At 34.3% G+C, this 113,601-nt stretch carries 138 protein-coding genes and 1 tRNA gene (1 of these 139 only partly in view); 60 read left to right on the top strand and 79 right to left on the bottom strand.

Annotation, left to right across the window (positions count from 1 at the left end):
• The 5 genes from fbp to endA form a co-directional block, all read left to right on the top strand.
• Window positions 1–523: the final stretch of a fructose-1,6-bisphosphate aldolase/phosphatase gene (gene fbp, locus C6989_RS08395; protein ID WP_148704143.1), read on the top strand. Its footprint begins 614 nt before the window's first position; only the last 523 of its 1,137 coding nucleotides appear in the window; the start codon falls outside the window, past its left edge; it ends in the stop codon at window positions 521–523.
• A 67-nt stretch (window positions 524–590) separates the two neighbouring features.
• A complete protein-coding gene (locus tag C6989_RS08390) occupies window positions 591–998 on the top strand; it encodes a hypothetical protein (protein WP_148703198.1) in 408 nt (135 codons plus the stop codon).
• 36 nt (window positions 999–1,034) lie between these two features.
• A complete protein-coding gene (locus tag C6989_RS08385) occupies window positions 1,035–2,801 on the top strand; it encodes an ATP-dependent DNA ligase (RefSeq protein ID WP_182126898.1) in 1,767 nt (588 codons plus the stop codon).
• Window positions 2,802–2,867: 66 nt separating this feature from the next.
• Window positions 2,868–3,521 carry a DUF47 domain-containing protein gene (locus tag C6989_RS08380; RefSeq protein WP_148703196.1) on the top strand — a complete coding sequence of 218 codons (654 nt, stop codon included), beginning with the start codon at window positions 2,868–2,870 and terminating at the stop codon, window positions 3,519–3,521.
• Between the two features lie 93 nt (window positions 3,522–3,614).
• Window positions 3,615–4,151: a tRNA-intron lyase gene (gene endA, locus C6989_RS08375; protein WP_148703195.1), complete on the top strand. Its 537-nt coding sequence runs from the start codon at window positions 3,615–3,617 to the stop codon at window positions 4,149–4,151.
• Here the strand turns inward: endA and C6989_RS08370 are convergent.
• Together C6989_RS08370 and C6989_RS08365 are read right to left on the bottom strand one after the other, a co-directional pair.
• Window positions 4,148–4,525, bottom strand: a complete 378-nt coding sequence (locus C6989_RS08370; protein ID WP_182126897.1) for a hypothetical protein — start codon at window positions 4,523–4,525, stop codon at window positions 4,148–4,150. The two genes, endA and C6989_RS08370, sit on opposite strands and share 4 nt — an antisense overlap.
• 2 nt (window positions 4,526–4,527) lie before the next feature.
• Window positions 4,528–4,764: a hypothetical protein gene (locus C6989_RS08365; RefSeq protein ID WP_148703193.1), complete on the bottom strand. Its 237-nt coding sequence runs from the start codon at window positions 4,762–4,764 to the stop codon at window positions 4,528–4,530.
• Window positions 4,765–4,860: 96 nt separating this feature from the next.
• Between C6989_RS08365 and C6989_RS08360 the strand changes: the two genes are divergently transcribed.
• Both C6989_RS08360 and C6989_RS08355 read left to right on the top strand, forming a co-directional pair.
• Complete coding sequence (locus tag C6989_RS08360; protein ID WP_182126896.1) at window positions 4,861–6,627, top strand: SDR family NAD(P)-dependent oxidoreductase; 1,767 nt, start codon at window positions 4,861–4,863, stop codon at window positions 6,625–6,627.
• Window positions 6,628–6,629: 2 nt separating this feature from the next.
• Window positions 6,630–7,082, top strand: coding sequence for a hypothetical protein (locus C6989_RS08355; RefSeq protein WP_182126895.1), 453 nt, complete (start codon window positions 6,630–6,632; stop codon window positions 7,080–7,082).
• Window positions 7,083–7,097: 15 nt separating this feature from the next.
• Here the strand turns inward: C6989_RS08355 and C6989_RS08350 are convergent, their stop codons facing one another.
• The 13 genes from C6989_RS08350 to C6989_RS08290 all read right to left on the bottom strand — a co-directional run bounded on the left by C6989_RS08350 (window position 7,098) and on the right by C6989_RS08290 (window position 21,085).
• Window positions 7,098–7,835, bottom strand: coding sequence for a plastocyanin (locus tag C6989_RS08350; protein WP_255464679.1), 738 nt, complete (start codon window positions 7,833–7,835; stop codon window positions 7,098–7,100).
• Window positions 7,836–7,957: 122 nt separating this feature from the next.
• Entirely contained in the window at window positions 7,958–9,265 is a 1,308-nt protein-coding gene (locus C6989_RS08345; RefSeq protein ID WP_182126894.1) for a helix-turn-helix domain-containing protein, read from the bottom strand.
• A 127-nt stretch (window positions 9,266–9,392) separates the two neighbouring features.
• A complete protein-coding gene (locus tag C6989_RS08340; protein WP_148703190.1) occupies window positions 9,393–10,166 on the bottom strand; it encodes an N-formylglutamate amidohydrolase in 774 nt (257 codons plus the stop codon).
• The gene (ggt, locus tag C6989_RS08335; RefSeq protein WP_148703189.1) at window positions 10,163–11,794 is read right to left on the bottom strand and encodes a gamma-glutamyltransferase; all 1,632 of its coding nucleotides are present in this window, start codon (window positions 11,792–11,794) and stop codon (window positions 10,163–10,165) included. Before ggt ends, C6989_RS08340 begins: the two co-directional genes overlap by 4 nt.
• Before the next feature lie 15 nt (window positions 11,795–11,809).
• Window positions 11,810–12,613: an ion transporter gene (locus tag C6989_RS08330; protein WP_148703188.1), complete on the bottom strand. Its 804-nt coding sequence runs from the start codon at window positions 12,611–12,613 to the stop codon at window positions 11,810–11,812.
• A 9-nt stretch (window positions 12,614–12,622) separates the two neighbouring features.
• Window positions 12,623–14,269, bottom strand: coding sequence for a magnesium/cobalt transporter CorA (corA, locus tag C6989_RS08325; RefSeq protein ID WP_148703187.1), 1,647 nt, complete (start codon window positions 14,267–14,269; stop codon window positions 12,623–12,625).
• Between the two features lie 75 nt (window positions 14,270–14,344).
• On the bottom strand, window positions 14,345–16,507 hold the full coding sequence (locus C6989_RS08320) for a M20/M25/M40 family metallo-hydrolase (RefSeq protein ID WP_148703186.1): 2,163 nt from the start codon (window positions 16,505–16,507) through the stop codon (window positions 14,345–14,347).
• Between the two features lie 391 nt (window positions 16,508–16,898).
• Window positions 16,899–17,807, bottom strand: coding sequence for a hypothetical protein (locus C6989_RS08315; protein ID WP_148703185.1), 909 nt, complete (start codon window positions 17,805–17,807; stop codon window positions 16,899–16,901).
• A gap of 253 nt (window positions 17,808–18,060) precedes the next feature.
• Complete coding sequence (locus tag C6989_RS08310; RefSeq protein WP_255464678.1) at window positions 18,061–18,450, bottom strand: DUF6659 family protein; 390 nt, start codon at window positions 18,448–18,450, stop codon at window positions 18,061–18,063.
• Window positions 18,451–18,831: 381 nt separating this feature from the next.
• Window positions 18,832–19,047 carry a hypothetical protein gene (locus tag C6989_RS08305; RefSeq protein WP_182126893.1) on the bottom strand — a complete coding sequence of 72 codons (216 nt, stop codon included), beginning with the start codon at window positions 19,045–19,047 and terminating at the stop codon, window positions 18,832–18,834.
• A gap of 37 nt (window positions 19,048–19,084) precedes the next feature.
• Window positions 19,085–19,885: a helix-turn-helix transcriptional regulator gene (locus tag C6989_RS08300; RefSeq protein WP_148704139.1), complete on the bottom strand. Its 801-nt coding sequence runs from the start codon at window positions 19,883–19,885 to the stop codon at window positions 19,085–19,087.
• 39 nt (window positions 19,886–19,924) lie between these two features.
• Window positions 19,925–20,893, bottom strand: coding sequence for a nitroreductase family protein (locus C6989_RS08295; RefSeq protein ID WP_182126892.1), 969 nt, complete (start codon window positions 20,891–20,893; stop codon window positions 19,925–19,927).
• Window positions 20,894–20,935: 42 nt separating this feature from the next.
• Window positions 20,936–21,085, bottom strand: coding sequence for a hypothetical protein (locus tag C6989_RS08290; protein ID WP_182126891.1), 150 nt, complete (start codon window positions 21,083–21,085; stop codon window positions 20,936–20,938).
• Between the two features lie 291 nt (window positions 21,086–21,376).
• On the opposite strand from C6989_RS08290, the gene C6989_RS08285 reads away from it, so the two are divergent.
• The 3 genes from C6989_RS08285 (at window position 21,377) to C6989_RS08275 (ending at window position 22,944) form a co-directional block, all read left to right on the top strand.
• Window positions 21,377–21,559, top strand: coding sequence for a hypothetical protein (locus tag C6989_RS08285; RefSeq protein WP_182126890.1), 183 nt, complete (start codon window positions 21,377–21,379; stop codon window positions 21,557–21,559).
• 73 nt (window positions 21,560–21,632) lie between these two features.
• Entirely contained in the window at window positions 21,633–21,986 is a 354-nt protein-coding gene (locus C6989_RS08280) for a hypothetical protein (RefSeq protein ID WP_148703180.1), read from the top strand.
• 61 nt (window positions 21,987–22,047) lie between these two features.
• On the top strand, window positions 22,048–22,944 hold the full coding sequence (locus C6989_RS08275) for a CARDB domain-containing protein (RefSeq protein WP_182126889.1): 897 nt from the start codon (window positions 22,048–22,050) through the stop codon (window positions 22,942–22,944).
• A gap of 12 nt (window positions 22,945–22,956) precedes the next feature.
• Here the strand turns inward: C6989_RS08275 and C6989_RS08270 are convergent, their stop codons facing one another.
• Window positions 22,957–24,648 carry an acetolactate synthase large subunit gene (locus tag C6989_RS08270; RefSeq protein WP_182126888.1) on the bottom strand — a complete coding sequence of 564 codons (1,692 nt, stop codon included), beginning with the start codon at window positions 24,646–24,648 and terminating at the stop codon, window positions 22,957–22,959.
• Between the two features lie 241 nt (window positions 24,649–24,889).
• Between C6989_RS08270 and C6989_RS08265 the strand changes: the two genes are divergently transcribed.
• Window positions 24,890–25,330 carry a universal stress protein gene (locus C6989_RS08265; protein WP_148703177.1) on the top strand — a complete coding sequence of 147 codons (441 nt, stop codon included), beginning with the start codon at window positions 24,890–24,892 and terminating at the stop codon, window positions 25,328–25,330.
• 12 nt (window positions 25,331–25,342) lie between these two features.
• Here the strand turns inward: C6989_RS08265 and C6989_RS08260 are convergent, their stop codons facing one another.
• A complete protein-coding gene (locus C6989_RS08260; RefSeq protein WP_148703176.1) occupies window positions 25,343–25,639 on the bottom strand; it encodes a hypothetical protein in 297 nt (98 codons plus the stop codon).
• A gap of 327 nt (window positions 25,640–25,966) precedes the next feature.
• Window positions 25,967–26,296 carry a hypothetical protein gene (locus C6989_RS08255; protein WP_148703175.1) on the bottom strand — a complete coding sequence of 110 codons (330 nt, stop codon included), beginning with the start codon at window positions 26,294–26,296 and terminating at the stop codon, window positions 25,967–25,969.
• Between the two features lie 177 nt (window positions 26,297–26,473).
• Between C6989_RS08255 and C6989_RS08250 the strand changes: the two genes are divergently transcribed.
• From C6989_RS08250 to C6989_RS08240, 3 genes are all read left to right on the top strand, one after another.
• Window positions 26,474–26,626, top strand: coding sequence for a hypothetical protein (locus tag C6989_RS08250; RefSeq protein WP_220462866.1), 153 nt, complete (start codon window positions 26,474–26,476; stop codon window positions 26,624–26,626).
• Between the two features lie 74 nt (window positions 26,627–26,700).
• Window positions 26,701–26,892, top strand: coding sequence for a hypothetical protein (locus tag C6989_RS08245; protein ID WP_148703174.1), 192 nt, complete (start codon window positions 26,701–26,703; stop codon window positions 26,890–26,892).
• Between the two features lie 376 nt (window positions 26,893–27,268).
• Window positions 27,269–28,084, top strand: a complete 816-nt coding sequence (locus C6989_RS08240) for a ParB/RepB/Spo0J family partition protein (RefSeq protein ID WP_255464677.1) — start codon at window positions 27,269–27,271, stop codon at window positions 28,082–28,084.
• Window positions 28,085–28,095: 11 nt separating this feature from the next.
• On the opposite strand, the gene C6989_RS08235 is transcribed toward C6989_RS08240, so the two are convergent.
• The gene (locus C6989_RS08235; protein ID WP_148703172.1) at window positions 28,096–28,359 is read right to left on the bottom strand and encodes a CDGSH iron-sulfur domain-containing protein; all 264 of its coding nucleotides are present in this window, start codon (window positions 28,357–28,359) and stop codon (window positions 28,096–28,098) included.
• Between the two features lie 207 nt (window positions 28,360–28,566).
• On the opposite strand from C6989_RS08235, the gene C6989_RS08230 reads away from it, so the two are divergent.
• The gene (locus tag C6989_RS08230; RefSeq protein WP_182126886.1) at window positions 28,567–29,883 is read left to right on the top strand and encodes a sodium-dependent transporter; all 1,317 of its coding nucleotides are present in this window, start codon (window positions 28,567–28,569) and stop codon (window positions 29,881–29,883) included.
• A gap of 26 nt (window positions 29,884–29,909) precedes the next feature.
• On the opposite strand, the gene C6989_RS08225 is transcribed toward C6989_RS08230, so the two are convergent.
• The 8 genes from C6989_RS08225 to C6989_RS08190 form a co-directional block, all read right to left on the bottom strand.
• Window positions 29,910–31,130, bottom strand: coding sequence for a cation:proton antiporter (locus C6989_RS08225; RefSeq protein WP_148703170.1), 1,221 nt, complete (start codon window positions 31,128–31,130; stop codon window positions 29,910–29,912).
• Window positions 31,131–31,256: 126 nt separating this feature from the next.
• A complete protein-coding gene (locus tag C6989_RS08220; protein WP_220462864.1) occupies window positions 31,257–31,874 on the bottom strand; it encodes a cupredoxin domain-containing protein in 618 nt (205 codons plus the stop codon).
• A 132-nt stretch (window positions 31,875–32,006) separates the two neighbouring features.
• Window positions 32,007–32,801, bottom strand: a complete 795-nt coding sequence (locus tag C6989_RS08215) for a helix-turn-helix transcriptional regulator (RefSeq protein ID WP_148703168.1) — start codon at window positions 32,799–32,801, stop codon at window positions 32,007–32,009.
• Window positions 32,802–32,889: 88 nt separating this feature from the next.
• Window positions 32,890–33,081, bottom strand: a complete 192-nt coding sequence (locus C6989_RS08210; protein ID WP_148703167.1) for a hypothetical protein — start codon at window positions 33,079–33,081, stop codon at window positions 32,890–32,892.
• Between the two features lie 55 nt (window positions 33,082–33,136).
• Window positions 33,137–33,652, bottom strand: a complete 516-nt coding sequence (locus tag C6989_RS08205) for a mechanosensitive ion channel domain-containing protein (RefSeq protein ID WP_182126884.1) — start codon at window positions 33,650–33,652, stop codon at window positions 33,137–33,139.
• Between the two features lie 2 nt (window positions 33,653–33,654).
• Complete coding sequence (locus tag C6989_RS08200) at window positions 33,655–33,927, bottom strand: hypothetical protein (protein ID WP_148703165.1); 273 nt, start codon at window positions 33,925–33,927, stop codon at window positions 33,655–33,657.
• A gap of 129 nt (window positions 33,928–34,056) precedes the next feature.
• Window positions 34,057–34,203 carry a hypothetical protein gene (locus C6989_RS08195; RefSeq protein ID WP_182126883.1) on the bottom strand — a complete coding sequence of 49 codons (147 nt, stop codon included), beginning with the start codon at window positions 34,201–34,203 and terminating at the stop codon, window positions 34,057–34,059.
• Between the two features lie 84 nt (window positions 34,204–34,287).
• A complete protein-coding gene (locus C6989_RS08190; RefSeq protein WP_148703163.1) occupies window positions 34,288–34,668 on the bottom strand; it encodes a DUF6659 family protein in 381 nt (126 codons plus the stop codon).
• 106 nt (window positions 34,669–34,774) lie between these two features.
• Between C6989_RS08190 and C6989_RS08185 the strand changes: the two genes are divergently transcribed.
• On the top strand, window positions 34,775–34,990 hold the full coding sequence (locus C6989_RS08185) for a hypothetical protein (RefSeq protein WP_148703162.1): 216 nt from the start codon (window positions 34,775–34,777) through the stop codon (window positions 34,988–34,990).
• Window positions 34,991–35,236: 246 nt separating this feature from the next.
• Here C6989_RS08185 and C6989_RS08180 read toward each other — a convergent pair whose 3' ends face one another.
• Window positions 35,237–35,479, bottom strand: coding sequence for an Lrp/AsnC ligand binding domain-containing protein (locus C6989_RS08180; RefSeq protein WP_148703161.1), 243 nt, complete (start codon window positions 35,477–35,479; stop codon window positions 35,237–35,239).
• Window positions 35,480–35,864: 385 nt separating this feature from the next.
• Here C6989_RS08180 and C6989_RS08175 point away from each other — a divergent pair, with 385 nt between their 5' ends.
• The 3 genes from C6989_RS08175 to C6989_RS08165 are packed head-to-tail and all read left to right on the top strand — an operon-like array spanning window position 35,865 to window position 37,617.
• The gene (locus C6989_RS08175) at window positions 35,865–36,788 is read left to right on the top strand and encodes a transcription initiation factor IIB (RefSeq protein WP_182126882.1); all 924 of its coding nucleotides are present in this window, start codon (window positions 35,865–35,867) and stop codon (window positions 36,786–36,788) included.
• A 16-nt stretch (window positions 36,789–36,804) separates the two neighbouring features.
• Window positions 36,805–36,993, top strand: coding sequence for a hypothetical protein (locus C6989_RS08170; protein ID WP_148703159.1), 189 nt, complete (start codon window positions 36,805–36,807; stop codon window positions 36,991–36,993).
• 57 nt (window positions 36,994–37,050) lie between these two features.
• Complete coding sequence (locus C6989_RS08165; protein WP_148703158.1) at window positions 37,051–37,617, top strand: NADPH-dependent FMN reductase; 567 nt, start codon at window positions 37,051–37,053, stop codon at window positions 37,615–37,617.
• A gap of 239 nt (window positions 37,618–37,856) precedes the next feature.
• On the opposite strand, the gene C6989_RS08160 is transcribed toward C6989_RS08165, so the two are convergent.
• Complete coding sequence (locus tag C6989_RS08160) at window positions 37,857–38,264, bottom strand: hypothetical protein (protein ID WP_237087608.1); 408 nt, start codon at window positions 38,262–38,264, stop codon at window positions 37,857–37,859.
• A 226-nt stretch (window positions 38,265–38,490) separates the two neighbouring features.
• Here C6989_RS08160 and C6989_RS08155 point away from each other — a divergent pair, with 226 nt between their 5' ends.
• Entirely contained in the window at window positions 38,491–38,640 is a 150-nt protein-coding gene (locus C6989_RS08155; RefSeq protein ID WP_182126881.1) for a hypothetical protein, read from the top strand.
• A gap of 194 nt (window positions 38,641–38,834) precedes the next feature.
• Here C6989_RS08155 and C6989_RS08150 read toward each other — a convergent pair whose 3' ends face one another.
• The 4 genes from C6989_RS08150 to C6989_RS08135 all read right to left on the bottom strand — a co-directional run bounded on the left by C6989_RS08150 (window position 38,835) and on the right by C6989_RS08135 (window position 41,440).
• Window positions 38,835–39,263, bottom strand: coding sequence for a universal stress protein (locus tag C6989_RS08150; protein ID WP_182126880.1), 429 nt, complete (start codon window positions 39,261–39,263; stop codon window positions 38,835–38,837).
• A gap of 203 nt (window positions 39,264–39,466) precedes the next feature.
• On the bottom strand, window positions 39,467–40,240 hold the full coding sequence (locus tag C6989_RS08145) for a sulfite exporter TauE/SafE family protein (protein WP_182126879.1): 774 nt from the start codon (window positions 40,238–40,240) through the stop codon (window positions 39,467–39,469).
• Between the two features lie 35 nt (window positions 40,241–40,275).
• On the bottom strand, window positions 40,276–40,908 hold the full coding sequence (locus tag C6989_RS08140) for a hypothetical protein (RefSeq protein WP_255464676.1): 633 nt from the start codon (window positions 40,906–40,908) through the stop codon (window positions 40,276–40,278).
• A 40-nt stretch (window positions 40,909–40,948) separates the two neighbouring features.
• Window positions 40,949–41,440: a DUF192 domain-containing protein gene (locus C6989_RS08135; RefSeq protein WP_148703154.1), complete on the bottom strand. Its 492-nt coding sequence runs from the start codon at window positions 41,438–41,440 to the stop codon at window positions 40,949–40,951.
• Between the two features lie 84 nt (window positions 41,441–41,524).
• On the opposite strand from C6989_RS08135, the gene C6989_RS08130 reads away from it, so the two are divergent.
• Window positions 41,525–42,268, top strand: a complete 744-nt coding sequence (locus C6989_RS08130; RefSeq protein ID WP_182126877.1) for a hypothetical protein — start codon at window positions 41,525–41,527, stop codon at window positions 42,266–42,268.
• Window positions 42,269–42,270: 2 nt separating this feature from the next.
• Here C6989_RS08130 and C6989_RS08125 read toward each other — a convergent pair whose 3' ends face one another.
• Window positions 42,271–42,627, bottom strand: a complete 357-nt coding sequence (locus C6989_RS08125; RefSeq protein WP_148703153.1) for a hypothetical protein — start codon at window positions 42,625–42,627, stop codon at window positions 42,271–42,273.
• A gap of 136 nt (window positions 42,628–42,763) precedes the next feature.
• On the opposite strand from C6989_RS08125, the gene C6989_RS08120 reads away from it, so the two are divergent.
• A complete protein-coding gene (locus tag C6989_RS08120; RefSeq protein WP_148704136.1) occupies window positions 42,764–43,228 on the top strand; it encodes a metal-dependent transcriptional regulator in 465 nt (154 codons plus the stop codon).
• On the opposite strand, the gene C6989_RS08115 is transcribed toward C6989_RS08120, so the two are convergent.
• Complete coding sequence (locus C6989_RS08115; RefSeq protein WP_148703152.1) at window positions 43,215–45,032, bottom strand: PINc/VapC family ATPase; 1,818 nt, start codon at window positions 45,030–45,032, stop codon at window positions 43,215–43,217. The genes C6989_RS08120 and C6989_RS08115 overlap by 14 nt on opposite strands.
• 30 nt (window positions 45,033–45,062) lie before the next feature.
• The gene (locus tag C6989_RS08110; RefSeq protein ID WP_255464698.1) at window positions 45,063–45,347 is read right to left on the bottom strand and encodes a response regulator; all 285 of its coding nucleotides are present in this window, start codon (window positions 45,345–45,347) and stop codon (window positions 45,063–45,065) included.
• Between the two features lie 216 nt (window positions 45,348–45,563).
• On the opposite strand from C6989_RS08110, the gene C6989_RS08105 reads away from it, so the two are divergent.
• The 4 genes from C6989_RS08105 to C6989_RS08090 are packed head-to-tail and all read left to right on the top strand — an operon-like array spanning window position 45,564 to window position 48,289.
• Window positions 45,564–45,701, top strand: a complete 138-nt coding sequence (locus C6989_RS08105; protein WP_182126876.1) for a hypothetical protein — start codon at window positions 45,564–45,566, stop codon at window positions 45,699–45,701.
• Window positions 45,702–45,741: 40 nt separating this feature from the next.
• On the top strand, window positions 45,742–47,157 hold the full coding sequence (locus C6989_RS08100) for a TldD/PmbA family protein (RefSeq protein ID WP_182126875.1): 1,416 nt from the start codon (window positions 45,742–45,744) through the stop codon (window positions 47,155–47,157).
• Window positions 47,158–47,748, top strand: a complete 591-nt coding sequence (locus tag C6989_RS08095; protein WP_182126874.1) for a uracil-DNA glycosylase — start codon at window positions 47,158–47,160, stop codon at window positions 47,746–47,748.
• A complete protein-coding gene (locus C6989_RS08090; protein WP_148703148.1) occupies window positions 47,732–48,289 on the top strand; it encodes a DNA-3-methyladenine glycosylase in 558 nt (185 codons plus the stop codon). Before C6989_RS08095 ends, C6989_RS08090 begins: the two co-directional genes overlap by 17 nt.
• Here C6989_RS08090 and C6989_RS08085 read toward each other — a convergent pair.
• Entirely contained in the window at window positions 48,286–48,918 is a 633-nt protein-coding gene (locus tag C6989_RS08085) for a VTT domain-containing protein (protein ID WP_148703147.1), read from the bottom strand. The genes C6989_RS08090 and C6989_RS08085 overlap by 4 nt on opposite strands.
• A 90-nt stretch (window positions 48,919–49,008) precedes the next feature.
• Here C6989_RS08085 and C6989_RS08080 point away from each other — a divergent pair, with 90 nt between their 5' ends.
• Both C6989_RS08080 and C6989_RS08075 read left to right on the top strand, forming a co-directional pair.
• Window positions 49,009–49,383, top strand: a complete 375-nt coding sequence (locus tag C6989_RS08080) for a DUF6659 family protein (RefSeq protein ID WP_148703146.1) — start codon at window positions 49,009–49,011, stop codon at window positions 49,381–49,383.
• A gap of 130 nt (window positions 49,384–49,513) precedes the next feature.
• Window positions 49,514–49,807: a hypothetical protein gene (locus C6989_RS08075; protein ID WP_182126873.1), complete on the top strand. Its 294-nt coding sequence runs from the start codon at window positions 49,514–49,516 to the stop codon at window positions 49,805–49,807.
• Between the two features lies 1 nt (window position 49,808).
• Here the strand turns inward: C6989_RS08075 and C6989_RS08070 are convergent, their stop codons facing one another.
• Window positions 49,809–50,744 (bottom strand): ABC transporter ATP-binding protein, encoded by a 936-nt coding sequence (locus tag C6989_RS08070; RefSeq protein ID WP_182126872.1) that lies wholly within the window; start codon window positions 50,742–50,744, stop codon window positions 49,809–49,811.
• 81 nt (window positions 50,745–50,825) lie between these two features.
• Between C6989_RS08070 and C6989_RS08065 the strand changes: the two genes are divergently transcribed.
• Together C6989_RS08065 and aspS are read left to right on the top strand one after the other, a co-directional pair.
• Window positions 50,826–51,344, top strand: a complete 519-nt coding sequence (locus tag C6989_RS08065) for a transcription elongation factor NusA (protein WP_182126871.1) — start codon at window positions 50,826–50,828, stop codon at window positions 51,342–51,344.
• Window positions 51,344–52,630: an aspartate--tRNA(Asn) ligase gene (gene aspS, locus C6989_RS08060; protein ID WP_148703142.1), complete on the top strand. Its 1,287-nt coding sequence runs from the start codon at window positions 51,344–51,346 to the stop codon at window positions 52,628–52,630. The genes C6989_RS08065 and aspS overlap by 1 nt, the downstream gene beginning before the upstream one ends.
• A 66-nt stretch (window positions 52,631–52,696) precedes the next feature.
• Here aspS and C6989_RS08055 read toward each other — a convergent pair whose 3' ends face one another.
• Complete coding sequence (locus C6989_RS08055) at window positions 52,697–52,882, bottom strand: hypothetical protein (RefSeq protein WP_148703141.1); 186 nt, start codon at window positions 52,880–52,882, stop codon at window positions 52,697–52,699.
• 148 nt (window positions 52,883–53,030) lie between these two features.
• Between C6989_RS08055 and C6989_RS08050 the strand changes: the two genes are divergently transcribed.
• The gene (locus C6989_RS08050) at window positions 53,031–53,276 is read left to right on the top strand and encodes a hypothetical protein (RefSeq protein ID WP_148703140.1); all 246 of its coding nucleotides are present in this window, start codon (window positions 53,031–53,033) and stop codon (window positions 53,274–53,276) included.
• 1 nt (window position 53,277) lies between these two features.
• On the opposite strand, the gene C6989_RS10265 is transcribed toward C6989_RS08050, so the two are convergent.
• Window positions 53,278–53,409 (bottom strand): hypothetical protein, encoded by a 132-nt coding sequence (locus tag C6989_RS10265; RefSeq protein ID WP_255464675.1) that lies wholly within the window; start codon window positions 53,407–53,409, stop codon window positions 53,278–53,280.
• Window positions 53,410–53,490: 81 nt separating this feature from the next.
• Here C6989_RS10265 and C6989_RS08045 point away from each other — a divergent pair, with 81 nt between their 5' ends.
• Entirely contained in the window at window positions 53,491–53,847 is a 357-nt protein-coding gene (locus tag C6989_RS08045) for an FYVE zinc finger domain-containing protein (protein ID WP_255464674.1), read from the top strand.
• A 150-nt stretch (window positions 53,848–53,997) separates the two neighbouring features.
• Here C6989_RS08045 and C6989_RS08040 read toward each other — a convergent pair whose 3' ends face one another.
• The 5 genes from C6989_RS08040 to ilvB form a co-directional block, all read right to left on the bottom strand.
• Entirely contained in the window at window positions 53,998–54,177 is a 180-nt protein-coding gene (locus C6989_RS08040) for a hypothetical protein (RefSeq protein ID WP_182126870.1), read from the bottom strand.
• 88 nt (window positions 54,178–54,265) lie between these two features.
• On the bottom strand, window positions 54,266–55,279 hold the full coding sequence (locus tag C6989_RS08035) for an isocitrate/isopropylmalate dehydrogenase family protein (protein ID WP_148703138.1): 1,014 nt from the start codon (window positions 55,277–55,279) through the stop codon (window positions 54,266–54,268).
• Window positions 55,280–55,315: 36 nt separating this feature from the next.
• On the bottom strand, window positions 55,316–56,827 hold the full coding sequence (locus C6989_RS08030; protein ID WP_182127040.1) for a 2-isopropylmalate synthase: 1,512 nt from the start codon (window positions 56,825–56,827) through the stop codon (window positions 55,316–55,318).
• Window positions 56,824–57,309 carry an acetolactate synthase small subunit gene (ilvN, locus tag C6989_RS08025; RefSeq protein WP_148703136.1) on the bottom strand — a complete coding sequence of 162 codons (486 nt, stop codon included), beginning with the start codon at window positions 57,307–57,309 and terminating at the stop codon, window positions 56,824–56,826. The genes C6989_RS08030 and ilvN overlap by 4 nt, the downstream gene beginning before the upstream one ends.
• 8 nt (window positions 57,310–57,317) lie before the next feature.
• The gene (ilvB, locus tag C6989_RS08020; protein WP_255464673.1) at window positions 57,318–59,015 is read right to left on the bottom strand and encodes a biosynthetic-type acetolactate synthase large subunit; all 1,698 of its coding nucleotides are present in this window, start codon (window positions 59,013–59,015) and stop codon (window positions 57,318–57,320) included.
• A 227-nt stretch (window positions 59,016–59,242) separates the two neighbouring features.
• Between ilvB and C6989_RS08015 the strand changes: the two genes are divergently transcribed.
• The gene (locus tag C6989_RS08015; RefSeq protein ID WP_182126868.1) at window positions 59,243–59,647 is read left to right on the top strand and encodes a nuclear transport factor 2 family protein; all 405 of its coding nucleotides are present in this window, start codon (window positions 59,243–59,245) and stop codon (window positions 59,645–59,647) included.
• 1 nt (window position 59,648) lies between these two features.
• Here the strand turns inward: C6989_RS08015 and lsrF are convergent, their stop codons facing one another.
• Genes lsrF through C6989_RS08000 form a run of 3 tightly spaced genes read right to left on the bottom strand, consistent with a single transcriptional unit; the run spans window position 59,649 to window position 62,025 of the window.
• Window positions 59,649–60,623 carry a 3-hydroxy-5-phosphonooxypentane-2,4-dione thiolase gene (gene lsrF / locus C6989_RS08010; RefSeq protein ID WP_182126867.1) on the bottom strand — a complete coding sequence of 325 codons (975 nt, stop codon included), beginning with the start codon at window positions 60,621–60,623 and terminating at the stop codon, window positions 59,649–59,651.
• 38 nt (window positions 60,624–60,661) lie between these two features.
• Window positions 60,662–61,690: a zinc-dependent dehydrogenase gene (locus C6989_RS08005; RefSeq protein WP_182126866.1), complete on the bottom strand. Its 1,029-nt coding sequence runs from the start codon at window positions 61,688–61,690 to the stop codon at window positions 60,662–60,664.
• 41 nt (window positions 61,691–61,731) lie between these two features.
• Window positions 61,732–62,025, bottom strand: a complete 294-nt coding sequence (locus C6989_RS08000) for a V-type ATP synthase subunit F (protein ID WP_182126865.1) — start codon at window positions 62,023–62,025, stop codon at window positions 61,732–61,734.
• Window positions 62,026–62,114: 89 nt separating this feature from the next.
• On the opposite strand from C6989_RS08000, the gene C6989_RS07995 reads away from it, so the two are divergent.
• Window positions 62,115–62,414 (top strand): hypothetical protein, encoded by a 300-nt coding sequence (locus tag C6989_RS07995; protein ID WP_148703130.1) that lies wholly within the window; start codon window positions 62,115–62,117, stop codon window positions 62,412–62,414.
• 2 nt (window positions 62,415–62,416) lie between these two features.
• On the opposite strand, the gene C6989_RS07990 is transcribed toward C6989_RS07995, so the two are convergent.
• A complete protein-coding gene (locus C6989_RS07990; RefSeq protein ID WP_148703129.1) occupies window positions 62,417–62,668 on the bottom strand; it encodes a hypothetical protein in 252 nt (83 codons plus the stop codon).
• Between the two features lie 48 nt (window positions 62,669–62,716).
• The gene (locus C6989_RS07985; RefSeq protein WP_148703128.1) at window positions 62,717–63,019 is read right to left on the bottom strand and encodes a hypothetical protein; all 303 of its coding nucleotides are present in this window, start codon (window positions 63,017–63,019) and stop codon (window positions 62,717–62,719) included.
• Between the two features lie 34 nt (window positions 63,020–63,053).
• On the opposite strand from C6989_RS07985, the gene C6989_RS07980 reads away from it, so the two are divergent.
• Window positions 63,054–63,803, top strand: a complete 750-nt coding sequence (locus tag C6989_RS07980; protein ID WP_148703127.1) for a metallophosphoesterase — start codon at window positions 63,054–63,056, stop codon at window positions 63,801–63,803.
• Here the strand turns inward: C6989_RS07980 and carB are convergent.
• From carB to C6989_RS07955, 5 genes are all read right to left on the bottom strand, one after another.
• Window positions 63,798–67,043, bottom strand: a complete 3,246-nt coding sequence (carB, locus tag C6989_RS07975; protein ID WP_182126864.1) for a carbamoyl-phosphate synthase (glutamine-hydrolyzing) large subunit — start codon at window positions 67,041–67,043, stop codon at window positions 63,798–63,800. The two genes, C6989_RS07980 and carB, sit on opposite strands and share 6 nt — an antisense overlap.
• A 4-nt stretch (window positions 67,044–67,047) precedes the next feature.
• Window positions 67,048–68,169, bottom strand: coding sequence for a glutamine-hydrolyzing carbamoyl-phosphate synthase small subunit (carA, locus tag C6989_RS07970; RefSeq protein ID WP_182127039.1), 1,122 nt, complete (start codon window positions 68,167–68,169; stop codon window positions 67,048–67,050).
• 102 nt (window positions 68,170–68,271) lie between these two features.
• Window positions 68,272–69,465, bottom strand: coding sequence for an AAA family ATPase (locus tag C6989_RS07965; RefSeq protein WP_148703124.1), 1,194 nt, complete (start codon window positions 69,463–69,465; stop codon window positions 68,272–68,274).
• A gap of 9 nt (window positions 69,466–69,474) precedes the next feature.
• Entirely contained in the window at window positions 69,475–69,960 is a 486-nt protein-coding gene (locus C6989_RS07960) for a hypothetical protein (RefSeq protein WP_255464672.1), read from the bottom strand.
• A gap of 2 nt (window positions 69,961–69,962) precedes the next feature.
• A complete protein-coding gene (locus tag C6989_RS07955) occupies window positions 69,963–70,520 on the bottom strand; it encodes a hypothetical protein (RefSeq protein WP_237087602.1) in 558 nt (185 codons plus the stop codon).
• A gap of 157 nt (window positions 70,521–70,677) precedes the next feature.
• Between C6989_RS07955 and C6989_RS07950 the strand changes: the two genes are divergently transcribed.
• Window positions 70,678–71,838: a TrmB family transcriptional regulator gene (locus C6989_RS07950; RefSeq protein WP_182126862.1), complete on the top strand. Its 1,161-nt coding sequence runs from the start codon at window positions 70,678–70,680 to the stop codon at window positions 71,836–71,838.
• Window positions 71,839–72,027: 189 nt separating this feature from the next.
• Here C6989_RS07950 and C6989_RS07945 read toward each other — a convergent pair whose 3' ends face one another.
• Both C6989_RS07945 and C6989_RS07940 read right to left on the bottom strand, forming a co-directional pair.
• The gene (locus C6989_RS07945) at window positions 72,028–72,390 is read right to left on the bottom strand and encodes a hypothetical protein (RefSeq protein ID WP_182126861.1); all 363 of its coding nucleotides are present in this window, start codon (window positions 72,388–72,390) and stop codon (window positions 72,028–72,030) included.
• A 79-nt stretch (window positions 72,391–72,469) separates the two neighbouring features.
• On the bottom strand, window positions 72,470–74,479 hold the full coding sequence (locus C6989_RS07940; protein ID WP_182126860.1) for a hypothetical protein: 2,010 nt from the start codon (window positions 74,477–74,479) through the stop codon (window positions 72,470–72,472).
• A gap of 116 nt (window positions 74,480–74,595) precedes the next feature.
• Here C6989_RS07940 and C6989_RS07935 point away from each other — a divergent pair, with 116 nt between their 5' ends.
• The gene (locus tag C6989_RS07935) at window positions 74,596–75,114 is read left to right on the top strand and encodes a MarR family winged helix-turn-helix transcriptional regulator (protein ID WP_148703119.1); all 519 of its coding nucleotides are present in this window, start codon (window positions 74,596–74,598) and stop codon (window positions 75,112–75,114) included.
• An 84-nt stretch (window positions 75,115–75,198) separates the two neighbouring features.
• On the opposite strand, the gene C6989_RS07930 is transcribed toward C6989_RS07935, so the two are convergent.
• Complete coding sequence (locus C6989_RS07930) at window positions 75,199–75,822, bottom strand: hypothetical protein (RefSeq protein WP_237087750.1); 624 nt, start codon at window positions 75,820–75,822, stop codon at window positions 75,199–75,201.
• Between the two features lie 55 nt (window positions 75,823–75,877).
• Entirely contained in the window at window positions 75,878–76,243 is a 366-nt protein-coding gene (locus tag C6989_RS07925) for an Lrp/AsnC ligand binding domain-containing protein (RefSeq protein ID WP_148703117.1), read from the bottom strand.
• Window positions 76,244–76,346: 103 nt separating this feature from the next.
• Here C6989_RS07925 and C6989_RS07920 point away from each other — a divergent pair, with 103 nt between their 5' ends.
• Window positions 76,347–77,192 carry a proline dehydrogenase family protein gene (locus C6989_RS07920; RefSeq protein ID WP_182126859.1) on the top strand — a complete coding sequence of 282 codons (846 nt, stop codon included), beginning with the start codon at window positions 76,347–76,349 and terminating at the stop codon, window positions 77,190–77,192.
• Here C6989_RS07920 and C6989_RS07915 read toward each other — a convergent pair.
• From C6989_RS07915 to C6989_RS10260, 3 genes are all read right to left on the bottom strand, one after another.
• The gene (locus C6989_RS07915) at window positions 77,180–78,751 is read right to left on the bottom strand and encodes an aldehyde dehydrogenase family protein (RefSeq protein WP_182126858.1); all 1,572 of its coding nucleotides are present in this window, start codon (window positions 78,749–78,751) and stop codon (window positions 77,180–77,182) included. The genes C6989_RS07920 and C6989_RS07915 overlap by 13 nt on opposite strands.
• Complete coding sequence (gene speB, locus C6989_RS07910) at window positions 78,744–79,601, bottom strand: agmatinase (RefSeq protein WP_182126857.1); 858 nt, start codon at window positions 79,599–79,601, stop codon at window positions 78,744–78,746. The genes C6989_RS07915 and speB overlap by 8 nt, the downstream gene beginning before the upstream one ends.
• A gap of 626 nt (window positions 79,602–80,227) precedes the next feature.
• Window positions 80,228–80,359 carry a hypothetical protein gene (locus tag C6989_RS10260; RefSeq protein ID WP_255464671.1) on the bottom strand — a complete coding sequence of 44 codons (132 nt, stop codon included), beginning with the start codon at window positions 80,357–80,359 and terminating at the stop codon, window positions 80,228–80,230.
• A gap of 179 nt (window positions 80,360–80,538) precedes the next feature.
• Between C6989_RS10260 and C6989_RS07905 the strand changes: the two genes are divergently transcribed.
• From C6989_RS07905 to C6989_RS07890, 4 genes are all read left to right on the top strand, one after another.
• Window positions 80,539–80,994 (top strand): RidA family protein, encoded by a 456-nt coding sequence (locus C6989_RS07905; RefSeq protein WP_182126856.1) that lies wholly within the window; start codon window positions 80,539–80,541, stop codon window positions 80,992–80,994.
• A gap of 64 nt (window positions 80,995–81,058) precedes the next feature.
• Window positions 81,059–82,336: a dicarboxylate/amino acid:cation symporter gene (locus C6989_RS07900; RefSeq protein ID WP_182126855.1), complete on the top strand. Its 1,278-nt coding sequence runs from the start codon at window positions 81,059–81,061 to the stop codon at window positions 82,334–82,336.
• Between the two features lie 44 nt (window positions 82,337–82,380).
• Window positions 82,381–82,578, top strand: coding sequence for a hypothetical protein (locus C6989_RS07895; RefSeq protein ID WP_182126854.1), 198 nt, complete (start codon window positions 82,381–82,383; stop codon window positions 82,576–82,578).
• Between the two features lie 157 nt (window positions 82,579–82,735).
• Window positions 82,736–83,104: a PPOX class F420-dependent oxidoreductase gene (locus C6989_RS07890; RefSeq protein ID WP_148703110.1), complete on the top strand. Its 369-nt coding sequence runs from the start codon at window positions 82,736–82,738 to the stop codon at window positions 83,102–83,104.
• Here C6989_RS07890 and C6989_RS07885 read toward each other — a convergent pair.
• Window positions 83,087–83,575 carry a hypothetical protein gene (locus C6989_RS07885; RefSeq protein ID WP_148704134.1) on the bottom strand — a complete coding sequence of 163 codons (489 nt, stop codon included), beginning with the start codon at window positions 83,573–83,575 and terminating at the stop codon, window positions 83,087–83,089. The two genes, C6989_RS07890 and C6989_RS07885, sit on opposite strands and share 18 nt — an antisense overlap.
• Entirely contained in the window at window positions 83,575–84,681 is a 1,107-nt protein-coding gene (locus tag C6989_RS07880) for a DUF3179 domain-containing protein (RefSeq protein WP_182126853.1), read from the bottom strand. The genes C6989_RS07885 and C6989_RS07880 overlap by 1 nt, the downstream gene beginning before the upstream one ends.
• 97 nt (window positions 84,682–84,778) lie before the next feature.
• Between C6989_RS07880 and C6989_RS07875 the strand changes: the two genes are divergently transcribed.
• Window positions 84,779–85,201 (top strand): DoxX family protein, encoded by a 423-nt coding sequence (locus tag C6989_RS07875; protein WP_182126852.1) that lies wholly within the window; start codon window positions 84,779–84,781, stop codon window positions 85,199–85,201.
• Here the strand turns inward: C6989_RS07875 and C6989_RS07870 are convergent, their stop codons facing one another.
• The gene (locus C6989_RS07870) at window positions 85,202–86,329 is read right to left on the bottom strand and encodes a DHHA1 domain-containing protein (protein WP_182127038.1); all 1,128 of its coding nucleotides are present in this window, start codon (window positions 86,327–86,329) and stop codon (window positions 85,202–85,204) included.
• A 38-nt stretch (window positions 86,330–86,367) separates the two neighbouring features.
• Window positions 86,368–86,562 carry a hypothetical protein gene (locus tag C6989_RS07865; protein WP_148703106.1) on the bottom strand — a complete coding sequence of 65 codons (195 nt, stop codon included), beginning with the start codon at window positions 86,560–86,562 and terminating at the stop codon, window positions 86,368–86,370.
• 118 nt (window positions 86,563–86,680) lie between these two features.
• On the opposite strand from C6989_RS07865, the gene C6989_RS07860 reads away from it, so the two are divergent.
• Entirely contained in the window at window positions 86,681–87,844 is a 1,164-nt protein-coding gene (locus C6989_RS07860) for a citrate synthase (protein WP_148703105.1), read from the top strand.
• Between the two features lie 4 nt (window positions 87,845–87,848).
• On the opposite strand, the gene C6989_RS07855 is transcribed toward C6989_RS07860, so the two are convergent.
• Complete coding sequence (locus C6989_RS07855) at window positions 87,849–88,055, bottom strand: hypothetical protein (protein ID WP_012215483.1); 207 nt, start codon at window positions 88,053–88,055, stop codon at window positions 87,849–87,851.
• Between the two features lie 76 nt (window positions 88,056–88,131).
• Between C6989_RS07855 and C6989_RS07850 the strand changes: the two genes are divergently transcribed.
• Together C6989_RS07850 and C6989_RS07845 are read left to right on the top strand one after the other, a co-directional pair.
• Window positions 88,132–88,512, top strand: a complete 381-nt coding sequence (locus C6989_RS07850) for a hypothetical protein (protein WP_148703104.1) — start codon at window positions 88,132–88,134, stop codon at window positions 88,510–88,512.
• A 271-nt stretch (window positions 88,513–88,783) separates the two neighbouring features.
• Window positions 88,784–89,377 carry a cupredoxin domain-containing protein gene (locus C6989_RS07845; protein ID WP_148703103.1) on the top strand — a complete coding sequence of 198 codons (594 nt, stop codon included), beginning with the start codon at window positions 88,784–88,786 and terminating at the stop codon, window positions 89,375–89,377.
• 21 nt (window positions 89,378–89,398) lie between these two features.
• On the opposite strand, the gene uvrC is transcribed toward C6989_RS07845, so the two are convergent.
• The 4 genes from uvrC to C6989_RS07825 are packed head-to-tail and all read right to left on the bottom strand — an operon-like array spanning window position 89,399 to window position 96,413.
• Window positions 89,399–90,985: an excinuclease ABC subunit UvrC gene (gene uvrC / locus C6989_RS07840; protein ID WP_182126851.1), complete on the bottom strand. Its 1,587-nt coding sequence runs from the start codon at window positions 90,983–90,985 to the stop codon at window positions 89,399–89,401.
• Window positions 90,982–93,801, bottom strand: coding sequence for an excinuclease ABC subunit UvrA (gene uvrA / locus C6989_RS07835; RefSeq protein WP_182126850.1), 2,820 nt, complete (start codon window positions 93,799–93,801; stop codon window positions 90,982–90,984). Before uvrA ends, uvrC begins: the two co-directional genes overlap by 4 nt.
• Entirely contained in the window at window positions 93,788–95,740 is a 1,953-nt protein-coding gene (uvrB, locus tag C6989_RS07830) for an excinuclease ABC subunit UvrB (RefSeq protein ID WP_148704133.1), read from the bottom strand. Before uvrB ends, uvrA begins: the two co-directional genes overlap by 14 nt.
• Window positions 95,741–95,789: 49 nt before the next feature.
• The gene (locus C6989_RS07825; RefSeq protein WP_237087749.1) at window positions 95,790–96,413 is read right to left on the bottom strand and encodes a pyridoxamine 5'-phosphate oxidase family protein; all 624 of its coding nucleotides are present in this window, start codon (window positions 96,411–96,413) and stop codon (window positions 95,790–95,792) included.
• A gap of 69 nt (window positions 96,414–96,482) precedes the next feature.
• Between C6989_RS07825 and C6989_RS07820 the strand changes: the two genes are divergently transcribed.
• The gene (locus C6989_RS07820; protein ID WP_148703099.1) at window positions 96,483–96,701 is read left to right on the top strand and encodes a hypothetical protein; all 219 of its coding nucleotides are present in this window, start codon (window positions 96,483–96,485) and stop codon (window positions 96,699–96,701) included.
• 205 nt (window positions 96,702–96,906) lie between these two features.
• The gene (locus C6989_RS07815; protein WP_182126848.1) at window positions 96,907–97,326 is read left to right on the top strand and encodes a hypothetical protein; all 420 of its coding nucleotides are present in this window, start codon (window positions 96,907–96,909) and stop codon (window positions 97,324–97,326) included.
• Here C6989_RS07815 and C6989_RS07810 read toward each other — a convergent pair.
• The 3 genes from C6989_RS07810 to C6989_RS07800 all read right to left on the bottom strand — a co-directional run bounded on the left by C6989_RS07810 (window position 97,321) and on the right by C6989_RS07800 (window position 99,757).
• Window positions 97,321–97,551, bottom strand: coding sequence for a hypothetical protein (locus tag C6989_RS07810; RefSeq protein ID WP_148704132.1), 231 nt, complete (start codon window positions 97,549–97,551; stop codon window positions 97,321–97,323). The two genes, C6989_RS07815 and C6989_RS07810, sit on opposite strands and share 6 nt — an antisense overlap.
• A gap of 60 nt (window positions 97,552–97,611) precedes the next feature.
• Entirely contained in the window at window positions 97,612–98,718 is a 1,107-nt protein-coding gene (locus C6989_RS07805; RefSeq protein WP_148703097.1) for an LLM class flavin-dependent oxidoreductase, read from the bottom strand.
• 94 nt (window positions 98,719–98,812) lie between these two features.
• On the bottom strand, window positions 98,813–99,757 hold the full coding sequence (locus C6989_RS07800; protein ID WP_182126847.1) for an iron-containing alcohol dehydrogenase: 945 nt from the start codon (window positions 99,755–99,757) through the stop codon (window positions 98,813–98,815).
• A 52-nt stretch (window positions 99,758–99,809) separates the two neighbouring features.
• Between C6989_RS07800 and C6989_RS07795 the strand changes: the two genes are divergently transcribed.
• Both C6989_RS07795 and C6989_RS07790 read left to right on the top strand, forming a co-directional pair.
• A complete protein-coding gene (locus tag C6989_RS07795) occupies window positions 99,810–101,087 on the top strand; it encodes a glycerate kinase type-2 family protein (RefSeq protein WP_182126846.1) in 1,278 nt (425 codons plus the stop codon).
• Between the two features lie 64 nt (window positions 101,088–101,151).
• Entirely contained in the window at window positions 101,152–101,388 is a 237-nt protein-coding gene (locus C6989_RS07790) for a hypothetical protein (RefSeq protein ID WP_182126845.1), read from the top strand.
• Here the strand turns inward: C6989_RS07790 and C6989_RS07785 are convergent.
• Window positions 101,381–102,346: an MBL fold metallo-hydrolase gene (locus C6989_RS07785; RefSeq protein ID WP_182126844.1), complete on the bottom strand. Its 966-nt coding sequence runs from the start codon at window positions 102,344–102,346 to the stop codon at window positions 101,381–101,383. The genes C6989_RS07790 and C6989_RS07785 overlap by 8 nt on opposite strands.
• A 76-nt stretch (window positions 102,347–102,422) precedes the next feature.
• Between C6989_RS07785 and purN the strand changes: the two genes are divergently transcribed.
• Window positions 102,423–103,040 carry a phosphoribosylglycinamide formyltransferase gene (gene purN / locus C6989_RS07780; RefSeq protein WP_148703077.1) on the top strand — a complete coding sequence of 206 codons (618 nt, stop codon included), beginning with the start codon at window positions 102,423–102,425 and terminating at the stop codon, window positions 103,038–103,040.
• Here purN and C6989_RS07775 read toward each other — a convergent pair.
• On the bottom strand, window positions 103,037–103,357 hold the full coding sequence (locus tag C6989_RS07775) for a cupin domain-containing protein (protein ID WP_182126843.1): 321 nt from the start codon (window positions 103,355–103,357) through the stop codon (window positions 103,037–103,039). The genes purN and C6989_RS07775 overlap by 4 nt on opposite strands.
• A 1-nt stretch (window position 103,358) precedes the next feature.
• The gene (locus C6989_RS07770) at window positions 103,359–103,643 is read right to left on the bottom strand and encodes an antibiotic biosynthesis monooxygenase family protein (RefSeq protein ID WP_148704131.1); all 285 of its coding nucleotides are present in this window, start codon (window positions 103,641–103,643) and stop codon (window positions 103,359–103,361) included.
• 92 nt (window positions 103,644–103,735) lie between these two features.
• Between C6989_RS07770 and C6989_RS07765 the strand changes: the two genes are divergently transcribed.
• Both C6989_RS07765 and C6989_RS07760 read left to right on the top strand, forming a co-directional pair.
• Window positions 103,736–104,599, top strand: coding sequence for a bifunctional 5,10-methylenetetrahydrofolate dehydrogenase/5,10-methenyltetrahydrofolate cyclohydrolase (locus C6989_RS07765; protein WP_182126842.1), 864 nt, complete (start codon window positions 103,736–103,738; stop codon window positions 104,597–104,599).
• Complete coding sequence (locus C6989_RS07760) at window positions 104,589–105,152, top strand: 5-formyltetrahydrofolate cyclo-ligase (RefSeq protein ID WP_182126841.1); 564 nt, start codon at window positions 104,589–104,591, stop codon at window positions 105,150–105,152. The genes C6989_RS07765 and C6989_RS07760 overlap by 11 nt, the downstream gene beginning before the upstream one ends.
• Here the strand turns inward: C6989_RS07760 and purD are convergent.
• Window positions 105,143–106,405 carry a phosphoribosylamine--glycine ligase gene (purD, locus tag C6989_RS07755; protein WP_182126840.1) on the bottom strand — a complete coding sequence of 421 codons (1,263 nt, stop codon included), beginning with the start codon at window positions 106,403–106,405 and terminating at the stop codon, window positions 105,143–105,145. The two genes, C6989_RS07760 and purD, sit on opposite strands and share 10 nt — an antisense overlap.
• Before the next feature lie 86 nt (window positions 106,406–106,491).
• Here purD and ileS point away from each other — a divergent pair, with 86 nt between their 5' ends.
• From ileS to C6989_RS07725, 6 genes are all read left to right on the top strand, one after another.
• A complete protein-coding gene (gene ileS / locus C6989_RS07750; RefSeq protein ID WP_182126839.1) occupies window positions 106,492–109,689 on the top strand; it encodes an isoleucine--tRNA ligase in 3,198 nt (1,065 codons plus the stop codon).
• Between the two features lie 182 nt (window positions 109,690–109,871).
• The gene (gene dps / locus C6989_RS07745; protein WP_148703071.1) at window positions 109,872–110,459 is read left to right on the top strand and encodes a DNA protection during starvation protein; all 588 of its coding nucleotides are present in this window, start codon (window positions 109,872–109,874) and stop codon (window positions 110,457–110,459) included.
• Between the two features lie 111 nt (window positions 110,460–110,570).
• Window positions 110,571–110,900 (top strand): hypothetical protein, encoded by a 330-nt coding sequence (locus C6989_RS07740; protein ID WP_182126838.1) that lies wholly within the window; start codon window positions 110,571–110,573, stop codon window positions 110,898–110,900.
• Window positions 110,901–110,940: 40 nt separating this feature from the next.
• Complete coding sequence (locus tag C6989_RS07735) at window positions 110,941–112,044, top strand: succinate--CoA ligase subunit beta (RefSeq protein ID WP_182126837.1); 1,104 nt, start codon at window positions 110,941–110,943, stop codon at window positions 112,042–112,044.
• A complete protein-coding gene (locus C6989_RS07730; protein ID WP_182126836.1) occupies window positions 112,044–112,961 on the top strand; it encodes a succinate--CoA ligase subunit alpha in 918 nt (305 codons plus the stop codon). Before C6989_RS07735 ends, C6989_RS07730 begins: the two co-directional genes overlap by 1 nt.
• A gap of 31 nt (window positions 112,962–112,992) precedes the next feature.
• Entirely contained in the window at window positions 112,993–113,160 is a 168-nt protein-coding gene (locus C6989_RS07725) for a 50S ribosomal protein L40e (protein ID WP_014963595.1), read from the top strand.
• Between the two features lie 2 nt (window positions 113,161–113,162).
• Here the strand turns inward: C6989_RS07725 and C6989_RS07720 are convergent, their stop codons facing one another.
• Window positions 113,163–113,411 (bottom strand): hypothetical protein, encoded by a 249-nt coding sequence (locus C6989_RS07720; protein ID WP_182126835.1) that lies wholly within the window; start codon window positions 113,409–113,411, stop codon window positions 113,163–113,165.
• A gap of 94 nt (window positions 113,412–113,505) precedes the next feature.
• On the opposite strand from C6989_RS07720, the gene C6989_RS07715 reads away from it, so the two are divergent.
• A tRNA-Val gene (locus C6989_RS07715) sits at window positions 113,506–113,601 on the top strand.

Raw genomic sequence — 113,601 nt, 5'->3', positions numbered from 1 at the left:
AGATGGAGAGCCAATTTTAGCTGCATCAACTGACAGATTACACAACATTGCAGGAACATATGTTGGAAAAGACGATCCAATTTGTCTTGTTAGAACACAAAAAAGATTCCCTGCAACCGAAGAGGTAGGAAGTGTCTTTAACAATCCACACTTTGTTGCAGGAAATACAAGAGGAAGTCACAACATGCCTTTAATGCCTGTGAAACTAAATTCTGCAGCAACAATCAACTTTTGCATTCCAATAGTTGAAGCACTTGTTTTTAGTATGCATAATGGAAAGTTTACAGGTCCATTTGATGGATTCTCAACTCCAGATTGGGATCTAATTAGAGAAAGAGCAACAGAAAAAGCAATGGCAATTAGAAGTCAAGGATTCATTCATCCAGCAACACTTGTTCCATCAGAATTAGAATATGCTGAAGGGTATAGAGCAAGAATGGATGTTCTTGAAAGTAAGATGAAACCAATGGAAGAAAGCACTTCTAGTGGACAAAAGAAAGAAAATTACGAAGATCCAGACTAGCCAGTTCGGACTCTGCAATTATAAGAAATGGTTAAATCTAAAAAGACATTACTGTATTTAGGCAGAAATGGATTTTCAAAAGATTTTTGACTGGAAGACATACATTTTCACAGCATTAGCTGTTATCTCATTTTCAAATTTCATGGCAGTATTATTTGGTAAAACTATACCAGTAATAGTACTAGACTTTTTCAAAGTTGCAGGAGAATACGTCGTATTGGGAGCAGTTTTTGTATTTGCACTTGCTTGGCTCCTAAAGGCAAAACCCCACAACCGTCCAAAGCAATATTCAGTAGTCCCATTTGATGTATTTGGAAAAAAGAGTCAGATTGATGGCTTGAGAACAGAATTCAAAACACATGATGTGGCATGGAGTTTTATGAAGCAGTACAAAAAATCATACCCACTATACAATTTTGCGCTAGTATCTGATCTTCCAAAGTCAGACAAGCCAACTATTTTCAGATACATCTAGATTTAATTTTTATTCAACATTACGTAAAGAATTAGAATGGAGTTTTCTGTTTTAGCTGACGCATTTAACAAAATGGAGTCAACTAGAAAGAGATTAGAGTTAACTCAATACTTGGTAGAATTATTTGAAAAGACACCACAAGAAGTAATCTCAAAAATAGTTTACCTCTTACAAGGAAAACTAAGACCAGACTTTGAAGGAATAGAGTTAGGAGTAGCAGAAAAACTTGCAATAAGGGCAATTTCAAAGTCTTCAGGCATTCCAATTAAAAAAATTGAAGAAGAATATAGAAAAGGAGGAGACCTGGGACATGCTGCAACCATAATACTAGAGCAGAAAACACAAACAACGTTTCTTGTAGAAGACATTACAGTAGAGCGCGTTTATGAGACACTATTCAAAATTGCAAAGCTAGAAGGAAACAGATCACAAGACATGAAGATGAAGTACATCTCAAGTCTTCTAAACGATGCAAGTCCACTAGAAGCAAGTTTTATTCTAAAAATTTTGTTAGGAACACTAAGACTAGGAATTGCAGAAAATACAGTAATGGATGCATTAGCAATAGCATTTTCAGGAAATAAAGAAAACAGAAAAGTGTTGGAGCATGCATACAATGTTTCTAGCGACTTGGGAAAAGTCGCAGAGATTTTAGCAAATGACGGATTAGAAGGAGTTGAAAAATTCAAAATAATTTTATTTAATCCCATCAGACCAATGCTTGCAGACAGAGTAAAGAGTGAGCAAGAAGCAATTGAGAAAATGGGAGAAGAGTTTGCAGCAGAATACAAGCTAGATGGAGAAAGAGTACAATTGCATATTGAAGGAGACAAAGTTGTTTTGTTTTCAAGAAGTCTAGAAAACATTTCAAGCTACTATCCAGACATAATAGAAAAAATTCCAAAAGCAATTCAAGCAGAAAACATCATACTAGAAGCAGAGGCAGTTGCAGTTAATGAAAACACAGGAGAATTTTTACCATTCCAAGAATTAATGCACAGAAGAAGAAAACACAAAATAGAAAAAGCAGTTACACAGTACCCAATAACAGTTAATCTGTTTGATATTTTGTACTGCAATGGAAAAAGCTGTTTAGAGTTAGACTATAAAGAAAGAAGAGAGAAGATGGAAAAAGTTGTAAAAGAAGATGAATTTGTAAAACACATTCCAATGGCAATAGTAAAAAACGAAAACGGCATTGAAGACTTTTTTGAAAACAGCATAAACGCAGGAAGTGAAGGACTGATGCTAAAGATGCTTGATAAACCATATCAAGCAGGTTCACGAGGAAGTCATTGGTTAAAACTCAAAAGAGAGTATCAAAATGAGCTTGGAGATAGTTTAGATCTAGTTGTCATAGGAGGATTCTTTGGAAAAGGAAGAAGAACTGGGAGTTATGGAACCTTGTTACTGGCAACATATGAGGAAGATGAAGATACATTTACCAGTATTTGTAAAGTTGGTACTGGATTTTCAGATGAAGATTTGGACCAATTGTATCAAATTCTAAGTCCCAAAGTTACAATCAAAAAAAATCCGCGCATCGATAGTGAAATGGAAGCTGATGTATGGTTTGAACCAGAATTAGTAATAGAGGTAGTTGCATCTGAGATCACACTTAGTCCAATTCACAAAGCAGCAAGAGACAAAGTTCGAAAGGGTGCAGGACTTGCGTTAAGGTTTCCAAAATTTACTGGAAAAATGAGAGTTGAGAAAATGGCAGAGGATGCATCCACAAATGAAGAAATAATTACACTATACCAAGGTCAGAAAAAAGTAGCACATGACAAAAGCCTCATGTAATCATGCTCAAAAAATATCAAAAATCATAGAGGATTTAAATTACCTTGGGATTTGGTAGTTTTTGTTATGTATAGCGGAGAGCTTGAAGTTCAAGCAAAAAGAAAGGCTATAGCAGTTTTACAAGACGAAATCAACAGAATTCTTAATGCTTCTAGAGAACTAGCAACACTTCCTGAACTGATGATGAAAAAAGACAAGACAGGAATCAAAAACACACTAGAGCAAATCTCAACAATTGAGGAAGAAGTAGAGAATCTAAGAAGAAAGATTACACGTGAGGTTGCAGATGTAGGGGGTTTGATCATGAATAGAGAGAATCTTCTAAACACAGCATATACAATGGATGAAATTGCAGGTTACATTACCGGAATCTCATTCAAACTCTCAAATGTAAAAGCAACTACACTAAAAAGTGCAAAACTAGACAAAGACTTGACAAAACTAATTGAATTGGTAGTAGACGAAGTCTACAAACTAAATGAGATCATTAGAAGTCTTAACACCAATACTGCAAATGCAATTGAGTTGGCACAAGAAACACAAACAATTGAAAGAGAAATAGACATCAAATACAGACAAGCAACAATAAAGCTTCTAAGTGAAGTCACAAACACCAAAGAATTGATGTTAATGAAAGATGTAATTGAGGGAATTGAAGAGATGGCAGATAAATGCCAAAGGGTTTCAGATTCTTTCATTTTGTTAGCACTAAGCCTATAGACAAACCATCATCTACATTTTTACTTTATTTTATATTTTAAAGAACACTTCAAGCTAGTGAATTCATATACACTTTAATTTATTAAAAAAATTGTGAAAGGAGAGTTAATTGAAAATAGAGTAATTGTATGGAATATCGAAGAGTCGCGTAAACTTTTCAGCCAAGGATATTATGGAAAGCCAATAGGAATACCAAAACCAAAGATTGAAGAAATTGATGCACCTCTTATTTTGGATTTAATTGAAGCATTGTATTTGTTGGAAAATAAAAAAATTACAATTTCAAAATCAAAACGTAAAGTTACAGTTGAACAGATGACAGATATTTGCAAACAAGAGCATCATGATTTTGATAAAAAATATCTAGTATACAAAAATTTTAGAGACAAGGGTTACATTATCAATCCCGGAATAAAGTTTGGTTGTGATTTTGCAGTTTATGAGAAAGGTCCAGGAATAGATCATGCACCGTTTTTAATTCAAGTGTATAATCGAAGTGAGTCAATTACATCCACAGGAATTGTACTTGCAGGAAGACTTGCAACAACTGTAAGAAAACAATTCATTTTAGCAATTCCCAAAGGCAAAGACAATGTTGACTTTTTAGCTTTAGATTGGTGGAAAGCTTAAGCAGATTTTATGTGACCTGCAATACGATCATAGATTTCAAAAAGCTCTTTTGTAATTCCAAAAGACAAATGATTATCCCATTTACTGCGAATTCTCACTGCATTTTCTGTTGGCTCAACATAGATGGTAGCATCTTTGACTGACTGCCTTGCAATCATCTCATTTAATTCAGTATCTTGATTTAATTTTTGAGTTAATGAACCAGGTCCATCCCAACTCACTTTGAGAACAGTTTTGGATGCAAAGTGGCCTTTGGTTGTAAGTTGTGTTTTTGCAACATAGTTACTAACATCTTGCCCAGTATCTTTTCTTACAATAAAATGTGCTTGAAATCTGTCTAGTGCACCCCAAGGGAGTGGATTTGGATCTTGCATTTTTAGCCCTTTTGAATAATTTGAATCACGTCAATGTTAGAATTCTTAACGTCAAGACATCCTCTATTAGTTATCATTCTAGCGGTACTAGCAAAATATCTACTGTAATAATCACCTTGTTCAACATCATCAGTTCCAATTTCTTTTGATTCTGAATCCACACCGATCTCCTTTAACATACTACTAAATTTCTCAGGCCATGTCTGATAGACAAATGTATCTGGCTCTGTATCATGCATCAAAAATCATGAATCATACCCACAAATAAAGATATCAAGAAAAAATTTTCAGGGATCAATCCAATTAAATATTACAAAAGATTTGAGACTTTATCTATGCTAAAATTCCAAGACAAAGTCGCACTAGTTACAGGAAGCGGAACGGGTATTGGAAAAGCCATTGCAACAAAATTTGTAGAAAACGGGGCCAGTGTAATTATTCTTGGTAGAAGAAAGGAACCCCTACAAGAAGCAGCAACAGAACTTGAAGGAAAAATCCCACAAGGGGTAAATGCAACAGTCAAAATTTTTGCAGGTGTAGATGTTGCTGATGAAACAGCAATGAATGAAATGTTTGATACTCTAAAAAATGAAGGAACCAATGTAGATTACATAATTAATAATGCTGGAGTTTCAGGTCCAGTAACATGTTTTGCAAATGCGCCACTAGATGAATTCAAAAGTACAATTGGAATTCATTTAACAGGAACATTCTGGGGCTCAGTTCAAGCACTAAAAGTGATGAAAGAAGGAGGAAAAATAATTACAATTTCAACATTCTTTACAGAAGAGAGGCCACTAGAACAAAGACCTTACAGATTTAGAAGTCCATACACTGCATCACAAGGTGCAAAGAACAGACTTGCCGAAGCAATGTCATGGGAGTTAACTGACAAAGGAATCATATCAATTGCAACAAATCCCGGACCTGTTCACTCAGATAGAATTTACAAAACCGTTTATCCAAAAGCAGCAGCAGAATTCATGAGAGTTAGTGGATTTGAAGACCTTAGTCCAGTTGAAGTTGAGGAAGCAAAAGATGACTTGTTAGAATGCATATTAGCAGATGGTGTAGACAAGGAAGGAATTGCAAAAACAGCAGAAAAACTAGCAAACGGCAGAGATGTTGCTAAGCTAACTGAGACATTTACAAAATTATTAGAACAAATTCAAAAGCTGGCAGGAAAGATTCAAAACAACACATCACATATGATTGCAGACCAAGAATTCCTAAAACAAACACAAGTTGCAGAATCAGTTCTCAATTTGTGTGATGATAAAATTGCAGAAATTCTAAACGGTAAAGTAATTCCAGGAGACAGAGTATTTTATCCAGTAAGACCACATATTGGAACTACAACACCAGGAGTTCATCAACCAGACTTTGCAGGAAAAGCAATAATCTTTACAGTTGATGCAACTGACAAAGCAGATGCTGAAAGAGTTGAATTTTTGGCAGGCCATGTTGAGAAAAATGGTGGCAAAGTTGCATGCTTTATTTCAAAAACTACTCCAACGGAGCTTCAAGAACAAATTAGCGGAAAATTCCATTCACATGTAGTAGATATTACAAATCCTGAGGAAGTTGAAAGGTGGCTAAACACAGCCAAAACCAACATCGGAGAAATTCTAGCTGTAATTCACACTACAGGAAAACTGCCAGAAGTTGGAAAATTAACTGAGTTAACAAGGGCAAGATGGGATGAACTTGTTGCAAAATTCATTGTAACTCCTGCAACAGTTGCACAAAGAGCACTAGAACAGTTTGTCCCAGGCGGAGGAAAAGACCCACGCCTTTACAAGGATGCAAAGGGAGCAATTATGATCATCGGTCCAGACTTGCCAGTTGGAAGAAAAACTACAGGAACACAAAGGGCACAGGTAGAAGTTTTCAGAGGAGCGTTAAGACCATTTACAACAACAGTCAATCAGGAATTAAGCGATGTCTTAAAATCTAAAATCAGAATGTTTTCGGTTTTCCCAGGAACTGTAACAGGTGGAGAGCCAAATAATGAGAGAATTGCAGATGCAATTAATTTCCTTGTTTCAGATAGTGCTGCTTCATCAGCTGAAGTTACTTTCTGTGTTGATGAATCAAGATAAGAATGAAGAAATTTTCTGAATTCAGAATAGGAGACGCATTTCATTCCACATGTAGTATTTCAGACAAGGAATTAGAGGGATACCTGAATTTTTCTAGAGTAAGAAATGCATTCCTAGAAGACAAGCAAAAAGGAGAACAGCAAATAGTTTCAGGCAGAGCAATATTATCTAGGATGGAAGGGGAATTTTCAAGACTGAACCAGATTTATGGGAATCATATTGTATTTCTTGGAACAGATGGAGACCCAGAGTGGAAAAACAGAAACACAAGATTTCTCAAACCACTATACACAGACGAAGTACTGAAATTAAAATTTACGATTTCACAAGTTGAAGACATTGACGATGAGTTTGGAAAGATTGGGGTAGATTACGAAGGCACTGATAACAGTGGTGAACCTATCGTCCTATCAAAGAAAAACATCTATAGAATTAAAAAAGAGCCTCCAAGATAAATTAAGATAGATTAGTTATTCAACAAAAACTTCTTCTAGTACACTAGCCTGAATATTTGCCGGATTTTTTGCATGTAGTTGTGTTACATATGTTCTGCAAGAGTTTTCAGGAATATCTTTGCTGGTACCTACCTGAACTGCCTCAATTTCAGATTTTACAAGAATCTTTGCCTTGTCAATTCTCTTATCTCCTGCACATGCGTTGAATTTTACATCATACTTTCCTTGCCCGATATCTGTCTTTGAGATGATTTTAATTGATGTGGCGTATGACAGTTTTGCTCTCTCCTCTTTTAGGGTTTGATTGAGTTCCATAAATCGCTCATTGAGTTTGTCTACTCTATCTTCTCCTTGATAATTCCATATAGGATCTTGGTAGAGTTTTACACATGTATTGATAAATGTAATGTGATCATATTTTGCAACAAACTGTATTTTTCCAACATTTTTGTATGCTTGGTACAATACAGAGCACTGATTGATTCTAGGTTTTGTGACAATAACATCATCAGATGTAATAACCGGATCTAGGACCTTGCCTTTTTCAACCTTGTCTAAAAATATAATATTATTATTAATTAGGAACTGCATAGAGTCCAAGAATTCTTGCTCAGAGATAGAACCCTCACCATACCATAGTGCAGTGTTTTTTATCCATGAAGGAACAAGGGATTCAGCAGAAACAGAATAAAATCCAACTCCAACAAACATCAGAACTGGAATCAATAACAATAATTTACGATTAAATGGCATCCATTATTTTGGGAATTGTTTGTATAAAAAGATGATTTTGAGAAAAAACAATTCAATCACACAGTATGAAAGTTGAAACATTAGATTCAATTGCTTTGAGTAAAAAATTCCTAATGAAATACCTAGGAGTCTTTTTTATCGAAGCCGATGTTTTTTAGGAATTTGTTTGTCTCGTTTAAAGCATGTTTTTTGATTTTTAGTCTGTCTTCTGTTTTAATTGATTTTGATGCCAAATGAAGCATCTCATCCATTAGATGTATTCCACCTCTGGCTCCTTTTTTTAGACCTAACTGATACAAAAGTGGCAGTTTTGATATGTCTGAAGTGATTTCCATCTTGATTTCAGGCACATTCAAAGATTTTTTGTCAGGAGATTCAATCTCGGTGAATTTATCAACTACTTTAGATAGTAAAAATTCCAGATTTTGACTCAAATTACGCTCAAGTTTGGTGTTTTTTTCTTTTCTTGCCATCATTACAATTCTTTTAATTTTTAAAAGTGCCTGATTTGCTTCCACAGACTCAAAGTCACTTGCAGAAAGATCCAATCCAAAGTCTTGCATAAAAGCAGATGCAATGTATGATATTGCCTCTTTTCTACACGATGCCTTTGTTGTTCCAAAAGGACAATTATCGCAATTTGTTGTAAAGTATCTTGTTCCACGTTGACCAAAACTTGAAAGTATAATCTTATCTTGATCTCGTAGCTTGCTAATTGTTCGGGATACAAGTCCTTCATCAAGCAATAATGCTTGAGATATTTCTTGATTGGAATAAGATCCTTCATCAATTAAATCCAATATCTCTTCTTCTAACTCACCAGGAGAACGTCTTGATGGCTCTTCAATTGCATCAGCTAAATAATGTGAAACAAGTTTATCACCAGATTTGTGATTAATAGTGAATGTTTTTCCATCATAAGTTGCATCCAATCCAGATAATGTCTCAGTCTTGATAATTTTTGCAAGAACTTTGTCCAAGTTCTTTATCTTAAAGTCTTTCAAAAGGTCATTCAAATTTTGTTTTGAGATTTTTGTTTTGCCAGTTACAAAAACATGATACAGTGCCCAACGAACCTTACGTTCATCACTTCTTTCAATTAATCGTAATAATTTGCAAAAGCTATCTATTCTTTCCCACTTTATATCAACAATTTCATCGGGAGTGTTTTTTACAAAAAGCGTTCGATCCAAATTCTTTATAAATTCATTAAATTGTTTTGAAATTTCAGATTTTTTAAGTTTGAAAGCTTTCTTTATTTTTGTGCTTTTTGGGATTAGTTCTAAAAAATCATCTTTTATGACTGCGTTTGTATCCCTTAGAGATTTTGTTTCATATCGTAAAAATTCAAAAAACCCTATTGTGTTATCAAGAATTGAAGATGGGGTAAATACTCGTAATCCATTAAGTTCTGGATTAGATAATCCCATGAGAGAATAAAGCTACTTGACTATTTATGCCTATTAAGACAGCTAATTGATCAATTTTGAATCATAACAGATAGTTCAACAACAATCAAGTACCAACATGAAATTCATATCAAGAATCAAGATAAAATCACACAATCTTTGAAAAGTAGGCATTCAAAGAATTTTCAAATTGTTTGTTGAGTTTTTGAAGATGTGTAAAATCTACAGATAGAGAGTTTTCATCAAACCAAGGATCAGACAAGTAGAGACTACGATTCATCTCAACTTGAATCCAAGGAATGGGATTGTTCCCATATGTTTTAGTGATGTGTCCTCCATGGAATGGATCATTTAATGAAATATCTTTCCTGTCAATAGAGTAATATTCAGATATACAATCAGCAAGCAATTCAATCATCTCGTTAGAAGATGTAGAGCCATCTTGATTTGAGAGGCAAAACAATGGTCTTTTCTTGTCTTTTCCATCAGGAGAAATACCAGGAGCAGTTGATGCCATAGAATGGCAATCAAGACATAGTTGTAAATCAAGTTCTGTAAAGCTTTTTTGAATTGCCCTATGGTAGGGTAGGTAATACAATTCAATTAACAGAGTTCTAAGAGATTCATCAGGTTCTTTTCCTACGATATAGATTGGTTTTTCATAACACGTTGAACTCTTAATTAACCCATCAGGGTTGTTTGGAGGCATGTCCTGTAGTGAACGATTGAGATCAACAAATGTCCTTGCAATGTCTGTTTTTATTACACGCTGAACTTTATCTTGCAAGTCATACATTTCAATTACAAAAGGATCAGAATCATCAAACAAGTCCTTATTGGTAATTGACAGGTGTCCCTCAAGTTCTGCAGGTTTTTTCAATCCCCCATGTGGAATTGATAGTAAGACAGGAAGTTTATTCAATCTAATCCTTCTGCTGTTCCATCACGCCTGACTTCAGCTACTCCTTGAAAACCGTTTTTAGTTTGCATTTTCATGGCTGCATGAATAGCACCATGGTAAAATGAGTATCTCTCCTTGACTGAGATTTCATATCCCATTTCTTTGAGAAAATCAACTACTTCTTTACGAAATCCACCATCCTCAATGCTAACAGTTCCACCAATAGAGCAATGAAAGCGTGGTCTGATAATTGCATCACTCATTGGCAAATTGCCATCAATAATTCTTGATAGAAATTGTGTCACTGTAGAAAATATTCTCTGGCTACCAGGACTTCCAACTACCATCCAAAGTTTAGAATCATTAAAAATTAATGCCGGAGAAACAGATGTCCAAGGAATTGCGTTTGGGCGTATATAGTAAGGATGGTTTGGATTTGTAAATTCAAATGCAGACATGTAATTATTGTACAAAAATCCTAAACCGTCAGCTGCAGCTTTTGAGCCATATGCAAGTTCTACTGACTGAGTAATACCAACAGCATTTCCTTCTGCATCCATTGTGGATAGGTGGGTAGTATCTTCTCCGCCAAATTCAGGATCAATCATAGGCAGGGTCGCATCCATAGAGTTGTGAATTGACTCTGCCATCTGTTTTGCAAAAGAGCGCTGGAGGTGGAACTTGTCTGTGATTTGGTCATAAGTATGACGATTAAATGGGCGTTGCAATCGATGCAAGAATGCCTTTCTAAATGTCTCGGCAACAAAGTGATATGAACTAGGTTTTGAGCTACGCAAGAATTTTGATGGTAAGTGATTAAGCATCATGAGTGTAAGCAGTAGTGTTCTTCCAGCTGCAGGTGGAGGCAAAGTTGAAACTGTAACATGTCGATATTTTCTGCTTAAGGGTTTTCGTATAATTGGTTCAGGCATATAGGACAAATCTTCTTCTCGTATCAATCCTCTATTTTCTTCCATGTCTTTTGCAATTGCTTTTGCAATTGAGCCATGGTAAAAAACACTGTACCCGTATTCTGAAATTACTTCAAGAGTATAAGCTAGATCAGGTTGAATGAATGTATCTCCAACATCATATGGAACAACACCATCTTTGAGAAAATATTTTGCCCCAGATTTTGATTTTATTGAAAGAAAGTTTTTCAATTCTCTTTCTTGCAAATCATGTTGTAGTTTGGTAATTTTGTAACCTTTTTTTGCAATTCTAATAGAAGGAGCAACTATCTTTTGCCATTCTAATTTACCATATCTATCATGCAAAAATCCAATTGTAGCTAAAGTGCTTGGAATAGTAGTAGCTCTGTATCCTAAACGTCGATGTCTTTTTTTTCTAAATCTAGATGAATGAGCAAGGGATGGAGCACGGCTAGAACCATCAATGGCATGTGATTTTCCATTATATTGAATAATTGCCATAGATTGTCCTCCAATTCCAGATGCTTGAGGTTCACAAACACCTAATGCTAGTGCAGTAGCACATGCAGCATCAATTGCATTGCCACCTTTTTTGAGCATCTCAATTCCAGCCTTTGTAGCATCAGGAAATGCTGATGCAACCATTCCCTTTTTGCCAACGGCACATTTTTTGTTTGAAGTTGGTTTGAATGAGCTTTCTATTTGTCTAATATCCAATTTTTAATCTCCATATCATATTCCTGTAATGTCCTTGCCACAGTGAGGACATTTCTTGTTTTCTGTTTCACGTCTTCTCCTCAATTCCTCTGTAAATGCAGAGGCCATGATACCTGTAGGAATTGCATAAACTGCTATTCCAAGAATTGCAACACCTGCACCAATTATTTTTCCAGCCAAAGTGATTGGGTATACATCACCATAGCCAATGGTAGTCAAGGTGATCACTCCCCACCACATAGAAGTAGGAATACTAGAGAATACTTCAGGCTGAGCCTGATGTTCTGCATGATACATCAAGCTAGAAGCAAAAATCAAGACAATGAACAAGATAAAGAATGCTACAGCCAAATCACCTGCTTTTGACTTGAATACTTCACCCAATGTTTGCATTGGTTCAGAATATCTTGCAAGTTTGAATAATCTGAATAATCTCAACAACCTGATGATTCTGATGAATCTTACATCTGTGACAATAAATGGCAAGAAGAATGGCAAAATTGCAGCTAAATCAACTAACATCATGGGAGAAAAAACTAATCGTAGTAATGCAAATTTTTTATTCTGATATTTTGGATTGAGTTTGCAAACAATTAGTCGTCCAGCATATTCTCCTGTAAAAACAATGATAGAAAAGACTTCAAAGGGGGTAAAGAAATAACCATATTCATCTAAAACAGATTCCTCAGTTTCAATAATCACTACAAGTACATTTACGGAAATTAAAGATATAATGAAAATCTGAAACCCCTTGGCTAATTTGTCATTAGTAGTACCTTCAAGAATTTCATAAGTTCTTTGAAGTATACTGCTAACCACTATACTTCACTACATCCACCGTTTCTTTTTGAAATATGCAATCATGGTAATAGAGATAATTCCCATCGCACCAAGCATTACAAAGTAACTTCCTTCCCATGCCAGTTCTGGTACATATGAAAAATTAGTACCATAAATTCCAGCTATGAATGTAATTGGAATGAATATGGACGCAATAATTGTAAGAGTCTTCATGACTTCATTCATTCTATTACTTACGCTAGACAGATATGTGTCAAGCATACCCCCAATCACATCACGTAACCCTTCAATAGAATCAGTTACTTGGATCACATGATTGTAAACATCACGAAGATAGGTTTTAGTATTTTCAGAAATGAAAATCGTATCTTCACGTATTAAAGAATCTACAATCTCTCTAGCAGGCCAGATTGATTTTCTTAGTGCTATCATTCTGCGCTTTAATGTTTGAATGGTCTGCATAGTTTCAGCAGTAGGGTTTTTCATTAATTCTTCCTCTATGTCTTCAGTGATGTCACCGACTTGTTCTATTACCAAAAAATAGCTGTCAACAATTGCATCAATTATCGCATATGCCAGATAATCACTCTTGAGTTTTCTAATAGATCCTGATTTGTCTTGCAATCGCTTACGAATTTGATCAAAGAAATCATCAGGAGTTTCTTGAAATGTCACAAGGTGATTTTCAGATATAATGATTGAGACTTGTTCTAATTCTAGCTTTCCAGTTTCATTGCTGTAATGAGGCATTTTTAGCATCACCAAAATATGATTATCAGATACTTCAATTGATGGCCTTAATTCAGTGTTCATTATGTTTGATTGGTGGAGTGGATGAAGATCAAAACTATCTCCAAATGTTTTTATGATTTTTGGGTCATGAATTCCAATAATATCAATCCAAGAAACATTTTGTTTGTTTTTAGACTCTAAACATTGCTCAATAGAAGCATTTTGTACTTGATTGATGTTTTCAGCATCATATTCAATTAGGTTGATTGTAACATGATCTACCTTTTTTTCTCCTACATGAATTAAGGCTCCAGGGCGTTGACCGATTGTATCAGATAGGGTAGTTTTTTGAGTTTTAGTCATGTTCATAATTCGTTTAATCCCAGTGATGTCTTGCAATCCAATGTCTTTTGTGAGTTCTTTTACTTTTGATGTCTTACTTGCAATTCCTACAATGATGAATCCTGCAATTATTGAAAAAATAATGCTAACAAACAGCGGGGTGAAATCACCAACAAGTGCAGACTCGTAGATTGCTGCGACATCTGTTTGGGAACCAGGGGTTACCACTAAACCAATAATTGCATCAAGTAAGAAGAAGAGAAATGAGATAGAAGCGCCAATAATTATTGCAGTAATTGTAGTAATTTTTGGTGGAACTTCAATGTCTTTTTCATCTTTGTATGGCGAGAGATATTTTTTGTATCTAATTATTACTAGTGCAATAACTGTAATGATGATTGTGGAGATTATCCACCAAGCAACAAATAAGACTCCTTCTTGAGAATTTATTTTTTCTACACCATATATGAGATCCTGAACGTTGCCGGTAAGAGGCAATGAAAGTAGAGATGTTGCAATTCCAATTACAATTTGATACAAAAATGCAAAAGTAAAGCCGTAAATGAGTCGATTAACAATTATTCCAAATTTATCTTTCAATGGTTATTCCCTTCCTAGTTACCATATTTGCCATATGAATGGAGATAGGTCTATTTTTTCCAATGTACCCAATTCTCATTTTTCACTGCATTTGTAAAGAATTGAGGTCAATAACGCAGAACGCTCAACGATGCTATCATGAATTATGTATTCTTTGGCAGAGCGGTATTTGTGCCCAAGTGGACCAAATCCATCAAGTGCTGGAAGTCTGGAAGGTACATTACTAATATCAGAGGACATTATTTGTTGATGTCTCTTTATTTTGATTTCATGCTTTTTAGCTAAATCTTCTACCATCTCATAGAATTTTTTGTCAGACTTTTCTTCAATTACGGGTGGTCGAGTTTGTATTTGGTTAATTTCAGCTTCAAGTTTTATTTGTCCAGTTTCACGTTTTTTCATAATGGAACGTATTTTTGAATCAAGTGTAGCTCCTAGTTGACTAGTTTTGTAGCTGCATATCAATGAAAGTGATGCATAGTTAGGAGTATGACCATGCGTTCCTTGTGCCACAACCGAGGTGGTTCTTATGCGATAATCTTTTTCATCTTTTGATAGTTTTTCAATTGCAGAAATTTTTTTGCCTAACATTGGGATTATACCATGCACATCATCAGCCGTTTCATTTGAAGTAAAACGGATTTGGTAATCGGTTCTCCCATAACACGTTGTAATTATTCCACCATCTTTGCTGGCAGATTTTAATCCCAAGATATACTTTGATTTTTTAGAATATTGTTGAACTAGTTTTTTGCTAAATTTACCACCAAGACTGTCATCAGTTGTAAGCAATACAGCACATTTTACTTTACGAAGGCGTTTTGCAAAGCGTAGTGCATGTAATGCACCCAACATTACGGTTAGGCCGCCCTTGCTTTCAGCAATTCCTGAGCCATGTATTCTATCACCATCTTCATAGTACGATATCAAGTCATTAGGGCCGTAATGAGTATCTAAATGGGAAATGATCAAGACGTCACTTTTTTGGTCATTATGATTCTTAAAAAAACGAATATCTCCAATGTCGGTCTGATTATGGATGTGTTCGCTGAATCCTAAATGTTTAAGTCGCTTAGAAAGTATGCTTCCTAGTTTATTTACATGCTCAATATTATACACATGAGTATTCAGATTGACAAAATCCCTAAGTGTCTCCTTAAAACTGTGTAAATGACTTCTAAGATATGTACGTGCTATTACACGCAAGGGTTGAGTCATGTCAGGATCATCATCTAGCACCTGATGCAATGAACCAAAGTATCGCATTACTGCCACATCAAGAATTTTGTTAATCATTGATTCATAAGTATATCCAGCAGTCTTTGCAGCATAATACAGAGATCCTCCCACTCCCAAACTTGCCATGGAGTTTAACTCTAGAATGTAGAGATTCTCATCTTTATCCATTCTAAAATCAACTCTGCTGTAATCATTTAGTCCCAAAGAAGTGAATGCGTTGATACACATCTGTTTCATCTCTTCTGTTTTTTCTTTTGAGAGATTTGCAGGGCACGTTTTATCAACACCTCCCTTTTTCTTTTTGTCAGTTATGGTTTGGATTTGATCAGGGTTGTCTAGATTAATTTCAACTATGGGTAAAACCTCAATGTTTGGATTATTACCAATTAACCCAACGGCAAACTCTCGTCCAGAAATAAATTGTTCAACCAAAATGTCTTGTTGAAATTTTTCAATTTGTACTTTAACTGCAGCCCGAAGATCATCCCAATTATCAACAACTTCCATACCCATCGAAGTTGATTCCAATTTTGGTTTTACAATTACAGGAAAAACTAAATCATCAAATGTATCTTCAGGTGTTTTGAATACCCAAAATCCAGGGGTAGGGATATTATTTTTTTGCAGAACAATTTTTGTCATGACTTTGTCTTGAACAATTGCATGACCTGCAGGACCAGATCCAATGTATGGAATTCCAAGCATTTCCATCATCGCAGGAACATGTGTGTACCTGTTCTGACCTTGAATTCCATATGCCATGTTAAACACCATACCAGGAGTGTCCCCTGCAACTACTTTTGGCATAAATTCACGAAGCTCATCTGCCAAGTGAATATCTCCTTCAATGACCTTAACTGTATGACCGCCTTTTTCTAAAGCCCGTGCAACTCTTTCAACTGCTTTTTGACTATAGTGCTCTTTTGTAGTCATTCCAAAGACGTTGATAACATCTTGTGGATCAATTTTTGATTGATTGTAAATTAGTGATACTTTCATTATTTTTCTCGGAGATTATCATATTTATACAAGTGTCAGACCTGTGAAGATTTTTTCTGCGTCCAAATCTGATCATTTATTCCATGACATTTACAGTCAGGAGATTTGCCCTTACAGTTTTTTTGGTGTAAGGTTGCATCGCATTTGTTACAGTTTGGATCTCTCCAGCTTGCTTGGTTTCCACAATTAGGACATCGCATGTATTGACTAAGAACAAGGTGTATAAAAGAGAAAATGATTTTGAGTTGATTTTAAAATCAAACATCTAGTTGATTTCATTCTTAATCAGGTCAATTTATTTTCCAGTTAACAAGGACATATTTTTTTGATTTTACTTAAAATTTTAAAAAATACCCATAAACTGCATTAGTTGAGCCTGCAGTAATTGAGATTATTTTCCTAAAGTACTGTCTTGTGATGAGTCTTTTTGAATTTTTTTCTCGATATCATCAGTTTCTTTTTCTATCTTCTTTTCAATGCTATCAGTTTCCTCTTCTATCTTCTTTTCAAGATTTTTTTGATTCTTTTCTATTTTTTCAACATGTGTTTTTATTTTTTCATCAATCTGATCTTCAATTTGCTCTTCTAGTTTTTCTTCTATGGTAGGAATTAGTTTGCGTTTAATCAAGAATAATGTTCTAAGTATTACTTCAATTGCTACAATAATGATTACAAATTCAATTATTCTTGAGAGCAGTATTGGCAATCCGGATAATTTTGATTCTATTTCCTCAATTGAGAAAAAGTTTGATGTGTCAGTATAAAATGCGGCGCTGGTAAGGAATATACCCAACAATGCAAATGGAAGTAATTTTCCAACATCTTTAGCAAGATCTTCTTTGTAATAGGATGTGATTCGTGTGGCGCCAATTATGGAAATTGAAACAAGTACGACCACATCAATTGGCATGTCTTTTGCAAGGATAAACATGAAAAATGAGTAAACCAAAAACCAGACAAAAATAATTAAAGGAAATAAAAAGACATGTGCTGCAGCATATGCAGCTATTCTTGTAACAGATAATTTTCCATCTGTACCATATTTGTCATAGTCAATTGGAATAATCTCACGTCGTGAGATGAATCTATAAAAGTGCCAGACAAATACAGCATAAACTGCCATACTAAGCATATACAAAGCTAGATCATACACACTTGAACCAGCAGCTAGATTTTTGGTAATTTGTTCAACATAGTCTTCAGGGGATTCTAGAGATAAAGTAAAATTTCCATAAAAATTTTCAATTTCAGTTTGAGAAACACTTTGTGCAAATGCATAATTTGTAGAAAGGAAGAACAAAAGGAGAAAAATAAAAAAGAATTTCATAAGTATTGAAGTTCCTCTTGCTTTTTGTATGTTCTTAAATTATTCATGCCTATAACACCAAATCATTTCATCTACTCAAAAGTTTAGCCATCAAAAATTTTGTGACATAAAATACATTCACGTTTATTTTTTAATCCAGGCATCTTTACTGATGCAGAGTGCTTACACGATTCTTGTTTTACTGTTCTGTATGACAAAGAGTTTTTCCTTTTTTGCTAAAATACAGTCATTTTAGAGTATTAATTGAGATATCATCAAACAGTTCTTCGGCATGTTTGATTATTTTTTTGTCATCTGCATCAGGTTCTGCTGCAATTAACACCAAGTTTTCACCTATTGGAACACTAATGATTAGTAATTTTGATCGTCTTGATGCAATATAGTCTATTGGGCCCAAAAGATCATCTAGTTCTTGTCTCATGTTAAAATCAAGCTGCATCTGCATATACAGCATCCTTAATCGTTCTTCAGTCAATAATGCAGTAACTCCTTTTTTGAATCCCCCTGCAACAAGATGTCCAAGCTCATTGATCACTCCAACATGTCTAGTTTTTTCATCTTTTGAAAGTTCAGTACATGCCAAATCAAGTTTTTGGATATCTTTTGTAGATAACATCTTCATCATCTTCTAATCAAAAGGTCCATATCATTCCTTGGTATTCTACCCAATTCTTAGAACATTGAGGACAGTGTCCGACAGTATCAGATTGAGACCAAAAGATGAAACTACCATTTGATTCACAATAAGGACATTCCACGCCAATAAAGCTGTTATCGTTATTGTATAAATGATTTTTTTTCTTTTGAACATGTTTTTTAGAGATAGTTTTGAATTTTGAAGTTTGTTTCATGATAAGTGATTAGTAAATGTGTTTATCAATTAGATACAAATTGATAAAGATTTGTTCAAAGAGAACCAGTTGATTTCATTCTGAAGATAGTCAGCTGTGAAGATAAGAAACAAGAGACATTCACCATTTGCCCCTTCATTTTGAGATTAAAATCGTAATTCCTTTTTAGAATAGGCATCTTTTAGAATCAGAATAAACTCTTCAATAGTGCATTTTCTAATGGATTCTGGAATGTCATTGACATCTAGTTTTTCAATCTTCTTGGCTTTTCTTTTTACTATAAATTTGACAGGTCCAGGCAAGTCATCATCATATCGGGAATTGATAAAATTAACTATCTCGTGAATCGTGTCTTTATCCATGAAAATACAAATTTAATTTGTCCATATAACACATACATTACTCTTTTAGTTTGCTTTCTCTAAATACGTCTGAGCCATACCAGGAGTATCTGAAATAGTCAAGACACCATTCATGAAACATCGGATCATCAGAATAAAACATCTCGCTAATATCAGACTCTCCATCCAAAGTAGGAAACATCAAACATGCCTCTTTCTCATTTAGTACCACAACAGTCTGGACATTTTTTTCCATCTTCCTTTCAATTAATCCTTTTTCCATAAGCTCGTAAAAGCCCAATTTTTTTAGTAATGCCTTTCTGCCTTTTGGTACAACAGCGGACTCTGAGAAAACATAGTTGAACTTTATTCCTTTTTTGACTTTTTTTACTAGTGGTTCAATCAAGTCTAGTGGGACCTCAGATAAAATCTCATAGATGTATTCATCAGAATTTTTGTAGATTTGTTTCCACTGTTCTAAAACTTTTGAAACGCCTTTAACATACTGGGAGTTTGTTAGTTGTCCGCAACGCATTTGGAACTTGTGTGGAACATCACCAAGGGTATGCTCTTCAAAATATTTCCTGTTTTGAGATAAAAATACAAGTGAAGGTACCTGTGTGCATATTGTTTGCCCAAATGTAGTAAGTGTATATTTTCCATTAACCTTCTTTTTTATCAGACCCGATTTTTCTAGACGAAGAAAATTTCTGTGAACTTCTTGTTTTGTTGCATCAATCTCTTTTGCAAATGCAGTAGGAGTCAGTTCTTTGTTTAGCAAACTGATCAAAATATTTAATCTCTGAGAACTTGCAAGCTCTAACACATAATCTGCAGTTTCATCAATAAGATCTGCCATCATGGCTAGTCCTCAATACAAAATAAAAATGATTCCAGTTTACTCTATTACCTTGATCAGTTCTTTGAGTTTTCTTCTAGATTTTGGGGATTTTTTCTTGTCAGGATACCCAATACACAAGATAGATGAAGGTCTGAGATCAGTGCCCAAAATTTTCTTTACTTTTTCCTCATCAAACATGCCTATCCAAATTGTACTCAACCCAACCCCAGATGCTGCAAGTAATGAAAATGCTGCAGCAATAGTTGCATCTTGTAGGGAGAATTTTTCCAAAATATCAGGCGGAAATTTCAGATTTACTCTAGAAGGGTCTGTACAAAACACCAAAACGACAGGAGCATTTACGTATGGTTGCTTGTTTGCAGCCTCAACTAGTGCTTCTTTGGCAGACTTGTTTTTAACAAGAAACACCTGAAATCCTTGAAAATTACCAGCAGTTGGTGCAACATCAGCTGCAGATAAAATCTTGTCAATCTTCCAGTCCTCCACTTTTGTCTTATCAAATTTTCTAGTGGAACGTCTAGTTGCAAATACTCTAAACAAGTCAGTAGGGGAAAGATCTTGTCTGAGTTTTTCAGGTTCAGAGGACAATATTGCCTGAATCAATGACTGCTTTGATGTCTTTTTAGGAGCATCCTCTTTTTGTTTTGAATCATCTCGAATCCAGACAGAAGGATAGAATTCTTTAGTTCCAATGTAAACATATTGTGGTTCATGTGGAACTTTGGCAAATTCTAAAACCTGTTCTTGAATTTCAGAGGTATTGGCTTCAAGTAAATCATGATTGGTTAAGCTAAACTGGGTAACATCAGAGTTTATTCGAATAAAGCTGGTTTGGTCTTCTAGCTCAACTTCGCCAGTTTTATTTTGTTTTAATATCTCAACTAGTTTGGCGAGTTCTTCTTTGTTTAATATGACAACATCAGCATCATCTTCATCCACGCCCTGCCACACTAATCGGCATCCATCCTTTGAAGTGTAAGATGGTTCTACTGTACGAAATTTCATAGCTTTTTTCTGTGTTAGTTATTATAAAAAAGAAGTGTGTTGCTAGCCTAAGATTCCGCTAGCAACAAGATAGGCTCCTGCACCCATACCCATTACTGCACCAATACCCATGCAGATAAGATCGAATTTTACGATCTTTCTAAATGGAGCATGAACCATTTTATCCCAGTTTGAGATTTGCTGTGTTTTCATAATTGTGATTTGTACTAGTTGAAGATAGAGTATCGTAAGCTAATTAGCTGACCAAGGTATATGATCAAAGACAACGTATCCATACTATGCAAGAACAATACTACCCTAGACAAGTACAAACCTGTGATTCTTTTCACAGGGTTCTTGCTGTATCAAAGGAGGATTATCATGTTTCAAAATAAGCAAAAATCACAATCTATACCACGCCACAAAAAAACTTACTATGGATTCATTGTACTAGCAGTGGTTTCAGTAGTAGTTTTTTCGCTGATATTATAGGAGGAATGTAAAATGAGAGTAGATTGTTGTAGAAAATGTGGGAAGGTACAGACTATAAAGCAAAAATGTTCTGTTTGTGCAAATCCAATAAAGTTTGGTTGTGAAAAATGCAAGGTAGAGACTGATGAGCAAATTCACATGAAATGCAGATTAGCAGATATGAATTATAGACCAATATTTTCAGAGGTAGCATAATGGATTTGGGGCAAAAAAAGAATCTTCATTTTATAACATCAGATTTTAATACCATATTAAACAAAGAAATCAAATGAATTACGAAAATCTGTGTCAAAATATAATTGATTTTGATTCAAAAATAAGGTTTTGCGGTATCACAAATACAAAAAGCGAAATTGTTGCAAGCATTAATAGAGATTCAGAAGACAAAATGCTAAAAGACGACGAGATACAGATGTCAATTCATTATACTTTGGATAGATGGTCAAAGGCTACAAATCTTTCATATAGAATTGGAAATGAAAAATCAGCTACAATAGAATATGACAAAGTAACACTGATTACTATTCCAATTAGTGGAAGCGAGTTGTTGTTGATAAGCACAGAACCCAATGCAGAGTACGCGAAAATAATTGAGTATGCAACAAAGCAACTAAAAGAATAATCGTTATTGCTAAATGAAAACTAGAAACCATTTAAGTAGTTTCAAAATAGATCTATAGATAATGAAGAGCATCCTAATTCTTTCATCATTGCTAGTGATGTTTGTAATATCTCCAGCCTTTGCAGAAAATTATGAGGTAGACATTGTATCAGGTGCATATCAAAAAGAATGTCAGTTAGGAAACAAATGTTTAGAACCTCACACAATTACCATCATAGTAGAAGATAGCATAACTTGGATTAACAAAGACATATTTTCACATCAAATAGTTACCATTCAATCTGAAGACGATGAAAGAGTAGCAGGAAATTTTGATACTGGTCACATACCACCAGGTGAAAAGGGGTCATTTACTTTCAGACTAAATGGAATATATCAATATCATGATCCAGAATATCCACACATTATTGGAACAGTTATTGTCAAAACAGGTCACACACAACCTGATTTTGATTGGACATTAGAATCAATATTATTTTCAAACATTGAAGGAAAAAACACAGCACCTACAACAAAACAACCACTATACATTACAAACAAGGTAGCAAATATTGGAGAAGGCAATCCTCCTGAAACAAATTTTGGTTTATCAATTTACAAAGGACCGGAGCTTGCATTTCAAGGATTTGAAAAATTGTCAGTAGGTCCTAAACAAAGTGATTATGCAACATACACATGGACTCCAAAAGAACCCGGAAAATACACATTCATATTCACATCAGATAGTTCCGATTACACTCTAGAAACAATCATGCAAAACAATATCGATTACAGAGAATTTTTCATATATGATGGCATAGCACCTCCAGCAATCCAAGAAAGATATGGTGTTTCTTTTGATATGATAACCTGTGAAAAAGGATTAGAGTTGGCAAAAAAGAAAACAACCGGTTCCCCAATATGTGCAAGTTCTACTACAATATCCAAATTGTTAGAAAGAGGCTTTTTGACGAATTAGATAATTAAAAAATCATTTTTTATCATTAAGTGATTTTACATAAGGTGGAAATGAATCATCAAGTAAAACCTCATTTCTAGAATAGTCAACATCGACTGCAATTATTATTGGTTTATCTGTAATTAATTTTGCTTCTTTCAAAACTTTTGAGAAATCCTGAGTAGATTTTACTTGAAATCCTTTGGCCCCAAAACTTTCTGCTATCTGAACAAAATTTGGGTTGCCAAATTCAGTAAAGACACTTTTACCAAATTCATGTTTTTGTTTAATAGAGATCAAATTGTAATCATTATCTACCCAAACAATAACAATTATTGGTAGTTTCAGTCGTACTGCAGTCTCTATTTCTTGTACATTCATTAAAAATCCACCATCTCCAGTCATTGCAACAATTGATTTTTTTGGAAAAACTAACTTTGCAGATATAGCGCCAGGTAGTGCAAATCCCATAGATGCAAAGCCATTAGGAATGATGCAAGTATTTGGTTCAAATGTTTGATAAATTTTTGCAATCCACAATTTGTGAGTTCCAACATCAGAAATCACAACATCATCAGGGTCAAGAGATTCACGTACACTAAAAATCAATTTTTCTGGTTTGATTGGATATGAATCATCATCATTGAAAGTGTTAATTCTCTCAATTACTTCTGCACGGATCTTTTTGAAAATTTCAGGACCGTTTTTGCGTGGGAAAGATGCAAGTGAAGGGTTTTCTAATTGCAATTTTTCAATTTCTTCTAAAATAGAATCCATGGCAGAGCCAATATCAGAATCAATTTCAACATCAGGTCGATAAAATGTATAAACCTCAGAGGGAGTAAAATCAATATGAATAATTTGCTTGTTTAGATCAGAGTTCCACATCTTTGGAGAGTATTCAACCAAATCATATCCTACTGAAATGATTACATCAGCCTCTAACACTGCTTTCAAAGCATGATCTGCATCTTTAATTCCAATTGTCTGAAGATGGGTCTCACAATCATCAGGAATAACTCCTTTTCCCATGAATGTGTTAATTGAAAAAATTTTTGTTTGCTCTACAAATTTTCTAATTTGTGCACTTTCATCTTCTCTAGCACATCCATTTCCTACAAACAAAAGAGGTTTTTTCGCATTCAAGATCATTGTTGCTGCTTTTTTTATTTGGTCATGGTTTGCCTTTGGTCTAAAAATATTCTGAAATCCAATTGGAGGGATATCTGACTTTCGCTTTGCAATATCTTGTGGAAGTTCAATGTGAGTTGCCCCAGGTTTTTCAGTAAGTGCAATCTTAAAGGCTCTTCGTACAATTTCTGGAATATTTTTTGCGTTTCGTATAGACCAGCTCCATTTTGTAATAGGTTCAAACATTTTTACAACATTGAGATTTTGATGAGATTCTTTATGCAAAAGATGAGAGTCAGTTTGGCCCGTAATTGCTAGTAATCTGGATCTATCCATATTCGCATTTGCAACACCTGTCACAAGATTAGTGGCACCAGGTCCAAGTGTAGCAAGGCAAACACCAACTCTGCCCGTCAATCTACCATATACATCTGCCATAAATGCAGCACCTTGTTCATGCCTAGTTAGAATGAATTTAATTTTTGATTTGGAGAGGGACATCATCAAATCAGCATTCTCTTCACCAGGAATTCCAAAGATGTATTCAACTCCCTCAGATTCCAGACACTTAACTAATAGATCAGAGGCCTTCATGTCAAATCATATTTTTGAATCTCAACATTTTAAGACAACTAGGAAGATTTACATCAAAGTAATTTTGGATAGAAGAATCATTAGAAATACTATGAAAATGTTTGAATAATTTTGTAAAATCAGGAATCACACATTAATTTTATTGTCAGTGTTAAAAAACATTCAGGCATCTAATTAATCGGTGTTGAATACATCATACAGAATTCCAATCATTAAATAGAATTAACAGCATACATATCATATGACAATAAAAATTAAAAAAATTTTAATTCCATATGATGCCACACCTAGCAGTGAAAAAGCTGTAAAAAAGATATTTCCATTAATTGACAAAGACTGCTCTAAAATCATATTCTTAACATGTATACATGACAAAGCAACATTTGGATTTTTTAAAACAAAATCCGATAGAAAAGAGATGGAGCAAGAAAAGGAAAAAAATAAGAAATATCATGAACGTCTAAAAAAAGAAGCCGACAAATTAGGAATACAAGCCAGTTCTAAAATTATAAAAAGTGATCTTGAATCAAAATCAATTATAGAATTTGCAAAGGATCAAAATGTGGATCTTATTGTAATGAGTAAATCAAAGATAGGAACTCATGCTGAAAGATTGTATTACAACAGTACAGTTGATGCAGTCTTTAAGAAGGCTCCATGTCCATTTTTGTATATCCCTTAGAATTTTATAAAATTATAATTTCTCACATGGGCCACCAATTTTTCTCCAACTTTTTCCACCCTCACGTCTACACTGAGTTTTGGTTATCTTCCTATACAAAACCCCTTTACAGTTTTCTTCTCGATAACACGTACCCAAGGTCCTAGTAGTACTTTTTTTTCCTAAATTGGAAGGTTTCTGGGTTTTTGCAGTAATTCTACCCATAGAAAGAGTGGGTTTTTTTTTAACAACACCTTTGCGCTTTGAAATTAGGGGTTTTTTGATTTTTGGAACCTTTGGTTTTCTAATCACAGGTTTACGAATAGACATAATTGAATTTAGTTGAAATAGTATTAAACCAATTCTAATGTGGTTAATTATTTTGTAGTTTCATTAATTCTAAAGTTTTAATATTTTTTACAAATACCGATTAGTTTTGATTCTAAAACATTCAAACTTATTAAAGAAAAGATGTACAAAAATTTATGGTAAGAGTTGATGAATGTTTCAAATGTGGAGCAAAAGAAAAAGATTCCAAATTAATTTTTAGGGCAAATGAACCTGTATTATGTGAAGAGTGCTACAAAAAGTCCGAAAAGTAATAATTCTCACATATTTTACAATATAATCTAAAATCAAAATAAAAAAATAAAAAAGTTATTTGGTTTGTGAAGCTCTCTTTAGAGCTTTTTGATAATCTGCCTTCTTTTTGCGTGCAGATTTTTCAGCAGTTCTCAATGCCTTTTTCATGCTTTTGACTTTGTTGTTTGATTTTTGAAGTTCTCTTTTTCTTTTGTTTGCTACTTGTTGTGCTCTTCTTTTTGCCTTACTAACAGCACTCTTTGCTTTTCTAACAGTTTTCTTGGCTTTTGTAGTTCTTTTCTTTACTTTTGTAGCAACTCTTCTTGCAGTCTTTTTGGCTTTGCGAACTGGTTTTTTTACTCCTCGTTTTACCTTTCTAGCGATAGAACGTTTTTTTGCTGCCATTAACTCAAAAATAAAATTGCCAGTAATTAATAACATTATCAGAAATTTTTAATGAAAACTCAACAAATACAACCATAATTTTGATCTATTTTTTAAAAGCGATCATAAAAAACAAATTCCAAAAAAACCACATCATCAAAAATACTATAAGGGATAATTGTACAATAGCATGTTATGATGAGTAAACCACCAAAACCATCATCATCTGAAGAGATTTGTCCTATGTGCAAGCGTGAAAAAAACAGGCACACGCGAGAAGAGATGCTTGCATGTTCTAGAAAATTACAAGAATTTAACAAAAAACCCACAGGAGGTGCAGGCATAGAGTAATTTTAAAAAAATTTATCTCAAAACAAATTTTTTTGTCAAGAACCTATTTCAAATAAGAAATTTACAAAAATTCATTGACTCAGATAGAGCACAGCAAAGAAAAGTTGGAAGATTATGAGAATCTACAAAAAGAGTACAAGCAACTTTTAGAAGAGTATGAATATATCAAATCAAAAAATTCTGAGGATTCCAAACTCCAAGAAAAAATTAAAGAATTAACTACAAAGCAAAAAGCGATCCAAGAGCTCTCTTCAAAATTATCCTAGTCTTAAGACTAGATCAAGAATACTGTTTTGCACACTTCACAAATTGCTTGAGAAGTTTCTTTGTCAATCACTAGTGAAATTCCGGAAGAATGACATTTTGAACATAAACCTTTCATGGAAAGGTATCTTAAACTATAGAAAATTTGAAATTTCTGGTTGAAAGTTATTATATTCAAGTCAAGGGTTTTTTAGATTGACAGTTAACTATATTTTCAAAGAATAAGGTGGCATGATAAGAGAGTTTTTTGAGTTTATTTGGGAATTAGTTTCAGGAAATTAATTTATATTTTTTTAATGAAAAATTGGTTGAAAGAATTAGAGTTTTAATTATTTTCAATAGACCAAGAGTTACATTAAAGACGATGTTTTTGAGGTAGTGGTGCGAAGATACAAACCTACAATTTCATACAGGTTAAGAGAGATTCCAATAAAGCAGATCAGAGTATGGAAAGAGGCTCAGGCACGAAAACTCGATAGAGAAAACATTGCAGAGTTAGCAAAATCCATTAAAAATGAGGGATTGTTGAATCCACCTCTAGTTCAAAAAGAAAGTAAAAACACATTCTTGCTAATGTCAGGGCAAAGAAGACTTGCTGCAATGAAGAGGTTAGGTGCAAAGAAAATTCCAGTTCACGTTCTCACAAAACAAACATCGTATGATCTTGAGAATGCAAAAGCAGCATCAGTAGTTGAAAATATCCATAGAAAGGATATGAATCACAAAGAGATTGCAGATTCTTGTAAATTTTTAGCTGAACATGTAGGAAAATCAGCTGCTGCAAAATCAATGGGCATGTCAATTCCCACACTTAACAAATACTTGGGATTTGCAGGAGTTCCAGACAAATTAAAGGCACTTGTTCCACAATTAGTTTCACGAGACGAAATGACAAAACTTTACCAGATAACCCCAAACATAAAAAAAGCTGAAAAAATTGCAGGGCAAATTTCAAAACTAGATCCAAGTTTACGAAGAAGATACATCCAAGCATTATCCCAATCACCAAAATCATCTCATCAAAAATTGCTAAAGCGTGCAAGAACTATGCGAATCAAACAAAAATTATCAATTAAACTATCAAAGACAAACGCAAAAAAGCTTGCATCACAATCAAATAAAAAAGAACTTTCATCTGACGAATTTGCAGGAAAAATAATTTCAGATTATCTAAAACGTAGAAGAAATAGATGATTAGGTCAAAATTATTTCAATCCCACTTCTTCTTTCATTTTTGAAAAAGATTTTCCTTCACCATGTCGTAGAGATTTTGGTTTCATTTTAGATTCAGGATGTTTGTGAATTTCAATTTCAGATCCTTCTGCTTTAAACCCAATTTTTTCATGTGCACCGTCACAACTAGGCTGGGTTTGAGATCCGCCACATCTACACAAGGTAACAGTTGTTTTTTTATCTACCACTACTAGTAGAGGACCGTTTTCCTCTGCTTTGATTGTAACATTTGCCATAAACTATATTGTAAATGACTTCTCTTAAACATTACATGTAGTTTAGAAAATATTATTTCAACAAATGTCAATGTGTTTTATGATTTATTTTCAAGTATATTTTTTAGAATACCCATTAAGATATACATCTAACATGTAAAATCTCAAGCTTAATTTAACAACAATAGCTTAATTGTATTTTTTTGTTTTTTTGAAAAAAAAATATAGTTGGAATCAGAAGTAAAACGAGAAGAATGGAAATCAACTAGTGGTTTCATTTTAGCATGTATTGGATCAGCAGTAGGAGTGGCAAACATATGGAGATTTCCTTACATCGTGGGAGAAAATGGGGGAGGAGCATTTCTTGTTCCTTTTTTGATAGTAGTTGTAGGGCTAGGTGTAATTCTCATGATGTTGGAATTTTCAGTTGGAAAATATTTTCAATCATCAATTGTTAATAGTCTTAAAAGAATTAGAACAAAGTTAAAGTGGTTTGGTGTTCTAATTGCTTCAGTTTCGCTTGTAATACTAAGCTATTATTTGGTAATCATTGGTTGGATTGGATTTTATCTATCAAGTTTTTTGGTTTCAAACGTACTTGGTTTTGAAGATTTAGCCCAGACATATTTTTCATTAATCTCTTTTGTAGTAGTGACATTAATCGTAGTGTCCATTGTCAATAAAGGTGTAATTCACGGAATCGAGAAATTTAATAAAATTGCAGTAGTTTTTTTGATTGCCATACTAATTCCTTTTACAATTTATGCAATAACACTTCCAAATGCAATGGAAGGCATTACGTATTTTTTGAGGCCAGATTTTTCATCTTTGGTCAATCCTGAGATCTGGACTACAGCCTTAGGGCAGGCTTTCTTTTCACTGTCATTAGGTTCAGGAGCAATGCTGACATATGGCAGCTATTTGGGCAAAAGGCAGTTCTTACTTAAACCCACATCAACCATAATTGTAACAAATACAGGAGTGTCCATTTTGGCAGGAATTATAATATTTTCTCTAGTATTTTCAAACGCCCAAAGTCCTTCACAAGGATTACCATTAGTATTTAATATTCTACCAGAAATTTTTTCAAATATTGATTACGGAATGCAAATTGGCGCAATATTTTTTTCACTACTGTTTGTTGCAGGAATTACATCAGCAATAGGTTTGTTCCAAGTTCCAATGGCATCAGTTCAAGAATCATTTAGAATATCAAGGAGAAAAGCTGCATTTTTTGTGTTGGTATTGGTACTGATGTTTGGAATTCCATCTGCCTTGAGTTATTCACCAATATCACTTGAATTTCAAGAAGAAAAATTTCTAGATCTTTTAGATAAGATCTTTGGAACATATGGCATTACAATTGCAGAATTGGTGTTTGTAATTTCAGTAGCGTGGTTTATGAAAAAGAAAAGAATTTTAGAAAATTTAAACAAAAATTCAAGATATAATTTTCCAGATTGGACTATTCATGTGTTAAAATTTGTTGCACCAATGTTAATAATACTTACAGTTGTATCATCAATTTTATCTGAAAATTTTTAAGGTTTCTAATCATTAAATTTTAATTTCTATGAAAAACTTTCCTTTGAGTGTTTTATAGAAACTCTAGACATTATGGGTGCAAGAATTGTAGTAATAAATCCAACAGCAACTATTATTGAAAACATTGTCTCATCGATAATGCCTGCCTCTAACCCAATAACTGCGATAACAAGTTCAACCATTCCTCTACTATTCATAAGATAACCAATGACTTTGCTTTTTTGTGTTGAAAAGCCAACAATTTTTGCTCCAAGAAATCCTCCGCCTACCTTTCCAGCAATAGCTACTGCCAACAGCATCAAAAATAATGGAATTGAGCCGGACAAAGACTGAGCATGTAATTCTGTTCCTATGAATGCAAAAAATATTGGCGAGAAAAATCCAAATGTAATTTTACTATATACATCATTAATGGTTTCAAAATGTTCTTTGCCAATGATTTTTCTATATATTATCAAACCTGCAAAAAATGTTCCAATAATAAAATGAAGTCCTGCCATTTCAGCTAAAAGGGAAATACCAAATGTCACAATCAGCAATATTGCAAAGCCAGATTCTCTTGTCTTTAATTTTGAGAAAATAGGAATCAGTTTTCTAGGAACCTGGCGGCTAAATCTATTTAGCAAATAATCAACCAAAAATATGCCACCTACAAATGCAGCTATTTTTGCAGTAGATAGTGCAACTTTCATCATATCCAAAGATTCTTCAGGACTAGCACTGTCAGTTCCATTAACTGCCATTTGTAGAATTATTGCCAAGATAACTAGGGATAAAATATCATTGATGATGCCTGCAGTCATCACAGTGGTACCAAGTTTACTTTTCAATAGCTTAAATTCCATCAATACTACTGCACTTACGGGTACTGCAGTAATTGCCAGAGTCAGCGAAACAAACATTGATGTAATCATTGGTTGTCCTAATGCATCCATCAAACCATATGTTGCCAAAAATGGAATGCTAAAAGCAAGTAGAGATAAAACAATACCACGTTTTCCTGCCTTTTTGATTTCTTCTGGATGCAATTCCAAACCAGCTAAAAACATCAAGAAAAATACTGCAAGATCAATGAACACTAGAAAAGAGTCATCGATATGAACAATTCCAAGCAATGTCGGTCCAATTATAACTCCCGCTAAAAGATGGCCAACCATTGCAGGTAATTTAATTCGTTTAAAAACTTCTCCAAGAATAATTGCAGACACTAACAACACAAGAATATTAAATACAAATTCCTCAGACATGGGTTAAGTAATTTCCATCCATACAAATCTCTATCTAATTTTTAATTTGTACCAAACAATATCAAATATGTTTGACATTACCACAAGTTAAAACAAAATCTTGAATGTACCCAAAAAATGAAAAAATCATTGGATTGTGATTGTACCTTGCATCCAAGGATGCACTATACAAAAGTAGTCATACTCAAATGCAAGATCCAGTTGAACTGAATATGTTTTTCCAGGCATGATTAATCCACTATCAAATATTCCATCGGGACCTTCACTAGGATTTCCAGATGTTACAGTGTGTGGAATAGAGTCATGATTAGTCCATATTACTTCTCCTCCAGAATTCATTGTCGCATGTATAGGTAAGTAGCATGTGTCTGACTCTTCACAACCAGGAACGCCTGTATCTTGAGGAATACTAACCATTTCCAATAGTTTTCCTTCAGTTTGTTTGACAACTACAGGAACTTCAGGCATAGTATCTTCAATAATATCTCCGGTATTATCTACAAATTCAGATACTGAATTAGATTCTTCAATTATCTCTTCAGCGACATCTGGAATTTCAGAAATAACATCTTCAGTATTTTTTAAAGCATTAGATGTGACATCTTGCATGGAATTTGGAATGTCTTGTATCTCATTGGTGGTTCTATCAATAATAGCCTGACCTTGTGGTTGAATAGAGCCATCATTTGTGGCACTTACACTTCCCACAACACCAAGAAGTACTGCAGTTATAGCAACGGACATAATAATTCCAAATTTGTCGTTTTGGTTTTTCATTACTTACTTTTTGAATCGATTGTATATCATACTAGGTAAACACGAATTATGAAAATAAGCTTCAATTATCACATTTGAGAACAGATTACAAAATATAGTTTATCGTTTTGGGAATTTGCTTATTTTTTTAGATTTTTTCCAATAAAAATCAAAATAATCAATACACCAATCTAGGAACATAGTTCCATCGCCATAAAACATGTGTCGTAGATCAGGTTCCCCATCAGAAGTAGGGAAAACAATTCCAGCTTCATTTTCATTTAAAATTAAAACAGTTTTAGTTTTAGAAAGCTCCTTTCTCTCAATTTTTCCTTTCTGGATAAAATCATAATATCCCAATTTCTGTAAATTCGAAGTCCGGTCTTCAGGCTCATCTAGATCTTTACTGACTATATGTCGGTATTTTACACCATTTTTTATTCTTTTTAACAGAATTTCATCCATGCCAAGAGGCATTTCATTGGTAATATCATAAACAAATTCTTTAGAATTTTTGTAAATGCTTTTCCACTTGTTTAAAACATTTGTAACACCTTTGATGTGTTCACAATTTTCAAGTACCCCAAGTCTTCGACTAAATTTGATTGGCAATACGCCCACATCATGACTGGCAAAATACTTTTGATTCTTTGTTATAAAAAACATCAATGGCATTTGACTCAACATCAGCTGTCCAATTGTGGTAATATGAAAATGCTCATCAACACCTTTCTTTACAAATCCTGAATTTGATAATCGCTCAAGATTTCTATGGATTTCTTGAGAGGTAACATTAATTTTTTTAGCTAAAACTGATACTCGTAAGGGATGGGTGCTAAGATGTGAAAGAATCTTTAGTCGTTGTTCACTTGCTAATTCTAAAAAATTTGCAGATACAACTTCATATTTATCCATAATTACAGGAGTAGTTTGTGTATCCTTATTAAATATATTTTATAATACATTTCAAAATATTTTGAAAAATTATTTTTCAACGTGATTTTCATTTACGTGTTTTTTGACGATTTTTAGAAAAACGTTTTGAATATTCTTGAATAAGCATTAATGGAAATGGGGTAAATTCTATTGCTTCAAAATATAGTTTTAATTGTGAATCAGACAACGAATTAAGATATTTTTTAACATTTTCTTCAGTTTTGAGGTAATCATGATGAGGATCTAAAAGTTTTCTCATTAAAACAACTACAGCATATTTAGTTATAACAAATTATAAGCTTCAAATAATAATTTCAGCTATTTATTTTATTAAAATTCTCAAATTTTTTATTTTTTGCTTGAATTGTGTTAAGTTTTTTTGGATATATTTGGATCATCTCTTCGCTAAGTTTATGATTAGGTATGATAACTCGTATACCCTCATCAGATATCGCAGTAATTTTTGTTAAATGTAATCTTGTAATTTTACATTTAACATAATCAAATTCTATTGTATCACCTACATTGATTTGACTATTCAAAAATATGCTAATACCTGAAACAGTATTTTTTAATTGATTTTGTAATGCTATTCCAATAACTACAGCTACGGCACCAATTGAGGTAATCAATTCTAATGCAATATCAAATAATCCAAAGTGTATACCTAGATAAAGTATCTCACCCAAGGTAATAAAAATAAGAATTAACCCCAACAGCTTATCTGAGCCTTGAAGGTCCTGTAATTTTTGATTGATTATTTGTCTTGTAAAAAAATACAAGATACCAGTTACGACTAGAGATAATCCAGCAAAAAGTATTTCAGACAAATCTACCGAATCAAATCCTCTTCATAAAATTCTGCAATACTATCTTTGATTATAATTTCTGAATTCTTTTTGAATCTAAATAATTCAGTATAGTTGGCACCAATCATGCTCAAATTCAATGATGCGCCATCACCTAATGCAACATAATGATGAGGTGTAAAACTATCTGTGCGTTTCCATCGCCCTCCCAACTTACATGTATCAAAAAGTTTTTGTTTTTTGACATTTTTTTCATGTAAAAGACTGGACTTCTCAGAATGAAGCAATTTTTCCATAGTCTTATTCCAAAGTTAAGTGATATAGTAATTCATAAGCTAGTATGTTTAAAATCATTTTTTGAGCTTATGGCATAATTGTCTCAATCATTCGTTTATCAAGATAATTGTATGAAGTCTCATTTTGGGCTATCTTTTTTTACATTTTTTGCACAGTACATCTACTATTTGGACATCCATATCTATTTCCCCAACTGTTTTTTTGCAGTTTGAACATTTTATTACTTTTTTGTCATACAGATTCATTTGTAATTGTTCTAGAATACGAAAATACATAAAAACTCCTAAGCTTTGAAGCTTATAATTAAAAAAATATTTTAAATCTTAATAAAATTAATTGTTTTTGTACAATGTAAGCAATTAATTTTTTAACAATTTTTCAAATATCATTATGGCACTATTTGCAATCACATCACAATTTTCATTTGGTTCAATTGAGATCATCACAACATAACCAAATATAGGAATTGATATCATATCAATTTTTGTTCTATGGCTAACAATGTATCTTAATGGACCAACATTATTATCAAAATCTTTTTCAAATAAAATACCCAAAACAGATTTTATGTATAGGGAACGTGATTTTTCATCAGATATAGGTAATTCAAGTTCTCTTTGTTTTTTGTCAAATATAAGATTGCCCATATTATCGAGAATGCCCACATATCTTACTGAATTGTTTGCAAGTAAAACATCACATGCATGATCTAATGATTTAGGGATAATCTGTGTAGACATTAATATTTTTTTGTGATTTAAATTCATATACGCATCTAAGCTGCACTTGTTAATTTCAGCTGATTTTGATATTAGAACTAAAGTAATTCTGGAGCTAAATTAATGCATGACAAAATTGAAACAACTACAAAAAATGGTTGACGAGAAAGGTGAGCTAATGGTAATGTCAGACACTGGTGAAAAATTTGAACTTCACAAACATAATGTCAAGTTTGATGAATCATCAGATCTTGTAGAAATTGATGGTGGAACAAAGAAATTTTGGCTAATCCCATCAAAGATTGCATACTATTGGACTCACGACAAAGCCCGAGAAGAATAGTTTGGGTTTTGGTCAACGAAGATAATAAACAATCATCCAAAACTTTTCCTTTATTTTAAACAGTTTTTTGATAATATTTCATCTAACACAACAAATCATCTAATTTTCCACGTTTAACCATATCCAGCACAAATGATTCTATCTTAGTGATACCACATCTAGGAAATTGTTTTGCAATATCTTTGTGATTTTTTATTACTATAGAATCCTCAAAAATGTATACGCTTAACTTGGAATCATCAAACGTCATGATAGAATTAATGGTGGCGCATCATATAGTGTAATAACACTTCGTACGTTATCTAGAGGACGTATGCTAGATAAGACAAAATTTTTGACATCGTCAGAGTCCATCTCGGTTTTTACAATACAATCATATGCGCCAATTACAGGGATTGCTTCTTTGACACCAGGTAATTTTCTAATAGTTTCTGCCGTCTCTATATTTTTATTTACTGTGCAAGTAACTAGTAGAAAACAAACTCCCATGGGTGTTTTTGTTAAAAACTATTATTATTACTTCATAAGCTGATTTGTTTAATTTCAAATAATTTGTTGATAATTAGTTATAGATGATGATGATGTATTTTATGCTCAATGTCTAAAAATAAGGATTTAGAAGATTATGAAAGAAAACGACTAGAAAAATGGCAGATTGGAAGAAAACATTACCCATAGGATGTAAACAGGCGTTTTTAAAAATCAAAACAATAGCACTACAGAAAAAGATACAATTATTTTAAAAAAATATTTTCTAGTTTTATGATCTTAAAATTTTGTTGTATATAATATGCCTAAGTTTTATAAGCTAATTAATTGAAAATAAGCTAACAATTTTACAAATCATAATAACATTTTGTCATCAATAACACCCATGAAGCAAATACTAGAGTATTGTTTTAAGAATAAACACACATCACCCATTACAGACATCAATACAGGAGAAGTATGTTGTAGTGATTGCGGGATAGTGTTAAAAGAAAAAATAGTTGATCAAACTAATGGACCAGGTACTTTTACAAATGAAGATTATCTCAAAAATGTACGTAACGGACCTCCCTCAAAAATTGCAATGTCAAACATGTCAAAATCTTCAGTAATTTCTAAAAAAAATATTGATGCAGTAGGAAAAAGAATTTTGTCCGATAACAAGGCCCATTTCTCAAGAATGAGGTTATGGGATTCACGGAGTAAAAATAGCAGTAAGGAAAGAAATTTGATGAGAGCATTTACAGTACTAGATGCATATGCCAGTAAGCTCAGCATCCCAGAGAATGGAAAAGAGCATGCAGCCTATATTTACAGAAAGGCAGTAAGCAAGGACATCATACGAGGAAGTTCCATTCCATCCATGATGGCAGCATCCGTTTACGCTGCATGTAAACAATTAGGAATTCCAAGAAGCATGGACGATACATCAAAAGTAGCAGATATCAGCAAAAAGAAGCTTTCACGAACATACAAAAGACTTGTAAAAAATCTAGAACTTAAAGTAAGTTCCTTTAATACAGACTATGTCTCCAAAATTTCAAATACATTAGCAGTTAGTGAAAAAACTGCAAGACTGGCAGCAAAAATAATCTATGATCTAAAAAAAGAGAATTTGCATGTAGGGAAAAATCCAATTGGAATCACAGCTGCATCACTTTATCTTTCTGCCATTAATTATGATGAACATATTTCCATGCAGAAAATTTCTAAAAAAACAAACATCAGCACTGTTACAATTCGTAAAATGACAAGACTACTTAGACCATTTGCTGCAAAATACCTAAAAAGCATAGACATTGAGGCATAAAACAAAAGTGAATTGTATGACTCAAACACAAAATAATGAAAAAATAAAGTATTATGAAGATCTTCAAAAAGAATACGAAAAGCTTGCTGCAGAATACAGAGACATTGAATCAACTAGTCCACATAGTTTAGCATTATCTGAAAAGATCAAAGAAATGCTTGAAAAACAAAAAGAGATTCATAAACTATCCTTGGAATTAGTTTAGATTATTTAGTAATCAAAAAAGAGAAAACTTTATGAAATTAGTTGAATATTTTTTGACATGAATATAGCAATAATTTTAGGTTCTGTGAGAAGTGACAGAAATGGTAAAAGAGTTAGTCAGTACATCATAGAAAAGATTAAGGATAGAGGTCACACGGTATCATTAGTGGATCCAATGCAGTTGGATTTACCGATTCTAGATAGAATGTACAAAGAAATGAAAAATCCAGAGCCAAAATTTCAAAAACTGCAAAACATGATAATTTCTGCTGACGGATACGTGCCAATCACTCCAGAATACAATCACACCACATCTGCCGCATTAAAAAATACTCTTGACTATTGTCTGGAAGAATACTTTTTCAAACCTTCTGCCATAGTTTCCTATTCTGTGGGTGCCTTTGGAGGAATTAATGCAGCACAGCACTTGCGACAGATTTTTGCAGAATTAGGTTCCCCTTCAATTCCTTCTTCTCTTCAAATTTCAAAAGTACATGAGGCAATAGATGAATCAGGGAATCTTTTGCATCAAGAATACGAGAAAAGAATTGAGCGTTTTCTAGATGAGTTTGAATGGTACCTTACAGCATTTAAGAATCAAAGGGAAAAGGGAACCCCCTACTAATTTCTTAGAGCGAACAACCTTAGGAAGGAATTTGATCTTCTTCAAGTATCTTTTCTACTTTTTTTCGGCGAACAGTGCAGTACAGACCCACTTCTTTGCACTTTGGACATCCAAGATACTTGTAGTCAACTATGACAAAAATTTTGTTTTCTTACATAAAAAAAATTCTATTGATTCATACCAGCAAAAGGAGTTCATATGGAATTTGCATACAAAATTGATTTGTCAGGCACAGACACTTATTTCTTAACTACTTTTTTTGTCTTATGCAGAGCCTTTGCGCTCATTTTTGCAGTCTTTAGTTTTTTGATTAAACTCAAACCAATTTTAAGAAATTTGAATGCAGAAAATATCGGAATTAATATCAACATTACAATGTCAATCCAATACTTTTTTACAAATTTTTTTGGATCATTTACTTTTTTGTATTTTAATACCAAATCAAGTATCAACAATACAACCAATGGCCATATCAATCCATCAAAGAAAGATTTCCATTCAATGGGAATCAATAGCAGTGGTTCAGATAACCCAATTGTCTTGTATTCAAATGCAAGAATGCCGATAAAAAATAACAAGACAACCCCAATTATTGCATAGTCTACGAATTTTGAATCAAACTTTTGAAACAGATTAACATAATTCAAAAAACTTTCACCTCATAATTAATCAAAAAAATATTTAGAATTTCTTTATTAAAATAGCGAGAACGCTGTGAAAAAAGTTCACAGAGTTGGTCTGGTCTAGGGAAACGGTGTTCTCGCATAACAAATTGTAAATTGATTGCAACCATATATTTTGGTAAGCTGATCAGCTTACCGGTAATCCAACATTGTTACTACATACTATGTAAAACAACATCATAGTATAATCATGAAAACACAACAAATCTCAAACTGGGATAAAACTGTTCATGCTCCATTTAGAAAGGTCGTGAAATTCGATCTTATCTGCATGGGTATTGGTGCAATGATTGGCATGGGTGCAGGAGCATATCTTGTTGCTAGCAATTTACTTGGTTAGCAACAATCTTTCTTTTTTAAATCCAGGTTCTTTAGTAAATTTGGCTTGTTTTTCTTGTAGTTTTTTGCACAGATCACAATCCAAGATGAGGGTTATTCTCTTGCGCAATCATTGAAGAGATAATTTTTTCTCGTTCACACGTCTGCGGCTTTCAAAAATTATACCAAATTTTTTTCAAATCAAGTTTTTAGAGATTATTTTACTATAGTTACCGGAGCCTTTGCTTTGTGTAATACAAAATTAGAGGTACTACCAAAGAATAGTTCTTTAGGAAATCCCATTCCACGCGAGCCTATTACAATTTGATCAATCTTGTTTGCAAGATTATTAGCAAATGTAGTTAAATCAATACCAGAAGTATGGCCAGCAATTACAATTCCTTCAAATTCAATTTTGTTTTTTTCTACTTTTTTCTTGGCAATATTCATTAACGCTTTTGCTTTCTGCTTCCATTTTTTCATTGGAAGTATAGGTGCACGAACAGCAGAAAAAGCACTAAAGCTAGTATCGCTATGGACACCAACAATAATAGTATCAGATTGTTTTGCAAACGAAATTGCTTTGTCTAATCCCCTAAGTGAATTTTTAGAACCATCTAAGCAAACCATAATTCTTTTTGTCATTTATGTTCTATTCTTCATGACTGTATATTAATAAATAGAAAATATGATTTTCAATTGTGAATTCAAAAAGATTTGAATGGTTTTTAAAATAATTTGAATAAAGATACAGGAGAGCCGACTAGTCTCCCCCGCCCTCAGGCCATAAGACCTGACGAACAATATACATTACAAAATTTGTATAAAAGCACTAAAAAATTCCGAGCCTAAAATCCCAGTAAAACAGAGTTTCCAGTAGCAGAGTCAAAGAATAGTTTTCCTGCAGCAATCAAAATTACAACAGAGACTAGAATTTGCAGATATCTCTCTTTGATATCAATAGATAGTCTGGCACCAACCAGTCCTCCAATAAAGGAACCAATTGCAAGAAATCCAGCTTGAATAAAGTCAGGGTGTCCCAAAAGACTATGAACTATCACACCAGAAGATGAGGCAAACAACAATATCATTTGAGATGTTGGTGCAGCTTTTTTCATTGCCATTCCCATCCCAACTACCATTAATGGAACAAACACAATACCGCCTCCTATTCCAAAAAAAGATGATATTATTCCTGCAAAGAAACTAGCACCTGCAACAAAGACCATCATTTGTATCGAAGTCTTTTTTTCTTTTGTTTCGATTCGTTTTCTCAAAAAGATGTAAGCTGCAGATGCAATCAGTACAAAACCAAACAATATTTTAAAAATATCAGGAGCAACATCACTTGATACAACTGCACCCAAAACAGTTCCAGGAATAGACAGCAAGCCAAGTTTTAATCCCAAAGAGTATTCAATTCGTTTCTGTCTAGAATACGAAATAGTAGATGCAACAGCATTGCTAAGAGCTGCAAATAGACTGTTACTTGCCGCAGTAGTTGGAGGAAATCCCAAAAAAGTCAAAACAGGAACCACAATAATTCCCCCACCTAATCCAATCATAGAACCGAGCACACCTGCCACAAATCCTAAAAGAATAAACCAAAGCTGATCAATCATTGTATTTGCCAATCAAAGAATTTTGTCGTATATAATTAGACGTGCTTTAGAATAATTAATGTCTGCAACACAGAACTATCCATTGAGGTAATTTCCAAAACAATTTCAGTATTGGCCAAATTATCAATTTTTGATTTGATATTACGCTTATCAGAATCATTGTAAAAGGTGTGCACAGCACCTATCCAGTCAGAAATGGATTGAAAGTTTGATTCCTCTTCTCCCCAGCACTCACATACTAGTGTTTGAATCACGGTCTCAAAGATTGCAAATGTTTTTTCCTTGTCTGATTCCAAAGTATCAGTTTCAAGGTTAACTATTGCAAGAATTGGAGATGCAGTACTTCCACCAATGTTAATATTTCCAATTGTGTTTCCATTAGAATCTAAAACAGCTGTAGTTGTACAGTATTCCACATTTTTTGCAAGTCCTTTTTCAAAAAACGTACAATATCTACTAACAGTGTGATCAGTTATTGCAGTAGGAGATGAAACAAAGACATCATGTTCTTTTAAGGAATTTTGAATTTTCTCAATGTCATAATAAGTAAAACCAGAATCATAAATTGGAGTTGACAGAGATTCAGTTGGCTCTTCAGGAATTAACATTGCAGATAATGCAATAGCTGCAATGCCAAGAATAATTGGAATTACAATTAACTTGTTCACAACAAACAACTTTAGCATTGAGAAATAAGGTTTTGCAATCCTAAATTGAAATTATAGTCAAAACAGAATCTTTTGTAATATTATTTTGTTCAATAAATCCAGCAGTTACTTCAAGAACATAAAGTGCCTCATTTTCAGGCACTACACTTTGACATGTAGCAATTTCCAGAGCAGCTTTGCATGGAGGAACATCTTGCTCTATGTGAACTACTTTGCCATGTTCATCAAACCAGATCATATCAAGTGGAAATTGCATGTTAAGCATCCACAAAGAGTATAGTCCAGGTTCACTAAAGACGAAGATCATACCTTGATCGTAAGGTAATTGATCTTGAAACATCAAGCCACGAACACGTCTGGGTTCAGTGTCTGCAATTTGGACCTCAAGCGGGACATCATCAACTTTGATCGTACCACGTGGGAATTCAACTGACTCTAGTTTACTCTCACTAGGAAGAGACATCAAGCCCACAACCCCAATAATTACTGCAGCAATTGTGATAGGAATTAGTGCTTGTGCCCTAGTAGTCACGATACAATTTGGATACGCCTTTTAAAATACGTTAATTATTTTTAGAATTTAGGACATTTATAGAAACAATAATCAATTGTAATGTTGCCTGAAGACAAAACACTTCCAAAAGACATTGATTCAGATTACAGTCTTCCTGGACGATATGAAGAAAGTAATTCAACATATCATGAACCAATTAAACATGAAGAGATACCGCCAAGACCAAAAAACAAGAGTCTGGCGATAGCCATAATTGCATTTGTAATTGTGTCATCAGGATTCTTTTTATATTATTTTATCAACCAAAGTGAAATTGATTCAGAAATTGTTCAAAGCACACTAAACATGAGTCCTGAGCAAATATTGGCAAATCAATACAGTGTTGGCGAGTATGGAAGTGATCATGCCCATGCAGCAATACTTGTCGTAGTAGACGGAGAGCAACTAAACTTTGGCTTGCCACAGTTTCAACTATCAAGCAAATACATTCACTTTGAGGATCATAATCCATATCTCATTCACAAGCATGCAACAGGAGTACCATTAGAGATGCTCTTTGTATCAATGGGGTTAGAGGTTTCAGAAAAATGTATTTTTGTAGAGTATGATTTTTCAAAAAATACTAATGAGTTTTGTGCAGAAGGAAAAAAATCAGTTCAGGTTTATCTAAATGGTCAAAGATTTCCATCAGACATTTCACAATATGAAATCAAACATAATGACAGAATACTGATCACACTAGATGAGAAATCAATTTCAAAGCATTTGAAATATCTAGATTCATTTGAGATATTTGATGTGCCAAAAAAGCCATCAATTAATTCAGGAAAAGATATTTTCATCTAGAGTCAGTGATTCATTACAGATGTTTTAAAATCACTAATTGAAGAAAATGTGTTTTTTGTCTGGTGACCAATATCATTAATTGTTGCGCTGTTGTATTTCTTTTCAAGATATCTACCTGCAACAATCATTGGACCTCCTATAGCACAAGTAACACCTGTTGGCTCTGGTACCCACAACATCAAAAATCCAATTTTTTGGAGTTTTTTGCCAGGTGCAGGGGCCTTTTGTAATGCACCTAATGAACGGGCAGTATGTTTATCATCTATTTTTGCAACATCAGAATACAAATTTGCTCTGCGTTTTGCAGATTCAGAGATTTTTCGTAGTTTTTCTAGTCGTTCCTTTAGGGGGTCTGCCATTCCTAAGTGTAATCTAGAAGAAAATAGTTAAGATTCAAAGATCAACAACGATTACTTCTGAGTCAACAAAGAGTAACCTAAAATCCACAAAAAAGACACTCAATTATAGTAGATGGGATTTAGATACAAAGATTACATGAAATCTAAAAACTCAAAGAGACTAGATTCCATCAAAGCTGCACACCAATCAGAAAAAACTCGTTCCAGTGCCAGAATGGAGGATTACTTGGAAATTATTTTAGAGTTAGTGGAATTAAAGGGATATGCAACTACTCTAGATATTTCAAGATACATGAATGTAAGTGCTCCAAGTGTAACTAAGATGCTACAAAGACTTGATGAAGGTGGATATCTAGAATATGAAAAATATCATGGAATCAATCTAACAGACAGGGGAACTCAAGTAGCTGAAGGCATTAAACAAAAACATGGGATACTGTTAGAGTTTTTTGAAATACTAGGTATCGGATACGATACTGCAAATCAAGATACAGAAGGAATAGAACATCATTTGAATCCAAAAACAAGCAAACAGTTAAGAAAATTCATTACATTTCTAAAGGCAAATCCAAAAATTATTGAAAATTTTAAAAATCTTTGAGAAATAATTGGATGTCGTTTTGTGAGGATGCAAGCTTCATCAAGTTTCTTGCAACATCAGAGCGTTTTGGAATTTTAATTTGACCCTTTTTTCCAATTCTAGCAGACGTGATATATTCGTCATGAACATAAATGTCAGCATGCATTGTAGTGTACTCTTTGCTTACAGTTAGAATCAGGGCAGTCTTTGATTCTGAAAATGTAAACGGTAGATCATTTGAATCTAAATCAAAGTGCTCAGAGTCCTTTTTGACAACATCTACATGAACCTGAAGCGATTTTTCAATCTCATTAATGTTGGAACCACCTCTTCCAATAATTGATGGGATGTACTGCTCATCTACCAGCACCCGGACCCTATTATCAGTAAGGATTTCAACTTTAGCATGAGGATCATATTTTTTAAAAGTCTCACGAATTTTGTCTTCTGCCAGTTTCTCTATTCCTACTTTGGTTCTTTTCCCAACAGGAACTATCACATTTTCTTCTCCAAATGTGTAGATTTCATGCTCTAGCGTGTTATCATCAAAGTTTCTGATTTCAATTACAGGTCTAGCAAGATCAGATTCTGTCATACCAGAAGGCACCTTTACCTTTAATTCCAAATCATAGACCTTTTGGATTTGTCCGTCTTTGACAAAGACCACAGTATCCAAAACATTGGGGATTATCCCTAACTCAATTTTTCCAATGAATCTCTGAATTGCATCAAGTGGAGAGTTTGCATGAACAACTCCCACCATTCCAACACCAGTCAATCTCAAATCAGCAAATGTTCTAAAGTCTTCTCGTCTTCGAACTTCATCAAATATGGTATAATCAGGACGGACCAAAAGTAAGATGTCAGCAGTATTATCAAAACTTCCATCAAGTTTACTATATTGAGTTATTCCAGGTTCAACTTGCAAATCACGTGGAGATTCAAAGGTTTTTACAATTTTTCCTTTGTTATGATAGAAATTGGCAAGACCTGATGCCAGTGTACTTTTTCCAGAGCCAGGAGCTCCCGAGATTACAATTCCTTCAGCTCTGTTGGATAAACGCTCCATTAGTTTTTCAGACATGTTATAGTCTTCAAGGGATAGTTGTATTATTGGATGAACAATTGTAATCTCAAATGATTCAGAGAAAGGTGGATGTGTTATTGCAATTCTGTAATCATCAAGCTGAACTACTGATGCACCAGTTTTAGAAATTTCAATGGTACTAGAGTCATCAGTATTTGCAACATCTAATATTTGGGATGAAACCATCTCCAAATAATCTCGTGAAAGAATGTCATCACTAATTTTTGTTAGTAAAAAGGCACCAGGCTTGCCTCTTTTAGCAAGAGGTTGCTGATTCTCCTTTAGATGAACGCTCATTGTTTTATCATCAAAAAACTTTAGAAATTCTAAAGTCTGTTTTTGTACTTGTGCTTTTAGAAATACAGTTTGAACACCTTCTGCCTGTGCAACCAAATGTTGGACATTATCAGAGGTGTAAAGAATCGCATCGTTTTGTTTTGCCATATCAGTAATTATTGCATCAATTCTTCCACTTCCTGCAAGTTTGATTTCATCAGTGGAGAGATGGTTTCCCTTTAAAACTACCTCCAATCCAAAACTGCCAGACAATTCTTTTAATTTACGAATTTTTTCTAGTCCCACAAATCCTTGTTCTTTTTTGTTTGATGCTTGGGATTGTAGTTCATCTAAAACTGCTTGAGGGATTATCACTTGAGAATTTCTAATAGAGCCTTTTTCAATCTGAACAATTAATTGACCATTAATAACAACACTAGTATCAGCGACAATTTTAGACAAATTCTTTACAAATTCTAAATAAAATGTGTCCTAATTATCGTTTCCTGAAATATTACTAAGTACTTTTAGTACGCTGTTAAAGTCTAAAGGTTTTGAAATGTAAGATGTGGTCCCAGAAGATAGACACTGATTGGTAATTTTTTGATCATCACCTGTAGTAACCAATATAATTTTTGTATTAGAGTCAAATGCAGTTACATCATGTACAACTTCCAAACCATCTTTTTTTGGCATAGCCAAATCAAGTAAAAGAATTTCTGGATTATGTTGTTTATAGAAATCAACTGCTTCAGCACCATCAACTGCCTCGGCAATTATTCATGCAATCTCTAAAGTAAAAGAAGGGGGGTTGGGTGAAAAGACAAAATACAAAACAATACAGACCAAGGCTCAATATTTTCCGTAACACTTTCAAAATCTGAAACAGGCGACCAACCAAGACACCCCTATAGAAACTGCTTAAAGAAAATAAGCTCTGAGAACTAAAATCACTCACAATCCTCAAAAAATGTCAATTTGACAAAATATAGTATGGATGAGCACGAAAAAAACAAAGAATTTTACAAAAACTGCACAAAATACTTTGAATTCCTACGAAAAGTAGGAAAGACAGACTATGAGTTTGAAGACGAATACTATTTCACCATGCCTGCAATTTCCAATAGGTAGACACCAGAAGATTTAGGAATGCCATAAAGTTTCATAGCATATGGATACTCAGTTAGAAGAATTTGCAGACTATGCAATAAAATACGCAGTGAATTCAGGTGTTCAATATTGTGATGCAAGAGCTGAAGAGCAAGAAAGAAAATCAACGTTAATTGAAAATGGACAAACAGAGTATGTCAGATCAGTTAACGATTCAGGGATAGGAATCAGACTAGTAAAAGATGGGACATGGAGTTTTTGCTCAATTACAAATCCAAAATCAAATGAGCAAATTAAAAATGCAATTGACGAGTCAATTAAAAACTCAACTCATCATGCAAAAAATAAAAAAGAACAATTCTCCCTTTACCCAAACTCTGCTATAAATAAAAAGATAGACTATCCAATTTTAGAAAAACCAGAATTAGAAAAATTAATCAAAATAGGTATGGAATGTGATAAAATTATTTCAGATACTTCAAAAATTATCAAATCAGTCGTTAACCCATGGTACACTAACAATTCAAAATATTTTACAAGCAGTGAAGGTTCTCAAATTCTCCAAAATTTTTCAGACGTAGTAATTGAGATGATTGCTACTGCACATGAATCAGGATTAACGCAATCAGTAAACATCACAGAGGGAGGAAGAGGGGGAATGGAGCAAATTACAAACAAAGCCCAAAAAAGCGCACAAAATATTGCAAAAAAAGCATCAGAATTGCTATCAGCAAAGCCTGCAAAAGAAGAAAAAGCAACCGTAGTAATGAATCCTGATTTTGTTTCGTTGTTAACACATGAGATTTTAGGCCATCCATCAGAGGCAGACAGGGTTTTGGGAAAAGAAATGGCATGGGCTGGAGGGGCATGGTGGAAAGGAAGACTAGGAGAGAAAATAGGTTCTGAAAAATTAAACGTGTTTGATGATCCGACCATTAAAGAAAGTTTAGGATGGTATCATTTTGATGATGAGGGAGTTGAAACCAAAAAGACAACTCTAGTCAAAGAAGGAGTTTTAAAAAATCATATGCAAAACAGAGAGACTGCAAAAACTTTCAATGTCACACCTACTGGAAATATGAGGGCTACAAACTACCGATTCATGCCTTTGATTAGAATGGCATGTACATGTATTGGGAATGGAGATTGGAATGTAGATGAAATGATAAAAGAAGTAAAGAGTGGATATCTGATTTCAAATATGAAAATTCCATCAATAGACATGAAGAGATACAATTGGAGTATATCATGCCAGTATGCACAAAAAATTGATAATGGTGAAGTGACAGATTTGCTAAGAGATGTCATAGTAATGGGTACTGCTCCAGAATTTTTCCAATCAATTGACGCATGTGGAAATGACTTTACAGTAAGACCAATTACAAATTGCGGTAAAGGAGATCCAATGCAATCAATGATTATGGGAAATGGAGGACCTTCAATTAGAGGAACTGCAACTGTAAAGAGCGTGAACTAGATGGAAAGATTAGAAACCGTTAGACAAAAAGTAATAGAGTGCACAAAATGTGATTTGTGTAAAACAAGAACAAATTCTGTCCCAGGAAAGGGCAATTTTCAATCAGAAGTAGTGTTTGTAGGAGAAGCCCCAGGAAGAAATGAAGACAAAAACGGAGAACCATTTGTAGGAGTAGCAGGAAAGAAACTCTCAGCAGCACTTGAAGAAGCAGGAGTGTCCAGAGATGAAGTATACATTACAAATGTTGTAAAATGCAGACCGCCAAACAACAGAGTTCCAAGCACAAAAGAGAGAAGTACCTGTCAAGAATATCTTAAAAAAGAGATTTCAATAATAAAGCCAAAGATAATTTGTGTTTTAGGAAATACTGCCTTTAATTCAATTTTAGGAGGATCAGAGATTACAAAATTTAGAGGAAAACTAGTAAGAAAAGACAAGCAATTGTATTTTTTGACAATTCATCCGGCTGCAACAATATACAACCAAGAGTTAATCTCTACATTAGAGAGAGACATTGCAAAACTCTTTGATTTAATCAGAGAATTAAAAAATGACAAACAAGTTCCGATAGATATTGAGTACACTTCCTAGGAAATTTTATCTTCAAGATACAGTTACTGTTGCAAAGAATCTTTTAGGCAAAAAAATTATTAGAAAAATAGGAAGAACAGAAATTTCAGGGATAATTACAGAAACTGAAGCTTATAGACACAAAGACGATCCTGCAAGTCATGCATTTAGGAAAATTACTGATAGAAACAAAGCAATGTTTGGAGATGTAGGGATTGCCTATGTCTATTTTACATATGGAATGTACTATTGCTTTAATGTAGTCGCTAAAAATCCAAAAACAGATGCAGGTGCAGTTTTGATTCGTGCAATAGAGCCAGAAAAAGGAATAAAGAAAATGCTACAAAATAGAAAGAAAAAAGATTTGAAAAATCTCACAAATGGACCTGCAAAACTAACTCAGGCATTAGAAATTACCAAGAAGCACTATGGTGTAGATTTGACAAAAAATTCAAAATTATACATTGTTGAAGGCATAAAGCCAAAAAAAATCATATCATCACCTAGAATAGGGATTAGAGAGGCAACAGACAAGTTGTGGAATTTTAAAATGAGTATCTAGTCTTTGTTGTTTTCATCTAATGTCCATGGAGCAAATCGACCAAGGATTCTTTGCCAATCTAGTCTCAAAAGCAATACAACAACTGCAGTCATCATAGCACCAAAAATAATAATTCCAATGTAAACGGGAGTAGCATCATCAATGTCTTCTAAGAATGGCTCAACTAAAGACAAGCCAAGATAATGTGATACAAATACAATAGTATAACTTAGAACAAATTTTCCGGTTAATGTTGCAATAAAGAATCGTTTTGGATTGTATTTTGCAAGTCCTAGTGGAACATAAACTAAATCATCAGGGATAGGTGTAGCTGCTGCAAAAAATGCAGCACCTGCGCCGTATCTTTTTACCAATCTTTCAAATGGGCGCATTCTTTTTCGTGTTTTTTCGTTGATAATTTTTCGTCCACCATAGCTGACATAGAATATGATCTGTTTTGCAACAGTTGCTGAAACTGCAGACAAGATTGCCAAGACGTGCAGATCAAATTGATCACCTACAGACATTGTAGCTAGTAGTAGAAATCCAGGTAATGGGACAAATGGAACAAGTGATCCGAAAAAGTTGACAAGTGTTAAACTAAGATAACCTACTTCAGGCGCAAATGGAAAAAGGTCAACAAAATCCACTGTTCAAACTATTTTCATGTATTATTTAATTAAAACTAGATCAAAAAGTGTTACAATCATTAAAATATCATATTTTAACAGAACCAGTAAATGGAAAAAAAAGAATATGAAGAGATCTGTGATGCCATAGCATCAATTAGTCCTTTCATTAGATTTGTAGGAGTAATAGGCGAAAGTGGAGATTTATTGGCGTATAAAAGAAGGCCAGATTTGATTCCCTTGTTGAATGAAAAAAACACACAGTATCAATTCTCTCATATTGCCATCAAGACTGACTTGGAGGGATTTTTTGATAAAAATCTAGGCGAAATTGAGTTTGTATGGGAAGAAAGAAAAAAAGTTCAAACAATATCATTTGCAATAAAAAAGGAAAGAGTTTGGATATCAATTGATAAAAAAGTAATCAGATCAGAGGTGCTCAGGATTATTGATTCCTGTTTACCAATTGTAAAAAAACATTCTTAGAAATTGAAGTGTCCATATTGTGAAATTGATTTAGATTCACTTAGTATGACAAATGGACTAAAACATATTTTAGAGCATAAAAAAGAAAATCAAAATTAACTTTTTTGTATAACCATAATTATCAAAAAGTATGGATGAGTCTGATGAGATTCAAAAATTAATTGACGAGATTAGTTTTAGAAAATCAAATTCTAAAGATTATAAAAAGATGAAAACAGAGGAGATAAGCAGAGAGCTCAAAGACATTATGAAATTTGAACAAGAGTCTTTTAGAAAGATTGAAGAGTTTGAGAAGACACAAAACAATCCAGATTTAATAAAATACGCAAAAATAATTTGTAGAAACACTACACAAAGAGAGATCGCACAGATTCAAGAAGTGTATTTAGAAAAAATTGATGAAGAATATCTAAAATCAAAATAGACTACTTGTCTTTATATAGCCAACATCGAACATATCCAGTATCAGTTTTAAATTTTGGTGGGAGTTGTTTGCATTTTTCAATAACTAAAGGACATCTGTCAATGAATCGGCATTGTGTCGGGGCCTCAAGTAAGCTTGGGGGAATTCCTTTGATGTATTTTGGTTTGCCTCCTTTTAGTGTTGGAATGGATTCTAAAAGTCCTTGAGTGTAAGGATGTTTTGGGTTTTTGTAGATTTCTTGAGAAGAGCCAAATTCTACCATTTGGCCTCCATACATTATACCGATTTTGTCGGCAATCTCAGATAGTACGGCCAAATCGTGCGTAATTAGCATAAATGACATGCCTGACTTTTTTAGAGATTTTAAGAGATTGACAATTTGAGCTTGAATCAAAACATCAAGAGCAGTAGTAGGTTCATCGGCAATCACAAATTTTGGTTTTAGCAGTAGGGCCATAGCAATTACAACTCTTTGTTTCATTCCGCCGCTAAGCTCATGAGGGTATTTTTTGAGAACATTCTCATCAAGATTGACAGAACTCATGGCATCAGATATCACCTGTTTTGAGTGTCCTTCAAAATTATGTTGTTTGAGCACTTCGAGAAATTGTTCATTAATGGTAAAAACAGGATCAAGGGAGTTCATTGCTCCTTGAAATACCATAGAGATTTTCTTCCATCGAAATTTTTCATTAAAGATGTTCTCATCAATATCCAATATCGGATCATCATCAAAGATGATCTCACCTTGTGTTTTACCACCTACCAACATTCGAATGATAGACAATCCCAAAGTGCTCTTTCCACATGCACTCTCACCTGCAATTCCTATTGATTCGCCATCATCTAATGAAAAGTCAACATCATCTACTGCATAGACTGAGCCTTTTGAGGAATCATATCTAGATGTTAATCCATTAACAGCTAGAAATACCATATACTTTCATATCCAAACTAGAATTTTTGTTTTGCACTAAGGGATATAAACAACTCTATCAGAATGTAAAAAGCGATTCAAATGAAATTACCAATATGTGGCTTTGATGCAAAAAATGCAGTGCTATGCCCCCAATGTGAAAAGAAAGTAGAGTCAGGAGAGATAACTCAAGCAGATGTAGACGCATCAATTATTCTAGCAAAAATTGCAAAATCAAATAATGAGATTGAGAACTTTATATTATATTCTTGCAAAGAGTTTCAGGGAAATTTTGTCCTATCCTTGGCAAAAAATGACATTATGAGTATAAGGCAAAGTAGGACACTATACAGGCTCCTTCAGGATCAATTTAAGGGAAAGATTTGGCTAGTTGAGGCAGATGAGACAGATAAAAAATTCATAGAGGATTTATTCTTTCCAACCAAAATTCTATCAATTAATTCAGTCTGGGCACCAGGAGGAGTGCAAAAAACAAAGGCAGTCGTATCAGGTAAATGGACACCAAGATTTCCAATTGACACACAAAAGGTTGTTGAAATTGTTAAAAATGCCCGAAACCTTGACATTGAGATAGAATTTGAGGATAAAGGTAGAAAATAATGGTCTTTGTAAAAACTCATGACATTTCAGAGCTGACATCAGAGTTAATTGGAAAGCAAGTCGTTTTGGGCGGATGGATTGAGGATTTGAGAAAGTTAGGAAAGATGTCATTTATCACACTACGTGATGTGTCAGGAATTTCCCAAGTAATTGTAAAAGGGGAATTAAATGATAATCTAGGTGAGATTAATCGTCAAAGTGTTGTAAGTGTAAAAGGAATTGTACAAGAAACAAAGGCAAGAGATTTTGCATTTGAAATTAAAGCTGAAGAAATTGAAGTGCTAGGAAAGGCAATTCACCCCCTACCAGTGGATCCTATTGGAAGAGTGGAAAGCAACATCGATACACGATTGAATCATCGCGCACTAGATATGAGAAATCAAAAGACTGCGTCAATTTTTAAATTAAGACATTATGTTTTGCAATCACTACGAAAAACGCTAACAGGAAAAAAATTCATAGAGATAACCACACCAAAGATTATTGGCAGTGCAAGTGAAGGAGGAGCAAATCTATTTTCTCTAGAATACTTTGGAAAAAAGGCGTATCTTGCACAAAGCCCACAACTATACAAAGAGCAGATGACAATTGGTTTGGAAAGGGTATTTGAGATTTCAAACTTTTATCGAGCAGAAAACTCCCATACAGGAAGACACCTTAGTGAATTTACCAGCATAGATATCGAGGCTGCGTTTATGGATTACAATGATGTGATGGATGTTTTAGAGTCACTAGTAATGGAGGTTTACAAGTATACATCAGAGAATTGTAAAAAAGAGCAAGAGACTATTGGTCACACTATAGAGGTTCCAAAATCACCATTTGAGAGAATCACATACAATCGATGTATTGAGGAGTTAAAGAGTGCAGATGAAAAAGTAGAATTTGGAGATGATTTACTAGACTCACATCTTAGAATTATTGGAGACAATCATCCAGGATTTTTCTTTTTGACTGACTGGCCAATGAAGCTAAAACCATTTTACATCAGAGAAAAGGATGAAGACCCAGAACTGTCTCGTTCATTTGACTTGCAGTTTGGATACCTAGAGTTATCCTCAGGTGGGACAAGACTGCACAATCCAGAGATGCTCAAGGCAAGACTAAAAGAGCAAGACTTGGATCCTGCACAATTTACTGATCATCTCAAAGCCTTTGATTGGGGAATGCCCCCACATTCAGGATGGGGTATGGGGTTAGATAGATTGATGACCACACTAATTGGAATTGATAATGTCCGTGAAGTGGTATTATATCCAAGAGATCCTGACAGACTAAGTCCATAAAATAGTTGATTTTGTTTTAAATTAACTACACAAAAGAATTTGAAATATCAAGTTTGAGACCAATTGCTAGACTCCAAATGTTTTTGATTTTTTTTCACACCTAGGACATTTTAACCCGTTAATTTTGATACCGCATTTTTTGCAATGCATATCCACCCCAAGCACATCACGAGAAGAGGTTTTAATTGCTTTAACTATCAGTATTAATGCTATTAAAATTCCCACTGCAACTCCTATCCATAAAAGTACCATCTACTACTCATAGGGCATTATCTCTTAAAAACCTCCAAATTACAAGATTCCCTAACAAATACACGAAATTAACGACAAAGTAGGCAGATTACAGTCAAAGATAACTAACATCATTCAGATTTTTATTGTAATAGAATTACACAAGTTCATGATAGAGCAAGAAGATGCCAAAAAAGTAGTAGAAGTCATAGGAAATAATCTAATTGGCGTTTCACATGATTCAAGTAGTTTTCAAAAACTGCCAGATTCTTTTTGGGGATACTTTGCAAGAGGCCACGACAAGAAAGGAAACTTCGGAGTAATTGTAACATATTCTGAAAATGGAAAAGATGTAGATGAATTAATCAAGATGTACGAGCAGTGGGCAGAAAAAAACAAGCCAAAATCTGAATAGATTATTTTGTCTCTAGTAATAATTTTCGATAACCCTGGCATTCTTTACAGATAGGCTTTCCTTTGTACTTTGGATTCCCGTCTTTGATCTTGAGTGTGCCTTCAACAATCTTACAGATACAGCATTTTGCCATCAAGAATTTATTAAAAACGCGATTAATAAAAATTGGGAATTTTTGAAAAAGAGATAAATCTAAAGAGATGGATCTAATCTAGTGTACAAATGTGATTTTTGTGGATCAGGTTTTGGAGACAGAATTTGTTACTTTTGTGAAAGAAATTGTTGTACATCATGTATGATAGATGACAGAACACGTTGTAAGGAATGCTACATTCACAAAAGGAAATTAAGTGTAAGACAACTTGTTAGAAAGAATAGACTTGTTTTAATTTTTGTAGGGTTTTTGTGGTTTTATGCAGTGTTTCCAGGCCCCTTTCTACCAGGACTAGACTCAGGATTTTATGCAATCTCTGTTGTGGCAGCAGTTCTAATAATGATTCCAGTGTGTCTTGCGATGTTTTTTTGGTCGCTAAATCCACCAAAATCAGATTTAAAGAAGAGAAAAGACTAAGCTAATCAGTTTTTTTCCAAGATTTCAGAAGGTTTGATTTGATTTTTCATGCATGGAATAAGTTTTCCTAAATTCTCCACAGCTTCGTTAATTTTGTTTTTCTGATATTCACTAAGTTGAGAGCCAAGTCAGTTCTCATATTCAGATATTTCAACAAAAAGTTTGTCCCTGACTCATTAACTCATGTACCTGCATTACTGAATCATTATAATTATTCCAATTCCAAGTAAGTTTTGTAATTTTCTCAGATAATTCAAATGGCTTTATGACTTTGAGCAGACCCTCTTCGTCATAATTTTCCAATCCCATGGAGAGTTGAATCAACAGCAATTATTGTTTCACATTTGTCACAAATTCGCACGATATTTTTTCAAAAATACTGAATATAGGGAAAGACCTAAAGTTTCAAAAATTGGAATTAAAGATTTTTGGTAATTTCAGATGTAAATTCAGTTGTGGTTTTATCCCCACCAATATCTTTGGTTTTAACACCTGTTTTTACTAAATCAAATATTGTAGATTCCAATCTTTCTGCCACCTCAAAGCATTTTGTGTCATTGTGTTTTTGCCCCAACCAATCAAGCATCAATTTGATAGATAATAGAAACGATGAGGGGTTTGCAATGTTTTGTCCTGCAATATCAAATGCAGCCCCATGAACAGGTTCAAACAATGCAAAGTTGTCACCAATGTTAGCAGCAGGTGCCATTCCCAAACCACCAACTACTTGTGATGATTCATCTGACAAAATATCACCAAAAAGATTGGTTGTAACAATTACATCAAACTGTTCGGGTTGGCGAATCAAGTTCATAGCGCATGCATCAACATACATTTGTTCAAATGCGATGTCAGGATAATCTTTTGAGACTTCAGTACATACTCTGGCAAACAAGCCATCTGTTACTCTCATCACGTTTGATTTATGAACGCATGTTACTTTTCTCATAGAATCGCGTTGTTTGGCAGATTCAAAGGCATATTTTGCAATTCTCTTTGAAGCATTTTCTGAAATTATTCTCAAAGCTACTGCAGAATCACCCAAGCTAAATTCTTTTCCAGTGTAAAGATCTTCTGTATTTTCTCGCACTATAACCATGTCAATATCATCACGCAATGCAGGCATGTGCGGGTATGACTTTGCAGGGCGTATATTGGCATAAAGATCAAGCATCCTTCTCAAAACTACAATAACATCAGCTGCACTCTCTCCAACAGGTGCCTTCAAACATGCATCAGATTGTTTTATGGAATTAACAGTTTCATCAGGAAGTGCTTTTCCTGTTTGCTTGAGGGTAGCATCTCCAGCAGATAATTTTGTAATGTCAAATTTCAAATCAAGTTTGTCATTAATGGTATTCAATACAGAAACTGCAGATTCAGACAACTCAGGACCAATTCCATCACCAGTAATTAATGAGATTTTATACATAGTATCACTTCATAATTAGAGAATTTTAGGATTTAGTTAAACCTGCTTTTCTTGGAGTAGTTTCTTGAGCATTATTCGATTAATGGCATCAATTACTGCCTTGACAGAGGTAGTTACAATATCCTCACCAACAGATTTTGCAGAAACCTTGTTTCCTAATGCATCTTCAACTTTTACTGTAACCTCACATAATGCACTAGAGCCACCAGAAATTGATGCTAACCCATAGTCTTTGATTCGAATTTCTGAAAGTTTTCCAGTAATCTTTTGAATTGCATTTAATGCCGCATCAACTGGTCCTACTCCATAATCAGTTCCTACATGGTCTTCCCCATTTACATTTAATTTTACAAATGCATAAGGCATTGTTCCAATTCCAGTAGATACAGAAAAGCCAGTCAATTGGACAATTCTTTTGAGTTCTTGTTCACCCATAACATCACTTGCAATAGATAACAATTCAACATCAGTGAGTTGTTTTCCCTGGTCACCAATTACCTTAACTTTGTCTAAGATTTGTTTTGATTGTTCTTCAGTTGGTTTTACCCCATACTCTGCTAGCATTGCATTCATTCCATGAACACCTGCATGTTTTCCAACTTGAAGCCATCTCCTTCGTCCAACCAATTCAGGGCTAATTGGCTCGTATGTGAGGGGATTGCTCAATACACCATGTGTGTGGATGCCAGATTCATGACCAAATGCATTTGCTCCAACGATTGCCTTGTTTGGCTGAACGATTATTCCAACAGTTTTTGAGATAAATCTAGAGGTATCATAAATTAATTCAGATTTGATATTGGTCTCATATTTTTGCTCATAGGGCAAGCATTTGAGTGCCATGGAGAGTTCTTCTAGTGATGCATTGCCTGCCCTCTCACCAATACCATTAATCGTAACATGTGCACATGATGCGCCTGCATGAATTCCAGCCAAAGAGTTTGCAACTGCCAATCCAAAGTCATTGTGACAGTGAACACTGACTGGAAGTTTTGTGGCCTCTATTGTATCTCTTGTAATTTCTGCCATGTATTCAGGTGTAGAGTATCCAACTGTGTCAGGAATATTGACTCTATCAGCTCCTACTTTTGCAACTTCACCAAATACTTTTTTCAAAAATTCTCTATCAGTTCTAGAAGCATCTTCTGCTGAAAATTCCACTTGAAGACCACGTGACTTTCCGTATTCTACTGCCTCGATTGCCTTTTCAAGTGCTTGATCTCTTGTCATCTGGAGTTTGTGCTCTAAATGAATATCAGATGTTGCAATGAATGTATGGATATAGTTTAATCCAGCATCAACTGCTGCATCAATATCTTTTTTGATAGTTCTTGTCAATCCTGCAATCTCACATGATAATCCTGCAGATGTTATCATCTTGACTGCTTTTAACTCACCTTCAGAGATTACTGGAAATCCTGCCTCAATTGCATCCACTCCCAATTCATCAAGTTTTTTTGCAATTGTTAATTTTTGTTCAGGAGATAATGATACACCGATTGTCTGCTCTCCGTCTCTTAATGTCGTATCAAATATTCTAATTTTCAGGACGAGCCACTCCTCTGCAATGCAGCAACACCAGTCCTTGCAACATCAATGATTCCAAATGGTTTTGCCAATTCCTCAAATGCTTTGATTTGATCAGGTGTTGCAGTCAACTCTACCATGATAGAGTCCTTTTTGACATCATGTACTTTGCCACCATATGCATTTGCTAATTTGTTAATCTCCATGCTATCATTAGCATTACTTAGTTTAATCTTAAAAATACTAAGTTCTCTAAAGACAGTTTTATGCTCATCTAAGTGCTCTACTTTTACAGTATCAATCATCTTATCAAGTTGCTTTACAATCTGGTCTACCTGTTTTTCATCACCATATGTGGTAATAGTCATTTTAGAATAATCAGGATTCTCAGTAACACCTACAGAGATACTATCAATGTTAAAGTTTCTAGCACGAAACAAGTGAGTAACCTTGAACAAAATTCCAGGCTTGTTTTCAACTAGAATAGAAAGAATTGCCCACATACTAATCACTACGATGGTAAGATCATTTCCTTAAGCGAAGTTCCAGGTGCTACAAATGGCAATACATCTTCTTCAGGATCAATTGGAATATCAATTACTGTTGCAACATCGCTGCTTAATGCATCTCGGATTGCCTTGTCAAGTTCATCCATTGATTGTGCCCTAATTCCTTGAGCACCATATGATTGTGCCAATTTTACATAGTCAGGGCATTTTCCTTGATCAACACCAATCATTCTTCTGTCATAGAATGTTCTCTGCCACTGAGCTACCATTCCCAATGTAAAGTTGTTTAATACAAATACAATTACTGGAATGTCTTCTAGCACTGCAGTTGCAAGAGAGTTTTCAGTCATTGCAAAACTTCCATCTCCTGCAATATCTACAACAGGAACATCAGGTCTTGCAACTTTGGCACCAATTGCAGCTGGAAATCCCCAACCCATAGTACCAAGTCCGGTGGAGCTAAAGAAAGTTCCAGGTTGTATTACATCATAAAATAATGATGCCCACATTTGGTGCTGTCCTACTTCAGTTGTAATGATTGATTCTTTTGGAAGTAGTTCTCTGAGTTTGCGTAAAATTTTAGCTGCGCCCATCTCACCTGGATGAAGTTTGAGATTTTCTTGCCAGTATGCTTTGGTCTCTTTGACATGTTTTACCCAGGGGGTTTCTTCAGTTTTTTTAATTGCTTTTTGCAAAAGTAATTTTACCATTATTCTAAGAGAGACTCTAACATCACCAACTACTGCAAGTTGCGCAGTCTGGTTTTTGCCAATTTCAGCAGGATCAACATCCATATGAATAATCTTTAATCCTTTTTCAAACTCTTCAAAGGTTCCAACAGAGCGGTCTGAAAATCTAGTACCAATTGCCAACACACAATCAGCTTCAGTCATAATTTTGTTAGCTTCTGCATGACCATGCATTCCAATAGGACCTAATGATAGAGGATGATTTTCAGGGAAAGCTCCTTTTCCTTTGAAAGTAGTTACAACAGGAAGCATTAATGTTTCAGCAACAGCTTGTAATTCAGCAAATGCAGAAGATATGATAGCTCCACCACCAGCTAAGATAACAGGTTTTTGAGAATGTAACAACATGTCAATTGCTTTTTCTACATTTACAATGTCAGGATCAGACCATGGATGGTAACCTTGGATTTTAAATTCATCAGGGAAAACCATCTCAGCTTCGTTTTGTTGGACATCTTTTGGAATGTCGATAAGAACAGGTCCAGGTCTTCCGGTTTCAGCAATAAAGAATCCCTTTTTTACAACTTCAGGAATTTCTGCAGCATCTCTTGGTTGAAATGCATATTTTACAACAGGGTTTGCCATTCCAATAATATCACTTTCTTGAAATGCGTCTTTTCCAATCATATCTACAGATACTTGTCCAGTTACTGCAACCATTGGTGCAGAATCAGCTTGTGCAGTTGCAATGCCAGTAAGTATGTTAGTAGCGCCAGGTCCAGAAGTGGCAAAGCAAACTCCAGGTTTTCTGCTTACTCTGCCAAAGCCATCTGCCATGTGTGCTGCTGATTGCTCATGTCTTGCCAAGATGTGTCTAATATTACATCTAGCAAATTCATCATACATTGGAAGATTCGCACCTCCCGGTAAACCAAATACTTGTTTGACGCCTTCTTTTTCCATTGCCGTCATCAAGGCCTTTGCACCAATCATATTTTCCATATTATTCATCAAATTTTTCTCCATAATTTTAATGTGTTATAATTTTGAGCACACTTTACAGTGTTAGTACAACTGGCAATTCTTTGCCAAATTTTACAGTTAATCTTGTGCTCATTGAAATCAAAAAACCAATCAATCTATAATTAATAAAGATTATCTAAAGAATAATCGTGATTTTGTCCAAAATTGTGCAGAAGACTTAAACTGATTATTTTCATATTCGAAGATGACTGTTTTTGTCAGATAGCGAAGAAATCATCAAAATAATAGACACATTATTTCAAGCAGGGATTACAAAAGACACATCAGTCCTCAAGGATATTCATCTAAACGATCCAAAATTTTCAAGTTTTAGTAATTTACCACCATATGATCTAAAAGATTATCAAAATACAATTGAATTAGAAGAACTCAGGTTTGTTAGTATTTCGGATTATAGTTATGAAATTAAAAATCCAAAGATCAGTATTTTTGGAGATTCTGCAGTTGTTGCAATGGAATTAAACCAAAAAGGAATGTTAGTTGACAATAAAGCATTCACTGGGGAACACATGGAAATTCAAGGAAGAGCTACTTTTGTTTTAGTAAAACAACCAACATGGAAAATTGCTCACATTCACCTATCAAAGATTAATGGATGAATCAGTTCTTTTTAGATTGTGGTTTGTTTGGATTAGGTTTGTTGCCTTTGGATTTGTTCTGATTAGGTTTGTTGCCTTTGGATTTGTTCTGATTAGGTTTGTTGCCTTTGGATTTGTTCTGATTAGGTTTGTTGCCTTTGGATTTGTTCTGATTAGGTTTGTTGCCTTTGGACTTTTGTTTTTTGCTTGATTTTTCGTTAGTTAACTTTTGGTACAATTTGAATGCCTGATCAACACTAGCATTTTGATGAACAATTGCTCTAACTGCTTTAATCATTGCAACAGGATGATCAGATTGCCAAATGTTTCTACCCATATCAACACCAACAGCTCCACCTTTAATGGAATTGTATGTTAATTGCAATGCATCACGTTCTGGAATTTTCTTTCCACCTGCAACAATAATTGGAACAGGACATGATTCAACTACTTTTTCAAAATTTTCACAATAGTAAGTCTTGACAATGTGTGCACCTTGTTCAGCTGCCATTCTACATGCCAATGAAAGATATCTAGCATCTTTGCCCAGTTCCTTTCCAACTGCAGTTACAGCCAAAACAGGAATTCCATATTGCTCAGCCTCACTTACTAACTTTCCAAGATTTACGACTGTTTGGTATTCATATTTAGAGCCAACAAAGATAGACATGGCAAGAGCACTTGCATTTAGTCTAATTGCGTCTTGAATGGATACTGTAATTTCTTCTTGAGATAAATCCTCACCAATAATACTAGAGCCGCCAGATACTCGAAGTACCATAGGAGTATCAGTCTCTGCAGGTACTGATGTTCTTTGAACACCTCTTGTAAGCATCAAGGAATCACAATGTTTTAGCAAAGGAGCAATCACTTTTTTTGGGTTCTCTAATTTTTCAGTAGGACCCAAAAAATATCCATGATCAACTGCCAACATTAGTGCGCGATTATTATGTGGTTTAATTATATTGGATAATCTATTTTTTAATCCCCAATCCATATCTTTTCGAATCTAAAAATGCCTTTCTTAAGCCTTTCTTATTTTGTTATGATTATCTTCATTGCGTTTTCACCACTTCGCGCATGATCAAATGCTTTTTGAGTATCAATAATTGGATAAGTGTGAGTGATTAGCTGCTTAACATCAATTTGTGATGACTCTATAAGATTTAGTGCCTCCTTGGTATCACTATCAGATGCAGCATAACTGGTAACAAGCGTAATTTCTTTTGAATAGATTTTACTCATATCCAAATCCATTGTTGCGCCTTTTGAAGGAACACCAAACATCATTACTGATCCACCCTTTCTTACCATATCAATTGCATCCTCAAGTGCTTTGAGACTACTGGTTGCAACGATTGCAACATCAACACCCCTCCCATCAGTGTGCTCTAGAATCTTTTGCTTACGAGTATCATCTGTAGAATGAATAGATTCTGTGATATTGAATTTTTTTGCAAAATCCAATCTAAAATTATTAACATCAAAGCAGAAAATTTTTGAGAATTTTTTTGCATGAGCCAACATAACATGCATCATTCCAGTAGGACCTATTCCAAAGATTGCAGTGCTGTCTCCTTCCTGATAATGAAATTTTGTCCATGCCCTTACACAACATGCAAGGGGTTCAATCATTGCAGCTTCCTCAAAACTCGTAGAATCAGATATTTTCAAAACTCCACCATGAGATACATTCCATGCAGGTACAACATATTGTTCAGACAAGCCACAGGGAAACAAATTGGTTTCATAGTATTTTTTACACATTGTTTCATTTCCATGGTAACAAAAATGACAATCATAACAGGGAACATGATGGTGAGTAAATACCCTATCGCCCTTTTTGAATTCAGTTACATTAGAGCCAACATCTAAAACTATGCCTGCAGGTTCATGACCCAAACGCATTGAGGGCTGGCCATACTGTCCAAATACTTTTTCCAAATCAGAACCACAAATTCCACATGCATGCATTTGAACCAAAATATCACCAGGTCCTAAAGAAGGATTATCTGTCTCACTTACAGAAATTACTGAGGGTTCTTTAACAGATGCAGTTTTCATGATTGATTGATAAGAAAATTGAGTATAAGTAGATTAAAAGATCAAACACCAAGAATCTTCTTTAACATTACTCTGTAATCAACTTCAGATTTTTCACTTCCTGTAGCAGGTAATGCAAACACCAAAGTAGATTTTTCAGCTCTTAATGCAGTCAACTCATCATTGATAGATTCTGTAATATCATCGCTAACTAAAATCAATCCCACATCAGAATCATCAGTTAGTTTCCTAATATCATCTAGAGCCTTTTGAGGGGATTCAGAAATAATACCTGGAACTCCTGCTAACTGAAAACTAGTTACAAATGATTTGCTTCCTACAGTGAATATTTTCACAAATTAAATTTTTGGCCATTCTAATTTAACCCTTTTTGGAAGGGGTCAGATCTGGAAAGGTTGATTTAGTTTAAAAAATCAGTAATTTTATGGCAGAAATTGATACTCAAAAAGATGTCTATCTATTCTTACATGGAAAAATGGATCTTAGAGAAAAAGCAACTAATGCATTAACTGCAAAAGGATTTCCAGCTGAGAAAATAACAATGGCATCTCCAAACAAAGTAGGAAATGTTGGAGATTACATGGCAATGTTATGGAGACCACCCACACCAGATCAAATCAAAATTCAACAAATAACCAAAGTTGAAGAAGTAGAGCCAGAGGGAATGATAGGTCTTTGGAAAGGAGTCTCACAAGAAGATATAGACTCTATTCCACTAGGATAAACTCAACTAAATCCAGCACCAAAATCAGAACCTTTGTCTAAAAGATCACCTGAATCTGAACTTTTTAATTTTCTAAACAACAACGTCTCATAAACTAACTTCATTGCAGCCTCATCATTTAGATTACAATCTTCTTTGACTATATTTTTGTATTTTTCTAATTTGACAGCATCTTGTTCATCAGGAGAAATACCATCATGTACCATTAGATTAGCAATTTTTTCAATTTCAGAATTTTGTTGTTCTTCATCCATAGTTGTCAATAAGGTTTCTAGTTATTAATACATTCGAACAAAAAGTAATCACAAATCTGAAAGCAGTCCTGAAAGAAAATCAGAAAACTCATCATCAGAAAAAATAATTTCTTCAACTTTATTTTTAGATTTTGCAAGTTTTACAGAATCCAAATGATAGCAAATCTCTTTTCCATTTAACTTCCCAAAATAAAATCCAGGACACGAACAGTAGAGACTATCAGGATCAACCCAGTGTTCTTCACCCTTTCCAACTACAGTCCAAATTCTCCTTTGACTAGGCTCAAAGACATGAAGTTTTACACGCTTTTCTGAAACCAAAGATTCAATTCTATCAGGGTCTTTGTTCACAAGGGTTTAATCAGATATCTGCAGTATAACTTTGATGCTGCAAACTAGAATCATTCCATCAAAACCTGCATTAATTTTAGATGGAGAAAAAAAGCATATAGTTGTAACAGACATGCATATTGGATTTGAAAGTAGTATGACATCAAATGAGATTTTCATTGGAAAAAATTCTACAATAAATGAAACAATCCAAGAATTGTCTCAGATTATCGATGCAGAAAAGCCGGATTCAGTAATTTTACTAGGAGATGTAAAATCAAGTATCAAAAGCATCTCAAAAAATGAATGGGAGGAAGTTCCACTGTTTTTTGAGAAAATTAGTCAAAAGTGTGATGTTGTGTTAGTTCCTGGAAATCATGATGCAAATATTTCAAGACTGATACCTCAAAATATTACTATGATTAGTTCAACTGGGATTGTTGAGGAAAATGTATTGCTGACTCATGGCCATACGATGCCATCAGAGAATTTCTCTCATATTGATAAAATTATCATGGGACATGTTCACCCAGTTTTCTTTCAAGAGGATTCCATAATAAATGGACAAAGAGTTTGGGTTTCAATGAAAATAGAAAAAGAGGAAATTTTTCCAAACAAGTCAGGGGAATTAGAAATTACAATAATTCCTTCATTTAACAAGTACTTTTATGCAACTCATAGAAAGAAATACAAAAAATCAATATCTCCAATAGTTGACAAGATAAAATCAGTAGGAAAAGCAAGAATTGTTACACTTGATGGGACAATTATTGGTAATGAATCAATTATTGATCAAGTTTTATGATTCAATTGGATCATATGGTTCTATAGGGTCTTTTGTTGTTTCATTGTTTTGCAACCACTCTAGTGTCTTAACAAAAGAATCTGCCAACTCAATAGTAGTTAGTACTGGAATTCCAAGCTCCAAAGCCTTTCTTCGAATTTGATATTCATCATCAAGCATTCCAACATATTTTTCCAAAGATAGTGTGCTTGGGATGTTTATGATAAAGTCAATCTTTTTCTCATAGAGTAAATCAGAAATGTTTGGTTTTCGTTCTGGCTCTGAAATTTTGTGTACTATCTCAACATCACCAACCTTTTCTTCAAAGAATTCTGCAGTGTGTTCTGTTGCTAAAATCTTGAATCCCAAGTGTTTGAGTTTTGCAATAGTTGGCAATAGTTTTTCCTTGTTTATAGCACCCCCAACAGTTACAAGTGCAGTTCCCTTGTCAGGGAGATTATATCCAACAGAAGTCAGTCCTTTTGATAATGCATCATAGAAGCTATCACCAAAGCATGCAGCCTCTCCTGTTGACTGCATCTCAACTCCTAATGCAATGTCTGCACCATCTAATTGCATAAATGAAAACTGTGGTACCTTGATTCCATAGTTGTGAATCTTTTGCCACTTGTTTTCAGGGATCTTAGGCAGGGGTTTGCCCAAAATAGCCTTAGATGCAAGAGAAATCAAGTTGGTTTTTACCAATTTTGAGACAAACGGCATAGAACGTGATGCCCTAATGTTTAGCTCAATTACATAAACGTGATTATCATGGATTAGAAATTGCAGGTTAAATGGACCTTTTACATTAAATGTTAATGCAATCTTTTTTGTATAATCATTAATTGTCTCAATAATTTTGTTGTTAAGACGCCATGGAGGAATACACATCATTGCATCACCAGAGTGAACACCAGCTGAATCAATGTGCTCAACTATTGCACCAATTACAACTTCTTTTCCATTACTTATTCCATCAACATCTACTTCAAGGGAATTTAGCATGAATTTTGATATTACAACTGGATGATCAGGGGAGACATCGGTTGCATCTTTTACATATGTTTTGAGTTCATCTTGTGACCATACAACTTTCATTGCAGCTCCAGATAAAACATATGAAGGTCTAACAATTACAGGGAATCCAACTTCTTGTGCAAAGTTTTTTGCTTCATTAAGATTTGAGAACGCTTGCCATTTTGGTTGCTGTATGTGTAGTTTGTCAAGCTCTGCACTAAACTTTGAGCGGTCTTCAGCTCTATCAACATCTATTGCACTTGTTCCCATAATGTTAATTCCATGTTGTGCAAGACCAGGAGTCAGATTATTTGCAGTCTGTCCACCAACACAAGTGATTACGCCTTTGGGGTTTTCAAATTCTGTAATATCAAGAATTCTTTCTTGAGTTAATTCTTCAAAATACAATCGGGTACAGATATCATAATCAGTTGAAACCGTCTCAGGATTACAGTTGACAACTGAAACATTTTTCTCACCATTTTCTTGCAACCCCCATACCATGTTGACTGTGCCCCAATCAAATTCCACACTGCTTCCAATTCTATATGGACCCGCACCAACTACTAGAATTCCTTTCTCATCAGGAGAAACTTCTACATCATGAGAGTTTCCACCATAAGTTAGATAAAGATAGTTTGTAACTGCAGGCCACTCTGCTGCAAGGGTATCAATTTGCTTGACAGAGGGAATTACGCCTAGTTTTTTACGCATTTTACGCACTTCGTCAGGAGTTTTGTCCTTTACTCTAGCAATTTGCTTGTCTGAGAAACCCATCTTCTTTGCTTCCCACATCATAGATTCATCAAGTTCTGATTCTTTGAGTTTTGATTCTGTATTTACAATATTTTGTATCTTTTCAATAAACCAAGGATCAATTGCAGACAATTTATAGATCCTATCAACAGAGATTCCCATCTTCAGCGCAATTGCAACATTGTATAATATTTGATCATCATGGTGTGAAAGTTTATCTTCAATCTCTTCTTCAGTGTATGTTTTACCATTTACACGATTCAAAACTAATCCGTCATTTCCAATGTCAAGCATTCTGATTGCCTTTTGTAATGATTCTTCAAAGGTTCTGCCAACTGCCATTACTTCACCAACAGATTTCATTGTAACTCCAAGTTTTCTATTTACTAGTTCAAACTTTGAAAAATCCCATCGCGGATGTTTACATACAATATAATCAAGAGATGGTTCAAAACATGCAGTTGTATTTTTTGTAATACGATTTACAAGTTCAGATAAATTGTAACCCAATCCAATCTTTGCAGACATGTATGCCAGTGGATACCCAGTTGCTTTGCTTGCAAGAGCTGATGAACGTGAAAGACGTGGATTGATTTCAATTGCAACAAATCTATCAGAATCAGAATCCAGTGCATATTGGATGTTGCATTCCCCAACTATTCCAACATGCTTTGTTGCACGTAATGCTGCAGAACGCAACATGTGGTATTCATGATTATCAATTGTCTGTGATGGTGCAACCACAATATTATCACCAGTGTGAACTTTCATTGAAAGGACATTTTCCATATTACAAACAATTACGTTATTGCCATCATAATCTTGCATTACCTCATATTCAATTTGTTTCCAATGACCAATGTATTCTTCAATTAAAACTTGACCCACCAGACTGGCCTTAAGACCACGCTCTACAATTTCATGCAGCTCAATCTCATTGTGGGCAATTCCACCACCACGCCCACCAAGTGTGTATGCTACTCTAATTATTACAGGATAAGATAATTCCTCTGCAATCTTTTTTGCATCCTCAAAGTTTGTTACAGTCTTACTTTTGAGTACAGGTACTCCTGCGTCTTTCATTTGATCTTTGAAAAGCTGCCTATCTTCAGTATTTTTGATGCCTTGTACCTGAGTTCCAAGAACACTTACATCGTATTTTTTGAGAATTCCGGCTTCCTCTAGCTTGACACCACAATTAAGAGCAGTCTGCCCCCCATATGCCAACATGATTCCGTCAGGTCTTTCCTTTTCAATTATTGATTCTACATACTTTGGAGTTACAGGTAAGAGATACACTTGGTCTGCAAATCTTGTATCTGTTTGAATTGTTGCAATGTTTGGATTAATCAATACACTTTTGATTCCATCTTCTTGAATTGCTTTGAGACATTGACTTCCAGAATAATCAAATTCACCGGCTTCTCCAATTTTGATAGCTCCACTTCCCAGTACAAGGATTTTCTTTAACGATTCATTTTTTGGCAACTATTCATTCCTCCATTAGTTCTTTTAATTCTTCAAAGACAAACTTACAATCAAAGGGACCAGGAGCAGCTTCAGGATGAAACTGTACTGCAACACAATTTTGTTTTTTGTGTTTTATTCCTTCTACTGTTTTATCATCTGCATTTGTAAACCATAATTTAAAATCAGATTTTTCTAGGGATTCAGGTTTGATTCCATAACCGTGATTTTGACTAGTAACATATACCTGATTAGTTTCTAAATTAATACAAGGTTTGTTTTGTCCTCTATGACCATACTTTAGTTTGTAAGTTTCAGTGTTACCAGCAATTCCAATAATTTGTGCACCTAAACAAATTCCAAGTGTGGGAACATTGTTTTCAATTAATTTTTTGGCAGTATCAATTGTAGCAGGACATTTTTGAGGATCCCCAGGACCACTGCTTAAAACAACTCCTTTGGGGTTGTAAGACATTATTTTCTCATAAGGCGTATCCCATGGAACCACAATTGCTTTGTAGCCAAGACTTCGGACATTTCGAATAATTGCATTTTTTGCACCAGTGTCAATTACAACTACAGACTCATTTCCATCTCCATAGATTTTCTCTTTCTTTGTAGAAACTTTATCCATAAATTGCTCAGAATTATAGTGAGTGGCAGAAGCCAATTCTTTTTTGACTTGTTCAACGTCAATTTCAGAATCAGATACTACAAGTGCTGCCATCATTACTCCGCTGCTTCGAAGTTTTTTTGTTATTGCACGTGTATCTATTCCAGAGATTCCAGGAACCTTTTCGTTGTACATCCATTCATCAAGAGTCATGGAGAGATTCCAATGACTTGCAGTAAGAGAGAGTTCATGTACAACAAGACCGCGAATTTGGATTCGTTCAGATTCAAAGAATTTTGGGATTCCATCATCATCAGTAATAGTTGGATCGGGAACTCCGTAATTTCCAACAAGAGGATAAGTCAAAGTTAAGATTTGACCATTGTATGAGGGATCAGTTAATGCTTCAGTATAGCCAACCATTCCAGTGTTAAAGACAATTTCACCAAAAACAGTCGTTGAATAACCAAATCCTACACCATCAAAAACAGTACCATCATCAAAGATCAGCTTTCCATGCTTGTTTGCGTGGATTGATTTCTTTGTAGTTATTGTGACCCTCGTAAAGTCCGCAAGAAAGTGAATTTAAGTTTTATGCGTAGTAAAGATAATAATTTTTGATCGCAAAAAGTTTGACTATAGTGCTTGGAACTCCTCGCTCCATTTGTGATATGCACGAATCATTTCAGTTGAAACACTTGGTTTTCTTCTTGCCATAATATCTTTGAAATCAGCAGTTGTAAGCTCTCTTGGTTGAACTGGTTCTTCTCCTTCTACTGGTTCATGGTAATCAGGTGCATTGAAAATCTCATGAACTGTTTTAATCTGGGCAGCTTGGCATATATCTTTGATATCACTGGCACTATATCCATCAAATAGTTTTGCCAGTTCAGTTGGATTAACTTTGTAGTCTTTGTTTAGTTTAGCAGTATATTGTTCAAAGAGATTTTCTCTTGCTGCCAGTGTTGGTAATGATACATAGATTCTCTTTTGGAATCTTCTAAGAAATGGCCAATCAAGACTCCAAGGTTTGTTTGTGGCACCAATTACATACATCATCAAATCTTTTCCTTTACCATTTACACCATCCATCTCAGTTAGGAATTGATTTTTGGTTCTAACTTCTCCACCAACTTCACTATTCCTTGAACCTAATAGGGAATCAACTTCATCTACAAACAAAATAACAGGCTTGCCTTCTTTTTCGGCATATTGTCTTGCCATTGAAAATAATTTTGAAACATTTTTCTCTGCCTCGCCTAACCACTTGCTCATCATAGAAGATGCATCGACATTGATAAAGTAACCATCCATTTCATTTGCAGTAGCAGCTGCAAGCATTGTTTTTCCTGTTCCAGGAGGACCATAAAGCAGCATTCCTTTTGGCCATCCAAGTGGAAATAAGTCAGGTCGTTTAGTTGGATATACGATTGATTCACGTAATGCACTTTTTGCATCATCTAAACCAATAACTTGGTCCCAAGTTACATCGGGTTTTTCTTTCATGATTAGTTCTTCAAAGTCATTCTCATTTTCTTGTCTCTGAACAGATTTCTTTTGTTCTTCATCAGAGGCTTTTGGATCAACTGCAGGCTCTACACCGTGTGCCTGCTGTAATGCATTAATTCTGTTATGATAAGAGTTGCATCTATCTTTGTAAATTGGATTTAGTTTACTATTAGGATATAATTGCAATAGTTTTACCAGTGCATCAATTGCCTGCTGATAATGAGTGATTGCCATTCCACGGGCACCTTGCGAATCAAATTTGATAGCCTCAGAGGCATATTTGCTAGCAGTGTTTTCTAGTTCTTGTGGGGCCATACTCATCTCAATTACCTACGCAGTATCCCTTTGAGAATTTTGTTGGTATCCTACTGTGTTAATCTCTGTAGCAAAATTGGTTAAATTAATTGCACTCGTTTCATGTTCATCATAGTCAGGCCCATCATGGTATTTTTTCTTAAAATCAGATTTTTCTGAGATATCAACATGAATGCCCTTAACCTTACTGATTGAATCCTCAGCAGACATAATCAATTCAGAAATCTCATCATCTAAATCCTCAATTGAGCCTGCGGCCTCAGAAATTACAGATACAAAATATTTGAGAATAGAGCGCATCTCTTTTTTGTCAGCATATTTGACTAACATGAAATCGGCAATTCCAACTATTTTATCCAAATCCTGCAATTCCTCTAGAGTTAATTTTTCAATATTTTTATCATCAGAAGACTTTACCTCAGAGATTTTCTTATCAAGTTTTGATGAAAGTGACTTTATGCGTTCTAGATCCTTTAAAAAATCTCGTTTAGAGTTTAGCACATTCAAGTATTAGATAATTTAAAAAAATCAACATTAGGATACTGCTTACTTATTTTAGAGTCCACCATCAATTTTACTTCATCTAGTAAAGTTGATGATTCAATGTTTGATTGACTAAAATCAAAGCTTGCATGAGTAAGTGCTGCTGAATCTAGCACTATACTACCCAAATGAACAGAAAGTTTGGATAGTTTTTGACTACAATCAGGAATTAGTTCATAGAGTTGAGCGCTAATTGTTCTAATTAGTGGAATGGATGAAGGCAAAACTTGAGGGATTGATTGGACGTTGGTGATACTTTTAGTCTTCTTTTTTGCAAGAGTCAAGACCTCAAGAGAGAATGCCATAATACGTTCAAGTTCAATTGATTGTAGATGAGTTTTATCAGTCTCATCAAAATCAAATATCAAATCCTTGTTTGATTGTTTCAAGTTATTCCTTTTTTGAGATATTACATCTACAATCTCATCAAGTAACAAAGTAGAGTATTCTAATCTAGGAGTTAAAGTTACAGAATGAGAGATATTTTCATTATCCATCTCCACACATTTGACTGACATGGAGTGTCTTTGATTAATTTTGTATATGAGGACGATGTCACAGGTAATTTAGTAACCACAGTTACACCTACCCGGAGATACAATTTTGATTTTTTTTGAGTATTTGTGTAAAGGAATTTAGCTCTCAATTTTACCTAATAACAAATCAATCATAATTATGGTCAATGAGCACGCATTAACAGTTAGCCTTGAAGAATTTGGTTTGAGCAAATATGAAGCCCAGGCATACGTAGCACTAATTGCCAAAGGCACTATTTCAGCAGGAGAATTGTCATATTATTCTGAGATTCCAAGAACCAAGATTTATCCAACTTTGCTAAAACTAGAAAACAAGAAGCTAGCAATAATTTCAAAAAGCAAGCCAATAATGTGTACTGCTATTGCCCCTGAAGACGCATTTGATGGAATTATCCACGAGCAAATCAACAAAGTAAATGCAATGAACACACTGGTCTCAAATCTTAAAAAAGCAAGTGAAGAAAGCAGGAAATCAAGAGGCTCAGAGGAGAAGAGATACTTTCACATTAGTGCAAACAATGCACTATCACAACTTCAAACGATGATTGAAGGCAGCAAGTCCTCAATCAAAATCATGGCAGATCAGTGGGGTTTTGGATTATTAGCAGAATGTAGAGAACAACTGATATCAGTATTACGTAGAAACTTGGATGTCAAAGTACTGGTTGCTCCAACACAAATTTGCTCAGAATCATACAGAGCAATTCCAGACGGAGTAGAAATTAGAGCATCAGACATTACACAAAATTGTTTTGTCTTTGATGAAACAGAATTACTAATGATAAACAACGATAATGGAAAAGGCGCAGTGTTTTCATCAACAGATATTCTTGGAGTAAATCAAGAAAAATTATTTTCTCATATTTGGAGAAATTCTACAAAAACAAAAGCACTTGCAGATATGACAAAAACAGAAGCCCAAGAAATCTACAAAATTATAAAGACAGTAAACGAGTCAGGATTAACACACATACTAAATGCCACAATGTTGTCAAAAAAACCTGAATTTGATTTATTTAGATTATTAGAAAAGAACGGTGTGTCTTTAAAATCAAAATCACTTGATGATGTAATTGAGATAATGGATGCAGTATTACAAATCACATGTTCAGGGCATGTGAACTTTGAGGCAAATACAAAAAACATTACAGTAGAATCAAAGACAAATAGCGGACATTCTCTTCCATGGGTTTCAGTGTTGGATAGATGTCTACAAAAACAAGGCTACACAACTAGAACTATTTTCCAGAATAATTTAAGCAAAGGTGAAAAAGTCCACATCAAAATAAGTAAAAACTAGCATTCCAATCTCTTCCAAAATGTCACTAAATTCCATCATGAAATAATTTTCAGTTGTAAAAGTCTTAAACCAAATTACATATCCCTTCGAGGTGACTTCCAAATTAGTTCAAGTCCCTCATTATTTTATGCATAGGAAGAAATGAAGATACCGTTTTGGGGTTAAAAATTGACGCAGAAAGGCGGAATTTCAACGCAATAACCAGTCATAAAGAATCCAATCTTCCTGGATTTCAGCAATATCTGTAAAAATTTCTTGTATTTGTTGCTCAGAATATCCAGAGTTTTCGTCGATATAGATAACAAATCTATGTTCGGTATCAATTACAGTCTTAGACTGTCGCTCAAAATTAGTGGTCAATGATTCAAAATAATCTTCAAGAGTTTGCACTCTATAAAGGCAGAGTTCTTTGAGATCTTCGTTTTTTATTTGGGATTCCAGTGAAGTATCAGATAAATCAAGATCAGGTTCTAGTTCAATCACCCATCTTTCAGAATCTTCAAGCATATTGCTTACATTAATTGCTATAAGAACAAAAATTCCAAAAAGCACTAGTGGAATCGAGATGCCATAATTATTTTGTATTTAGTTTTCATTTTCTATCATAAATTGTTTTCGTAAAAGATGTTGTTTATGCAAATGCTAATCCTACGTTTATCAGTTTGAACGCAGTATCAGACGACACACATATTGGAGAATTATCAACATACTTGAAAAGCAAATCATATCCAGTTTTGCAATAGTCACCATCATGAATATTGTCTTGTGAAGGCACACCAATCTCAATATCTGCTATTTGCAAAACAGAATCAATCTTAGAACCAACAGAAATGATTGCCTTGAAATTGCCAGTTTCATTTGGAATCCACGACAGTCCAACATTAAGAGTCTGATCAGGATTTAATGAACCAGTCATCCATTTTGCAGGCTGAACAACATTGTTTGAAGCATTTTTTATTTCAACCACATATACAAAGTCCTGCATGGTGTCATCGTAATTTGTAATGTCTGCAGAGACTTGCAGAACTTGATCAATCTTGATTTCATCGAATTTTTGGCCAATAGAGTTTACGATTCCAATGTCATCAAGACGTATTTCATCAGAGGTATTTTGTTCTAAGAAAGATACTTTGACAACAGGTGCAAGCGAATTCTCAGGAATTGTTTCTGACACTGTTTCAGATTCCAGATAATCCCAATCAACATAAAGATCAGAATTCTTTTCATGTCCCTTTACTACCTTTGATATAGCTTCTTTTAGTTCCAATTCAATTGCATGCAATGCGTTTAATTTTTCATCCAGTATTTTCTTTTCAACAATATCAAAATTGTTTCTTATTTCTGAAATTGCTTTTGTCAGATCCTTTTTGGAGATATCCTCACCATTCCTATAATCATTGATGAGATCATGCATCTTTTGTTTTGACAGCAACTGCTCATTTTCAAGTTTGTTATCGTATTTTGTCTCTAATTGCTTCTTTTCAAGGTCATATTCAGCGTTGAATTGCAAGATCTTTTGGTTTATAGCATATATCTCATCCTCAAGGATTTTTTTCTTGTCCTTATTTACGGCATATTCTGCAATCGTGTGTATTTCTGCAGTACCATTTTGCATCATTTCTTTGGAATCTGCCTCCAAAACACATCGATATTCTGAGGATAGAAGGTCATACACTACAGCATACCCGACATCACATTTTGTTTCGGGGTTTGTTTCTATACTTGATGCATAACCATTACTTGAAATGTTGTCATCATGAAATATTATTCCACTTACTTTGTTTTCAGCCCATTTTTTTGCAATAGACTCATCAATACAAGAGAATGTATGAGATACAATTCGAGAAACTAATACAAAACCATCATCGCAAGAAGTGTCTGCATTGATTTGTGAATCAACTTTAGGAGATACGTAATCATCAGAATTTGCCAAAATATAATTTGGTTGTAATCTATAGTCACCATAAAATTCAGATAGTTTTGACTTGGTTACAGATGACATGTGAATTTGGCCTGTAGAGTTGAATACCTGTTGTTCGTTATAGTCTGCAAGATTATGTTTGACATTAAATTGTGCATTCATTTCTATTAGTTCAATTCTTGGAGTAGACGCCATGCTATGATATGCCTTTTTAGCATCTTGCATAGTTCCTCCGTTCATTAGAACTTGATTCATTGCATTTCTTCCTGCAGTAACTTTTTGTTCTTTGAACTCAAACTGGTCCCAAAAAACTCCTTGTACATAGTCAGGTTTTTTGTTCACAAAACTGTCAAATGCATTTCTGGATGAGTGTTTTTCCCATAGTCTTTCCCATTCTTGAAGATCTTGACTAAGGCGTTCAAGAGACATGTTGCGCATCTGTTCTAATTGCTCTTGTGCCTGATTTTGTTCATATTCTTTTTGCTGTAATTCCTCAATCATCTTTTTGGTTTGCTCTATTTTTTTGAGAAGATCTTGTGCGACTGGATCATTTTGTAGGTTTTCTGATAACGTGTTTTGCTCATCAATATTTGATATCTGTGCATATGCATAGTTTCCAGCAAACAAAAGTGTGACAGATACTGTAAATATTGTTGAAATGAGAAATTTTGTGTTTGCTGCATGTTGCATCTTGTGCCTGTTTTTCAAAACACGACCCATACACCTCATGCCATACTGTAGATAATAAAGATTAGGGTACTAATCATTAGAATTATAATGAATAATATATTAACTAATATAGTTTTGATTAGTCAAATAGGCAAGGTCAAAGGTGAATGAAAACATTAGATCTAACAGACAGCATAGGGCTCATGATGAAACGATCTGCAAAATCGTGGGAGAGGGCAACAGATATTGAAATGACTGAACGATTTGGTCTGACTGGTGGAAAGTGGAAGACAATTACAGGACTTTCAATCAAAGAAGGAATTACGCAAAAACAGCTTGCAGATATGATGTTTGTCGAGGCACCAACATTGGTTCCAATTATTGACAAGTTAGAAAAAGAGGGATACATTGTACGTAAAACAGACCCCAATGACAGAAGAAATAACTTAGTTTTTCTAACTGACAAGGCCAAGAAAACAACAGATTCCATAATTGATTGCATATCTGAGATGAGAGATGTTGGACTAGAAAAGATATCTAAAAAAGATTTAGAGATTACAAAAAAGACATTGATGCAGATAAACGCAAATGCAGATGCATTCATTATCAAAAAAGGTGAAAAGACTGAACCGGATGTTTGGACAGACCCTCAAAACAAATCACAAAAAACTCTGGTAAAAGTATAATTTACAAAAAACATGTTCAAGAACTTTAAAATCAGAATTATCCCTAGAATAGACGCAAAAATTGGTTAATCAGAATGGTTCAATCTACGACGTTAAACCAAAGATAGGATGTCCTTTCTTCAATTTAACAACAGGAAGATAAGGATATCCGTGCTGAAAAATATCTGTGAATTGTGCTGGAACTCCTTTATGGCCCGAATATTTTATGAACGGCTTATCAGGTTCCTTGTCTAACTCCACATAATAAAAGCAGTAAACAGCCTCATCTAATTCTATTAGAGACATGTATCCGATGATCCATTTTTTGCGTCGTGGGAAACATAACAGAGTCACCTTTGGGTCATCAGGCCATTCAGGATCATATGTGAGTCTTGCAAGATTTCCCAAATCAAGTACTTTGGAGGTTTTGAATTTGCCAGAAATTTTTTTGTGTGACTTTATTGGAAATGGTAAAGAATCCAAATGAACAATTGGTGCATAGTTAGAATTTGATTGTATAGAATTGACAATTTTTGCTGTTTCCTTACCACCCTTTGGATCATATTCAACATATCTTCCTTTTTCATAATCAGTGTAAAACGCAAGAATTGAATTTGATAAAACTAACCTACAAGACAACACCATCTTGCCGTAAAGTTTGTGAGCATACACTCTCAAAGGATATTCTCTGAATGCACAAACAAATCGTGCAAAATCCAAAAAACTCACCACTTCAATAAAATGAATTTGTACCATCTATACAATCTTTAATTCTTATACTAATTTAGTTTGTAGTATCTTCGTAATCTTCATCAACATCCTCTTCATCAGAGATTGAATCTTGTTCTTCTAAGGGTTTTTTCTGTTCGGGAATGACATCTGGAATGATGTCTGGAATCAAATCTGCAAGTCCTTCTGCAGGTTCAGTTGGAATGAGCGTCAAAGTCGAATTAACATTGTCAAGTTTTCGTATTTGGTCAGAAATTATATTTTCAAGTTGTGATTTGTCGTCTGAGTCTATTCTTGCAACAATGTCATAAATTCCATATGTCCCTTGAACGTCAGTAATGTTCTTGATTTCATGTAATTTTTGTATAATTGATGGTTCTTTTCCAGGCTCACAATTAATCAAGACAAAAGCAGTATCCATGATTATAGATGGGTTTCATCAAATTTCTTCCTTGTGGTAATTTGAACTAAAATCATATAATTATCAAAATTAAACATGTGATGTGGTTTCAGGGACACATCTAATGGAAAAATTTTTGTTTAAAATTGCAAAAAAATGGATTGCAGGAGATACAATTGATGATGCACTATCATCGGCCAAAGATGCGTATGGCATGGGCAGACATGCAATAATCAACAAGCTAGGAGAATACCACACCACAAAAAAACAAATTCAGGATTCAATTAACGACTATCAAAAAATTGCTAATTCATTTAAGAAATGGAATATTCGAGGAGCAATCTCCGTAAAACCCACACAGATAGGATTGTCAATTAGTCAGAAACGATGTTACAAAAGCTTGGAAGAGATTATTCAAAAAACAAGCGATGCTCATGTCTTTATTTGGTTGGATATGGAATCATCAGAGCATACAGATGAGACAATCGAGTTGTATAGTTCGTTTTTTTCAAAATATGAAAGATTGGGGATTGCTTTGCAAGCAAATCTTAAAAGAACAGAAGACGATCTAAATCATCTGATAGAGATTGGCGCAAAAATTCGTCTTGTAAAGGGTGCATACAGAGAAGAGTCAAGGATATCATATAAGACCAGAGAGGATGTCGATAAAAGATACACAAGACTGATGACAATTTTATTCAAAAAAGGAAACGAGTTTGCAATTGCATCACATGACAACAAAATCATAAAGAAAGCAAAGTCATTATCAAAAAAATATCCAAGAAAGTTTGAGTTTGAGTTTCTTAAAGGTATAAGAGAAGAAACCAAAGGGGATCTTGTAAAAAACGGATTTGTTGTTTCAGATTATATTCCATATGGAACAAATTGGTTTTCATATTCTATTAGAAGAATCAAAGAAAGAAAGAGAAACATATTGCTGCTTGGAAGTTCTTTAATTCAATCACAGTGAGTTTGGGTTTGAGTTCTCAAGAACTGCTGTAGATAATTTTCTCCTCCTGCACCTTTTCCAGTGGTTCCAGAGTTCTTCCAGCCTACAAAAGGCTGACTAGATACCAAGGCAGCCGTAGTTGCGCTGGCAGAACGATTTGCATATACAACACCTGAATGAATTTTTGAGAAAAATTCTTCTAGTTGGTTTTTATCTTCTGAAAAAATTCCTGCAGTTAATCCGTACTCTGACTTGTTTGCAAGCTTTATCGCATCATCAAAATTCTCATATCTTTGTACACACAAAAATGGCAAAAACAATTCTTCCTTCATCAGCTTGTGTCCCTCAGGCAATTTTTCAACTATAGTGGGCTGCACAAAATAACCATTTTCAAACAAGTCAGTTTTGATTAAAGAACCACCAGTTAGAATATGTCCATCAGTTTTAGCTATCTTAGAGGCATCTTCAAATTTTGATTTTGCATCTGAGTTAATTATAGGGCCAAGAAACACATCTTTTTCCCAAGGCATGCCAATCTTGATCTCTTTTGTTTTTTCAACTAACTTTTCAATGAATTTATCTGCAATCTCGTTTTGAACGTAAACTCTGGAACATGCACTGCATTTCTGTCCGCCATAACCAAATGCTGCATTCATAACACCATTAACTGCCTTTTCTAAATCAGCATTTTTCGTGACAATAGTAGGGTTTTTTCCTCCCATTTCAGAGATGAACGGTTTTGTTGTAGTCTTTGTAAATTCCTGAAATCCTCTCAACCCAACTTCTCTTGAACCAGTAAAAGCGATACCATCAACACTTTGGCTTTCAATCAAAGTTTTTCCAACTATACTTCCAGAACCAGTAACAAAATTAATTGCACCAACAGGAATTTTTGAAAATAGGTATTTGGCAAAATAAAAAGAAGACAACGGAGTATCACTTGCGGGTTTTAAGACCACAGTATTTCCAGTAATCAATGCACCAGTACTCATACCAATTGCTATTGCAGAAGGGAAGTTAAATGGAGAAATAATTCCCCACACACCATAAGGCTTCATAATTACCTGAGTTTTTTCATTAGGGCTTGGATGATAGGTCTGTTTGCAAAAACCATCATTTTTTTCCATCTGATATGCGTAAAAGCGCATAAAGTCAATGGCTTCATCAACATCACCCATAGCCTCAATGCGATTCTTTCCGTTCTCAAAGGTCATAATCGAGGCCAAGAAGAATTTTTTTGAAGAAAAATAATCGGCACAATCTCTAAATGATTTAATTCGTTTTTGAAACGGCATGCCACTCCACTCTTCAAATGCGTTTTTTGCACTTGATATTGCATTATTTGTATCAGAGATGGAAGATTTTGGGAACTCAGCGATTTTGATTTGAGTGTTGGCAGGAGAGTTTACAGTAAAATTTTCATCAGAATATATTTCCTTACCATTGACAATAATTGGATATTTTTTTCCAAGTTCTTTTTTTGCGTCATCTAAAGATTTTTCAAATTTTTCATGAAATTCTTGGATAGAGCTTGTAGACACTGCCTTTCCCCAAGTGAATTCATTTTGAAATTCAATCATTGTTGTTTTCACCTGATGAAAAAAGAACTTCTGAAATGATTCTAGAAGCCAAGTGAGACGTTCTGTCTTTGACATCGTATTTTGGACAAACTTCCATAATGTCCATTCCTATGATTCCTTTTTCTGCAATTCTTTGCAGTAAATATACACAATCAACGCTGTTCAAACCCAGAGGTACAGGAACAGAAACTCCAGGTGCAAAAGAAGGATCAACACAATCCATGTCAAAAGAGACGTAAACATTTTTTCCCAATTTATCAATAACTGAATTGGCTATTTTTTCTAATCCCTGTATGTTAATATCAAAAGGTGTAATTACGTTAAAATTATTTTTTTTAATATTCATCAATTCCTCTTCTTCAGGAGTACGAATTCCTATTTGAATGCTGGATGCAATTTCAATATTTGGCAGTACATCAGTAATTACAGAGCCATAATAGTTTGTATGAGAACTAACAAAATCAGGATGTGCGTCAAAATACACAAGCGATATTTTTTCATTAGTTTTTGACAAGGATGTAATTATATCTAAAGTGATGGAGTGGTCACCTCCAATTGAAATCGGGATTTTTGATGAGGAGGAAATTTTTTCAAAAGTGTCTTTAATCTTGTTTCTTTCAATATCTCCAAGATCACATACTTTTTTTTCAGTTCCTCTAAACGGACGACCCAAGGATATTGTTCCATCTCGATCATACGAGTCTCGTAAGTTAGATATTTGCCGTATTTTTGATGGTGCTTCTTCGGTGCCTGTTCTTAATGAATGGGATTTGGATTCATCTGGAATCCCTACAATTACATAGCCAGCATCATCAAAGTTCTCAGTGTTTGCCCAGCAAATTTTTTCCATAATCTCTATACATATGCATAGAATTTGTAGTTTTTATCAAGATTTTTTCTCAAAATCAGGATGCCAACTAATCATCCTTTACGTAATGCTGCGGTAGACAAGCACCAGTAACACGATGGAGTTTACATGACAACGGATATTGTGTTGGCTCCTTAGTACTAGTATGCATTCACCACTAAAATAGGATTAGAAAAAACCTTAAAACATGTTTAAATTTTACAAATTATTTTAAAAAATTTAAAAAAATATTTAGTTTTCAATAACTCATTCTTAGATAGCAGAGAACACTAATCAAAAAATGTCGTTGTTAAAAACAACCAGATTAACCAAACAGGATGATCACTTTGAAATTGAGATTCCTCCCGAATATGTTGAAAAACTTGGATAAAGGAATGGGCTTGTTTTAGAGATAGACATCAAAGACTCTGAAACAGTCATAAAGAAATTACAGGGATTTTTATTGATGCAAAATGTTTGCAGGCATCTTGATTTAATGTTATGTATGACAACTAGTCCTCAACGTATATCTCTAACTTTTTGTGAGTTTTTTCATGTAAAAGTAATTTTTGACTATCTCCTTCAGACGAATCCCAAGTGAATTTACAATATTTGCAATGGTATGTCATTTATTTTTTCACATCCTTTTGGATTTCTTTTTTTAATTCTTCAAGAGTCTCGACATATTCCTTTTTCATAAGATTTTCAGGTTTTGTTTTATTGTTTTTGTTAATTTGTGGTTTCTTTGTTTGTTTTTTCATAATTCACATATAATGATTAATAGATAATTAAGGAATAATGTAGTTGATTCCGTTCCAAATCAAATCAATTTCATTTCTTTAGATTTTACTCAGTGTATATTATTAAAATGAAAACTAAACATACCCTGATAGTCAGTAAGTAAAAATTAAAATCAGACTAAAAAAACGCAACTAATGTCTTGTATGAAGAAAAACTCAAAGAACTAGGAATAGAGTTACCACAAGCCCCAGTACCTGCAGGAAATTATATCCCAGCAGTCAAAACAGGAAATTTACTTTTCATATCAGGGCAAATTCCATTAGAAAATGGCAAAGTAGCATACACTGGAAAGGTCTCAGATGAGAATTTGGAGACTGCGCAAAAATCAGCTAAAAGTTGTGCAATAAACATACTAGCTCAAATCAAAAGAGAGGCAGGAAGTTTGGATAAAGTATCTAGAATTGTAAGACTGTCAGGATTTGTCAATTCAGTTCCAGAATTTTCCCAGCAGCCAAAAGTTATCAACCCAGCATCAGACTTGATGTTTGAGGTCTTTGGAGAAAAGGGAAAGCATTCAAGAATTGCAGTAGGGGTTACTAGCTTACCACTTGATTCAATGACTGAAATTGACGCAATAGTTGAACTATCAGATTAGAATTCACAGATTCTGTTAGTAGTTCTTATATCAAATGAAAATGGTGAAACCCTAAGAGCATTCCATGACATTAAAAAATTATATTTTGAAAAACTTGTGGCTTCAAGTTGTAATCTCTTTGCTGCTTGGATTAGTAGTAGGGTTGGTCTTAGGAGATGATGTAGGTATTGGATTAGATGATGATGCTTTAAGTTCTCTTTCATCATATCTCAAAATTCCTGCCAACATATTTTTGAGTATAATTTTGATGATCATTGTTCCATTAATTTTTGCATCAATTGTAGTTGCCATTACCAATATAGGAGCAAAAGAAAAAATGAAAACATTAGGGTTAGGTATTGGAACATACTTTGTAATTACTACAACAATTTCAATACTTGTAGCAGTACTTCTTGCATCCATTATTGCTCCAGGAAGCATGCTTGATCTTACTTCACTTCAAGAAGCTCATGACATTTCAGAAGATGATCTTAAAGTCACAGAAGGTTTTTCATTTGAAGATATTCCAAATGCAGTATCCAACATAATTCCAAGAAATCCAATTTCTTCATATCTTGAAGGACAGATGTTTAGCATCTTGGTCATGGCAGTTATTGTAGGACTATCAATGGCAGTTCTTCCAAAGGAATCTACTAAATCATTGTTAGATTTACTAGAATCAATTCAAAAAATCACATTACACATTTTATTAATCTCCATGAAGATTGTACCGTTTGCAGTTTTTGGTTTGATTATTGGAATGGTAGCTACTGTAGGCATAGAGACAATGGTCGGGCTGGGAGTATACATGGCCACAGTAATCCTAGGTCTTGGAATCATGTTATTAGTATACGCGTTTATCTTAAAGTTTGTAGCAAAAAGACCAATATCTTCTACATTCTCAAAATTCCGCAATCCACAAACTCTTGCCTTTTCAACAGCCAGTTCAATGGCTACAATGCCAGTTACACTAAAGACTGCAGAAGAGGATCTAAAAATAGATAACAGAGTTTCAAAATTTGTAATTCCACTTGGAACAACCATAAACATGGATGGTACTGCATTGTATCAAGTAATAGCAGTCTTTTTTTTGGCACAGCTTTTTGCAATAGAGTTGAGTATGATATCAATACTAGTGATTATCATAACATCACTTTTAGCTTCTATTGGAACCCCTGCAGTACCAGGAGCAGGAGTAATTGTCTTATCAACAATACTAATTACAGTTGGCATTCCACCAGTTGGAATCTTGCTGTTACTTTCAGTAGATAGAATTTTGGACATGATTAGAACCATGGTAAATGTTACAGGAGATCTTACTGCATCTTGTGCGTTTGATGAAATAACGCGAGATAAAAGTTGAGAATTTGGAAATTTTCTTAAATAGATTTTCGGATAATTGCAATCATGGTTCAGGTGTGCAAAGGAGTGTGTGAGCGATTGAAATCAACATCATTTACAAATAATCTTCGTTACAAAATAGGACAAAAGTGGTGTTCGTTATGTGCAATATTTTTTCTTACAGAAGAAAACACATGTCCTTGTTGCAAAACAAGATTAAGATCTAGAGCTAGAAGTAAAAAATATGACCTGCCAAGAATGTAATAACGAAAAAGGAGAGTGTCAGTGTTATTGCTGTTGTTCGATTGCTCAAATAGGATGCCCATATTGTATCCCTCCAGTCCTTGCATATAGACAAGTAAAAAAGATACTCAGAAGACTCAAGAATAAACCTAAATGATTCATAAATCAAGGCTAAGTGTTGAAGTACTTAGAAGAGATAGAGTCTGAAAAATACATCTCAGTTGAGACCTATAGGAAAAATGGAACACCAGTCAGAACACCTGTCTGGTTTACAATAAAGGACAATCAAATTTTTGTTGTGACTCGGGACCAAACAGGAAAAGTAAAGCGTCTCAAAAATAATAATCAAGTAAAAATTGCAACGTGTACAATAAAGGGAGACATTAAAGGAAAATGGGTTTCAGGTATTGCTGAAATTTTAGATGAAGAGAAAATCAAAGAAGCTGTAAAGAGAAGAGACAAAAAATATGGATTTTTCTCCAAAATGGCAAGATTCTTGACAAAAAGTAAGGGAGAACTTTTGGCATTCTCAATTAAGATTAAGTGAATTTTGTAATCTCTGCTCTTTTTTTAGTTTTAATGCAGTTAGTCCTGCAAATCCAAAGATTATTGCCAGACCAGAATATGCTAAGACTTGACTATGCTCTATTAGAATAGCAGAAACTCCAGTTCCAACTACACTTGGAAGTAAAGATAATGCATAGAGCCACCAACCACAGCAACCAAGTGGGACAAGAGAGAAAAATGAAAAAAATGACGTGGCAGCCGTACTTCCAGAATTTCCACCAAATGCTTTTCTCTTAACACTTAATTTGCATCCAAGAAGTTTGCTTTTTTCAGACAAAAATATTTGAAGCCCAATTCCAATACCCATGCCAAATATGACAATAGAGTTTAGCTGAAATGCTGCACTAATTGCTGCAAGAGGTTCTAATGCAGGAGTTGTAGCTACAACTACTGAAAGATAAACAACTATTGTCAATATCCCCACAAGAATTGCTTTTTGAATAGGTCTCATCATACATCACCATAAACTAGAGTTTGAGGATGAAATGCAACCCATTCAAACCAAAATCCAGGCTCAATTGGCATCCTTTGAAGTTGTTTTCCTTCATATTGGCCAGATATTGCAAAACCATCATAATTCCATTCAGAGTTTGTTTGAATGTCAATTATTTTTCCATTAGAATATTCAAATTCTAAAACTTGACCATTGATAGTTCTCTCAAATGCACGAGAATTTTCAGAATACAAAGACATCAAAACTAAAGGAACATCACCAATAGAGTCATTGATTATTGTTTTGGATTCAATGTCACTTTGTTTGTAAGCTTTGTAAATACCATCTTGATTAAATCCGATGATAATTTCCTTAGGATACATTCTATCATCGTTGTTTTCTACTGGAAACATTATTCGAGGTTCTGTGTAATAATTTCCATATGGATCAGTTGCATATGATCTGATATATCCAGTATCAGTAGTTAACACTAGTGTGTCAGGATGAAGTTTCTTCCAATCACCCCAAGTAATCACATCAAATGGAACCAAGTCAAGTTGATATCCAGTAAGTTCACCTTTTACAGCTTTTCCAAGTGCCTGACTCCAATAAGATTCAGTTAGTCTATCATACATCAACAAATTACTGTTGTAGAGTTTTCCTGATGTGCCAAACTCTACTTCTTGTCCATCAATAATTCTCTTAAAAACTTGATTTGTATAACATAAGGGGCAATAGGTCACAGCCACTGGAGTGCTGTCAACTCTGTCATTTACAATTTCATGCCATACTAAAATGAATATTGGATAGGCTTTTGCCTCACCATTAATTTCCAGACCAATTACAGTATCAGAATCAGACATGAATTGAGAATCAGAAACTGTTGCAAACACAGGATTGTCAATTGATGGAATTCCATCTTTAGGAGGTCCTCCACCTTTAATTTTTTCAAGTGGAATCAGATGCTTTACCCCATCAGTTTCCATTACTGTTAATTCAGTGCCTTGAATCTCAGAATTTGTAGTACTAGGAGTAACTTTAACAGAGTTGTCATCAAAAGAAATTACCAATACACCAACTGCAATAGCAACTGCTATGACAAGAAGTACTACTTTGAAGTTCAATTTGCAATAAATTGAGTTTACAAAATATTAAACAATTGTTCCAACTTGGGGTTTAATTTGGAAAAATCCTTTTAATAAAATTCAAGGTCGTGTACGCATGAAAACAGAAGCAGTTCTCAAAGGAAACATCTTGCATGACATCACCCATTGGGGAATCAGTGCTTCGATAGGAGCCATATTTCTTGTACACAGTATAAAGAAGTTTGATCCTAGTTGGCAAGAATGGTTATCAAGTATTGGGATGCCTCCAGAAATGCAATTACCAATTGCATTAGCTGAATTCATTGGAGGAATCTTGTTGATTGCAGGAGTTCTAACCAGGATTACTGGTGCAGTGTTTGCAATAATTTTGCTTGGAGCAATATTTCACATTAGATGGGAAAGCGGATTCTTTGTATCCCAAGGAGGATGGGAATGGGATTTGGTGATGCTTGCAGCAGTGCTGGCAATTATTGCAGCAGGTCCAGGTAGAATTTCAATTGCCCATGTTGCAAAAAGAATACCTAGATTCTTACAGTGATTATTTTATTTTTTTATTTAATTCTGTAATGAATTTTTTTATTTTTGGTTTTGGGATTACTGCACCACATGCTCTGTCATGGCCACCGCCAGAGCCACCAAGATCAGTTGCCAGAATATTGACGATTTTTCCCAAATGCACTTTGCAGTTTTTAGAGCCTCTAACAGATACAGCATAGATTCCATGGTCTACTCTTTCTTTGTATGCAACACCAACATCTTTTCCAGATAATCCCATCACAAAGTTGACAGCACCACTAGCACCTGCATCGGTAATCTCCATGTATCCAAGATTCTTCATTGTTTTCATGCCTGCCTTGACTTTGGCAATCATTTGTGATAATTTTTCAACTTGAATTTGTGCAAATTCAAAGGTGTTTGGAATGTCATGAGGGAATTTAGATTCGGCTAGCTCTTCAACCAAATACAACAGATAATCAGGTTCCTTTTGGTGTCCAACAATATTGTATGTTAAAACAGTAGCACTAATGAGTGCAAATTGTCTATCATACATTTGAAGTAATTTAGAACCTAATGGGCGGTCTTCCATATAATCAGTAATAGCAGCACATGTTGCAACAAAGGTGGCATGCTCATTTAGTTTTGATTTGAAAGCATTGTAAACTTGAACAGTGGTACATTCGTTTATGTCATGAATTACTTTGACTTTGAGTTTTTGCAAGGACTTTACAACATTAGGATCAATGTCATGGTGATCAATGTATGTAATTGAAACTTTATTTTTTCTCAAAGTTTTCATAATATCAATAAACTCATCTTGAGTTTTTTTACTTAGACCCAAATCACAGATGTATAATGATTTTAATTTTTCATCTTTAATTACTTGTTGTAATGCCTCCATCTGACCAGGATAATCAACTAATACAGCATCTCCGCCAAATGCTTGTCGAATTAATGCTGCAGAGCTAATGCCATCAGCATCTTCTTTATGAGAAATACAAATTACTTTGGTGCGCTTTGATTTTGTAATTTTTTTGCTAGCTGCTTTTTTTGGTGTTTTTTTAACAGTTTTTTTAGTTGCAGTCTTTTTTGTTAAACTTTTTTTTGTAGCCTTTTTAGTTGTTGATTTTTTTGCGACAGGTTTCTTTATCTTTGATGCAGCCAATATCAAGAAAAACTACAACCCCTCATTTAAATGAAGAATGGTTACTTTAATTTTCTAGATGGTTTTTTGACGCTTTGATTTATCAAAGAGCTTGAATCAAGATATACATCATAAAGAGACAGTCCCTCCATCTGGTTTTGGTGATCAATTTCTTGAATTTTTTTTAATTCTTCAGAAGATGCATTAAGGATTAAATCATCAAGTTTCTGTAATTTTTTGCGTTCTACTGGAGTCATTTAATTTTTGATTAAAAATTCTCATTTAGGACCAAAAGTTGGCATATTAGACTAATTACTAAATTTCATAGACATAATTTTAGCGAAAATATAATAGAAGAATTTTGCTAGGCTCAGTATGGAGACAAAAAATATTGGCTTACGAGGAATTGAGGTTGCAGATACAAGAATTTCAAACATTGATGGTGAGAAAGGCAAGCTAATCTATAGAGGATTTGATATTTTAGATCTTACTAAAAATTCAACATTTGAGGAGACAGCATACTTGCTGCTTTATGATAATCTACCAACAAAGGCACAACTTGATGAATTTAATTCAAAATTAGTTGAGGCAAGATACATTCCAAAACAGATGCAAAAAAACATGGGAAATTGGAGAAAAGATGCAGATCCTATGGATATGCTTCAAGCATTTGTTGCGGCACTTGCAGGATATTATGATGAGGAATTCTCAAACAAAGAAGCAAGTTATGATAGAGCAATCAACCTAATTGCTAAAACACCTACTATAATTGCAAGTTGGCAGAGAATTCGAAATGGATTACCAATAGTGGATCCAGATGCATCTCTAAGTCATGCAGCAAATTTTCTATACATGATGTCAGGAGAAAAACCAGACCCAGAAGTAGAGAAGGTTTTTGATGTATGTTTAATTTTACATGCAGACCACACATTCAACGCATCAACATTTACAGCCAGACAAGTTGCGTCAACTAGAGCTCACATGTATTCAGCAGTTAGTGCTGCAATTGGAGCATTAAGTGGAGAGTTACACGGAGGAGCCAACACTGAAGTCATGAAGATGTTATTAGAAATTCAAGAAATTGAAAAAGTTGAACCATGGATTAAAGAGAAAATGAGTGCCGGTGAAAGAATAATGGGAATGGGTCACGCAGTTTACAGAACTTATGATCCTAGAGCACAAGTACTAAAAGAATTATCAAGAAAACTTGCAGAAAAAACAAAAGAGCCATGGTTTGATATGACAGAAAAAATTGAGACTGCAACTATTTCTGAAATGAAGTCACAAAAAGGAAAAGACATCTATCCAAATGTCGATTTGTATAGTGCATCAATTTACTATATGCTAAAAATTCCAGTAGATTTGAACACTCCAATATTTGCAATATCAAGAGTTGTTGGATGGGCAGCACATATCATAGAAGAAAAGTTTGCAGAAGCTGCACCAAAACCAGCTTTATACAGACCAAAAGCAACCTATGTTGGAAAGTATTGCGGTCCTGAAGGGTGTGAATACAAAACACTAGACTTGAGAAAATAATTTTTTAATTTCTTGTGCTAAGCCAATCTTTAGCTTTAGAATTTACATCATGCTTGTATAACACTTCAAAAACCATATCATAAAATGTGATACCTTTTTTCTGTGCCTGCTCATCAAGCCACTTTATTCCATCAGCTAATTCAGGATCATATTCAGAGAATTCCACGAGTTCATCAACCATTTTTGAAAAGAAGGCGTGAGATTCAAGCATATCTACACCTTTCAATCTTTGATCATAAGTGAAGGATTCAAAATATATTGACAAAAAACCACTTTTTGGATGACAATTGGAACATGTTTTCTACTTTGATGGGAATGATGAAAAAATCTCATGGATTATTGAAACTGGTGATTCCACCGCGAAGCAAGAAAGAGAACATGTTCAAATGTACAAAAATAAAGTGACGGATTTGCAATCAAAATACATTGCATTTCATGTCGGTCTCTTTTGGGCAATTGGTGTGTTCATCATAAAGGATATGGATCACATCAAAGTAAAATGTAATGAAAAGATTATGTTTGATCATTTTAAATTAAATCAAGAGATTAATGATGAATTTATCAAAAAAAGAATGCAATTCATAAAGCAACTAATCACACAAAGAAAATTAAAAATGGAATTTGAGGTTATTGAATCACAAAAAAATATCAAAGGCAAAAGAGCTTAAGACCAAAAACGGGCAGTTACATGGTGACAGCTCAATTGCTTTGTATAATGTTAGTACAAAGTAGAATCATAAAAGAAAGAATTGTTCAAATTCATTGACAACAATTAATGTTAGATTAAAGCGATCATGTGGAATTTTCAATAAATTTTTAGAAAATATGAAAAAAATTTACAAAATTTGAAAGATCATAATTTATCAGAAAAAAATAATGAAAAACATAGAGAAAATACAGATTAGATTTATTTAGCACCTAGATGGTCTGAGATTAATTATGGCAGGTATAGACAAAGCTGCAATTGGATTTTCAATCGCAATTGTAGCTATCGGAGTTGCATTTGCGATGTATGGCGATGCAGCTCAAAACCAAGGTTATGTAGCTACACCAACAACATCCAAACCAATGGCGGTAATTCCAGAAGAGCCAAAAGCTCAGACAGACCCATTTGCAGATATTGCAGATAAGGTAAAGGAAAATCCTAAAGAAGTAATGAAGGAAGTTGAAGAAGTTGTTGAAGAAATAGGTGAAACTATCAAAGAAGAAACAGAAAAACACGCACCAGGACCTGAAACATATACAGTTGAAATGCCAGCAGGTACTTCAGTTCCAGGATGTGAGGAAACTAACGCATGTTACTTACCAGCAGATATCATAATATTTGCAGGAGACACAGTAGAATGGGTTAACGTAGACACAGCAGCACACACAGTTACTGGTGGCAGTCCAGCAGATGGACCATCTGGTGTCTTTGACAGTAGTTTAGTAATGGGTGGAGCATCTTACTCATTCACATTCAATGATGCAGGAAGCTATGATTACTTCTGTATGGTACATCCTTGGATGGTCGGTAGTGTAACAGTGAACTAACCAAAATTTTTTTCTTTTTTCTTATTTTATCTGATTTTTACGAATGATTCTATTGTATGTAACACCAAATCTATGAGTTTCATCTCTAGCATATTGTAAAATTTTCAAAGAAGGTTTGTTCTTTGGAATTATGATAGGTTTTTTATTTTTTGGAACATATACTTCTTCATTTTCTTTTGCCAATGAAATACACGGAAGTTTTAATCCAAGTGATTGCAAAGACTTTGTAGCAGCACTCAGTTGTCCTTTTCCACCATCAATTACTATCAAATCAGGTAATTCAGAATTTTCTTCTAGTAATCTATAGTATCTTCTTTTAATAATTTCACCAATCATTGCAAAATCATCTCTACCAGAAACTGTTTTAATTTTGAATTTACGATATCCTGATTTGTTTGGCTTTCCATTTACAAATTGTGCCATGGAACCTACTGCAAAATCTTCACCATGATTTGAGATGTCAAAACATTCAATGACATTAGGGGTTTGAGGAAGATGAAGAATTTCCTGTAGTTCTATCAATCCAGGCTCACCTCCTTTTGTATGAATCAGATCAATATTTTTTAAAATTAAATTAACAATGTCTTTTTTCTTGCCTTTAGTAGGAACAGATATTTTTACACTAAAACCTGCCTGCTCTGAAAATAGGGATTCTAAGAGATCATGGTTTTCAGGAAGTTCATTTACAATAATGTATTTTGGAATTTTGTGTGTGGAGTAATATTGAAAAAGAAAATTTGAAAAGGAGTTATCACCTACCAAATCAAAAAAGAATTTGTCACTGTCTCGAATCACTCCATTAATCATTCTAAAATTCATTACAGTTGCAGATTGATCCTGAATCCCTATACCAAAATATTCTTCATCAGAGTTTTTTACGTATTCCATTTTTTGTTTTGTTTGCAGGCTTCCAAGTCTAATCAAAGTATCACGAATGTCTTTTGCACGCTCAAATTGCTGTAAATCAGCTGCCTGATGCATCTCCTCTTCTAATTTTTTTGTAAAAATTTTTGTTTGGTTTTTTCCTTTAAGTACTTCTTCTAATGCAGCAACATGTTTTGGGTATCTATCTTGAGCATCTTTGAATTCACAGGGGCCTTCACAATTTCCCAAATGATATTCAAGACACACTTTTTTTGGCAATGTTTTGCAGATTCTAATTTGAAATGCTTTACGTAATGCACCAATAGTAAGTAATTTTGAACTACCTTGGGTAAAGGGACCAAAAGTTTTTCCTTTGCCAAGAAATTTTCCATCTCTGGTTCTCCTTGCAACTAGTAATCTTGGATATTTTTCATCAGATATTCTAAGGTAGGTATATCGCTGTTGATCTTTTAATTCAATATTGAATCGTGGTCGATATTTTTTGATCATGTTTGATTCTAAAAGAAAAGCTTCACTTTCATTGTCAGTTAGAACAAATTCAATATCAGAAATGTTTTGCACTAGTTTTTGTGTTTTGTAGTTTTGGTTTTTTAGAAAATATGACTTTACACGTTTTTTGAGGTTTTTTGCTTTTCCAATGTAAATTATTTTTCCATCAGAGTCTTTCATCAAATAGATACCAGGATCAGTAGGAATGATAATTTGTAAGATGTTAAAAGTCATTTTTTTAGCAGTTTTTTAAGATATTTTCCAGTATAACTTCCAGGCGCTTTTGCAATCTCTTTTGGAGTGCCAATTGCAACAACTCTGCCTCCCTCATCACCGCCTTCAGGCCCCAAATCAATTATCCAATCAGAGTTTTTGATAATATCCATATTGTGTTCAATAACTACAACTGTATTTCCTAGGTTTACCAATCGATTAAGTACATCAAGAAGTTTTTGAACATCTGCAAAATGAAGTCCTGTTGTAGGCTCATCGAGGATGTATAAGGTCTTTCCAGTACCACGTTTTGATAATTCAGAGGCCAGTTTGACTCTTTGGGCCTCACCACCAGACAAAGTAGTAGATGATTGTCCAAGTTTGATATATCCCAATCCAACATCATAGATTGTTTGCAATTTTCGTTTTATTGCAGGGATGTTCTCAAAGAAATTGAGAGCCTCATAGACAGTCATATCCAAAACATCTGAGATATTTTTTCCCTTGTAAAGAACAGATAACGTTTCAGAATTGTAACGTTTGCCTTTGCATTCATCACATTTTACATAAACATCAGATAGAAATTGCATTTCAATTTGTTTTACTCCATCGCCATCACACGCAAAACATCGTCCATCTGCAACATTAAAAGAGAATTGCCCTGGAGCATAGCCACGTTCTTTTGAGAGTTCAGTATTTGCATACAACTCTCGAATAGGAGTAAATGCTCCAATGTATGTTGCAGGATTTGAACGAGGTGTCCTGCCAATAGGGGATTGGTCTATTGCAATAACCTTATCAATATTTTCCAAGCCAACAATATTCTTATGACTTCCAGGTTTTACATTTGATTTGTAAAAATGATTCTCTAATGCCTTAAGTAAGATATCATTAATTAATGTGGATTTTCCAGAACCTGAAACACCAGTAATAGAAACAAAGAGTCCTAAAGGAATTTCAACATCGATGTCTTTAAGATTATTTTCAGATGCCTTTTGTACTACAAGTGTTCCAGAATTATTTCTAATTTTGTCTTGTAATGTAATTAATGAACTGTCTTTAAGATAATCTCCAGTTACAGATTTGTGGCCGTTTAGAATTTGATTGACAGTTCCTTCAAAAACCACATTTCCGCCATTTACTCCAGCGCCAGGACCTAAATCTACCATCCAATCTGAATTTCGTATGACTTCTTCGTCATGTTCTACTACAATGACAGTATTTCCTAGATTTCGTAGCTTATTTAGCGTTTTAATGAGTCGTCCATTATCTCGTTGGTGGAGGCCAATTGTAGGTTCGTCAAGTACATACAAAACACCAGTCAGGTTAGAGCCAATTTGAGTAGCAAGTCGAATTCTTTGAGATTCACCGCCAGACAATGTAGAACTTAGTCTGTTTAGTGTAAGATAGTTCAAGCCAACATTCATTAAAAATTCAAGACGTTCTTTGATTTCTTTTAAGACATCTCTTGCAATGTATTGTTCATTTTCAGTTAGTTTTAGTGTAGAGAAAAAATCATAACAATGATCAATTGATAAATCACAAACATCCATAATTCCCTTGTCATTGATTTTTACTGCAAGTGATTCAGGTTTGAGTTTCTTTCCATTGCAGGCATTACATGGAGTATCTCGCATGAATTGTTTTAGCCATTCACGTTTTGATTCAGAATCAGTTTCAATAAAAACTCGTTGCAGATTAGATAATACACCTTCAAATGCATTGGTGTATTGCCATGAAGAATCACCAGATTTTGAACGGTAGTTAAAGTCAATTAGATCGTCGGTTCCATACAAAATAATTTGAAGATGTTTTGATTTTATTTTGTTAATAGGAGTCATCAAGTCAAATCCAAACTTTTTTCCAACTGCTCGTAGTGCTTGCCTTCGAAATGATGAAAATCTTCCACTCCATGGAACAATTGCACCATCCAAAATAGATTTTGTTTTATCTGGAATAACTAGATCAGGATCAAATTCCATTTTTACTCCAAGACCATTACATTCCTTACACAAACCAAACGGAGAGTTGAATGAAAAATTCCTTGGTTCCAATTCACCCACAGTCAATCCACAATAAGGGCAAGCATTATTTTGAGAGAAGATTTTTTCAGTTTTTTCAGATGCAATCATTACATCTCCTTTTGATGCTTTGAGTGCAGTTTGAATTGCCTCAAACAGTCTTGAGCGTTCAGATTTTTCAGTTGTTATTCTATCGACTACAATCTCAATATTGTGCCATTTTTGCCTATCAAGTGGAGGAACCTCCTCATCTAGGCTCAAAATATCTCCATTTAGGCGTATTCGAGAGTATCCATCTTTCTTGATTTGTTCAAATAATTTTTCATATGTTCCTTTTTTCCTTTGAATAATGGGAGATAAGATGAGAATCTTTTTGCCAGAAAATTCTCTTAGGACAGAATCACATATGGTTTCAATTGATTGTGTTGAAATTTTTCGTCCACAATTTGTACAATAAGGAATGCCAATTCGAGCGTAAAGCAATCTCATGTAATCATAGATTTCAGTAGTAGTTCCAACTGTAGAGCGAGGATTTTTACTGGTAGTTTTTTGTTGGATAGAAATTGCAGGAGATAGGCCCTCAATAGAATCAACATCAGGCTTATCCATCATCTCTAGGAATTGACGTGCATATGCAGAAAGTGATTCAACATATCGTCTTTGTCCTTCAGCATAAATTGTATCAAAAGCCAAAGTAGATTTTCCAGAACCAGACAGCCCACTAATTACAACTAGTTTATTTTTTGGAATGTCAATGTCGATGTTTTTGAGATTGTGATGACGTGCACCACGAATCTTTAATTTATTTTCGGTCATTTTTTATTTGAATCTCCTTTTCTAGTCTTTTTATTCTATCTCTGCACTCAATTGCACGTTCAAAATCTAAATCTTCAGAATATTTTTTCATTTGAGCCTCCAAATCAATAATATCAGTTGCAATGTCATGAGTGGATTTTAGTTTTGAATCATCTAGAGTTGTTACTTGTTCTGGAACAGATTTGATAATTGTCTTTGGAGTAATGTTGTGAGTTTTGTTGTATAGAATTTGCTTTTCCCTACGACGTTTTGTTTCATCCATTGCATTTTTCATTGATTGTGTAATTTTATCAGCATACATGATAACATTTCCATTTTCATTTCTTGCAGCTCGACCAAAAGTTTGAATTAAACTAGTAAAGTTTCTAAGAAATCCTTCTTTGTCAGCATCCAAAATTGCAACCAGTGAGACTTCAGGAATATCTAATCCCTCTCTAAGTAAGTTGATTCCAACTAGAACATCAAATTCCCCAAGACGTAATTGTCTGATTAGTTCGGTTCTTTGCAACCCTTCAATTTCAGAGTGCATGTAGCGGACTCGAACTTGTTTTTTTGAGAGATATTCAGCCAAGTCTTCTGCCATTCTTTTAGTCAAAGTTGTGACTAGAACACGCTCAGAGTTTGCCACTTTTTTGTTGATTTCTTGGATCAAGTCATCCATTTGGTTTTTTGTAGGCCTAATCTCGACTTTTGGATCCAACAATCCAGTAGGCCTGACAACTTGCTCAGCAATTTGATTTGAGATTTTTCTCTCATATTCAGCAGGAGTAGCAGAAACAAATATTGTGTTTTGAATATATTCTTCAAATTCTTCAAATTTTAATGGGCGATTATCATATGCGCTTGGCAGTCTAAATCCATATGTTACCAATTCTTTTTTTCGCGAATGATCACCTTTGTACATGCCATGTAATTGAGGCAATGTTACATGGGATTCATCAATTACTAGCAAATAGTCATCTCCAAAAAAGTCCATCAAACAAAATGCTTTTTGTCCAGGTTCTCGTCCATCAAAATGTCTAGAGTAATTTTCAATACCAGAACAATACCCTAATTCTTCAATCATTTCCAGGTCATATTTTGTTCTCATCTCTAGTCGCTGTTTTTCTAATTCATTTAATTCAGGAAGACGTTTTTTGAGTTCGTCTTTAATTGATTGTATTGCCTTTTTTCTAACATCTTTGGCAATAAGATAGTGCTTTGCAGGAAAAATTTTCATTTGATTAATTTTCTTTTTTTCTTTTAATGAAACATGATCCAGTACAGATATTTTTTCAACCTCATCACCAAACATCGAAATTCTTATCAAATCTTCAGAATATGCAGGGGTAATGTCAATGGTGTCCCCCTTTACTCTAAAATTTCCAGGAGCGACTTCAGTATCATTTCTTTCATATCGTGCGTCTATTAACTGCCTGATGAGTTCATTTCTTTTGATTTCATCACCAGTGTTTACAGTTATTGCCAAATCCTCCCAATCTTGAGGGTTTCCCAGAGAGTAGATGCAAGAGACAGTTGACACGATTATTGTTGGCTCACCTGAGAGCAGCATTGCAGTAGCCTCAAGTCTTAATTTTTCAATTTTTTCATTTATTTGAGTATCTTTTTCAATATAGGTATCAGTTTGAGGCAGGTAGCTTTCAGGCTGATAATAGTCATAGTATGAAACAAAGTACCCAACATTATTTTTTGGAAAGAATTGTTTTAGTTCTGAATAAAGTTGTGCTGCAAGGGTTTTGTTGTGAGAAATTACAAGTGTATTTTTTCCTGTTCTTGCAATTACATTTGCAACAGAAAAAGTCTTGCCACTGCCAGTAACTCCTAGCAATGTTTGAACTGTCTTGTTTTTAACACCTTGGACTAGCTGATCAATTGCTTGGGGCTGATCACCTGTAGGGCCATATTCAGATTCCAATTCAAATTGTGTTGTTTGCTCCAACATGTACAATCCCTAAAAACTGAATTTAAAGCAATGGTGATATTAAAAATCACCAGACAGGTTCATCTACCATTTTTAGACCATCAGGAGTCTCTTCAAACCCCATAACTTTTAGAGTCTGCCTAGATGTAGGTGAGTTTCTCTTTAGAATTTTTTTGGCCAAAACCAATCTAGAATCAGTTCGTAAGTGTTGTCCAATTTTGTATTTTCCTTTAATTGATTCAGGTACTATTTTGATAACTGCAACCTCATCTAAAACTAAATCATTGTTTTTTATTGGAATATAATTTCCCTCAGGCTGATATTTTTTCATTAGCCCATTTAGTGCCAGAGTTTTTTCATCATCATCTTCAACAATTACTGCTTTGCCTTTGATTACCACACTAATGTACAAAGTATCAGCTTGTGATGCATCAGTAGGATGTGAAAAGTATGATGGCAAAAATTCTAATTCCCTATCCACTTCAAACCCAGTCTTAGGATTTCTCAAAATGTTATCTAATTTTTCACCTCTAGTATACGAATGCATGTAAATTGAATCATTAACAAATGCAAAATTCATAGGAATTATCTGAGGATAGCCATTCTCATCAATACTTGCGATACGTCCAACGTGTTCTTCAGAAAGAAATTCCTTAATTTTCTCATAGGACTTTATCTCAAGACGCCCCACTAATTTCAAATCAGTTGTAATTTGGGAATTGATCTAATAAACTAAATGTAACAAAATATGCCAAAAATTATGAGAGACCCATACCTTGATGAATTAAAGAATAATTTTAACAACTATACTAGTGACTTGAAAAAATTAAGAAAGAAACTTCTAAAAACAGATTCCCTACAAGAACAGGAAAAAATTATCAAAAAAATAGACATCATCGCAAAACAGATGGAAAACAACCAAAAACAATCTACCAAGGTGACAAGATCAAGAATCAAAGAAAGACGCACAAAAAAATAACCTAATCTTCTTTATCAAGTTCTTTAGCTAGTGCTTTAATTTCTAAAATCCTACAAGATAATTCATTGCATTCAGTCTCATATTTTGTCATGTGACAATATTGCAAAAAATATCAAAAAAAATAGAAACGTCCTAAAACTTGACTTTTCATTTAATTTTTTATTAAATAAAATCACTTAATTTAAGAGAAAATCCTACTAGCGTCATGGTAGAAATTGATGAAGAGCGCGAGGATGCCACCAATCAAGTATTAGATGTCCTTGAGGAGTGGGGCGCAGAATCAAAATTCATATGGTTTAGAGAACTGCACAGAATTACAGATATTGACAAGGGATTGTTACGAAACATTCTCAATGAATTAAAAAAATCAAAAGAAATCAAAGAGATGCATGGAACCAACAACAGAATATTTTTTTGTCTTAGGAAGTATTACATCAAATGCAGAGATGTGGAATTTAGATTCAAGGGAAAAGAGATAATGCTCAGAGACGGAAGTAAAACAAAGATAATTGCAGGTGCCACAAAGGCAACAGAGCGAACTAGAAAAAGACTAGAGAAACAAAGAAACAAACGTCGGGCAAAATCATTTACAAAAGCAAAAAACAAGAGACCTCACAAATCATAGAGAATCTTCTGTCTGCCTTCTTGCAAAATTGGCTTCTGCTCGTTTGAGTTTTGATGATTCAGCAACATCTTCAGTCATGTCATATAGTTGGTGTAGCTCCATGCCAGGTGTCAAAACATCTTCTTTTTCATCTTCTAAGGCCAGTTCTATGTTTGCCAAAATTTCTACATTTTCATCTAAAACATCAAGGCATTTTTTTACAGATTCAGGAAGGTCATCATCCATCATTATATTGTAAATGGCAGTACAGTAAATGATTTTCTGTATGTATTAGAATAGAATACCTTATTGTTTGGCTTTTTCTCTCAATGCAGGCATCACATGGCTTGCAAACTTGTCAATAGAGCCAAAATAGTTCTTACCCCAGAATCTAATCACAAAGTGATTAACACCGGCATCCATGAATCTCTCAAATGTTGGAATGATATCATCAGGAGTTCCAACTGCAGTTGAAGAACGTGCAACAGGCTCAGGAATTTTGGTTGCAGCCTCTCTCATCTTTACAATCCAATCTTGGTTAGACATTGAATATTCTGTAAAGTATTTTCTAAAGTCAAAGCCTTCGATTTCTTTGAGGCCATGAACACGTAAAATTTCAGGTTTGAACAAGCTGACCTTGACTGCTTCTTTCATTCTTGCCCAGGATTCTTCTGCATCCTCAGAAAAGTAAACATCAATATCAAGTGCATATTCAAAGTTATCTTTTTCCTCCTGTGTTCTATTGTTTTCATCCATGGATTTTTTAATTTGTGCAGCATGATCTTCGAAAAGTTCTGGAGTATAACCGATTGGCAGCCAACCATCACCAAGTTTTCCAGTCAATGCTAATGTTCTCTTACCACCAGATGCCATGTATGTTGGTGGACGTGGCTTTCGAATTGGAGGTGCTTGCAAACACGCACCCTCAAGTTTGTAGTACTTTCCATCATAATCTACAGTGTTATCAGGAGTTGATTGGTATAATGTATGAATAGTTTCAATTTGTTCTTCCCATTTTGAAACAGGTTTTTCAAATGGAATGCAAAATTCTTTTAGATTTTGTGCTTCACCAGCACCAATTCCAAGAATTGCTCTACCCTTAGAAACTCTATCAAGAGTAATTGCAGCAAGTGCAATGTTTGATGGGTGTCTTCTAATTGCATCAGTTACACATGTTCCTAGCTCAACATTGTTAGTTACTGCAGCAATTGCTGAAAGCATTACCCAAGGATCTAATACAATAGCATTTTTCCATTGAGGGACATTTGTGTGGTCCATATAGAAGATAGAATCATAGCCAGTCTTGTCGGCAAGCATACATGCTGTTAAAATTTGATCCTCAGTATATCCAGCTCTTGCAACATTTAGGCCGTTTTGAATACCAAATTTGAGTTTATTTTGAGCCAAGTACATTTACGTCGAATCATTAGAATAAAAAGTTTAATCAAGCTGCCAATTTCGCAGTTTATCAAGAAAATAGAAAAAAGGTAAAAAATTTGTGAATTTTTTATAAATTACCTGCTTTGATATCTTCAAGACATTTTACAACATCTTCTTTTGATATTGGTATTGGATTAGGATCCAAATGTCCTCTATCAGTCATTACGGTGTCAGCAGCTTCTGAAACATCGGCTTTGAGTTCTAATTTATCAAATCCAAGTTTTTCCATTGCCTCTTTGAATCTATCATAGAAGATTGATTTGTTATGTTTGTGAGCTACTGTGGTACATGATGAAAGTGAGTAACCATGAGGTACACCTTCATTTGAGAACACATAGGACAATGCATGCCCCAGGGTTGTAGAGCAATTACCAAAGCCCATACCAGACAACATTGAACCATATGGGTAGTTTTCTGGTTTGTCATTCATAATTGCATCATAAAGAATCTCAAATGCTTGTTTACACAGAGTTCTAGTCAAGTCATTACCAAGTTTGCTATCATAGCCTTCAGTAGCTTGAGCACATGCATCACAGACAGAATTTTTAATGACTTGTTCAGGAGTGCCATCCATGAAATATGAATCAACTACTGCCATGTCAGCTAAGAATCTGTCTTCACGTAACAATTTCTTTTTACCATCAAATTTGAGAACACAATAAGTTGTCATTTCAGCTCCTGTTCCAAAGGTTGTTGGAATTAAGATCTTGTCTTTTTTCATCTCTGGTGCAGCATACTTTACTACATCCATTGAACTTCCGCCACCCAATCCAATTAAGACAGATGGATTCTTGTCTTTGAATTGTGAAATAACAGCATTGACATCATCAATTGATGGTTCAGGTTTTACTTGGTCATACAGCATATAATCCTGAATTCCCATTCTTGCAATCCATTTGTCAGAGAGTTCGGGAGGAACTGTTGTGACAATTAATGCATTTTTAGGATATTCTGTTTCACCAAGGGCATTTTCTCCAAAGTTGATAACTTTTGGAATGCGTACTGTTTGCATAAATCACCAACGTCATTGATTATTATTATATCTTGCATTATTGAGAAAGAGTATGATCATTCAAAATTTTGAAGAGTTAGCAACGACTGATAAGAAAAAAGAGTGTTTAGAGATTTTAGAAGCAGGGCTTAGTGCAGCAAATCCTGAAAATATTATTCCAAAGTACGTAACTCCCCAAAAAATCAAAATTAATGGAAAAACCATAGACATTACAAAATTCTCCAACATTTACTCCATAGCATTTGGCAAAGCCGCAGACTCGATGACTAGGGCATTAAATGCAATAATTCCAATAAAAAGTGGAATTATAGTAATCCCCAAAGGCTCAAAATCAATAATCAAAGGCAAAAAATTTCAGATTTTTAATTCTAGACATCCTGAACCTGATAAAACTAGTGTCAAGGCAGCAAAAGAAGTAATGAAATTTGTACAAAACAAACGGAGTGATGAACTAATTATTTTTCTAGTCTCAGGTGGAGGTTCATCACTTTTAGCCATGCCAAATGGGATAACCCTAGATGACAAAATCTTTGTAACAAAGTTGCTACTAAAATCAGGGGCCACCATTCAAGAATTTAATTGTGTTAGAAAACATCTTTCAAAAATCAAAGGAGGAAAATTAGTTGAAAACATGAAATGCCAAGGAGTTAGTTTGATAATGTCAGATGTGGAAGGAGACGATCTTTCATCTATTGCATCAGGTACAACATACATGGATGGTACAACATTTTCAGATGCATTAGAAATTTTAGAAAAATACAAGCTGAAAAGAAAAACACCAATAGAGGTTTTACAAGTTTTAGAAAAAGGATTAGAAAACGAAAAATTAGAAACACCAAAAAAATCTAAAATTGAAAACCAAGTCATAGCAAACAACGAAGATTGCCTCAAAGCAATGAAAGTAGAAGCAAAAAAGAAAGGTTACAAAGTACAAACAATGCAAGTTTTTGGGGATATCAAAGAGGCAGTAACAAAAATTCTTGAAAATATTTCAGAAGATCAGAAAACTTGTTTAGTTTTTGGAGGGGAGACAACAGTGAAAGTTTTAGGAAAAGGTATGGGAGGAAGAAATCAAGAGTTAGTTTTGAGAATTTTAAAAAATACTCAAAAATTTAAAAAAATAGTTGTTGCATCAATGGGAACTGATGGAATCGATGGCAACTCGGTATTTGCAGGGGCCATTACTGAAAACATCAAAGTAGATCTGAATACCATGAAGGAATTTTTGAAAAACAGTGATTCAGGAAGATTCTTTCAAAAACAAAAAGGAAGCATAATTACAGATTTTACACATACAAATCTCATGGATATAGGCGTAATTTTGAGATAAATTACGGAATTAGGAAATAACTGATCTTTTAATATTATAATGACGTATTTTATGCTGAATTAAATTGTTAGAAAAACAATTCAACCCAGAGATACTGTACAACAGAGTAGTTCATTTCTATATGGATAAGAAAGGATATTCCAAGGAAAAAGCAAATGAGATTGCGCAAGCAGTGGTACAAAAAGAAGCGCAAAGAAGAATTTGTAAGAATGAAAAATGCAAACATTTTTCCCATGATCACATTAGAAACGCAGAGACTTGTCTAGTTGCTGAATGTGATTGTCATGAATTCATCAAGTAAATTCATCTAAAGAATTTTCAAGTAATGGTTGAGCACTGATTCCAAGTTTTTTCTTCAAGTGCTCTGCAAACTCTTCAACAAATCCATGTATTGTGTATACTTGCTCAGCACCTGATTTTACTACCAAATCCACAAGTTCATTAAAATCACAATGATCACTCATAGGAATAGAGTAATCAGTTCTTCTACCAAAAGAAAACTTTGTCGATTGGGCCCAACCACTAAATCCAATTGTCACTGCGCCGTATTTTGATTTCATATCTTGAATGAATTTACTTTTACTTGACATCATAGGGGCAACCATTATCCAAGGTTTTTTTTCCAATAATCCACTTTTTTGAGCCTCAGAATGTCCAATCCCATTCTTTAATTTAACACCAAATTTTTGGTGCAAATTATTCATCTCGTTTACAGAATCATGAAAATAAAGTGGACCCCAATGTCCAAAGAGTTGAGTGATAGTTTGCGCCTTTCCTAATTGATACCCCATCAGAATAACAGGTATTCCTTTTCCATAAAGTTCTGAGATCAATTCATTTACTTGTTTTTGAATTTCATCCATTTTTGGGAATACAAATTCGGGTAAACCAAAAGTACACTCAGTTATTAGCGTCTTGCATTTTGGAATTTTTGCACCTTGAAGAAATCCCCTATTTCTGGTACAGATATCTCCAGTGTAGAATATATCATCAAAAAGTAGTCCTCTTGCACCAAGAATATGGCCACTATCAATTAATGAAAAGTCATCAAGGGATTCAACATGATTTTCCATTTTGAATCCTCGTAAATTAGCAATTTCACTAGTTTCAATAGAAGACAAAATTGTTCCACCATTTTTTGAGGGGAGGTGATCAGCATGAGCATGGGAAACAAAATTGACTCCTGTAGTATCAGTATTTTTTGGATCTAAGCAAACACGTTTACCATTTACCTCACACAGGATACCATTTTTTGTCATCCTGACTTTTCTAGGCAATGAGTTTGAAGAAAATAAGATTTGATATAAATTGCAGGTTTGATCTACTATTGACTAGTTGCTAAATCTTGGAATTTTAATCTCAGGTCGTGGGAGCAACATGGAATCTATCCTAAAGTCAATTAAGAAAAAAAAGATCCCAATAAATCCTTCAATAGTAATTTCAAACAAACCAGATGCAAGGGGTCTAAAAATTGCAAAAAAACTTGGAGTCAACACCGAAGTTGTTGAAAGCAAGGGATTCAAAGGGAACAGGGCAGAATATGATAAAAAGATCATAACAGTCTTAACAAAATATGGAGTAACACCAAGAAATGGGCTAGTATGTCTTGCAGGATTTATGAGAATAATTAGTCCAGAATTTGTAAAAAAATACAAAAACAGAATTATTAATATTCACCCGGCATTATTACCATCATTTCCAGGTCTTGACGCACAAAAACAGGCGCTAGAATATGGAGCAAAATTTTCAGGCTGCACAGTACATTTTGTGGATGCAGGAATGGATACAGGTCCTGTGATAATTCAGTCTGTAGTCAAAGTAAAAGAAAACGATACTGAAAGTTCACTGTCAAAAAGAATTCTAAAAGAAGAGCACAGAATTTATCCTGAAGCTGTAAATCTCTTTGCAAGAAAAAAGATCAAGGTTTCGGGTCGCAGAACAATTATCATTTAAGAGTCAGGACCACCAAAAAAATACAAAACCTTTAGTTCTTTTGTATTGCTGTGAAAATAGTGCTTAACATCTTTTGCAACAAAAAACAATTTATTTTTTGAAACTTTGTAATTTTTATCTCCAATTTTTAAAGAGCCATTACCAGATATGACATAATAGACTTCATCAATATCATGAGGGGTTTGAGTATCCTCTTCTCCAGGTTGAAGAACTAAAACTCCAGCAGCCAAACTTTCTCTATTAATAAAAGTATGAAAATAGTTACTGCCGTTTTTAATTTTCTCTAGATATGTGTCTAAATCAAATTCTAGTTTCAATTTATTCAGCAGCTACTGTGTATGTTTTTCTTTGTGGAGGTTCGCTCATGAAAGAATGTCCTTGAGGGTGAAGTTTTTCATGTTCAGGACTATTATGCATTTTGATAAAAGATTCTTTGCTTTCATGTTCTACCACAATTCTATAACTACCATCAGCAGATTTTAGAAACTTTCTAGATACAAATCCAGGGAATTTTGATAGAACTTTGTTTGATTCTGAAAACCAATTTTTAAAATCATCTTCAGCACCTTCTTTGAGTGAAACGTCTGCTATCATTACAAACATATCATGACTAGTAAAAATGGCATTAAATTTCTTTTCTAAGATTTCAGATATGAAATTCCAAGAATTAAATATCTTCAAATCAAAAACATACCATGACAGGAATCAAGATTGATGGAAAAGTAATTGCTCAATCTGTAAAAGACAGGGTGAAAAAAGCAGTAGAAGAACTAAAGATTCAAGGTATCAGCCCATGCCTGGCAACGGTTCTTGTAGGCGACAATCCAGCGTCTGCCACATATGTCAAAAACAAGCATAAATCATGTGAGGAAGTTGGAATTGCCACAAAAGATCACAAGCTTGATTCAAATACGACCCAAGTTCAACTCAACGAAATTATTGAGAATTTAAACAATGATAATTCAGTTCATGGAATTCTCGTTCAACTCCCACTTCCAGAACAACTAGATGAATTTATCACAACGTCAAGAATTTCACCATTAAAAGATGTAGATGGATTAACTCCACATAATGTAGGGTTGTTGGCTATGAAAAAAGCAGCACTTGTAGCATGTACTCCATCAGGAGTAATGGAGATGTTTGATTATCATAAAATTGATTTAGAAGGGAAAAATATTGTTTTAATTAACAGGAGTAATCTTGTAGGAAAACCACTGTACCATTTGTTGCTAGACAAAAATGCAACTGTCATTACATGTCACTCTAAAACTAAAAACTTGGCAGAGTTGTGCAAATCAGCTGATATTATCATCACAGCAGTTGGGGACAGAAGCAAATTCACGCTGACGTCAGATATGATAAAAGATGGAGCAGTTGTTATTGATGTTGCCATATCAAGATTCCAAGAAAAATTAGCAGGAGATACAGATTTTGAAGATATCATTCAAAAAGCATCTTTTGCAACGCCAGTTCCAGGAGGGGTTGGGCCAATGACAGTTGCAATGCTTTTAAAAAATACAATAACTGCAGCATCACTGAGTAGTCAAATTGGAAGATAATCGCGGGAAAAAATCAATTCGGAATATTCTTTTAGAAAAAAGGGATGCCACATCATTTGATTTGATGAAAATTGCAAGTCAGAAGATCAATAAAAAATTAAAAAAAATCAAAGAGTTCAGAGATGCACAAAAAATTGGAGCATATTATCCAATTGGAAGTGAAATCTTAACTCAGGACATCATTCAAGAATTACTAAGTAATGGAAAGGATGTATTTCTTCCAAGAATAACAGACAAGAATATTGAATTTAAGAAAATTACTGATTTTTTGAGCCTGGAGAAGGGCAGTTTTGACATAATGGAGCCAAAGATAGAGTGTGAAACTGAAAATAACTTGGATGTGATTTTAGTGCCAACAGTAGGGATAACTGCCAAAGGAATCAGGCTAGGATACGGTCATGGATTTTATGATAGGTTTTTAGCTAAACACAAGACAACCACAATTTCTTTGACTTTGGAAAAACAAGTTGTAAAAAATATTCCAAAATCAGATCATGATATGTTAATTGATTGGATTGTAACTGAAGACAGAATTGTAGAAACTCAAAAATAATCTAGTCCTTTTTTGCCAATATCTTTTCTACAAAATTTGTGTGGCCAAGAAATCATATCAGATGCATTGTAGGCATTTGCAATTGCAGACTCTAAGGAATCACCCAAGGCAGTAACTCCTAAAACTCGTCCGCCATTTGAGAATATTTTGCCATCAACATTCTTTGTGCCAGCATGAAAAACATATGCACCATCTGGAATAGAATCAAATCCAGTAATTTCTTCATTTTTTGGATAAGATTCAGGGTATCCTTGAGAAGCCAAAACAACGCATACTGCGTATTGGTTTTTCCAAGATATTGGAGGCATTGAAGATAATTCACCAGTTGCACTTGCAACAAAGTAATCATACAAATCAAAATCCATTCTCATTGTGATTGGCTGACATTCAGGATCACCCATTCTAACATTATATTCTAAAACATAGGGTTCACCATCTTTTAGCATGATTCCTGCATAAAGAAAGCCTTTGAAAACAATGCCCTCATTTTTCATAGACTGTATAGTTTTATCAATAATTTTTTCTTGAATTTTTTTTGCAAGAGAATCATCAATTATTGGAGTAGGAGAGTATGCACCCATCCCACCAGTGTTAGGGCCTTTATCATCATCAAATATTCGCTTGTGATCCTGACTAGAGGCCATAGGGATAGCAATATTGCCATCTGAAAGCGCAATGTATGAGGCCTCAATTCCATCAATTCTCTCTTCAATAATTATTCGATTTCCAGCATCACCAAATGTTTTTTTTATCAAAATTGTTTGAATTGCAGAAATTGCTTCATCAGAGCTATTACAAACAATTACTCCCTTTCCTGCAGCCAACCCATCAGCTTTGACTACGACATTGTAATCAAGTGATTTTACATAATCTTGTGCCTTTTTAGCATCATCAAATATTTCAAATCTAGCAGTAGGGATGTCATTTCTTTTCATGAAATTTTTTGCCCAGATTTTACTTGATTCAAGTTGTGCTGCATTTTTTGAGGGACCAAAAACTTTGAGATTTTTTTCATTAAATTTATCAACAATGCCTGCAGCCAAAGGTGCTTCTGGGCCAACTACTGTAAAGCAATTATTTTTTTCAGCAAAATCTGCTAGGCCATCTAAATCATCAACTGGAATGGACACATTATTTTTTGTACCTCCATTTCCAGGTGCAGTAAAAACAGTATCAACTTTTGAGCTCTGAGATAATTTCCACGATAAAGCATGCTCTCGCCCCCCAGAACCAATCACAAGTACATTTACCAATACAAATTATTTTTTGCTCAATTATATAATCCAAGTCTCAGAAAACCAATTTAGCTTTATAATGCCACAGATCTACCAAAAGCCAGATGGAATTATCCACAAAGTTTGATGCAAAAGCAATTGAATCACAAATTAGAGAATATACAAAATCAATTGATTTAGAAAAACAAATTTTTGCATCAGACAAGCCTGAAAAAATTAGATTCATTGAAGGTCCACCAACAATGAATGGGATTCCACATGCAGGACATCTTAGAGGCAGAGTCATCAAGGATTTGTGGTACAGGTACAACACACTTCAGGGAAAGAAGATAGAGTTTAACGGAGGATGGGACACCCAAGGATTACCCGTAGAACTGCAGGTAGAAAAAGAGTTAGGAGTTACAGGAGGAAAAACTGAGGCAATAAAGCAATTTGGAGTGGAGAGAATTGTTTCAGAATGTAAGAAAGTTGTTGAGAAATACAACAAGACATGGGTTGAAGTTGATTCACTGCTTGGAATGTCATTTAATCATGAAAAGGCATACTGGACTTTTCGAGACGAATTCATTGAAAGAGAATGGCAAATACTAAAAAAAGCACATGAAAATGGAATTTTAGAAGAAGACTTTACAGTAATTGCGTACTGTCCAAGTTGTCAGACATCACTTAGTCATGCAGAAGTCAACCAAGGATACGAAGAGGTCAAAGACCCATCATTATACTATAAAGTAAAACTAGTAGACGAAGATGCATTTTTGATTGTATGGACAACAATGCCATTTACACTAGTTACTGATGCTATGGTAGGATTGCAATCAGAAGAAGATTATGCTTATGTCAAAATGGAAAATGAAACATGGGTTATTGGAAAAACAAGACTAAAAGAGTTCATGACAGAATTAAAAATTGAAGATTATGAAATTGAAAAAACAGTAAAAGGTTTAACATTTGAAGGAAAAAAATACATTCATCCATTATTAGATTTAATTCCAGAATTAAAAGAATGTTCAAAAGATGAAAACTTCCATGTAGCAGTATCAGAATCATTTGTAGATGCAAGTACTGGTAGCGGTCTTGTACATCTGTCTCCTGCAAATGGTGAGGAAGACATCAAAATTGCCAATAAAAGAAAAGTCAAAATTTTCAGCCCCATTAATGACGAGGTAAAATTCACTTCACAGGCAGGAAAATACCAAGGAACGTTTGTCAGAGATGCAGACAAGCAAATAGTAGAAGATCTAAAGGAGTGCAATGCTTTAGTAAAAATTGGAAAAATCAAGCACAAATATCCACTTTGCTGGAGATCACACCATCCAATAGTATGGCTTGCAAGAAAAGGTTGGTTTTACAAACTAGATAGGTTAGATAACAAAGCAATTGATGCAGCTGAGAGCGTAGAATATTATTTTGAGCAACCTAAAAACAGATTCTTAGGAATAATCAAAGAGAGACATCCTTGGTGTATCTCAAGAGAGAGAATTTGGGGATGTCCATTACCTGTGTGGACGTGTGAAGATTGTAATGAAAGAAATTGGTTTTTTACAAGAAAAGATATTGTTGAATCTGCAGACAAACTTCCTGATGGCCCAGACTTTGAGTTGCACAGACCATGGATTGACAACATTGTCATCAAGTGTAAAAAATGCGGAAGCACAAAAACAAAAAGAGAAGAATACGTATTAGATACTTGGCACAATAGTGGTTCGGCACCATATTCATCATTAACTGATGAAGAGTATTCAAGAGACATTCCAGCCCCATTTTTTACTGAAGGAATTGATCAGACTAGAGGATGGGCATACACATTACTTATTGAGAATGTAATTTTAAACAACGGTCCAACTCCGCCATACAAGTCGTTTTTGTTCCAAGGGCATGTACTGGATAAGAAAGGAGGAAAGATGAGCAAAAGCAAGGGAAATGTTTTGGAAGGAATAGAGTTGCTAGAAAAATATCCTGCAGATTTGATCAGATTTTATTTTATGTGGAAAGCAAGTCCAATTGAACCACTAAGTTTCAGTACTGAAGAATTAATGTCAAGACCTTATCAAGTAATTAACACATTATTTAATCTGCACTTGTACTTTAAACAAAATAGCCAGTATGATAATTTTGATAAATCCAACACTGTAGAATGGGCAAAACAAAATGATTTGCTAACATCACCAGACATTTGGCTACTATCAAAACTTCAAAAATTAATTCTCAAAATTACAGACAGAAATGATTCATGTAAATTTCACGAGAGTGCAAAGGCAATTGATGATTTTATCATTAACAATCTTAGTCAAATTTACATCCCAATTACAAGAGGAGAATTATGGGACGAAGATGAAGAAAAAAAGAACAGAAGGCTAGCAATTTATGCAGTCCTAGGAGAGGTTCTAAAAGCACTAGACATTTTGATTCATCCATTTTGCCCATTTACTAGCGAATACTTGTATCAATCAGTTTTTGATGGAAAACAAAGCATACTACTTGATAGATGGCCTAAACCACAAGAATCACTTGTCAATGAAGAAATTGAGGAATCATTTGACATAATGAAAGACGTAGTATCAGTTTCATCAGCTGCAAGAATGAAAGGAAAGTTGAAGAGAAGATGGCCATTAAATGAGGCAAAAATTTGTGTCAAGAAAGGACAAAAGATGAAACTTGAATCATTATCAAAACTACTACAATCTCAGTTAAACGTAGAAAAATTTGATATAATTGAAACAGAAAAAGATTCAGGATTAGAGCAGACTTTAGAATTACAAAAACTAGGATTACCCATAAAACCAATTATAGAATTAGAGAGAAAGAGAATTGGACCTAAAGCCAAACAACATATGGGAAAACTTGTAGCAATGTTTTCTGAAACCAACCCTAAAGAAATTATTTCATCTTTACAAAAAGATTCAAAATTTAATTTTGATGTAGATGGTGAAACCATATCACTTGAAAATGAAGACTTTGTTGTAGACTTTGATGCAGATGAAAATTTTGCAGTATCTAAAAGAGACAACTACATTGTATTCATTTCAACATTGAGAAACAAAGAGATGATGGCAAAGGGGTTGGTAAAAGATGTTGCAAGAAGACTTCAAACCCTAAGAAAAGAGAGAGGATACAATCCAACTGATGTTTTGGATGTAGCATCAATTCTTGATCTAGATGATGAATCACTTGAAATGATAAGAGAAAAAGCAGATGACTTGGCTTTTTTGGTCAGAGTAAAACAAGTAAACTTTACAGAATCCTGCAAGGAATACAAAGATGACGATATTGATGGACTAAAGATTAGAATATCAATAGAATAATTTTTAAAAAATTATAGTGCAGTGCAGACTCACTTTTTATTAATTAAAATTGAAAAGCAAAATCACATTCCAGAAGAGAGTAGCCTCTAGATCCCCCCACCAGTATTTTCTACATCTCTTCTGAGAATTAATTTTTGGAGCATATGTAATATTTTTATTACAATCATAACAGATATAGAGAAATGTCCGAATCAAAGGCACCAAATGTTGTTGGGATTAACGTTCTAAAACAAAACGGTCTTGATGTGGATGAATTGGTAAAAGAATTGATAAAAAATGCGGCAGTGGAATTTACTGCATATTACTATTTTACCAATCTCAGAGCACATTGTACAGGCTTAGAAGGTGAGGGACTAAAAGGAATTATTGAAGATGCAAGGCTAGAAGACCTAAGTCATTTTGAGTCATGTATTGAAAGAATTTACCAATTAGGAGGAGCCCTTCCAAATGACGCAACAGAATTTATCAAAATTTCTGGTTGTGAGTTCTTACAACTTCCAGCAAATCCAACAGATCATAAAGCAATTCTAGAAAAGTGTCTCAAAGCAGAACAAGGAGCAATAGTAAACTGGGATAAAATTTGCAAGATGACATTAGGCAAAGATCCTGCAACATACGATATTGCCAAAGATATTCTAGCTGAAGAGATCGAACATGAGTCTTGGTTCCTAGAGCTAATCTACGGAAGACCATCAGGGCACATGAGAAGAAAATTTGCGGGTGAGAGACCACACACTAGAAAACACTCTAGAGCACTAGATATGGCATAAATGCCAAATCACTTTCTTTCTTTATTCCTAAAATGTTGATTTCATTGAAGACAAAGTGTGAAGATGAATTGTTTTATCAGGGTTAAATAGAAAAATCACCTATTAATTAACATGGTAAAGCAGATCAGTCTTGATGCATGGCAGATTCAGCATTTAGCAGATTTGCTTGAAAAGGGTTCAAAGATTGTTGAGAAAACCAACAGACCAATTGTTTTGTACAGACAGACACTTGAAGAAGAAGAGGAATCTTATGAAGAAATTGTATGTACGCTTATCAAAGGATACGTAATTGAGCAGATGGTAACATCAGGGGGAATCCTAGTTCCAAGTTTTCATCAACAGTTTGTTTTTACCATTGAAGAATACCCACAAGAGTTATTGAGAAAAAGTAAAGATCGCTTTTTGGAAATGATTGATTTTCTTGATGAACAATTAAGATAATATCATAGTTAATAAAGACCGTAAAATTCAGGATTTTTGCATGCAATTACTAGAGTTTCAGGCAAAGGAATTATTTCGAGAATACGGAATCAACCTTCTAGACAGTATTTCATCAACAAATATAGAAGAAGGTCGAAAGCATGCAAAAGAGTTAGGATATCCATTTGTAATTAAAATTCAGGTACCTGTAGGGGGCAGAGGCAAAGCAGGAGGAATCCAAAAATGTCAAAATGATGATGAATTTGAGATAAAATATCCACAAGTTATGGATTTGACAATAAAGGGAGAAAAAGCAAGAGCCATTCTTCTTGAAAAGATGGCAGATATCAAAAAAGAGTTGTATCTTTCAATATTTTTGAATCGCTCGAAAAGATGCTACACAATTATTGCATCAGCTGAGGGAGGAGTTGAAATTGAATCAGTAAAAAATCAAATCATTAAAGAGATAGGATTAGGAGAGGTTTCAGATGAACTTGCAAAAGAAGTTGCAAAAGAAATGGGATTGGAAGGAAAACATGCTGAAGGCGTAGCAGATACTTTAAAAAAATTATCAAAACTTATAATTGAAAAAGAAGCAGAACTTGTAGAGATCAATCCACTTGCAATTATGCAAGATGATACAATAATGGCACTTGATGGAAAATTTGTAACAGATGACAATAGTAATTTTAGACATCCAGAATTAGAAAAGTATCAAGAAAAAACAGCAATTGAAGAACAAGCTGAAAAAAGTGGGTTTTCATTAGTAGAATTAGATGGAGATATTGCAGTTGTAGGAAATGGTGCAGGATTGGTAATGTCTACACTAGACATGTTATCAGACAATGGTGGAAAACCAGCATGTTTCTTAGATGTTGGTGGCGGTGCAACAACTGAATCAGTGTATGAAGCATTAACTTTGATTAGCAAATTAGATAGAGTAAAAGGGATTCTAGTAAATCTCTATGGTGGAATTGTAAAAACTACAGTAGTAGCTGAAGCATTTCTAAAAGCATATGAGGATAATCTTATTGATTTACCAGTATTTGCTAGACTGAAAGGTACTGAATCAGAAAAAGCAAAAGAAATGCTTCAAAATTCCAAAACCAAGATATTTGATTCAGTAGAAGAGGCAATTAATTCAGCGGTAATGGGAGTGAAATAATGGGCGACATTTTTGAACTGTTAAAAGGAAAACAAGGAGAATCAGATTATGAAAATAAAGGAGTTATAGTTCAAGGCATCACAGGATCATATGGCTCATTGCATGCAGGAAAAATGTTAGAATATGGAACCAACATTGTAGCAGGAGTTACCCCAGGCAAAGGGGGTCAAACATGGAATGAAAGTATACCAATTTACAATACAATGAAAGAAGCAGTTGATGCAACAAATGCCAAAATTTCAATTATCTTTGTTCCAGCAAAATTCTTTTTGGGAGCTGCAAAAGATGCCCTAGAAGCAGGAATCAAACTACTAGTTGCAATTCCAGAACACGTTCCAATTAGAGATACAATGGAAACATTAGAGCTTGCAAAACAAAAAGGCGCCATAGTTATTGGACCAAATACACCAGGAATAATGATTCCAGAATTAATTAAAATCGGAATCATGCCACCAATGCCATTTAAGGCAGGAAAGATTGCAGTGTTATCAAAAAGTGGAACATTACTTTATGAAATTTCAGATGCTTTAACTAATGCAGGATTTGGTCAATCAATTACAATTGGAATCGGAGGAGACCCAGTAAATGGAACAAGGCTAATTGATGCATTTGATATGGTAAAGGATATTCCAGATTTAGAAGGAATGGTAGTAGTAGGAGAAATAGGTGGAGACTCTGAAGAAATGTTAGCTCAGAAAATAATTGATTCAGGATTTAACAAACCAACTGTAGCATACATTGCAGGCAGGGCAGCACCAAAAGAAAAGAGAATGGGTCATGCAGGTGCAATCGTAATGGGAACATATGGCTCAGCTGAATCCAAAGTATCAATGTTTAACAAGGCAAACATTCCTGTAGCAAAAAGACCTGCAGAAGTACCTGTTTTGCTAGCAGGAAAGATGGAAAAATCCGATTAGAATAAAAGAGAGAGATTGAGGAGAAAATCAAATGCCAATTACAGACCCAGAGAAGAAACGAATTGCACAGCAAGCAAGACTTGTCATGAGAATTTGTTTTAATTGTGGTTGCAGAAATGACATAGACGCTACCAGATGCAGAAAATGCAGAAATCCATACTTGAGATTAAAGAACAGGAATCTAGGCGTCAAGAAGTAGAATTAGAAATTCATCAATCTTTGCCTATAATCAACTATTGCAGATCTTATACCAGAATTGTATCGCATGACAAATGACTTTGCCAAGTCAGGATTGTCAAGTTCTTCTAAAGGAACCTGAAGATCATTAGGTAGTTGCTCATTCATTTGAAAAAGAATCTTTGCAGCATCAACATATTGTCCAAGATTTTCTGCATACTCAAAGGCCAACTTCATTCTGTCAATTAATGCATCAAACTCCTGTAAAGACATGTTAAAACTTTGAAAAATCAGTACTAAAGGCATTGGTAATTACAAAATATCCACAACCTAAAGACAAAAAAACACGTCTTTTTGTAGAATCGTTGGACCGGTCGTCTAGTTTGGTTTGGATGACGCACTCACACTGCGTAAGAGAAATAATTCTCCGCAAAGGTCGTGGGTTCAAATCCCATCCGGTCCA

Source organism: Nitrosopumilus sp. b2 (assembly GCF_014078535.1).
GTDB lineage: Archaea > Thermoproteota > Nitrososphaeria > Nitrososphaerales > Nitrosopumilaceae > Nitrosopumilus > Nitrosopumilus piranensis.
This window is presented reverse-complemented; position numbering and strand designations above follow the sequence as displayed.

Coding starts and splice junctions, on each gene's coding strand:
- C6989_RS08350 (WP_255464679.1), bottom strand. CDS start 7,835: ATGCCATTTAATCGTAAATTATTGTTATTGATTCCAGTTCTGATGTTT.
- uvrC (WP_182126851.1), bottom strand. CDS start 90,985: ATGACTTTTAACATCTTACAAATTATCATTCCTACTGATCCTGGTATC.
- aspS (WP_148703142.1), top strand. CDS start 51,344: ATGGTCTTTGTAAAAACTCATGACATTTCAGAGCTGACATCAGAGTTA.
- C6989_RS08170 (WP_148703159.1), top strand. CDS start 36,805: ATGACTCAAACACAAAATAATGAAAAAATAAAGTATTATGAAGATCTT.
- C6989_RS08095 (WP_182126874.1), top strand. CDS start 47,158: ATGGAAAGATTAGAAACCGTTAGACAAAAAGTAATAGAGTGCACAAAA.
- ilvB (WP_255464673.1), bottom strand. CDS start 59,015: ATGAATAATATGGAAAATATGATTGGTGCAAAGGCCTTGATGACGGCA.
- C6989_RS08360 (WP_182126896.1), top strand. CDS start 4,861: ATGCTAAAATTCCAAGACAAAGTCGCACTAGTTACAGGAAGCGGAACG.
- ileS (WP_182126839.1), top strand. CDS start 106,492: ATGGAATTATCCACAAAGTTTGATGCAAAAGCAATTGAATCACAAATT.
- C6989_RS07820 (WP_148703099.1), top strand. CDS start 96,483: ATGAGAGACCCATACCTTGATGAATTAAAGAATAATTTTAACAACTAT.
- C6989_RS08305 (WP_182126893.1), bottom strand. CDS start 19,047: ATGGATAAAGACACGATTCACGAGATAGTTAATTTTATCAATTCCCGA.
- C6989_RS07865 (WP_148703106.1), bottom strand. CDS start 86,562: ATGACTCCAGTAGAACGCAAAAAATTACAGAAACTTGATGATTTAATC.
- C6989_RS08145 (WP_182126879.1), bottom strand. CDS start 40,240: ATGATTGATCAGCTTTGGTTTATTCTTTTAGGATTTGTGGCAGGTGTG.
- C6989_RS07875 (WP_182126852.1), top strand. CDS start 84,779: ATGAAAACAGAAGCAGTTCTCAAAGGAAACATCTTGCATGACATCACC.
- C6989_RS07860 (WP_148703105.1), top strand. CDS start 86,681: ATGGAGACAAAAAATATTGGCTTACGAGGAATTGAGGTTGCAGATACA.
- C6989_RS08195 (WP_182126883.1), bottom strand. CDS start 34,203: ATGTATTTTCGTATTCTAGAACAATTACAAATGAATCTGTATGACAAA.
- C6989_RS07730 (WP_182126836.1), top strand. CDS start 112,044: ATGGGCGACATTTTTGAACTGTTAAAAGGAAAACAAGGAGAATCAGAT.
- C6989_RS07980 (WP_148703127.1), top strand. CDS start 63,054: ATGCTGCAAACTAGAATCATTCCATCAAAACCTGCATTAATTTTAGAT.
- C6989_RS08035 (WP_148703138.1), bottom strand. CDS start 55,279: ATGTATAAAATCTCATTAATTACTGGTGATGGAATTGGTCCTGAGTTG.
- C6989_RS08055 (WP_148703141.1), bottom strand. CDS start 52,882: ATGGTACTTTTATGGATAGGAGTTGCAGTGGGAATTTTAATAGCATTA.
- C6989_RS07795 (WP_182126846.1), top strand. CDS start 99,810: ATGATCATTCAAAATTTTGAAGAGTTAGCAACGACTGATAAGAAAAAA.
- C6989_RS08355 (WP_182126895.1), top strand. CDS start 6,630: ATGAAGAAATTTTCTGAATTCAGAATAGGAGACGCATTTCATTCCACA.
- C6989_RS08280 (WP_148703180.1), top strand. CDS start 21,633: ATGAATTACGAAAATCTGTGTCAAAATATAATTGATTTTGATTCAAAA.
- C6989_RS08070 (WP_182126872.1), bottom strand. CDS start 50,744: ATGGTATTTCTAGCTGTTAATGGATTAACATCTAGATATGATTCCTCA.
- C6989_RS08390 (WP_148703198.1), top strand. CDS start 591: ATGGATTTTCAAAAGATTTTTGACTGGAAGACATACATTTTCACAGCA.
- C6989_RS08275 (WP_182126889.1), top strand. CDS start 22,048: ATGAAGAGCATCCTAATTCTTTCATCATTGCTAGTGATGTTTGTAATA.
- C6989_RS07915 (WP_182126858.1), bottom strand. CDS start 78,751: ATGATTGAATTTCAAAATGAATTCACTTGGGGAAAGGCAGTGTCTACA.
- C6989_RS08320 (WP_148703186.1), bottom strand. CDS start 16,507: ATGAAAGTATCACTAATTTACAATCAATCAAAAATTGATCCACAAGAT.
- C6989_RS08125 (WP_148703153.1), bottom strand. CDS start 42,627: ATGGCAGACCCCCTAAAGGAACGACTAGAAAAACTACGAAAAATCTCT.
- C6989_RS08310 (WP_255464678.1), bottom strand. CDS start 18,450: ATGTTATCTACAAAAGATATCCAAAAACTTGATTTGGCATGTACTGAA.
- C6989_RS08255 (WP_148703175.1), bottom strand. CDS start 26,296: ATGGCAGCAAAAAAACGTTCTATCGCTAGAAAGGTAAAACGAGGAGTA.
- C6989_RS08005 (WP_182126866.1), bottom strand. CDS start 61,690: ATGAAAACTGCATCTGTTAAAGAACCCTCAGTAATTTCTGTAAGTGAG.
- C6989_RS08235 (WP_148703172.1), bottom strand. CDS start 28,359: ATGGCAAATGTTACAATCAAAGCAGAGGAAAACGGTCCTCTACTAGTA.
- C6989_RS08285 (WP_182126890.1), top strand. CDS start 21,377: ATGAGAGTAGATTGTTGTAGAAAATGTGGGAAGGTACAGACTATAAAG.
- C6989_RS08250 (WP_220462866.1), top strand. CDS start 26,474: ATGAGTAAACCACCAAAACCATCATCATCTGAAGAGATTTGTCCTATG.
- C6989_RS08295 (WP_182126892.1), bottom strand. CDS start 20,893: ATGAAATTTCGTACAGTAGAACCATCTTACACTTCAAAGGATGGATGC.
- C6989_RS08370 (WP_182126897.1), bottom strand. CDS start 4,525: ATGCAAGATCCAAATCCACTCCCTTGGGGTGCACTAGACAGATTTCAA.
- C6989_RS08100 (WP_182126875.1), top strand. CDS start 45,742: ATGGATACTCAGTTAGAAGAATTTGCAGACTATGCAATAAAATACGCA.
- C6989_RS07900 (WP_182126855.1), top strand. CDS start 81,059: ATGACATTAAAAAATTATATTTTGAAAAACTTGTGGCTTCAAGTTGTA.
- C6989_RS08065 (WP_182126871.1), top strand. CDS start 50,826: ATGAAATTACCAATATGTGGCTTTGATGCAAAAAATGCAGTGCTATGC.
- C6989_RS08225 (WP_148703170.1), bottom strand. CDS start 31,130: ATGTCTGAGGAATTTGTATTTAATATTCTTGTGTTGTTAGTGTCTGCA.
- C6989_RS07950 (WP_182126862.1), top strand. CDS start 70,678: ATGGTCAATGAGCACGCATTAACAGTTAGCCTTGAAGAATTTGGTTTG.
- ilvN (WP_148703136.1), bottom strand. CDS start 57,309: ATGTGGGCAATTCTTTCTATTCTAGTTGAAAACAAGCCTGGAATTTTG.
- C6989_RS08345 (WP_182126894.1), bottom strand. CDS start 9,265: ATGGGATTATCTAATCCAGAACTTAATGGATTACGAGTATTTACCCCA.
- C6989_RS10265 (WP_255464675.1), bottom strand. CDS start 53,409: ATGGCAAAATGCTGTATCTGTAAGATTGTTGAAGGCACACTCAAGATC.
- C6989_RS08300 (WP_148704139.1), bottom strand. CDS start 19,885: ATGGCAGATCTTATTGATGAAACTGCAGATTATGTGTTAGAGCTTGCA.
- C6989_RS08215 (WP_148703168.1), bottom strand. CDS start 32,801: ATGGATAAATATGAAGTTGTATCTGCAAATTTTTTAGAATTAGCAAGT.
- speB (WP_182126857.1), bottom strand. CDS start 79,601: ATGGAAAAAATTTGCTGGGCAAACACTGAGAACTTTGATGATGCTGGC.
- C6989_RS07735 (WP_182126837.1), top strand. CDS start 110,941: ATGCAATTACTAGAGTTTCAGGCAAAGGAATTATTTCGAGAATACGGA.
- C6989_RS07965 (WP_148703124.1), bottom strand. CDS start 69,465: ATGAGTATGGCCCCACAAGAACTAGAAAACACTGCTAGCAAATATGCC.
- C6989_RS07765 (WP_182126842.1), top strand. CDS start 103,736: ATGACAGGAATCAAGATTGATGGAAAAGTAATTGCTCAATCTGTAAAA.
- C6989_RS08365 (WP_148703193.1), bottom strand. CDS start 4,764: ATGCATGATACAGAGCCAGATACATTTGTCTATCAGACATGGCCTGAG.
- C6989_RS08270 (WP_182126888.1), bottom strand. CDS start 24,648: ATGAAGGCCTCTGATCTATTAGTTAAGTGTCTGGAATCTGAGGGAGTT.
- C6989_RS08290 (WP_182126891.1), bottom strand. CDS start 21,085: ATGAAAACACAGCAAATCTCAAACTGGGATAAAATGGTTCATGCTCCA.
- C6989_RS07845 (WP_148703103.1), top strand. CDS start 88,784: ATGGCAGGTATAGACAAAGCTGCAATTGGATTTTCAATCGCAATTGTA.
- C6989_RS07740 (WP_182126838.1), top strand. CDS start 110,571: ATGGTAAAGCAGATCAGTCTTGATGCATGGCAGATTCAGCATTTAGCA.
- C6989_RS08175 (WP_182126882.1), top strand. CDS start 35,865: ATGAAGCAAATACTAGAGTATTGTTTTAAGAATAAACACACATCACCC.
- C6989_RS08190 (WP_148703163.1), bottom strand. CDS start 34,668: ATGTCTACACAGATTATCCCTAAATCATTAGATCATGCATGTGATGTT.
- C6989_RS07855 (WP_012215483.1), bottom strand. CDS start 88,055: ATGCTTGAATCTCACGCCTTCTTTTCAAAAATGGTTGATGAACTCGTG.
- C6989_RS08165 (WP_148703158.1), top strand. CDS start 37,051: ATGAATATAGCAATAATTTTAGGTTCTGTGAGAAGTGACAGAAATGGT.
- C6989_RS08210 (WP_148703167.1), bottom strand. CDS start 33,081: ATGAGAAAACTTTTAGATCCTCATCATGATTACCTCAAAACTGAAGAA.
- C6989_RS07990 (WP_148703129.1), bottom strand. CDS start 62,668: ATGGATGAAGAACAACAAAATTCTGAAATTGAAAAAATTGCTAATCTA.
- C6989_RS07925 (WP_148703117.1), bottom strand. CDS start 76,243: ATGGATACTGCTTTTGTCTTGATTAATTGTGAGCCTGGAAAAGAACCA.
- C6989_RS08105 (WP_182126876.1), top strand. CDS start 45,564: ATGGATGAGCACGAAAAAAACAAAGAATTTTACAAAAACTGCACAAAA.
- C6989_RS08150 (WP_182126880.1), bottom strand. CDS start 39,263: ATGACAAAAAGAATTATGGTTTGCTTAGATGGTTCTAAAAATTCACTT.
- C6989_RS07785 (WP_182126844.1), bottom strand. CDS start 102,346: ATGACAAAAAATGGTATCCTGTGTGAGGTAAATGGTAAACGTGTTTGC.
- C6989_RS08385 (WP_182126898.1), top strand. CDS start 1,035: ATGGAGTTTTCTGTTTTAGCTGACGCATTTAACAAAATGGAGTCAACT.
- uvrA (WP_182126850.1), bottom strand. CDS start 93,801: ATGACCGAAAATAAATTAAAGATTCGTGGTGCACGTCATCACAATCTC.
- C6989_RS07940 (WP_182126860.1), bottom strand. CDS start 74,479: ATGGGTCGTGTTTTGAAAAACAGGCACAAGATGCAACATGCAGCAAAC.
- C6989_RS08075 (WP_182126873.1), top strand. CDS start 49,514: ATGGATGAGTCTGATGAGATTCAAAAATTAATTGACGAGATTAGTTTT.
- C6989_RS08180 (WP_148703161.1), bottom strand. CDS start 35,479: ATGGGAGTTTGTTTTCTACTAGTTACTTGCACAGTAAATAAAAATATA.
- C6989_RS07725 (WP_014963595.1), top strand. CDS start 112,993: ATGCCAATTACAGACCCAGAGAAGAAACGAATTGCACAGCAAGCAAGA.
- C6989_RS07720 (WP_182126835.1), bottom strand. CDS start 113,411: ATGTCTTTACAGGAGTTTGATGCATTAATTGACAGAATGAAGTTGGCC.
- dps (WP_148703071.1), top strand. CDS start 109,872: ATGTCCGAATCAAAGGCACCAAATGTTGTTGGGATTAACGTTCTAAAA.
- C6989_RS07885 (WP_148704134.1), bottom strand. CDS start 83,575: ATGAGACCTATTCAAAAAGCAATTCTTGTGGGGATATTGACAATAGTT.
- C6989_RS08120 (WP_148704136.1), top strand. CDS start 42,764: ATGAAATCTAAAAACTCAAAGAGACTAGATTCCATCAAAGCTGCACAC.
- C6989_RS08220 (WP_220462864.1), bottom strand. CDS start 31,874: ATGTCCGTTGCTATAACTGCAGTACTTCTTGGTGTTGTGGGAAGTGTA.
- C6989_RS08185 (WP_148703162.1), top strand. CDS start 34,775: ATGACAAAATTGAAACAACTACAAAAAATGGTTGACGAGAAAGGTGAG.
- C6989_RS07995 (WP_148703130.1), top strand. CDS start 62,115: ATGGCAGAAATTGATACTCAAAAAGATGTCTATCTATTCTTACATGGA.
- C6989_RS08380 (WP_148703196.1), top strand. CDS start 2,868: ATGTATAGCGGAGAGCTTGAAGTTCAAGCAAAAAGAAAGGCTATAGCA.
- C6989_RS07815 (WP_182126848.1), top strand. CDS start 96,907: ATGGTAGAAATTGATGAAGAGCGCGAGGATGCCACCAATCAAGTATTA.
- C6989_RS08265 (WP_148703177.1), top strand. CDS start 24,890: ATGACAATAAAAATTAAAAAAATTTTAATTCCATATGATGCCACACCT.
- C6989_RS07920 (WP_182126859.1), top strand. CDS start 76,347: ATGGAAAAATTTTTGTTTAAAATTGCAAAAAAATGGATTGCAGGAGAT.
- C6989_RS07770 (WP_148704131.1), bottom strand. CDS start 103,643: ATGTTTGTAATGATAGCAGACGTTTCACTCAAAGAAGGTGCTGAAGAT.
- lsrF (WP_182126867.1), bottom strand. CDS start 60,623: ATGGATTGGGGATTAAAAAATAGATTATCCAATATAATTAAACCACAT.
- C6989_RS07955 (WP_237087602.1), bottom strand. CDS start 70,520: ATGTCAGTCAAATGTGTGGAGATGGATAATGAAAATATCTCTCATTCT.
- C6989_RS08155 (WP_182126881.1), top strand. CDS start 38,491: ATGAAAACACAACAAATCTCAAACTGGGATAAAACTGTTCATGCTCCA.
- C6989_RS08080 (WP_148703146.1), top strand. CDS start 49,009: ATGGAAAAAAAAGAATATGAAGAGATCTGTGATGCCATAGCATCAATT.
- C6989_RS08260 (WP_148703176.1), bottom strand. CDS start 25,639: ATGTCTATTCGTAAACCTGTGATTAGAAAACCAAAGGTTCCAAAAATC.
- C6989_RS10260 (WP_255464671.1), bottom strand. CDS start 80,359: ATGAAAAAACAAACAAAGAAACCACAAATTAACAAAAACAATAAAACA.
- C6989_RS08200 (WP_148703165.1), bottom strand. CDS start 33,927: ATGGAAAAATTGCTTCATTCTGAGAAGTCCAGTCTTTTACATGAAAAA.
- C6989_RS07935 (WP_148703119.1), top strand. CDS start 74,596: ATGAAAACATTAGATCTAACAGACAGCATAGGGCTCATGATGAAACGA.
- C6989_RS08050 (WP_148703140.1), top strand. CDS start 53,031: ATGATAGAGCAAGAAGATGCCAAAAAAGTAGTAGAAGTCATAGGAAAT.
- C6989_RS07810 (WP_148704132.1), bottom strand. CDS start 97,551: ATGGATGATGACCTTCCTGAATCTGTAAAAAAATGCCTTGATGTTTTA.
- C6989_RS07895 (WP_182126854.1), top strand. CDS start 82,381: ATGGTTCAGGTGTGCAAAGGAGTGTGTGAGCGATTGAAATCAACATCA.
- C6989_RS07805 (WP_148703097.1), bottom strand. CDS start 98,718: ATGTACTTGGCTCAAAATAAACTCAAATTTGGTATTCAAAACGGCCTA.
- C6989_RS07800 (WP_182126847.1), bottom strand. CDS start 99,757: ATGCAAACAGTACGCATTCCAAAAGTTATCAACTTTGGAGAAAATGCC.